This window comes from Streptomyces canus (assembly GCF_041435015.1).
Classification (GTDB): Bacteria; Actinomycetota; Actinomycetes; order Streptomycetales; family Streptomycetaceae; genus Streptomyces; species Streptomyces canus_G.
Genome location: NZ_CP107989.1, coordinates 7,131,593 through 7,245,980 on the forward strand (window position 1 = coordinate 7,131,593; position 114,388 = coordinate 7,245,980).

Annotated in this window: 98 protein-coding genes, 1 other RNA gene and 3 pseudogenes (2 of these 102 cut by a window edge); 51 read left to right on the forward strand and 51 right to left on the reverse strand. The window is 70.8% G+C overall.

Annotated features, from left to right (window positions below):
- Positions 1-427, forward strand: the 3' portion of a protein-coding gene (locus OG841_RS32555) for an HAD-IA family hydrolase (RefSeq protein ID WP_328638121.1). The gene continues 242 nt to the left of window position 1, outside the view; only the last 427 of its 669 coding nucleotides appear in the window; its start codon lies off the left edge, out of view; it ends in the stop codon at positions 425-427.
- A 43-nt stretch (positions 428-470) separates the two neighbouring features.
- Here the strand turns inward: OG841_RS32555 and OG841_RS32560 are convergent, their stop codons facing one another.
- Positions 471-1,415: a peptidoglycan-binding domain-containing protein gene (locus OG841_RS32560; protein ID WP_328638120.1), complete on the reverse strand. Its 945-nt coding sequence runs from the start codon at positions 1,413-1,415 to the stop codon at positions 471-473.
- A 160-nt stretch (positions 1,416-1,575) separates the two neighbouring features.
- On the opposite strand from OG841_RS32560, the gene OG841_RS32565 reads away from it, so the two are divergent.
- The 4 genes from OG841_RS32565 (at position 1,576) to OG841_RS32580 (ending at position 5,634) form a co-directional block, all read left to right on the forward strand.
- Positions 1,576-3,621, forward strand: a complete 2,046-nt coding sequence (locus tag OG841_RS32565) for an MDR family MFS transporter (RefSeq protein WP_328638119.1) — start codon at positions 1,576-1,578, stop codon at positions 3,619-3,621.
- A gap of 84 nt (positions 3,622-3,705) precedes the next feature.
- On the forward strand, positions 3,706-4,401 hold the full coding sequence (locus tag OG841_RS32570; RefSeq protein WP_328638118.1) for a hypothetical protein: 696 nt from the start codon (positions 3,706-3,708) through the stop codon (positions 4,399-4,401).
- Between the two features lie 5 nt (positions 4,402-4,406).
- Positions 4,407-5,084, forward strand: coding sequence for a hypothetical protein (locus tag OG841_RS32575; RefSeq protein WP_328638117.1), 678 nt, complete (start codon positions 4,407-4,409; stop codon positions 5,082-5,084).
- A 157-nt stretch (positions 5,085-5,241) separates the two neighbouring features.
- The gene (locus OG841_RS32580; RefSeq protein ID WP_020116060.1) at positions 5,242-5,634 is read left to right on the forward strand and encodes a hypothetical protein; all 393 of its coding nucleotides are present in this window, start codon (positions 5,242-5,244) and stop codon (positions 5,632-5,634) included.
- 10 nt (positions 5,635-5,644) lie between these two features.
- On the opposite strand, the gene OG841_RS32585 is transcribed toward OG841_RS32580, so the two are convergent.
- Positions 5,645-6,316: an O-methyltransferase gene (locus OG841_RS32585; protein ID WP_328638116.1), complete on the reverse strand. Its 672-nt coding sequence runs from the start codon at positions 6,314-6,316 to the stop codon at positions 5,645-5,647.
- Between the two features lie 86 nt (positions 6,317-6,402).
- Positions 6,403-7,766: pseudogene (gene proP / locus OG841_RS32590) on the reverse strand (glycine betaine/L-proline transporter ProP).
- 312 nt (positions 7,767-8,078) lie between these two features.
- Between proP and OG841_RS32595 the strand changes: the two are divergent.
- The gene (locus tag OG841_RS32595) at positions 8,079-10,118 is read left to right on the forward strand and encodes a bifunctional glycosyltransferase 87/phosphatase PAP2 family protein (RefSeq protein WP_365117348.1); all 2,040 of its coding nucleotides are present in this window, start codon (positions 8,079-8,081) and stop codon (positions 10,116-10,118) included.
- Here OG841_RS32595 and OG841_RS32600 read toward each other — a convergent pair.
- Positions 10,111-11,349, reverse strand: a complete 1,239-nt coding sequence (locus OG841_RS32600) for a cytochrome P450 (RefSeq protein ID WP_365117345.1) — start codon at positions 11,347-11,349, stop codon at positions 10,111-10,113. The two genes, OG841_RS32595 and OG841_RS32600, sit on opposite strands and share 8 nt — an antisense overlap.
- Before the next feature lie 241 nt (positions 11,350-11,590).
- Between OG841_RS32600 and OG841_RS32605 the strand changes: the two genes are divergently transcribed.
- Entirely contained in the window at positions 11,591-12,760 is a 1,170-nt protein-coding gene (locus OG841_RS32605) for a steroid 3-ketoacyl-CoA thiolase (RefSeq protein ID WP_328638113.1), read from the forward strand.
- Here OG841_RS32605 and OG841_RS32610 read toward each other — a convergent pair.
- Positions 12,744-12,935, reverse strand: a complete 192-nt coding sequence (locus OG841_RS32610; protein ID WP_328643517.1) for a DUF397 domain-containing protein — start codon at positions 12,933-12,935, stop codon at positions 12,744-12,746. The two genes, OG841_RS32605 and OG841_RS32610, sit on opposite strands and share 17 nt — an antisense overlap.
- Here OG841_RS32610 and OG841_RS32615 point away from each other — a divergent pair.
- On the forward strand, positions 12,934-13,437 hold the full coding sequence (locus tag OG841_RS32615) for a hypothetical protein (protein WP_328638112.1): 504 nt from the start codon (positions 12,934-12,936) through the stop codon (positions 13,435-13,437). The two genes, OG841_RS32610 and OG841_RS32615, sit on opposite strands and share 2 nt — an antisense overlap.
- Before the next feature lies 1 nt (position 13,438).
- Positions 13,439-13,903, forward strand: a complete 465-nt coding sequence (locus OG841_RS32620) for a pyridoxamine 5'-phosphate oxidase family protein (RefSeq protein ID WP_328638111.1) — start codon at positions 13,439-13,441, stop codon at positions 13,901-13,903.
- Between the two features lie 234 nt (positions 13,904-14,137).
- On the opposite strand, the gene OG841_RS32625 is transcribed toward OG841_RS32620, so the two are convergent.
- Positions 14,138-16,399: an NB-ARC domain-containing protein gene (locus tag OG841_RS32625; RefSeq protein ID WP_328638110.1), complete on the reverse strand. Its 2,262-nt coding sequence runs from the start codon at positions 16,397-16,399 to the stop codon at positions 14,138-14,140.
- 106 nt (positions 16,400-16,505) lie between these two features.
- On the opposite strand from OG841_RS32625, the gene OG841_RS32630 reads away from it, so the two are divergent.
- Positions 16,506-17,339 carry an alpha/beta fold hydrolase gene (locus tag OG841_RS32630; protein WP_328638109.1) on the forward strand — a complete coding sequence of 278 codons (834 nt, stop codon included), beginning with the start codon at positions 16,506-16,508 and terminating at the stop codon, positions 17,337-17,339.
- 29 nt (positions 17,340-17,368) lie between these two features.
- On the opposite strand, the gene OG841_RS32635 is transcribed toward OG841_RS32630, so the two are convergent.
- Positions 17,369-18,067 carry a YoaK family protein gene (locus OG841_RS32635; protein WP_328638108.1) on the reverse strand — a complete coding sequence of 233 codons (699 nt, stop codon included), beginning with the start codon at positions 18,065-18,067 and terminating at the stop codon, positions 17,369-17,371.
- Positions 18,068-18,170: 103 nt separating this feature from the next.
- Between OG841_RS32635 and OG841_RS32640 the strand changes: the two genes are divergently transcribed.
- Positions 18,171-19,418: an alpha/beta hydrolase gene (locus OG841_RS32640; RefSeq protein ID WP_328638107.1), complete on the forward strand. Its 1,248-nt coding sequence runs from the start codon at positions 18,171-18,173 to the stop codon at positions 19,416-19,418.
- Positions 19,419-19,431: 13 nt separating this feature from the next.
- Here OG841_RS32640 and OG841_RS32645 read toward each other — a convergent pair whose 3' ends face one another.
- The 7 genes from OG841_RS32645 to OG841_RS32675 form a co-directional block, all read right to left on the reverse strand.
- The gene (locus tag OG841_RS32645; protein WP_266565396.1) at positions 19,432-19,851 is read right to left on the reverse strand and encodes a transglycosylase SLT domain-containing protein; all 420 of its coding nucleotides are present in this window, start codon (positions 19,849-19,851) and stop codon (positions 19,432-19,434) included.
- A 285-nt stretch (positions 19,852-20,136) separates the two neighbouring features.
- Positions 20,137-20,946 (reverse strand): ECF transporter S component, encoded by an 810-nt coding sequence (locus OG841_RS32650; RefSeq protein WP_371567594.1) that lies wholly within the window; start codon positions 20,944-20,946, stop codon positions 20,137-20,139.
- Positions 20,943-22,688: an ABC transporter ATP-binding protein gene (locus OG841_RS32655; protein ID WP_371567596.1), complete on the reverse strand. Its 1,746-nt coding sequence runs from the start codon at positions 22,686-22,688 to the stop codon at positions 20,943-20,945. The genes OG841_RS32650 and OG841_RS32655 overlap by 4 nt, the downstream gene beginning before the upstream one ends.
- Positions 22,685-23,860, reverse strand: a complete 1,176-nt coding sequence (locus tag OG841_RS32660; RefSeq protein WP_371567598.1) for an energy-coupling factor transporter transmembrane component T — start codon at positions 23,858-23,860, stop codon at positions 22,685-22,687. The genes OG841_RS32655 and OG841_RS32660 overlap by 4 nt, the downstream gene beginning before the upstream one ends.
- Positions 23,853-24,482: an SCO2322 family protein gene (locus tag OG841_RS32665; protein WP_328638103.1), complete on the reverse strand. Its 630-nt coding sequence runs from the start codon at positions 24,480-24,482 to the stop codon at positions 23,853-23,855. Before OG841_RS32665 ends, OG841_RS32660 begins: the two co-directional genes overlap by 8 nt.
- Entirely contained in the window at positions 24,479-25,654 is a 1,176-nt protein-coding gene (locus tag OG841_RS32670; RefSeq protein WP_371567600.1) for a prenyltransferase/squalene oxidase repeat-containing protein, read from the reverse strand. Before OG841_RS32670 ends, OG841_RS32665 begins: the two co-directional genes overlap by 4 nt.
- Before the next feature lie 267 nt (positions 25,655-25,921).
- Positions 25,922-26,947 carry an MBL fold metallo-hydrolase gene (locus OG841_RS32675; protein WP_365117335.1) on the reverse strand — a complete coding sequence of 342 codons (1,026 nt, stop codon included), beginning with the start codon at positions 26,945-26,947 and terminating at the stop codon, positions 25,922-25,924.
- Between the two features lie 168 nt (positions 26,948-27,115).
- Between OG841_RS32675 and OG841_RS32680 the strand changes: the two genes are divergently transcribed.
- The 3 genes from OG841_RS32680 to OG841_RS32690 all read left to right on the forward strand — a co-directional run bounded on the left by OG841_RS32680 (position 27,116) and on the right by OG841_RS32690 (position 29,995).
- On the forward strand, positions 27,116-28,573 hold the full coding sequence (locus OG841_RS32680; RefSeq protein ID WP_328638100.1) for an aldehyde dehydrogenase: 1,458 nt from the start codon (positions 27,116-27,118) through the stop codon (positions 28,571-28,573).
- A 6-nt stretch (positions 28,574-28,579) separates the two neighbouring features.
- The gene (locus OG841_RS32685) at positions 28,580-28,813 is read left to right on the forward strand and encodes a ferredoxin (RefSeq protein ID WP_371567603.1); all 234 of its coding nucleotides are present in this window, start codon (positions 28,580-28,582) and stop codon (positions 28,811-28,813) included.
- A gap of 318 nt (positions 28,814-29,131) precedes the next feature.
- Entirely contained in the window at positions 29,132-29,995 is an 864-nt protein-coding gene (locus tag OG841_RS32690) for a tetratricopeptide repeat protein (protein WP_371567605.1), read from the forward strand.
- Between the two features lie 13 nt (positions 29,996-30,008).
- Here the strand turns inward: OG841_RS32690 and OG841_RS32695 are convergent, their stop codons facing one another.
- Positions 30,009-30,689: a TetR family transcriptional regulator gene (locus tag OG841_RS32695; RefSeq protein WP_371567607.1), complete on the reverse strand. Its 681-nt coding sequence runs from the start codon at positions 30,687-30,689 to the stop codon at positions 30,009-30,011.
- Between the two features lie 161 nt (positions 30,690-30,850).
- Between OG841_RS32695 and OG841_RS32700 the strand changes: the two genes are divergently transcribed.
- The 3 genes from OG841_RS32700 to OG841_RS32710 are packed head-to-tail and all read left to right on the forward strand — an operon-like array spanning position 30,851 to position 34,079.
- Complete coding sequence (locus tag OG841_RS32700; RefSeq protein ID WP_365117330.1) at positions 30,851-32,284, forward strand: glycosyltransferase family 4 protein; 1,434 nt, start codon at positions 30,851-30,853, stop codon at positions 32,282-32,284.
- Positions 32,278-33,012: a class I SAM-dependent methyltransferase gene (locus OG841_RS32705; RefSeq protein WP_365117327.1), complete on the forward strand. Its 735-nt coding sequence runs from the start codon at positions 32,278-32,280 to the stop codon at positions 33,010-33,012. Before OG841_RS32700 ends, OG841_RS32705 begins: the two co-directional genes overlap by 7 nt.
- Entirely contained in the window at positions 33,009-34,079 is a 1,071-nt protein-coding gene (locus OG841_RS32710; RefSeq protein ID WP_328638095.1) for a prenyltransferase/squalene oxidase repeat-containing protein, read from the forward strand. Before OG841_RS32705 ends, OG841_RS32710 begins: the two co-directional genes overlap by 4 nt.
- A gap of 15 nt (positions 34,080-34,094) precedes the next feature.
- On the opposite strand, the gene OG841_RS32715 is transcribed toward OG841_RS32710, so the two are convergent.
- The 6 genes from OG841_RS32715 to OG841_RS32740 form a co-directional block, all read right to left on the reverse strand.
- Positions 34,095-34,388 carry a hypothetical protein gene (locus OG841_RS32715; RefSeq protein WP_057615136.1) on the reverse strand — a complete coding sequence of 98 codons (294 nt, stop codon included), beginning with the start codon at positions 34,386-34,388 and terminating at the stop codon, positions 34,095-34,097.
- A 40-nt stretch (positions 34,389-34,428) separates the two neighbouring features.
- Complete coding sequence (locus tag OG841_RS32720) at positions 34,429-35,439, reverse strand: LLM class F420-dependent oxidoreductase (protein ID WP_371567611.1); 1,011 nt, start codon at positions 35,437-35,439, stop codon at positions 34,429-34,431.
- A 104-nt stretch (positions 35,440-35,543) separates the two neighbouring features.
- Positions 35,544-36,383 (reverse strand): DUF5336 domain-containing protein, encoded by an 840-nt coding sequence (locus OG841_RS32725; protein ID WP_266565421.1) that lies wholly within the window; start codon positions 36,381-36,383, stop codon positions 35,544-35,546.
- Positions 36,384-36,468: 85 nt separating this feature from the next.
- Positions 36,469-37,371: an N-acetylmuramoyl-L-alanine amidase gene (locus OG841_RS32730; protein ID WP_371567614.1), complete on the reverse strand. Its 903-nt coding sequence runs from the start codon at positions 37,369-37,371 to the stop codon at positions 36,469-36,471.
- A gap of 22 nt (positions 37,372-37,393) precedes the next feature.
- The gene (locus OG841_RS32735; RefSeq protein WP_371570889.1) at positions 37,394-38,047 is read right to left on the reverse strand and encodes a class I SAM-dependent methyltransferase; all 654 of its coding nucleotides are present in this window, start codon (positions 38,045-38,047) and stop codon (positions 37,394-37,396) included.
- 319 nt (positions 38,048-38,366) lie between these two features.
- Positions 38,367-40,100: an MFS transporter gene (locus OG841_RS32740; protein ID WP_328638092.1), complete on the reverse strand. Its 1,734-nt coding sequence runs from the start codon at positions 40,098-40,100 to the stop codon at positions 38,367-38,369.
- 136 nt (positions 40,101-40,236) lie between these two features.
- Here OG841_RS32740 and OG841_RS32745 point away from each other — a divergent pair, with 136 nt between their 5' ends.
- The 4 genes from OG841_RS32745 (at position 40,237) to OG841_RS32760 (ending at position 44,569) form a co-directional block, all read left to right on the forward strand.
- A complete protein-coding gene (locus OG841_RS32745; RefSeq protein WP_328638091.1) occupies positions 40,237-41,670 on the forward strand; it encodes an MFS transporter in 1,434 nt (477 codons plus the stop codon).
- Positions 41,671-41,721: 51 nt separating this feature from the next.
- A complete protein-coding gene (locus OG841_RS32750) occupies positions 41,722-42,261 on the forward strand; it encodes a SigE family RNA polymerase sigma factor (RefSeq protein ID WP_057615123.1) in 540 nt (179 codons plus the stop codon).
- Positions 42,261-43,061, forward strand: coding sequence for a hypothetical protein (locus tag OG841_RS32755; RefSeq protein ID WP_328638090.1), 801 nt, complete (start codon positions 42,261-42,263; stop codon positions 43,059-43,061). The genes OG841_RS32750 and OG841_RS32755 overlap by 1 nt, the downstream gene beginning before the upstream one ends.
- A gap of 278 nt (positions 43,062-43,339) precedes the next feature.
- Entirely contained in the window at positions 43,340-44,569 is a 1,230-nt protein-coding gene (locus OG841_RS32760; RefSeq protein WP_328638089.1) for an RNA-guided endonuclease InsQ/TnpB family protein, read from the forward strand.
- Positions 44,570-44,603: 34 nt separating this feature from the next.
- Here OG841_RS32760 and OG841_RS32765 read toward each other — a convergent pair whose 3' ends face one another.
- Together OG841_RS32765 and OG841_RS32770 are read right to left on the reverse strand one after the other, a co-directional pair.
- A complete protein-coding gene (locus OG841_RS32765; RefSeq protein WP_328643515.1) occupies positions 44,604-45,236 on the reverse strand; it encodes a response regulator transcription factor in 633 nt (210 codons plus the stop codon).
- Between the two features lie 112 nt (positions 45,237-45,348).
- Positions 45,349-46,728, reverse strand: a complete 1,380-nt coding sequence (locus tag OG841_RS32770) for a sensor histidine kinase (RefSeq protein ID WP_328638088.1) — start codon at positions 46,726-46,728, stop codon at positions 45,349-45,351.
- A gap of 296 nt (positions 46,729-47,024) precedes the next feature.
- Between OG841_RS32770 and OG841_RS32775 the strand changes: the two genes are divergently transcribed.
- The 3 genes from OG841_RS32775 to OG841_RS32785 are packed head-to-tail and all read left to right on the forward strand — an operon-like array spanning position 47,025 to position 49,961.
- The gene (locus OG841_RS32775) at positions 47,025-47,900 is read left to right on the forward strand and encodes a MaoC/PaaZ C-terminal domain-containing protein (RefSeq protein WP_328638087.1); all 876 of its coding nucleotides are present in this window, start codon (positions 47,025-47,027) and stop codon (positions 47,898-47,900) included.
- Positions 47,901-47,931: 31 nt separating this feature from the next.
- On the forward strand, positions 47,932-49,008 hold the full coding sequence (locus OG841_RS32780) for a Zn-dependent alcohol dehydrogenase (RefSeq protein ID WP_371567618.1): 1,077 nt from the start codon (positions 47,932-47,934) through the stop codon (positions 49,006-49,008).
- An 8-nt stretch (positions 49,009-49,016) separates the two neighbouring features.
- On the forward strand, positions 49,017-49,961 hold the full coding sequence (locus tag OG841_RS32785) for a 3-oxoacyl-ACP reductase (RefSeq protein WP_328638086.1): 945 nt from the start codon (positions 49,017-49,019) through the stop codon (positions 49,959-49,961).
- A 65-nt stretch (positions 49,962-50,026) separates the two neighbouring features.
- On the opposite strand, the gene OG841_RS32790 is transcribed toward OG841_RS32785, so the two are convergent.
- The gene (locus OG841_RS32790; protein WP_086724430.1) at positions 50,027-50,179 is read right to left on the reverse strand and encodes a hypothetical protein; all 153 of its coding nucleotides are present in this window, start codon (positions 50,177-50,179) and stop codon (positions 50,027-50,029) included.
- 97 nt (positions 50,180-50,276) lie between these two features.
- A complete protein-coding gene (locus tag OG841_RS32795) occupies positions 50,277-51,557 on the reverse strand; it encodes a hypothetical protein (RefSeq protein ID WP_328638085.1) in 1,281 nt (426 codons plus the stop codon).
- A gap of 197 nt (positions 51,558-51,754) precedes the next feature.
- Here OG841_RS32795 and OG841_RS32800 point away from each other — a divergent pair, with 197 nt between their 5' ends.
- From OG841_RS32800 to OG841_RS32810, 3 genes are read left to right on the forward strand one after another with little or no spacing between them, the layout of a single operon-like run.
- Positions 51,755-52,603 carry a Nif3-like dinuclear metal center hexameric protein gene (locus tag OG841_RS32800; RefSeq protein ID WP_328638084.1) on the forward strand — a complete coding sequence of 283 codons (849 nt, stop codon included), beginning with the start codon at positions 51,755-51,757 and terminating at the stop codon, positions 52,601-52,603.
- Entirely contained in the window at positions 52,600-53,343 is a 744-nt protein-coding gene (locus OG841_RS32805; protein ID WP_328643514.1) for a zinc ribbon domain-containing protein, read from the forward strand. Before OG841_RS32800 ends, OG841_RS32805 begins: the two co-directional genes overlap by 4 nt.
- 12 nt (positions 53,344-53,355) lie before the next feature.
- Positions 53,356-54,486 carry a bifunctional RNase H/acid phosphatase gene (locus OG841_RS32810; RefSeq protein WP_365117294.1) on the forward strand — a complete coding sequence of 377 codons (1,131 nt, stop codon included), beginning with the start codon at positions 53,356-53,358 and terminating at the stop codon, positions 54,484-54,486.
- Here the strand turns inward: OG841_RS32810 and OG841_RS32815 are convergent.
- On the reverse strand, positions 54,469-55,104 hold the full coding sequence (locus OG841_RS32815; protein WP_365117292.1) for a bifunctional 4-hydroxy-2-oxoglutarate aldolase/2-dehydro-3-deoxy-phosphogluconate aldolase: 636 nt from the start codon (positions 55,102-55,104) through the stop codon (positions 54,469-54,471). The genes OG841_RS32810 and OG841_RS32815 overlap by 18 nt on opposite strands.
- A 76-nt stretch (positions 55,105-55,180) precedes the next feature.
- Positions 55,181-55,963 (reverse strand): peroxide stress protein YaaA, encoded by a 783-nt coding sequence (gene yaaA / locus OG841_RS32820; protein ID WP_371567623.1) that lies wholly within the window; start codon positions 55,961-55,963, stop codon positions 55,181-55,183.
- Between the two features lie 77 nt (positions 55,964-56,040).
- Between yaaA and OG841_RS32825 the strand changes: the two genes are divergently transcribed.
- The 7 genes and pseudogenes from OG841_RS32825 to OG841_RS32855 all read left to right on the forward strand — a co-directional run bounded on the left by OG841_RS32825 (position 56,041) and on the right by OG841_RS32855 (position 62,463).
- Entirely contained in the window at positions 56,041-57,468 is a 1,428-nt protein-coding gene (locus OG841_RS32825; protein ID WP_371567625.1) for an RNB domain-containing ribonuclease, read from the forward strand.
- A gap of 120 nt (positions 57,469-57,588) precedes the next feature.
- Positions 57,589-58,050 carry a DUF4260 family protein gene (locus OG841_RS32830; RefSeq protein ID WP_371567626.1) on the forward strand — a complete coding sequence of 154 codons (462 nt, stop codon included), beginning with the start codon at positions 57,589-57,591 and terminating at the stop codon, positions 58,048-58,050.
- A 124-nt stretch (positions 58,051-58,174) separates the two neighbouring features.
- Positions 58,175-58,663 carry a TetR/AcrR family transcriptional regulator gene (locus OG841_RS32835; protein WP_365117550.1) on the forward strand — a complete coding sequence of 163 codons (489 nt, stop codon included), beginning with the start codon at positions 58,175-58,177 and terminating at the stop codon, positions 58,661-58,663.
- A gap of 33 nt (positions 58,664-58,696) precedes the next feature.
- The gene (locus OG841_RS32840) at positions 58,697-59,530 is read left to right on the forward strand and encodes an AraC family transcriptional regulator (RefSeq protein ID WP_371567628.1); all 834 of its coding nucleotides are present in this window, start codon (positions 58,697-58,699) and stop codon (positions 59,528-59,530) included.
- 18 nt (positions 59,531-59,548) lie between these two features.
- Positions 59,549-60,334, forward strand: a pseudogene (locus tag OG841_RS32845) (DMT family transporter); the annotation flags it as partial.
- 112 nt (positions 60,335-60,446) lie between these two features.
- Positions 60,447-60,850: RNase P RNA component class A (gene rnpB, locus OG841_RS32850), an RNA gene on the forward strand.
- Positions 60,851-61,257: 407 nt separating this feature from the next.
- Positions 61,258-62,463, forward strand: coding sequence for a cytochrome P450 (locus OG841_RS32855; protein ID WP_328638075.1), 1,206 nt, complete (start codon positions 61,258-61,260; stop codon positions 62,461-62,463).
- A gap of 30 nt (positions 62,464-62,493) precedes the next feature.
- Here OG841_RS32855 and OG841_RS32860 read toward each other — a convergent pair.
- The 10 genes and pseudogenes from OG841_RS32860 to OG841_RS32905 all read right to left on the reverse strand — a co-directional run.
- Positions 62,494-62,669, reverse strand: a pseudogene (locus OG841_RS32860) (1-deoxy-D-xylulose-5-phosphate reductoisomerase); the annotation flags it as partial.
- A 95-nt stretch (positions 62,670-62,764) separates the two neighbouring features.
- Positions 62,765-63,085: a ferredoxin gene (gene fdxA / locus OG841_RS32865; RefSeq protein ID WP_328638074.1), complete on the reverse strand. Its 321-nt coding sequence runs from the start codon at positions 63,083-63,085 to the stop codon at positions 62,765-62,767.
- A complete protein-coding gene (locus OG841_RS32870; protein ID WP_328638073.1) occupies positions 63,082-64,164 on the reverse strand; it encodes a 2-oxoacid:ferredoxin oxidoreductase subunit beta in 1,083 nt (360 codons plus the stop codon). The genes fdxA and OG841_RS32870 overlap by 4 nt, the downstream gene beginning before the upstream one ends.
- Positions 64,154-66,073, reverse strand: a complete 1,920-nt coding sequence (locus tag OG841_RS32875; RefSeq protein ID WP_328638072.1) for a 2-oxoacid:acceptor oxidoreductase subunit alpha — start codon at positions 66,071-66,073, stop codon at positions 64,154-64,156. The genes OG841_RS32870 and OG841_RS32875 overlap by 11 nt, the downstream gene beginning before the upstream one ends.
- Positions 66,060-68,756 carry an FAD/NAD(P)-binding protein gene (locus tag OG841_RS32880; RefSeq protein ID WP_365117278.1) on the reverse strand — a complete coding sequence of 899 codons (2,697 nt, stop codon included), beginning with the start codon at positions 68,754-68,756 and terminating at the stop codon, positions 66,060-66,062. The genes OG841_RS32875 and OG841_RS32880 overlap by 14 nt, the downstream gene beginning before the upstream one ends.
- Positions 68,753-70,018 (reverse strand): sulfate adenylyltransferase subunit 1, encoded by a 1,266-nt coding sequence (locus tag OG841_RS32885; RefSeq protein WP_328638070.1) that lies wholly within the window; start codon positions 70,016-70,018, stop codon positions 68,753-68,755. Before OG841_RS32885 ends, OG841_RS32880 begins: the two co-directional genes overlap by 4 nt.
- Positions 70,018-70,938 carry a sulfate adenylyltransferase subunit CysD gene (gene cysD, locus OG841_RS32890; RefSeq protein ID WP_365117275.1) on the reverse strand — a complete coding sequence of 307 codons (921 nt, stop codon included), beginning with the start codon at positions 70,936-70,938 and terminating at the stop codon, positions 70,018-70,020. The genes OG841_RS32885 and cysD overlap by 1 nt, the downstream gene beginning before the upstream one ends.
- Positions 70,935-71,546, reverse strand: coding sequence for an adenylyl-sulfate kinase (gene cysC, locus OG841_RS32895; RefSeq protein WP_371567633.1), 612 nt, complete (start codon positions 71,544-71,546; stop codon positions 70,935-70,937). Before cysC ends, cysD begins: the two co-directional genes overlap by 4 nt.
- 29 nt (positions 71,547-71,575) lie before the next feature.
- The gene (locus OG841_RS32900) at positions 71,576-72,601 is read right to left on the reverse strand and encodes a sulfotransferase (protein ID WP_067283052.1); all 1,026 of its coding nucleotides are present in this window, start codon (positions 72,599-72,601) and stop codon (positions 71,576-71,578) included.
- Positions 72,598-73,602 carry a UbiA family prenyltransferase gene (locus tag OG841_RS32905; protein WP_328638067.1) on the reverse strand — a complete coding sequence of 335 codons (1,005 nt, stop codon included), beginning with the start codon at positions 73,600-73,602 and terminating at the stop codon, positions 72,598-72,600. The genes OG841_RS32900 and OG841_RS32905 overlap by 4 nt, the downstream gene beginning before the upstream one ends.
- 304 nt (positions 73,603-73,906) lie before the next feature.
- Between OG841_RS32905 and OG841_RS32910 the strand changes: the two genes are divergently transcribed.
- From OG841_RS32910 to OG841_RS32930, 5 genes are all read left to right on the forward strand, one after another.
- On the forward strand, positions 73,907-74,953 hold the full coding sequence (locus OG841_RS32910) for a polyprenyl synthetase family protein (RefSeq protein WP_328638066.1): 1,047 nt from the start codon (positions 73,907-73,909) through the stop codon (positions 74,951-74,953).
- Between the two features lie 84 nt (positions 74,954-75,037).
- On the forward strand, positions 75,038-76,357 hold the full coding sequence (locus tag OG841_RS32915) for an FAD-dependent oxidoreductase (RefSeq protein WP_328638065.1): 1,320 nt from the start codon (positions 75,038-75,040) through the stop codon (positions 76,355-76,357).
- A gap of 23 nt (positions 76,358-76,380) precedes the next feature.
- A complete protein-coding gene (locus tag OG841_RS32920; RefSeq protein WP_406102813.1) occupies positions 76,381-78,228 on the forward strand; it encodes a 1-deoxy-D-xylulose-5-phosphate synthase in 1,848 nt (615 codons plus the stop codon).
- Entirely contained in the window at positions 78,225-79,361 is a 1,137-nt protein-coding gene (gene ispG, locus OG841_RS32925) for a flavodoxin-dependent (E)-4-hydroxy-3-methylbut-2-enyl-diphosphate synthase (protein WP_371567638.1), read from the forward strand. The genes OG841_RS32920 and ispG overlap by 4 nt, the downstream gene beginning before the upstream one ends.
- Positions 79,358-80,353, forward strand: a complete 996-nt coding sequence (locus OG841_RS32930) for a 4-hydroxy-3-methylbut-2-enyl diphosphate reductase (protein WP_371567641.1) — start codon at positions 79,358-79,360, stop codon at positions 80,351-80,353. The genes ispG and OG841_RS32930 overlap by 4 nt, the downstream gene beginning before the upstream one ends.
- Positions 80,354-80,666: 313 nt before the next feature.
- On the opposite strand, the gene OG841_RS32935 is transcribed toward OG841_RS32930, so the two are convergent.
- The 11 genes from OG841_RS32935 to OG841_RS32985 all read right to left on the reverse strand — a co-directional run bounded on the left by OG841_RS32935 (position 80,667) and on the right by OG841_RS32985 (position 94,493).
- Positions 80,667-81,173 (reverse strand): helix-turn-helix transcriptional regulator, encoded by a 507-nt coding sequence (locus tag OG841_RS32935; RefSeq protein ID WP_328638061.1) that lies wholly within the window; start codon positions 81,171-81,173, stop codon positions 80,667-80,669.
- Positions 81,174-81,616: 443 nt separating this feature from the next.
- Positions 81,617-82,423 carry an SDR family oxidoreductase gene (locus OG841_RS32940; protein ID WP_371567645.1) on the reverse strand — a complete coding sequence of 269 codons (807 nt, stop codon included), beginning with the start codon at positions 82,421-82,423 and terminating at the stop codon, positions 81,617-81,619.
- A 58-nt stretch (positions 82,424-82,481) separates the two neighbouring features.
- The gene (locus tag OG841_RS32945) at positions 82,482-82,676 is read right to left on the reverse strand and encodes a ferredoxin (protein WP_328638059.1); all 195 of its coding nucleotides are present in this window, start codon (positions 82,674-82,676) and stop codon (positions 82,482-82,484) included.
- A 30-nt stretch (positions 82,677-82,706) separates the two neighbouring features.
- Positions 82,707-84,005, reverse strand: a complete 1,299-nt coding sequence (locus tag OG841_RS32950) for a cytochrome P450 (protein ID WP_328638058.1) — start codon at positions 84,003-84,005, stop codon at positions 82,707-82,709.
- 40 nt (positions 84,006-84,045) lie between these two features.
- Positions 84,046-85,272, reverse strand: a complete 1,227-nt coding sequence (locus OG841_RS32955; RefSeq protein WP_371567650.1) for a cytochrome P450 — start codon at positions 85,270-85,272, stop codon at positions 84,046-84,048.
- Positions 85,269-86,948, reverse strand: coding sequence for a prenyltransferase/squalene oxidase repeat-containing protein (locus tag OG841_RS32960; RefSeq protein WP_371567653.1), 1,680 nt, complete (start codon positions 86,946-86,948; stop codon positions 85,269-85,271). The genes OG841_RS32955 and OG841_RS32960 overlap by 4 nt, the downstream gene beginning before the upstream one ends.
- 154 nt (positions 86,949-87,102) lie before the next feature.
- On the reverse strand, positions 87,103-87,507 hold the full coding sequence (locus tag OG841_RS32965) for a hypothetical protein (RefSeq protein WP_328638055.1): 405 nt from the start codon (positions 87,505-87,507) through the stop codon (positions 87,103-87,105).
- 324 nt (positions 87,508-87,831) lie between these two features.
- Positions 87,832-88,518, reverse strand: a complete 687-nt coding sequence (locus OG841_RS32970) for a response regulator transcription factor (protein WP_328638054.1) — start codon at positions 88,516-88,518, stop codon at positions 87,832-87,834.
- Positions 88,515-89,693: a sensor histidine kinase gene (locus OG841_RS32975; RefSeq protein ID WP_328638053.1), complete on the reverse strand. Its 1,179-nt coding sequence runs from the start codon at positions 89,691-89,693 to the stop codon at positions 88,515-88,517. The genes OG841_RS32970 and OG841_RS32975 overlap by 4 nt, the downstream gene beginning before the upstream one ends.
- Entirely contained in the window at positions 89,690-90,673 is a 984-nt protein-coding gene (locus OG841_RS32980; RefSeq protein ID WP_371567655.1) for a 4-(cytidine 5'-diphospho)-2-C-methyl-D-erythritol kinase, read from the reverse strand. The genes OG841_RS32975 and OG841_RS32980 overlap by 4 nt, the downstream gene beginning before the upstream one ends.
- Before the next feature lie 256 nt (positions 90,674-90,929).
- Positions 90,930-94,493, reverse strand: coding sequence for a SpoIIE family protein phosphatase (locus tag OG841_RS32985; RefSeq protein ID WP_371567658.1), 3,564 nt, complete (start codon positions 94,491-94,493; stop codon positions 90,930-90,932).
- Positions 94,494-95,045: 552 nt separating this feature from the next.
- Here OG841_RS32985 and OG841_RS32990 point away from each other — a divergent pair.
- Both OG841_RS32990 and OG841_RS32995 read left to right on the forward strand, forming a co-directional pair.
- Positions 95,046-95,663, forward strand: a complete 618-nt coding sequence (locus OG841_RS32990; RefSeq protein ID WP_371567661.1) for a hypothetical protein — start codon at positions 95,046-95,048, stop codon at positions 95,661-95,663.
- A 2-nt stretch (positions 95,664-95,665) separates the two neighbouring features.
- The gene (locus OG841_RS32995) at positions 95,666-96,256 is read left to right on the forward strand and encodes a hypothetical protein (protein ID WP_371567664.1); all 591 of its coding nucleotides are present in this window, start codon (positions 95,666-95,668) and stop codon (positions 96,254-96,256) included.
- A gap of 13 nt (positions 96,257-96,269) precedes the next feature.
- On the opposite strand, the gene OG841_RS33000 is transcribed toward OG841_RS32995, so the two are convergent.
- Together OG841_RS33000 and OG841_RS33005 are read right to left on the reverse strand one after the other, a co-directional pair.
- A complete protein-coding gene (locus OG841_RS33000; RefSeq protein WP_371567667.1) occupies positions 96,270-98,876 on the reverse strand; it encodes a LamG-like jellyroll fold domain-containing protein in 2,607 nt (868 codons plus the stop codon).
- Positions 98,877-98,986: 110 nt separating this feature from the next.
- The gene (locus OG841_RS33005; RefSeq protein ID WP_371567670.1) at positions 98,987-100,492 is read right to left on the reverse strand and encodes an arabinofuranosidase catalytic domain-containing protein; all 1,506 of its coding nucleotides are present in this window, start codon (positions 100,490-100,492) and stop codon (positions 98,987-98,989) included.
- Positions 100,493-101,159: 667 nt separating this feature from the next.
- Between OG841_RS33005 and OG841_RS33010 the strand changes: the two genes are divergently transcribed.
- The 7 genes from OG841_RS33010 (at position 101,160) to araD (ending at position 110,492) form a co-directional block, all read left to right on the forward strand.
- The gene (locus OG841_RS33010; RefSeq protein WP_371567674.1) at positions 101,160-102,209 is read left to right on the forward strand and encodes a LacI family DNA-binding transcriptional regulator; all 1,050 of its coding nucleotides are present in this window, start codon (positions 101,160-101,162) and stop codon (positions 102,207-102,209) included.
- 397 nt (positions 102,210-102,606) lie between these two features.
- Positions 102,607-103,749: a substrate-binding domain-containing protein gene (locus OG841_RS33015; protein ID WP_328638045.1), complete on the forward strand. Its 1,143-nt coding sequence runs from the start codon at positions 102,607-102,609 to the stop codon at positions 103,747-103,749.
- 2 nt (positions 103,750-103,751) lie between these two features.
- Positions 103,752-105,356 (forward strand): sugar ABC transporter ATP-binding protein, encoded by a 1,605-nt coding sequence (locus OG841_RS33020; protein ID WP_371567677.1) that lies wholly within the window; start codon positions 103,752-103,754, stop codon positions 105,354-105,356.
- On the forward strand, positions 105,353-106,372 hold the full coding sequence (locus OG841_RS33025; protein ID WP_328638043.1) for an ABC transporter permease: 1,020 nt from the start codon (positions 105,353-105,355) through the stop codon (positions 106,370-106,372). The genes OG841_RS33020 and OG841_RS33025 overlap by 4 nt, the downstream gene beginning before the upstream one ends.
- A 91-nt stretch (positions 106,373-106,463) precedes the next feature.
- Positions 106,464-108,143 (forward strand): ribulokinase, encoded by a 1,680-nt coding sequence (gene araB, locus OG841_RS33030; protein WP_371567680.1) that lies wholly within the window; start codon positions 106,464-106,466, stop codon positions 108,141-108,143.
- A 62-nt stretch (positions 108,144-108,205) separates the two neighbouring features.
- Positions 108,206-109,723 (forward strand): L-arabinose isomerase, encoded by a 1,518-nt coding sequence (gene araA / locus OG841_RS33035; RefSeq protein ID WP_371567683.1) that lies wholly within the window; start codon positions 108,206-108,208, stop codon positions 109,721-109,723.
- A 40-nt stretch (positions 109,724-109,763) separates the two neighbouring features.
- Positions 109,764-110,492, forward strand: coding sequence for an L-ribulose-5-phosphate 4-epimerase AraD (gene araD, locus OG841_RS33040; protein ID WP_328638040.1), 729 nt, complete (start codon positions 109,764-109,766; stop codon positions 110,490-110,492).
- Positions 110,493-110,523: 31 nt separating this feature from the next.
- On the opposite strand, the gene OG841_RS33045 is transcribed toward araD, so the two are convergent.
- A complete protein-coding gene (locus tag OG841_RS33045; protein ID WP_328638039.1) occupies positions 110,524-111,726 on the reverse strand; it encodes a CdaR family transcriptional regulator in 1,203 nt (400 codons plus the stop codon).
- A gap of 240 nt (positions 111,727-111,966) precedes the next feature.
- Here OG841_RS33045 and OG841_RS33050 point away from each other — a divergent pair, with 240 nt between their 5' ends.
- The 3 genes in view from OG841_RS33050 to OG841_RS33060 are tightly spaced (at most 9 nt apart) and all read left to right on the forward strand, a layout consistent with a single transcriptional unit that may run on beyond the window.
- Positions 111,967-112,905: a substrate-binding periplasmic protein gene (locus tag OG841_RS33050; protein WP_328638038.1), complete on the forward strand. Its 939-nt coding sequence runs from the start codon at positions 111,967-111,969 to the stop codon at positions 112,903-112,905.
- A gap of 9 nt (positions 112,906-112,914) precedes the next feature.
- Positions 112,915-113,664 (forward strand): amino acid ABC transporter permease, encoded by a 750-nt coding sequence (locus OG841_RS33055; RefSeq protein WP_328638037.1) that lies wholly within the window; start codon positions 112,915-112,917, stop codon positions 113,662-113,664.
- On the forward strand, positions 113,661-114,388 hold the 5' portion of the coding sequence (locus OG841_RS33060; protein ID WP_328638036.1) for an amino acid ABC transporter ATP-binding protein. Its footprint extends 67 nt past the window's final position; only the first 728 of its 795 coding nucleotides appear in the window; the start codon lies at positions 113,661-113,663; the stop codon falls past the right edge of the window. Before OG841_RS33055 ends, OG841_RS33060 begins: the two co-directional genes overlap by 4 nt.

A 114,388-nucleotide genomic window follows, 5' to 3' on the forward strand; every position in this document is an offset into this window, starting at 1 on the left:
CGCGGAGGAGACCGCCGACATGGACGGTGTCGTGGCGATACCGGGGGCGCCCGAGTTCCTGGCCGCCCTGCGGGGGCTGCCGCACGCGCTGGTGACCTCGGCCGACGTCCCGCTGTCCACGGCCCGGATGGCGGCCGCGGGGCTCGGGCTGCCCGATGTCCGTGTCACCGCCGAGTCCGTGGGGGCGAGCAAGCCGGACCCCGAGGGCTTTCTGAAGGGTGCGGCGGAGCTGGGTGTGGCGCCCGCCGACTGCATCGTCTTCGAGGACTCCGGGGCGGGAATCGCCGCCGGGAAGGCGGCCGGGATGAGGGTCGTGGGAGTCGGGGAGCGAGCCGCGGTGCACGGGCCGGATGTGGTGGTGGCGGATCTGACACAGGTGCGGATCGAGCCGGGGGAGGACGGCACGCTTCGGCTCTCCGTCGGGTAGATCCCCCAGTCGGCCCCCATCGGGCCGGCATCCGAGGAACGGCCTACGGCTCCGTCGTCTCCGACTCCAGCCGCTCCCGGGTCGCCAGGTCGTACACCCCGTGCTCCGCCACCTGGATCCCCCGCTGCCACTGATACGTGGAGACCGCGTCCTCGACCCCCTCGTTGTAGTGCCCGCTCGCCTTGCGCGCGTACAGCCCGATCTGGGTGAGCCGCAGCTCGAGCTCGACGACCTCCGGCCCCTCGGACCCGCGCCGCAGAACCTGCGGAGCCGCCTCGCGTGCCGCGTCGGACCCGGCCGCCGCATCCGTCGCGGCGGAGGCCGTCGGGGTCGCCGGGGGCGTGGTGGACAGCGACGGGCTGGGCGAGGCGCTGGACCTCGACGGGGACGGGGAGGCCGACGGGCTCGCGCTCGCCGTGGCGGACGGGGGTGCGGAGGACGGCCGTACGGACGCCGCGGCCGTGGACGGGGACGCCGACGCCGCGGTCGTCGTCGCATCGGGGACCGCCGGTCGTACGTCGCCCCGTGCCGCCTCGTCCCGCACCGGTGACTCGTACGTGAACAGCCCGCCGGCGAAGGCGGTCGCGGCGGCCACCGTCACGACCGCCGCGGCGGTGGCGAGGAGGACGGTACGGCGTCGGGTGCGGCGCGGCGGCTCGTCGCTGGTGCGGCCGGGTGCGGTGGCCTCGGCCTCCACCTCGAACAGGTTCAGGTCGATGCGGCTCGGGACGGTCGGCGGCGGTGCCGGCACGCGCAGCGGCATCGTGACGTCCGGCGCGGGCGCCTTCGGCACCGGTGCGGTCTCGTCGTCCAACTCCACGTACGGCCGTATGCGCAGCGGATCGAAGTCCTCCGCCGCGGCCGCCTCCGCCGTACGTGCGTCCCGCAGTGCGTCCGACGCGCGCTGGGTGCACCCGCAGGACGGGGTGTTGTCGGCCCCTCTCGGTGCCCCGCACTCCGGGCACAGATGGCCGTTCGACTCCGCCATGTGTTCGTCCCTCCCCTCACGATCTCCAGCGATTATGCAGACCCCCTCCACAGCCGACGTTCGGAAGCCCCCGGAATACTGGCTTCCAACAGGACTCAACAGGCCATAACCGGTCACACCGATCACGATGGAGGGATAACGAGAGCCTCAGGAGGTCTTCATGGCCGCGCACCCGCACGGTATGACGGGGAATGTGAGAGACGGACAGGAACAACACGTCTCCGGCAACGTCCTCGTCTCGATCGGGGCCCTGCTGCTCGGGATGCTGCTCGCCGCTCTGGACCAGACGATCGTGTCCACCGCGCTGCCCACGATCGTCAGCGATCTCGGCGGTATGGAGCATCTGTCGTGGGTGGTGACCGCGTATCTGCTGGCGTCCACGGCCGCCACGCCGCTGTGGGGCAAGCTCGGTGACCAGTACGGGCGCAAGCGGTTGTTCCAGACCGCGATCGTGATTTTCCTGATCGGGTCCGCCCTGTGCGGCATGGCCCAGGACATGACCCAGCTGATCGCCTTCCGGGCCCTGCAGGGGCTGGGCGGTGGTGGGTTGATGGTGTTGTCGATGGCGATCGTCGGCGACCTCGTTCCGCCACGTGAACGGGGGCGCTATCAGGGACTGTTCGGAGCGGTGTTCGGGGCGACGAGTGTGCTCGGGCCGTTGCTGGGCGGGTTGTTCACCGAGCATCTGAGCTGGCGGTGGGTGTTCTACGTCAACCTTCCGGTGGGTGTGGTCGCGCTGGGCGTGATCGCCGTGGTGCTGCGGATTCCCCGTAAGTCGAGGAAACACGTCATCGACTACCTGGGGACCTTTCTCATCGCCGCCGTCGCCACGTGTCTGGTGCTGGTGGCTTCGCTGGGCGGGAACACCTGGGCGTGGGGGTCGCCTCAGATCGTCGGGCTCGCGGTGCTGGGGGTGGTGCTGGCGGTCGTGTTCGTGGGGGTCGAGCGGCGGGCCGCCGAGCCCGTGCTGCCCCTGAAACTGTTCCGGGTGCGGACCTTCACCCTGTCCGCCGTCATCAGCTTCATCGTCGGGTTCGCGATGTTCGGGGCCATGACCTATCTGCCCACCTTCCTCCAGGTGGTGCAGGGCGTCTCACCGACGATGTCCGGTGTGCACATGCTGCCCATGGTGTTCGGGCTGCTGCTGGCCTCGACCGTGTCCGGGCAGATCGTCAGCCGTACCGGGCGGTGGAAGGTGTTCCCGGTGGCCGGGACCGGGGTCACCACGCTGGGGCTGCTGCTTCTGCACCGGCTCGACGAGAGCAGTTCCACCTGGGTGATGAGCGTCTACTTCTGCGTGTTCGGGCTGGGGCTCGGGCTGGTCATGCAGGTGCTCGTGCTGATCGTGCAGAACGCCGTGTCGTACGAGGATCTCGGCGTCGCCACGTCCGGTGCGACCTTCTTCCGGTCCATCGGGGCCTCTTTCGGTGTCGCCATCTTCGGGACCGTCTTCGCGAACCGCCTCGGGGACAAGCTGGCCGAGGCCCTGCGGGGCGCCCAACTGCCGCCCGGCGTCTCGGTGTCGGGGCTGGAGGCCGATTCCCGGGGGCTCGCGGAGCTGCCGGGCTCGCTGCGGCCCGAGGCACTGCACGCGTACGCCTCCTCGATCACCGATGTCTTCCTCTACGCCGCGCCCGTCGCGTTTCTCGGGTTCGTGCTCGCGTGGTTCCTCAAGGAGGACCCGCTGCGGGGGTCGGTCACCGCACCCGACGTCACGGAGACGCTGGCCAGCAACCCCGTGGAGCGGTCGTCGTACGACGAGGTGTGCCGGGCGCTGTCGGTGCTGGGGACCCGGGAGGGGCGGCGGGAGGTCTACCGGGACATCACCACGCGGGCCGGGTACGACCTGTTGCCCGCGTCGAGTTGGCTGGTGCTGCGGATGCGGAAGTACGGGTGGGTGGAGCCGGCGCTGCTCGCCGAGCGCACGTCCGTGCCGCTGGGCGTGATCATCGAGGGGGCGCGACAGGTGGAGGGACGGGGGCTGGCGTCGCGGCAGGGGCTCGATCTGCTGCTCACCGAGGCGGGCCAGGAGGTCGCCGCGCGGCTCGCGGCGGCTCGGGAGGCGTCGTTGGGGGAGTTGCTGGGGGACTGGTGGGGACCCGATCGGCCCACTGATCTCGCCCAGTTGGTGAAGGATCTGAACGACGAGTTGTGCGGCTCCGACCGGGAAGAGCCGCACGAGGGGCCCGCGGCTCGGTTGGGATGAGGCGCCTCCCAGGTCATGGCTCGATTGCCGCCTCCACACATGCGGAGACGGTTTGAACGAACCGTTCAGGGCAACCCGGCAGACATGTCAACAGGCCTGATCATCGCTCTGATCGTGATCGTGGCGGCCGTCCTCGTCGTGGCGGCCGTCCTGACCCTGCGTGGCCGGGGTCCCCAGCACGGCCGGGGCCTGAAGCGACGCTTCGGGCCCGAGTACGACCGCGCCGTGGCCCGGCACGACGGGGACGAGAAGGCCGCCGAGCGCGAACTCGCCGAACGCGTCGAGCGGCATGGATCCCTGCGCGAGCAGCCACTGGAACCGGCGGAGCGCCAGCGGTACGAGGACCGCTGGACGGCCGCCCAGGAACGCTTCGTCGACTCTCCTCGGGAGGCCGTCGCCGAGGCGGACCGGCTGCTCGCCGAGCTCGCCAAGGCCCGGGGTTTCCCGGACGGCGGGCAGTACGAGGAACAGTTCAACGCGCTGTCCGTGCACCACGCGGACCATGTGCACGGCTACCGGCGGGTGCACGCGGTGGCCGGTGCCCGCACGGACGCCCGGCAGGACGGCGACGGCCGGACGGACACGGAGGAGATGCGCGCTGCCATGGTGGAGGCGCGGGCCCTCTTCGAGGACCTCGTCGGCCCGGCACGCAGCCGCGAGGAGTCCCGTACACCCACCGACGAGTCCCACGTGCGCGCGGGTCAGCCCCGCGACGGTCGCAGTGACGGCCGGGGGCACCTGCCGTGGGCATTCAACAGGCGTCACGCGAAGGGGAGTTGAGCGACATGACGGATGCCGTGAGCGGGGCGGGCGAGGAACGGAAGGGCCGCACCACAGGTGACCCCTCGGGTGCTCGCAGCCCCATAGTGGCTCCCTCCGAGGCCCGGACACCGGACGCGCAGGGCCCCGTGACGGGACGCCCGGCGGGTGTGCCTCGTGGTGCCGAAGAGGACCGTGGGGGCCGTGGGGAGCGTCGTGAGTCCGTACCGGGCGCGATGACGCCTCCCGGGCGGGGTGACGAGGGCGGCTTCGGTGCCGACTCGGTTCCCGGCCGTGACAAGACCTCCGGTCTCGGTCGTGAGACCGAGCGGGGGCGGGACGCCGGTTCCGACGCCGTCGGCGGCACCGGAACCGGCGTGCGCGGGTCCTCGGGCCCCGAGAGCCACGAGGCCCGGCTGCTGCCGCACGAGGAGTGCGACAAGCTCAGCACGCGGCTCCAGCACGCCGTCGCCGGGTTCGTGGACGAGCCCCGGTCCGCCGTCGAGGAGGCCGACCACGTGCTGGAGGAGGTCGCCGCCCGGTTCACCGATGCGGTGAAGCAGCGTCGGCGCACGCTCCGCAGCTCCTGGCAGACCGGTGACGGCGGCCGGGACGAGAAGGCGGTCGGCGCCGGCGACACCGAGCAACTCCGGCTGGCGCTGCGGGACTACCGCGAGCTGACGGAGCGGCTGCTGCACAGCTGAGAGATCGTCCATGCGTACGACCGGCCTGTCGCCCGAAGTCGGGTGGCAGGCCGGTCTTGGGTGCCTTGTGCCGGACACGGCCGTGCCGGGCGATTTATCATGCGGCGGCGGTGGGCCAACGGGGCTGCCGCGCAAGGACCCTTCAGGAGGAGCGCACGTGCTCGAACTCACCATGGCCGTCGTCACCGCGGCGGAGGAGGGTGCCACGGCCGGGATGCAGATGGCCGACGCGCCCAGTGACCCGGGCACCGTGCTGCGGGTGGGCCGGGACAAGTCCGTGTGCCGGCTCGCGACGCCCGACGACTGGCTGTTCGTCTCCCGGGTGCACCTGGAGTTCCTGTGCGGGCCCGAGGGCGTCTGGCAGGTGACCTGGCTCCAGGGCTCGCAGCCCGATCCCTCGTCCGAGGTACAGCTGGTGGCGGGGGCCTACGCGCAGCCGCTGGTCTACGGTGGCTCCGTGACACTGCCCCGGGGCGGCAACGGCGAGATCGTCATCCGTGACCGCACCGCCCCGCGCAGCGTCAACGTCGGCTTCTACCACGAGGTGTGAGCGTGCCGGGTCACGGCAGCACGCGCGCCAGCGCGAAGCCGTCGTAGCCCTTGCTGCCCACCGTCTGGATCGCCGTGGCGCTCAGCCTCGGGTGCTGTCCGATCAGTTCGAGCGCGGTGCGGGTGCCCTGGACGTCGGAGGCCGGGTTGCCGGGATCGGCCACCCGGCCGCCCCGTACGACGTTGTCCACCACGATCAGGCTGCCCGCGCTGGTGAGCTTGAGCGCCCACTCCACGTAGTGCGGGTTGTTGCCCTTGTCGGCGTCGATGAAGACCAGGTCGAAGGGGGGCGGGTTCTCGTCGGCCAGTTGGGGCAGCGACTCCAGGGCCGGGCCGACCCGCACCTCGACGATCTTGTCGAGGCCCGCGCGGGCGATGTTGCGGTTCGCGACCTCGGCGTTGACCGGGCTGTACTCCAGCGAGATCAGACGACCGTCGGCGGGCAGGGCGCGGGCCAGCCAGATCGTGCTGTAGCCGCCGAGCGTGCCGAGCTCCAGGATCGTTCGGGCGCCCTGGATCTGGGCCAGGAGCTGCAGGAGCTTGCCCTGGGGTGCCGTCACGGCGATGTGCGGCAGGCCGGCGGCCTCGCTGTCGCGCAAGGCCGCCCGGAGTGCATCGTCCTCCGGCGCCAGATGGGTGGTGAAGTAGTCGTCGACGTCGTCCCAGAGCTGCGACTGGCTCATGCACCTGTGCCTTTCATATGTCTAGTTAGAGCAGCTAACTAGTTGCGCTAACGAATATAGTCCGGCACCCGGTGTCTGTCAGCGGATTACCGCTGCGGCGGCGAGCCCGGCAGCGGCCGGCCCGCCGACTCCGTCATGAACCACACCGCCACACCGCCGATCACGGCCGCGGCCATCATGTAGTAGGCGGGCATCATCATGTTCCCGGTCGCGCCGATCAGGGCCGTCACCACCAGCGGGGTCGTGCCGCCGAAGAGGGACACCGAGATGTTGAAGCCGACCGAGAGGGAGCCGTAGCGCACCCGGGTCGGGAAGAGGGCCGGGAGGGCCGACGGCATCGCCGCGGTGAAGCAGACCAGGAGCAGGCCCAGCGCGCCCATGCCGAGCGCGATCGCGAACAGGCTGCCCTGACGGATCAGCAGCAGGGCCGGTACCGAGAGCAGCAGGAAGCCCGCGCAGCCCGCGGCGATCACCGGGCGCGGCCGACGCGGTCGCTCAGGGCGCCCGCGAAGGGCTGGACGACCATCATCAGCGCCATCACGGCGAGGACGACGAGCAGACCGTGCGTCTCGTCGTACTTGAGCTCGCTGGTCAGGTAGCTCGGCATGTACGACAGCAGCATGTAGTCGGTGACGTTGAAGACCAGGACCAGACCCACGCAGAGCAGCAGGGCCCGCCACTGACCGGTGATCATCTCGCGCAGGGGGACCTTCGGGCGGCTCGACTCGGCCTTCTCGGTCTCGGCCGCGAACGCGGGAGTCTCCTCCAGGCGCAGCCGCAGGTAGAGGCCGATGACGCCCATCGGACCCGCGATCAGGAACGGGATCCGCCAGCCCCAGGACACCAGGTCCTCGGTGGACAGCAGGGCCGTCATCAACGTGACCAGACCGGCTCCGGCGATGTAACCGGCCAGCGTGCCGAACTCCAGCCAGCTGCCGAGGAAGCCGCGCTTCTTGTCGGGCGCGTACTCGGCGATGAAGGTGGACGCGCCCGCGTACTCGCCACCGGTGGAGAAGCCCTGGACCAGACGGGCGGCCAGGAGCAGCAGCGGGGCGCCGACGCCGATCGTGGCGTACGACGGGATCAGGCCGATGGCGAAGGTGCCGGCCGCCATCATGATCATGGTCACGGCGAGGACCTTCTGGCGGCCCACGCGGTCACCCAGCGGGCCGAAGACCAGGCCGCCGAGCGGGCGGACCAGGAAGGCCGCGGCGAAGGCGCCGAACGTCGACAGGAGCTGGGCGGTCGGATTGCCGGACGGGAAGAAGACCTTGCCCAGCGTGACGGCGATGTAGCTGTAGACGCCGAAGTCGAACCACTCCATGGCGTTGCCCAGCGCGGCGGCCTTGACGGCACGCTTCACGAGGGCCGGGTCGACGACTACGGCATCGGGGGTGTCGGGGTCGCGAGGGGCGTGGACGGGATGGGTGAGGGCTGGGGCGCTCGGCAAAACTTCGCTCGCCTGCCTTTCGACGGGGACAAGGGCAAAAAGCGACCATAGGTGGACTTGCCGGGTTCACGTAATGCTCAAGTCCGGTCGCGGAGCGTGCATAAATGTGCTGTATGCAGGTACCCCGTGCCTGGTCAGGGACGCGTCTTCCCGCCACGCATGTGATCCATCTCGCGCCCGGACCGAGCGGCGACACTCGCCGCGGACTATCGTCATTCGGACAAATGGAGGCGGACGTCAGGTGAAGCGGGGGTTGCCCGCGTCCTTCCTCTCGGACGCATGGCACGACCGGGATTGAGAGGCCGACGAGGCGTGGCGAATGCGGAGCACAGTGGGACTACGGAGGTCCAGGCGCGGCTGCGCGCGGCCAGACTGGCCCTGTGGCTGGTGGCCGCCGTCCTCGCCGTCAGACAGGTGGCCGTCGCCCTCAGTACCCCCAGAGGCGAGCGGCTGACGGACCTGGAGACCTGGGTCGGCCCGGACGGCGTCCTGCATGTGAAGGGCTCGCTGTACGACTCGACGCAGTTCACGGGTACCCCGTTCGGGGGACTTGTCCTGAAGCCGCTCACCCGGGCCGCCGAACAGGCTCTCGGCTGGGGCTGGACCTTCGGCACCCTGCTCCTGGTCGTCGCCCTCGGCCTCGTCGCCGCCCGCGCCCTGCCCCAGCCGGTCGACCGCCGTACCTCCCTGCTCGCCGCGCCGGTCGCGATCAGCCTGCTCATGCTGTCGCTGCCCGTGCGCAACACGCTCTACCTCGGGCAGACCAGCATCATGCCGGTCCTGCTGGTCCTGGTCGCCTGCTTCGCCGTGCGGGGTGAGCGGCTCAGCGGCCTGCTCATCGGTCTCGCCGCCGCCCTCCAGCCCGCGGTCCTGCTCTTCGCGCCCCTGCTCTGGTTCACCGGCCGTCGCCGGGGCGCCCTGACCACGGCCGCGACCTTCGCCGCCGGCACCGCGCTGGCCTGGGCCGCGATGCCGCACGACTCCTACACCTACTGGGTGCACCACATCGCGGGCACCGGCCTCGGCGGTCCCGCCGACGACCTCTCCAACCAGTCCCTGCACGGCCTGCTGCTGCGTCTGGGTGTGGCCGGACCGCTGGAGATCTCCCTCTTCCTGGCCCTCGGCGCGGCCGTCGCCGCGCTGGGCGTGCGGCGGGCCGTGCGCTATGCCCGCGACGGCCAGCTGCTGCTCGCCGTCGCGATCACCGGGTGCGCGGCGATCGCCGTCTCGCCGACCACCTGGCAGCACCAGCTGCTGTGGGTGCTGCTCGCGGTCGTCGGGCGGGTCGGCAAGCGCGCCTCCGACCGGTACGTGTGGCCCGTGGCCGTCGTCGTGGTGATGACCCTCCCGGCGTCGATGATGCTGCCGCACATCTCGGCGCTGTACACCCTGCGGGACAACGTGGTGCTGCTGGCCGCGCTCGCCGCCGCCACGGTGATTCCCTTCCTGTCGCGGACCTCGCCGCACTACCGGACCCCGATCCCCACGGCGTACGCCGCGCCGGTGCCCGCGCGGCTGCGGGGCGTGCCGCTGCTGCCGTTCCTGCGGCGGGTGCTGACCCGGCCGAATCTGCTCCTCGAACTGCTGCTGATGCGTGTCACCTACGCCGCCTACCAGCAGGTCAGACTCGCGGCCACCGGCGGAACCAACTCCGCGGGGCGGGCCACCGCCGAGGAGCACGGCCGGCAGATCCTCGACCTCGAGCGCCTGCTGCACATCGACATCGAGCACTGGGCCAACCACGCGGTGGTCAAGGTCGACTGGCTGCGGAACTTCTTCGACTTCTACTACGAGTCCTTCCACTTCGTGGTGCCGCTGAGCGTGCTGGCCCTGCTGTACTGGCGGCGGCCGGGGGACTACCGGTGGGCCCGGGCCTCGCTCGGTTTCACGACCCTGCTGGCCCTCGTCGGGTTCTGGCTCTATCCGCTGGCACCGCCTCGGCTCATGCCGGGGCTGGGGGTCATCGACACCGTGCACGGCGTACAGGACTTCTCCAAGCCGGACTACGGCACGCTCACCGCCCTGACCAACCAGTACGCGGCCATGCCCTCGCTGCACTTCGGGTGGTCGCTGTGGTGCGGGGTCGTCATCGCGATCATCGCGCCCTGGTGGTGGATGAAGGGCCTCGGGCTGCTGCACCCGCTGTTCACCGTCTCGGCGATCGTGGCCACCGGTAACCACTGGGTGCTGGACGCGGCGGGGGGTGCGGCGGTGGTCGCCGGTGGGTTCGGGTTGTCGTACCTGTTCCAGGGGCCGCGGGCTCGGGTGGTGGCCGTTGCGGCGGAGGCCGATGCCCGGGCCGACGGCCTGGAGGGACCGTCGGCCCGGGCATCGGGGGCAAGGGTCAACTGAGGGTGACCTGAAGCTCCTTGACTCCGTTGATCCACGCCGAGCGCAGGCGGCGGGGGTCGCCGGCCGCGCGGAGGTTCGGCATGGCGTCGGCGATCGCGTTGAAGATCAGGTCGATCTCCAGGACCGCCAGGGACTTGCCGAGGCAGTAGTGCGGGCCTCCGCCGCCGAAGCCGAGGTGGGGGTTGGGGTCACGGGTGATGTCGAAGACGTCCGGGTTCTCGAAGACCTCGGGGTCGTGGTTGGCGGCGGCGTAGAAGATGCCCACGCGGTCGCCCTTCTTGATCTGCTTGCCGCCCAGCTCCGTGTGCTGGGTGGCCGTGCGCTGGAAGGAGTTGACCGGCGTGGCCCAGCGGACGATCTCCTCCGCCGCCGTCGCGGGGCGCTCCGCCTTGTAGAGCTCCCACTGGTCGGGGTGGGTGAGGAAGGCGTGCATGCCGTGGGTGATGGCGTTGCGGGTCGTCTCGTTGCCGGCGACCGCCAGCATCAGCACGAAGAAGCCGAACTCGTCGGAGTTCAGGTTGCCTTCGTCCTCCGCCGCCACCAGGGTCGTCACGATGTCCTTCGCCGGGCACTGCTTGCGGTCGGCCGCCATGTTCATCGCGTAGGCGATGACCTCCATGGCCGACTCCTGGCCGACCTCCTCGCTGATCGCGTACTCCGGATCGTCGTACGAGATCATCTTGTTGGACCAGTCGAAGATCTTCGCCCGGTCGTCCTGCGGGATGCCGATGAGCTCGGCGATGGCCTGGAGGGGCAGTTCACAGGCGACCTGGGTGACGAAGTCGAAGGAGCCGCCGGGCTGGGCGCGGGCGGTCTCGACGATCGAGTGGGCGCGGTCGCGGAGGCGTTCCTCCAGGGCGCGGATGGCCCTCGGGGTGAAGACGCGCTGGACGATTCCGCGGACGCGGGTGTGCTCGGGCGGGTCCATGTTGAGCAGGATCAGCCGTTGCGCGTCGATCGCGTCGCGCTCGATGCGTTCGTTGAAGCGGATGATCGCCGTGTTGAGGTACGACGAGAAGATCTCCGGGTGGGTGGAGACGTACTTGACGTCTGCGTGCCGGGTGACCGCCCAGTACCCCTCGTCCTGGAAGCCGGCGACGTTCCCCGGCTGGGGGATCCAGCGCACCGGTTCGGCCCGGCGCAGTTCGGCGAACTCCGGCAGCGGTACGCGACTTTGCAGCAGGTCGGGGTCGGTGAAGTCGAACCCGTCGGGAAGCGCTGGACACGACATCGGCAACTCACTCCAGCCGTTCGACAGCTTTCTGACGGCCCATCAGGAACAGAGCTGTCGTGAAGGTAATAACGGGTTCTACAAGTGGCAAGGGGCATGGAGCCCTCAATTGTGTGCACGACCCTTGCGGTGGTGGGCGGCTCGTCAGCAGACTGCAAAGCAGCGCGAAGTAGAACACGTACTAGTTATGTGTGCTCCAGGGAAGTTCCATGGATCCGTTCGGAGGAGAGGACCCGCACCCATGGCCGCCGAACCCGTGATCGTCGAAGCCGTCCGCACTCCCATCGGCAGGCGCGGCGGCGCGCTCGCCAATCTGCATCCCGCCTATCTGCTGGGCGAGACCTACCGTGAACTCCTCGGCCGCACCGGCATCCCCGCCGACGCGGTGGAACAGATCGTCGGCGGCACGGTCACGCACGCCGGCGAACAGTCCATGAACCCCGCGCGCACCGCCTGGCTGACCGTCGGGCTGCCGTACGAGACGGCGGCGACGACGGTCGACTGCCAGTGCGGCTCGTCCCAGCAGGCCTCCCACATGGTCGCCAACATGGTCGCGGCCGGAGTCATCGACGTCGGCATCAGCTGCGGTGTCGAGGCGATGTCCCGGGTGCCGCTGGGGTCGGGGTCGAAGCACGGGCCCGGGAAGCCGTTCCCGGACGAGTGGAACGTCGACCTGCCGAACCAGTTCGAGGCGGCCGAACGCATCGCACGCCACCGGGGGTTGACCCGGGAGAACGTCGACTCGCTCGGTCTGGTCTCCCAGGAGCGGGCGGCCGTCGCCTGGTCCGAGGAGCGCTTCAAGCGCGAGACGTTCGCGGTCCAGGTGCCGACCACCGAGGACGAACAGCGCGCCGGGCAGGGCATGTGGCGTCTGGTCGACCGGGACGAGGGGCTGCGCGACACGTCCATGGAGGCGCTGGCGGGACTCAAGCCGGTCATGCCGACGGCGGTCCACACGGCGGGCAACTCCTCCCAGATCAGCGACGGCGCCGCGGCGATCATGTGGGCGTCGAAGCGGATGGCGCGGGCGCTGAAGCTGAAGCCGCGGGCCCGGATCGTGGCACAGGCACTGGTCGGGGCCGACCCGCACTTCCACCTCGACGGCCCGATCGACGCGACCCGTGCGGTGCTGGGCAAGGCGGGCATGTCGCTGAAGGACATCGACCTGGTCGAGATCAACGAGGCCTTCGCGTCGGTGGTGCTCAGCTGGGCCCAGGTCTTCGAGCAGGACCTGGAGAAGGTCAACGTCAACGGCGGCGCGATCGCGCTCGGGCACCCGGTGGGAGCCACCGGGGCCCGGCTCATCACGACGGCCCTGCATGAACTGGAGCGCACGGACAAGGAGTTCGCGCTGATCACGATGTGTGCGGGGGGCGGCTTGGCCACCGGCACGATCATTCAGCGGTTGTAGACGTCCAGTTGACGAAGGTGGTGAAGGTGGTGGGGCCGACGGTGAGGATCGGTCCCACCGGGGTCTTGGAGTCGCGGACGGCTGCGGTGCTGGTCGTCTCGGCAGCCGGGAGCCGACCCCCTCCTCCGGCCCCGGGATTCCCGCCTACGACGACGGTGCGGACCCGACCACCGATGACTTCGGCCCTCCTGTGCGGTCATCACCGCGAGGAGGTGTTCGCGATGGGCGCGACGGTACGGCAGGAAGCTCTGGAGCGGCTGCGGGTTCTGGTCGGGGAGTGGGTGGTGGAGGCGGATTTTCCCGGGCAGGCGGTGGGCGCCGGGCGGTGTGTGTTCGAGTGGGCGCTGGACGGGCAGTTCCTGGTGCAGCGGACCGAGGCGCCCAACCCCGCGCCGGACAGTACGGCGATCGTGTCGGTCGAGCCGGAGACGGGGGCGTACACGCAGCACTACTTCGATTCGCGGGGGGTCGTGCGGCTGTACGCGATGACCTTCGACGGTGAGGTGTGGCAGCTGCTGCGTGAGGAGGAGGACTTCTCCCCGCTGTCCTTCCGGCAGCGTTTCACCGGGCGGCTGAGCGCGGACGGTGACAGCATCTACGGCGTCTGGGAACAGTCGAAGGACGGGTCGGCGCAGTGGGAGACGGACTTCGGACTGACGTACCGAAGGACCCGCTGACATGAGGCCTACGGCGGAGAACGCACGCGGGATCGTCGACGCGAGCCGGTACCTGGTGCTGGCCACGGCGGACGCGGAGGGGCGGCCCTGGAGTACGCCGGTCTACTTCGCGTATGCGGGATGCCGGGAGTTCTTCTGGGTGTCCTCGCCCGAGGCGGTGCATTCGCGGAACATCGCGGTGCGGCCCGAGGTGGGAATCGCGGTCTTCGACTCGTCGGTGGAGATCGGCACCGGGCAGGGTGTGTACATGCCCGCCGTCGCGGCCGAGCTCGTGGACGGGGCGGCGGCGATCAGCGCGCTGGAGGTCTTCTCCCGGCGGTCGCTGGGCCACGGCGGGCGGGTCTGGACCCTCGACGACGTGCGGGACGACTCCGGGATGCGGCTCTACCGGGCGGTGGCCGAGGCGCACTCGATGCTGGCGAAGGACGGGCGCCCGGATCACCGGGTGGCGGTCGATCCGGGCTGAGCGTGCAGCGGGCCGCACCCGGCATTCGGGACTGCGGTCCACGGTGACGGCGGCCCGGCCGACGTAGCGAACGGCGTTCGGCCATGGCGAGGACGGTCGCCGGCGACTCGCGGATCGGCGGAGGCGGGCGCGTGGGCGGGCATCTCTCCGAGGTGCTCGTTCGTCTCGGGGTGGTGGGTGGAGACGGCGGCTGTACCGCGTGGACGGCGTCGGCCATGGCGCGGGCGCACGCATCTAACCGAGACGCTCGATCGTCTCCGCCGCGGACGCCGTGTCGCCGGCCGCTGTGAACAGTTCGTGCGCCCGGGTGAGGTGTTCGCGGGCCTCGGGGAGTTCGCCGCAGTGGCGTAGGGCCGTGGCGAGGCCGGTGAGGGCCTGGGCCCGGAAGCGGTCGAGGTCGCCGCGGGCGAGGGGGGTGGTGACGGTGCGGTAGGCCGCCACCGCCTCCGGCCATCGTTCGAGGGCCAGCAGATCGTTCGCGATCTCGTGGCGGAGCAGGGCCTGGACGAACTCGTTCAGGCCGGGAACATCCCCGGCGGAGGTGTCGAGCAGGGCCCGGTGAAGGGCCAGCGCCTCCTCGGCACGGCCGGATGTGCGCAGCGCCTTGCCGAGGACCCGCTGGGAGACCGCCTTCCCGGCGGTGTCGCCGACGGCCTCGAAGAGCCGGGTGGCCTTCGCGGCGGCCTCCGCGGCCTCGGCGGGCCGCTCCAGACTCAGACAGGCCCCGCTGATGTACGACCACGCCCAGGCCTGCTGGCCCTCGTCGCCCGTCTCAATCGCCAACTCCAGTGCCCTGCGGGCGAGTTGTTCGGCCTGTTCGTACTGGTACGCGCCGACCCCGTGGGCCCAGGCGAGGCAGTTGAGCTGCTGGGCCTCGGCCGCCCGGTCCCCGGCGGCGGCCGCGGACCGGGCGCCGTACGAGAAGAGGGTCCGCCACTCGGGCCACTGGGTCCAGCGGTCGGAGAACCAGTACAGGGTGCGGGAGGTGTGCAGGATCTGCGCGTGCCGGCCCGCCGCGTACATCAGGGGCAGGGCGCCCGCCCAGTTGGAGCGTTCGGCGATGAGCCACTCCTCGGCATCTGCGGCGGACTCCGGGGTGAAGGCGGAGGGTTCGCCCGCCCACGGCTCCGGCGCGCCCGGCGCCTCGAACAGACGGCCTGCCGCCGAGGCCGACCGCAACAACCAGTCCGCCGTGTGCAGCTGGACCTCCCGGGCCACCGACTCGGGCTCCTCGTCGTCGAGTCGCTCGCGCGCGAAGAGTCGCACGAGATCGTGCAGGGCGTACCGGCCGGGCGCGGTCTCCTCCAGGAGGCCCCGGTCGACCAGCAGGTCGAGGAAGTCCTCGGTGGTGAACGGGTCCTCGCCGGTCAGGACGGCGGCGAGGTCGGGGCCGGCGTCATGGCCGGGGATGAGCGAGAGCCGACGCAGCAGCAGCCGGTGCGGTTCGGTGAGTTGGCCGTAGGAGAGGGCGAGAGCACCGCGTACGGCGAGGTCGCCCGCGACCAGGCCGCTCAACCGGCGTTCCTCGTCGGCGAGTTGGCCGGCCAGGCGGGTCGGGGTCCAACTCGGGCGGCTGGAGAGGCGGTTGCCGACGATGCGCAGGGCCAGCGGGAGGTGTCCGCACAGCTCGGTCAGCCGGGTGATCGCCTCGGACTGTCCGTCGGTGCGCGGGGCTCCGAGGATCCGCTCCAGGAGGGTCGCCGACTCCCCGCCGCTGAGCCCGCCGAGCCTGATCCGCCGTACGCCTTCAAGACCGGCCAGCGGCCGTCTGCTGGTGACCAGGACGAAGCTGCCCTCGGCGTCCGGCAGCAGCCGTCTGGTCTGGTTCTCGTCGGCCGCGTCGTCGAGGACGACCAGCGCCCGCCGGGTCGCGAGCGTGGCCCGATAGACGGCTTCCCGGGCCACCGGGTCGACGGGGATTCGGTCGGACGGGTGGCCGAGCGCCACGAGCAGGAGGACCAGCGCCTCGGCGGCCGGCAGCGGGGCCTCGCTCATGCCGTGCAACTGGACGCAGACGCTGCCGTCGGGGAAGGAGCCGGTCAGCCGGCGTACGGCTTCCGCGGCCAGGGTGGTCTTGCCCTGCCCGCCCGGCCCGAAGAGCACCGCGGCACGCGTGCGCGTGCCGGTGGCGAGGGCCTGCAGTTCCGCCAGCTCGTGTTCCCGTCCGGTGAAGTCCGGGACGGTGCGCAGGAGATACGGCGGGGCCGGCGGGCCCCCGCGTTCCCGGCCGGCGTCGGCGAGCCGCTGGAGGCGCTCGCGCTGCTCGGCGTCGAGCCGGAGGGCGGCGGCGAGTGCGTCGACCGTACGGCGCTGGGGTCCCCGGCTGCGGCCGCGCTCCAGGTCACCGAGCGCGCGAACGCTGACCCCCGACGCCCCGGAGAGGTCCTCCAGGGTGAGCCGGGCGGTCCGGCGCAGGGAGCGCAGCATCACACCGAAGGCGGTGCCGCCGCCGGGCACCTCGGTCTGCGGAACGTCAGGAGAGTGACTGGTCATCATGACAATTAGAACAAGCGCCCCCACTTACTTCCGCCTGTTCTTCTGCCTGGCGCCGAGCGGTCACTCCTGGTGAGCTGGGAGCTCCACTACGAGAGGACGGACCGACATGCCGTACATCGCCGTTGGCGAAGAGAACAGCGCGCCGATCGAGCTCTACTACGAGGACCACGGCACCGGCCAGCCGGTCGTCCTGATCCACGGCTACCCGCTCGACGGCCACTCCTGGGAGAAGCAGGTCCCGGTCCTGCTGGAGGCCGGCCACCGCGTCATCACCTACGACCGCCGCGGCTTCGGCCGTTCCTCGCAGCCGACCACCGGCTACGACTACGACACCTTCGCCGCCGACCTCGACAAGGTGCTCACCAGCCTGGACCTGACCGACACGGTCCTCGTCGGCTTCTCGATGGGCACCGGTGAGGTGGGCCGCTACCTGGGCACGTACGGTTCGGGGCGGGTCGCGAAGGCCGTCTTCCTGGCCTCGCTCGAGCCTTTCCTGCTGAAGACCGACGACAACCCGACGGGCGTGGACCAGTCGGTCTTCGACGGCATCCTGGACGCGGTCACCAAGGACCGGTACGCCTACTTCGACGCGTTCTACCAGGACTTCTACAACCTGGACGAGACGCTGGGCAGCCGGATCAGCGAGGCGGCCGTGCGCAACAGCTGGAATGTGGCCGCGGGGGCCTCGGCGCACGCCTCGGTGGCCTGCGTCCCGACCTGGATCACCGACTTCCGGGCCGACGTGGCGAAGATCGACGTACCGGCGCTGATCGTGCACGGCACCGGTGACCGCATCCTGCCGATCGACTCGACCGGGCGGCCCTTCCACGCGCTGCTGCCCTCCGCCGAGTACGTCGAGATCGAGGGCGCGCCGCACGGTCTGCTGTGGACGTATGCGGAGGAGGTCAACGCGGCGCTGCTGGCCTTCCTGACCAAGTAGCGCTTCAGACAGCTCTTGAAAGAGGGGGCTCACTCGCGCCCCGAGACGGTCACCGCCAGCACCGCCACCAGCCCGGCCGAGATCGCCAGCGGAATCCCGAGGCCGTGATGGAGTACGAGCCAAGCGCCCAGCGTGGCCCCGGCGACCATCGCGATCACGGACGCCGTACGGCGGGGGGAGCGGGTGCCGTGGCCGCCGCCGGCCCGGGAGTCGGCGGCGAGGCCGGTCAGCGTCATGGTCAGCACGGTCGTCGTCAGGTCAGGGACGCCGAGCTTGCGGACCGTGGCGTTGCGCAGGCCCATGGCGAAGGCCGTGACGGCGATGAGGGTGTAGGCGGTGGCCGTGGCGCCGGGCGCGGCGAAGGCGACCACCGCCGCGATCCCCAGCAGCACCGCCTCGGCGGCGAGCGTGAGCCGGGTCCAGGTGCGCCGGGAACCACCGCCGAGCCGTACGGCGACCCGGCCACCCACCGCCGCGCCCACCACGAAGGACCCCAGCGAGGTCAGTGTGTGCGGCACCGAGAAGCCGGGCGCCCCGGCCGCGGCGAATCCCAGCACGACCACGTTGCCGGTCATGTTCGCGGTGAAGACGTGCTCCAGTCCCAGATAGCTGACCGCGTCGATCAGTCCGCTGACCACTGTCAGCCCCAACAGCACAACCACCAGGCGCAGTCCGCGCGCCTCGGGATCGCCGGCCGTCTTCGGGTCGGTGCTGCTCTGTGCGCTCATCGAGTCTCCGGGCGGCCGGACGGGCAGGGTGCACTCAAGTCCACCACGGATGCGGGGGACTCTCGGATGTCGGCATGACCTGCGCGTCCCTAGCGTCGAGCACATGAGTGATGAGACGCGCACAACCCATGGAACACAGGCGAGTTGGCGCACGCGACGGGGGCTCGCCGGAGCGGCGGCCCTGCTGCTGGCCGCGCTCGCCGCGGCCCCGGTGGCAGCTGCCACCAGTGAGCCGCACCGGACGGGGCGCGGGGAGCTGGTCTCCGTCACCCCGGTCGCCGACCGGGACGCGGGGGCCGTCCGGGCGTTCCTGGACGGGCGGGACGTGGCCACCGACTCCGTGCGGTACGGCGTACGGGCGTACCGGCTGACGTACCGGACCGTCGACCCGCAGGGTGCACCCACCCTCGCGACCGGACTGCTGACGCTCCCCAAGGGCGGCGGCCACCGCCTCGACCTGGTCTCCGACACCCACGGCACGATGGTCCACCGCGACTACGCGCCCTCGGCGAGCGAGGACTTCGGGCGGGTGCCGTCGTATCTGAACGCGAGCGCGGGCCGTGCCGTGGCCGCGCCCGACTACCTCGGCCTCGGCCGGGGCCCGGGCCGGCATCCGTACATGGACACCGCCTCGTCGGTGACCGCCTCCCTCGACATGCTGCGCGCCGCCCGGACGGCCGCGGACCGGCTCGCGCGCCCGCTCACCGGGGACGTCTACGTGACGGGTTTTTCGCAGGGCGGCCAGGTCGCGATGGCGCTCGGCAAGGCGCTGGACGGGGGCGCCGACCGGCACTTCCGGGTGAAGGCGCTGGCGCCGGTCAGCGGCCCGTACGACGGCGAGGGGCAGGAGATGCCCGCGCTGTTCGACGGCCGGGTCAACGACATCAGCGGGGTCCTCTACCTCTCCTACTGGCTGGTCGCGCAGAACCGCCTGCACCCGATCTACAAGGACCCGTCCGAGGTCTTTCGTGCGCCGTACGCGAGCCGGGTCGAGGGCCTCTTCGACGGACGCCACGAGGAGGAGGACGTCGTCAGGGGACTCGCGCCCTCGGTGAAGCGGCTGCTCACGCCCGCTTTCTACGAGCGTCTGCGGCATCCGTCCGGCGCCGTGCTGGACGCGATCCGCGCCGCCGACCACACCTGCGACTGGAAGCCGGAGGTGCCGGTGCGGCTGTACGCCGGTGCCGGCGACACCGACGTGCCCATCGGCAACACCCGGACATGCGCCCGCACCCTCGCAGGTCAGGGAGCGAGGGTGCGGGTGGTCGATCAGGGAGCCGTGGATCACTTCGGCTCCCTCGCCGTGTCGGCACCGCAGGTGGTGCGGTTCTTCGACGGCGTCCGGGGGTGATGCGCGCGGCGGCTCAGTACCAGCCGTTGGCCTGCCAGAAGGACCAGGCGGCGGTCGGGCTGCCGTAGCGGGAGTTCATGTAGTCCAGGCCCCACTTGATCTGGGTCTTGGCGTTGGTCTTCCAGTCCGAGCCGGCGGCGGCCATCTTCGAACCGGGCAGGGCCTGGACCAGGCCGTAGGCGCCGGAGGAGGAGTTCATGGCGTCGACGTCCCAGCCGCTCTCGTGCTCGACGATCTTGCTGAACGCGGCGTACTGCGCGGCGTTCGGGATCATCTTGTGCGCGATGGCCTTGGCCTGGGCGGGCGAGTTCGTGGTGGCCGCATGCGCCGGCGCCGCGGTCAGGACCAGGCCGGCGGTGGCGGCGGCCATCGCGACGGTGGTGATGGCCTTCTTCGGAGAAGAGATGCGGCGGGCGATGCGGGAGACGGACACGGAGAACCTTTTCTTCGGGGACGTGGGTGCCGCTCGCAGACCCGGGGGACATGCGGCGGCGCCGAGGCCCGTGGGCTTGTCGGCGCCGTGCGACGTGGTCCAGAGAAACAGGCTCGGAAGGCGTCCGCAATGACCCCTTTTACTAGTTGTGGTCGAATCGCCGGGAAAGGGTGCCCGTGTGATCCGGCTCTCAAGGCGCAGGTCGGAGGGGGTGCCGGGTAGGCGTTATGTCCGGAATGCTCCTACTGTTCCCGTTAGTAGGTGAGCTGGGTCATGTGGGGTGCTTCACCGCTCGGACGCCTCGAATGTGACCTGGGCCTCGAAAGCGGCGCGGCGGGTGGCCCGGCGGAGCGCCCTGAGGAGGGCCGGACCGAGGGTGAGTGTCAGGACGACGGTCACCAGGGCCCGGCCGAGGTCCCAGCCGAGGGATGTGGCCAGGCAGTACGTGACGAAACGGGCCAGGTTGGCGGGGACGCCGGCGTGCGGGTCGAAGGCGATGTTCGAGGCGAGGGCGCCCATGAAGGGCCAGCCGGCCATGTTCATGGCGGTGCCATAGGCGAACGCGGCGAGGAAGCCGTACGCCGCGAGGAGGCGGACCTCGGCGCGGCCCCTGGTCCGCTCGGGGCCCGGCAGCAGGCCCGCGCCCATCGTGAACCAGCCCATCGCCAGCATCTGGAACGGCATCCACGGGCCCACTCCGCCGGTGAGCAGGGCGGACGTGAACATCGTGACGTTGCCGAGCGCGAAGCCGAAGCCGGGACCGAGAACCCGGCCGCTGAGCACCATCAGGAAGAACATCGGCTCGATGCCGGCGGTACCCGCGCCGATCGGCCGGAGTGCGGCGCCGGTCGCTGCCAGTACCCCGAGCATGGCCACGGCCTTGGGGCCAAGGCCCGACTCCGCGATCGCCGCCGCGACCACCGCGACGAGGAGGACGAGGAGCCCGGCGAAGAGCCAGGGGGCGTCCTGGGTGTGGGTGCCGACCCGGGAGGTGGGCGGGGCGAGGAAGGGCCAGCCGAAGGCGACGACGCCCACGGCGCTGACCAGAGCGAGGGTGAGCAGGGAGCGGGGACCGAGGCGTACGGCTCGGGTCATGGCAGGGCCTTCCTCACCTGGGTCACCGTGAGCCACCGCTGGGGGGCGAGGATCTTGCTGACCTGCGGGGCGAAGGAGGGGGAGGACGTGATGACGTCCGCCGCCGGGCCGTCGGCGATCACCTCGCCCTCGGCCAGCAGGATCACCCGGTGGGCGAGCTCGGCGGCGAGTTCCACGTCGTGGGTGGCCAGCATGATCGCGTGGCCGGCGCCGGCGAGTTCCCTCAGCAGCTCGACGAGGCGGGCCTTCGCGGCGTAGTCCAGGCCGCGGGTCGGTTCGTCGAGGAGCAGGAGGGGCGGGCGGGCGGCCAGGACCACGGCGAGGGCGAGGGCGAGCCGCTGTCCTTCGGAGAGATCGCGGGGGTGGGTGTCGTCGGTCACGCCGGGGAGGAGGTCGTCGACCAGTGCGCGGCAGGTGCCTGGTGTTGTTTGGGCGTCGGTGTCCGCGGCTCGGCATTCTGCGGCGACCGTGTCGGCGTACAGGAGGTCGCGGGGTTCCTGGGGTACGAGGCCCACGCGGCGTACGAGGTCCTGCGGGGCGGTGCGGTGGGGCTGGGCGCCGCCTACGTGGACGGTGCCGGTGGAGGGTTCGACGAGGCCGACCAGGGTGTTGAGGAGGGTGGACTTGCCGGCGCCGTTGCGGCCCATGAGGGCGATGGTCTCGCCGGGGTGGACGGTGAGGTCGATGTGGCGCAGTGCCTGGACGCGGGCTCTTCGGACGGAGAGGGCCTGGACTTCGGCGGTGAGGTGGGTCGTGCTGGGGGTGGGGCGACTGCGGCGGGGACGCCAACGGCGGAATGCCCGGCCTTCGGCCGGGATGCTGTTCCCACCCGCATCACCCGTACAACCTTCGTCGGCGGGTGCGGGCGGCCCCTGTGGGGCGGTCTCGCCGTCGGCGGCTGCGGGTGCGTTGTCCGTAGGTGTTCGCCCGGACAGCCGCTCCCTCAAATCTCCCGCCCTGCGCCGCGCGTCCCGCACCGTCAGCGGCAGGGGAGCCCAGCCCGCCAGCCGGCCCAGGTCCACCACCGGCGGATACACCGGGGATACGGCCATCATCTCGGCCGGGGTGCCGAGGACCGGGGCCTCCCCGGGGGCGGGCAGGAGGGCGACCTGGTCGGCGTACTGGATGACGCGTTCCAGGCGGTGTTCGGCCATGAGGACCGTGGTGCCGAGATCGTGGACCAGCCGTTGGAGCACGGCGAGGACCTCCTCCGCCGCCGCGGGGTCCAGGGCCGACGTCGGTTCGTCCAGGACCAGGACCCGGGGATGCGGGGTGAGGACCGAGCCGATCGCCACGCGTTGCTGCTGACCCCCGGAGAGGGTGGCCAGGGGGCGGTCGCGCAGGGGCGCCAGGCCCAGCAGGTCCAGGGTCTCCTCCACCCGGCGGCGCATCACCGTCGGCGGCAGGCCCAACGACTCCATGCCGTAGGCGAGTTCGTCCTCCACGGTGTCCGTCACGAAGTGGGACAGCGGATCCTGGCCCACCGTGCCGACCACGTCGGCCAGTTCGCGCGGCTTGTGGGTACGGGTGTCGCGGCCGGCCACCGTGACCCGGCCGCGCAGGGTGCCGCCGGTGAAGTGCGGGACGAGCCCGCTGACCGCGCCGAGGATCGTGGACTTGCCGACCCCCGACGGGCCCACGAGCAGCACGAGTTCACCCTCCGGCACCTCGAAGTCGACGCCCCGGACGGTGGGTTCGGCTGCCCCGTCGTACGTCACGGAGACATCCTCGAAGCGGATCACGACGACGGCTCCTTGGGCGTGGGGGCGAGAAAGGCCGGCAGCAGGCCGAGCAGGACGGCCGCGGCCGGCAGGAGAGGCAGGGTGGGCGCGACGAGCGGCACCACGCCCGGGTGCAGGGCCGCCGGATCGTCGGCTCCCGCGAGGAACATCGCCGCCGCCACGGCCACGCCGGAACCGGCGACCAGGAAGGACCGGACGTCCCAGCGGTCCGGGCGGTAACGGGTACGCGGGGTGCGGCGGCCGCCCAGCCGCAGACCCGCGAGGGCGGCCGTGAGACCGGCGAGCAGCACGGGGATGCCGTATGTGCCGCCTTCGGCGGTGAGGAGTCCGTACGTTCCCGCGCAGACTCCGAGCAGGCCGCCGAGGGTGAGCGCGGTGGTCGTACGGCGGACTCCGGGCGGGGCCTCGGCCGTACGGCCGTAGCCGCGGGCGTCCATCGCCGCGGCGAGGGCGACCGAGCGCTCCAACGCGCCCTCCAGCACCGGGAGTCCGACCTGGAGCAGACCGCGGATGCCGGTGTCCGGGCGGCCCCGGAGGCGGCGGGCGGAGCGGAGGCGTTGGACGTCGGCGATGAGATGGGGGGCGAAGGTCAGGGCCACCACCACGGCGACGCCGAGTTCGTAGAGGGCGCCGGGCAGGGACTTGAGGAGGCGGTGCGGGTTGGCGAGGGCGTTCGCCGCGCCCACGCAGATGAGGAGCGTGGCCAGTTTCAGGCCGTCGTAGAGGGCGAAGACGAGGGACTCCGCGGTGACCCTGCCGCCCAGCCGGATGCCATGCGCCCAGTCGGGGAGGGGGAGTTCGGGGAGGGTGACGAGCACGTGCGTGCCGGGTATGGGGGAGCCCAGGGTGATCGCGAAGAGGAGGCGGACCAGGAGGACGGCGAGGGCGAGTTTGACGAAGGCGGCGTAGGAGCGCGACCAGGGACTGGTCCGGCGGCAGGTCGCCACCACGTACGCGGACGTGGTGATGAGGAGGGCGAGGAGGAGGGGGTTGGTGGTGCGGGTCGCTGCTGTCCCGAGGGAGAGGGACCACAGCCACCAGGCGCCGGGGTGCAGCGACGCGGGGCGGTTGACCTGGGCAGGGCCGGGTGCGCTCGCCGGCGTCGGTAGGGTGCCGCCCGTTTTCGGGGCGGCGGCACGACCGCCCGCAGGCCGCGCGGATGCGTTACGCATGCCGGCGGCGCCTCGCCTGCCATACCGCCGCCGCGCCCAACGCCACCACGCCCGCCGCTCCCACCCACAGGCCCACCGACGGGCCGCCGTCCTGCTCTCTCTCGGCGGGAGCCGGCTTCGTCGCCCCCGTCACCTGCTCCCCGCACCCCGTCTGCGGATACCCCGCGATCGCGCACAGCAGGGCGTTGGTGTTGTAGCGGAGCGGCTTGGCGGCCGTCGCCAGGGCCTCCGCCGTCGTCGCGTCGCGGGGTATCACCGCGCACGCGGTGCGCCGGGCCGGGGGCGCCTCGCCGGACGGGGCGTCCGAAGCCGTACCGAAGTCGAGGACCAACGCCACGCGCTTACGGCCGTCCCGTGCCGCCGTGTCCCCGCAGATCGCCGCGAACGACGCCGACCCGCGGGGCGTGTCCGCGTCCGCCGAGTCCTCGCTCACCGCGAAGCGGAAGCCCTGGACGTCGCCGTCGGAGGGGACCGCCGTCGAGGGGCCCTCGGTGGCGTAGGTCCAGGTCGAGCCGGTGCGTTCCCAGAAGGACCAGTAGCGGTACCCGGCGGCGTGGGCCGGACTCGCGGTGGCCAGGAGGAGGCCCGCCAGGAGGGAGAGGAGGAGTGCCCGCCGGGTCACGGCTGCTTCCTCTTGTTGCGGCTGCTGAGCAGGAAGCCGACGCCCGCGCCGGCGGCGAGACCGGCGCCGACCAGCCACCACACGGAGGTGCCGGAGTCGTCCTGGGACGCGGTGACCGGCGCCGGTCCCGTCGCGGTCAGCTGCTTGACCAGGTCCGTGCCGCCGAAGTCGCTTGGGTCGGCGCCACCCGCCTCGGCGGCGAGGATCAGCTGGGCGTATGCCGCCGGGCCGTTCTGCTCGGCCCACTTCGCGGAGTTCCGCTCCAGCCAGCGCAGCGGACCCGTGGCCGCCGCCGTCCCGCCTTGCGCGGCCAGCGCCACGACCGCGTCGGCCGTGTTGCCGTAGTCGGGCTGGTTCTCGGAGCCGGGCAGGGCCGAGGTCAGGTGGCCGTCCTTCGCGACGGCCTTCGCCAGGTAGGCCGAGCCATTGGCCGCCGCGTCCTTGGGAGTGGGGCGGGCCGCGTCGGTGCAGGCGGCGTTCTTCTTGTCGCCGGCCTTCACCGAGACCATGCCCTGGCCCAGCGCACCGACGACGGCCGCCGCGGTCGCGTCCGCGTTGGCCGTGAGCTTGCCCTTCTTGTCCGGCTCGTAGGCGAACGCGCCTCCGTCGGCGCACGGCAGGGACAGCTTCAGCAGGGCGTCGTAGGGCGACTTCGCGCCGTTGCGGATCGTCGAGACCGGGGTGTGCTGGGTCACGAGTGCGCCGATGACAACGGACGTCGAGTTGGCGTCGCTGGCCCCGCCGGGGGTGTAGCCCCAGCCGCCGTCCTTGTTCTGGACGGACTTCAGCCAGGTCACCGCCTTCGTGACCGCGGTGCCGTGCCCGCCGACCGCGGACAGGGCCTGCGCGGCGGCGGCCGTGCTGTTGGTGTCGACCATCACTTTGGCGTCGCAGGCCTTGGCCGGGTTCGCGCGGAACGCCGGGAACGCCCCGCTCTCGCACTGCTGCCCGGCCAACCAGTCGACGGTCGCGGCGGCCGGCTCCGCGTGCACCCGGTACAGGGCGATGAGCGCGAGCGACTGCCGCCAGACCCCGTCGTACGTGGGGTCGCCGCTGCCGTACAGCCCCGAGGGCAGGGACGGCGACGGAGACGGCGAGGCGGCCACGGCGGGTGTGGCCGTGCCGATGGCGACGGTGGCGGCCAGGACCGCGGCGCTGCGGCGGACGTTCATGATCGACGGATGCCCTTCTCCCTGCGGAGAGCCGGGCAGCGCGGGAGGCCCCCGGGCGGCTCGGCTCCGTATACCTCGACGGTGCCGCGCACCGGCCGGTCTCCCAGGCCCTGGAGGCACTGGGGAAGGGGCAGCGCCGGAATTGCGCCGGCTTCCCCCCGTACGGCATGTGATGACGACCTGGCTACTGTACTCGCCCGTAGGAAAGCGCTGAGAGCCGCCTGTGGAGCCTCGGCGAGGGCCAGGGCCTGTCCGGCTGATCAGGCGCTAGACAGCCACGTACGTCACCGGATCGCTCCCCGTCACCGCCTCCGCGCGGCCCAGCTTCACCAGCCGCCGCAGATGCGCCTCGGCTTCCGAGACCGCGATGTTCCGTGATCCGTAGGGGATCTGGTCCCAGGGCCGGTTCCACTCCATGCGCTCGGCGAGCTGCCAGGGGGTGAGGGGCTCGGCGAGGAGGGAGTGCAGGTCGGTGAGGCGTTCCTCGTGGTGGGCGAGCAACTGCCCCACGCGGGCGCTCGCGTCGGTGAAGACGTGCTGGTGGGCGGGGAGGACCTCGGCGGGGGCGAGCCGCCCGACGCGTTCCAGGGAGTCGAGGTAGTCGCCGAGGGGGTCGGTGACGGTGGCGTCGTCGGGGTCCTCGTACAGGCCGATGTGCGGGGTGATCTCGGGGAGCAGATGATCGCCGGAGAACAGCCGCCCGTGGCCCGGCAGCCCGGAGGGGTGTTCCTCCTCCAGGTGCAGGCAGACATGGCCGGGTGTGTGTCCCGGGGTCCAGATGGCGCGGAGCCTGCGGCCGGGGAGGTCGAGGAGGTCGCCGGGGACGATCTCGCGGTCGGGCAACGCGGGGGAGAAGCCGGGCAGTTCGCGGCGCCGCGCGGTGCGCAGCGGGGCCACGTGGTCCTCGGGGGCGCCCGCCGCCACCAACTTGGCCGTCATATAGGTGAACCAGCGCTCGGCACGGGTCTCACGGGTGCGCCGCACGATCGCGGAGTCCGCGGCGTGCATCGCGATCCACGCCCCGGATGCCTCCCGCACTTTGCCGGAGAGGCCGTGGTGGTCGGGGTGGTGGTGGGTGATGACCACGCCGTGGATCTCGTCCATGTCGGTCCCGCACGCCGTCAGCCCCTCGGCGAGGGTGTCCCAGGAGTCCGGGTCGTCCCAGCCGGTGTCGACCAGCACCGGCCCCCGGTCGGTGTCGACCACGTACACGAGGGTGTGGCCGAGCGGATTGTCGGGGATGGGCACCTGAACGGACCGGACGCCGCCACCATGGTCGTACACCTGCGCCATGAGCTCCCCAATCACCGCGTTCCCAGCATGATAACTAGAACGAGTTTCGACGGTAGCCCGAGGTCACCAACAGTCGCGGTGTGCGGCCCGTGGACTCCTCCCAGTGGAACTGGTATCAGTTCCGTATCTGATGGATCGTCAGTAAGCCGCCCCGGGGAGGCAGTCGCCATGACCGAGCTCGTGGAACACGGACAGCTGTTCATCGGCGGGGAGTTGACCGACCCCCTGGGCGAGGACGTCATCGAGGTGATCTCCCCGCACACCCAGGAGGTCATCGGACGGGTCCCGCACGCCTCACGCGCGGACGTGGACGCGGCGGTCGCCGCCGCACGCACCGCCTTCGACGAGGGGCCCTGGCCGCGGATGTCGCTCGACGAGCGCATCGAGGTCGTCACCAGGATCAAGGACGCCATCGCGGTCCGGCACGAGGAGATCGCCCGCGTGATCTCCTCCGAGAACGGCTCCCCGTACTCCTGGAGCGTCCTCGCACAGGCCCTCGGCGCGATGATGGTCTGGGACTCGGCGATCACGGTCGCACGGAACTTCACGTACGAGGAGACGCGCGACGGAGTCCTCGGCCGCATCCTCGTGCGCCGCGAGCCGGTCGGGGTCGTGGCGGCCGTGGTCCCCTGGAACGTCCCGCAGTTCGTCGCCGCCGCCAAGCTCGCGCCCGCGCTGCTCACCGGCTGCACGGTGGTGCTCAAGCCGTCGCCCGAGTCGCCGCTGGACGCGTACATCCTGGCCGAGATCACCAAGGAGGCCGGGCTGCCGGAGGGCGTCCTGTCCATCCTTCCGGCCGACCGTGAGGTGAGCGAGTACCTGGTCGGGCACCCGGGGATCGACAAGGTCTCCTTCACCGGCTCGGTGGGCGCGGGCAAGCGCGTGATGGAGGTCGCCGCCCGCAATCTCACGCGCGTGACCCTGGAGTTGGGCGGCAAGTCGGCGGCCGTGGTCCTCCCGGACGCGGACGTCGAGACGGCCGTCGCCGGGATCGTCCCGTCCGCCTGGATGAACAACGGACAGGCCTGCGTGGCCCAGACCCGCATCCTGCTGCCCCGATCCCGCTACGACGAGTTCGCCGAGGCCCTCGCCGCGGCGGCGAGTTCCCTGGTCGTCGGCGACCCGCTCGACCCGGCCACCCAGGTCGGCCCGCTGGTCGCCGAACGCCAGCAGCGCCGCAACCTCGACTACATCCGCATCGGCCAGGAGGAAGGCGCCAAGATCCTCACCGGCGGCGGGCGTCCGGCGGGCCTGGACCGCGGCTGGTACGTCGAGCCGACGCTCTTCGGCGACGTCGACAACTCGATGCGGATCGCACGCGAGGAGATCTTCGGGCCGGTGATCTGTCTCCTTCCCTACGGCGACGAGTCCGAGGCCGTGAAGATCGCCAACGACTCCGACTACGGCCTGTCCGGCAGCGTGTGGACGGCCGACGTCGAGCGCGGCATCGAGGTCGCCCGCCAGGTCCGTACCGGTACCTACAACGTGAACACCTTCAGCCTCGACATGCTCGGCCCCTTCGGCGGCTACAAGAACTCCGGTCTGGGAAGGGAGTTCGGCCCGGAGGGCTACGGCGAGTTCCTGGAGCACAAGATGATCCATCTGCCGGCCGGCTGGGAGGGGTGAGCGGCGATGGGTGACCGCTGGCACGTCGAGGTCGACCGCTCCCTGTGCATCGGCTCCGCGCAGTGCGTGCACACCTCCCCCGACGGCTTCCGCCTGGACACCGCCCGCCAGTCCCACCCCGCCGACCCGGAGACCGACGCCAACGAGAAGATCCTGGCGGCGGCGGAGAACTGCCCGGTGGAGGCCATCTTGATCACGCTGCTGGGGAGCGGGGAGCCGGTGTTCCCGCCGGAGGAGTAGGGGCCGAGAAAATCACGGTGTGAGGGGGTTCATTCCCGGACGGGCGTTCTATTGTGGAGATAGGCCTACGAGGCGAGTGAGGGAGTCCGACCGAAGTAGCCGACTCGGGCGAGAGGCGCAGGCTTCCGCCGGGGCCGACGTCGACGGTAGGGCTGAGAGGCCGGAGAGTAGCGGGAAGGCTCGACGGCGACCCCAAGAACCTGATCCGGACCATGCCGGCGAAGGGAACCCGTCTCGTAGGTCCCTCACGTGTTCCCCGCAGGCAGGAGGGCTTACGCTCCTGCGGTCGTCGTCAGTCCATTGCGGGAGTGGGGAAGCGTGGAGAAGTCCGAGGCCAGGGAGCTGATCGAGCAGGCGCGTGTCGCCTGGGACGTCGAGGACTGGCTGCGCGCCGCCGAGCTGTACGAGCGGGTGCTCGCGCACTTCCCGGACCTGGAGGCCAGCGCCGTGTGGTGGTACGACGCCGCGCTCGCCCACAAGTTCCTGCGGAACTGGGCCAAGGCGTACGACCTGGGCAGGGAGGCCGCGGCCCGGGCCCCGCGCGGCGAGGGCGACCCGGCGTACTGGAACCTCGGCATCGCGGCCACGATCCAGCGGGACTGGGCGACGGCACGGGACGCGTGGAGCGGCTTCGGCATCGAGCTCCCCGACGGGGAGGGGCGGATCGAGGCCCGCCTCGGGTACGCCTGTGTGCGCCTCGACAGCGGCGGCGAGCGCGAGGTCGTCTGGATCGAGCGGCTGTGCCCGACCCGCGGCCGGGTCGTCAGCGTGCCCGTCACGGGCGGGCGGCGCTTCGGCGAGATCGTCGTCCACGACGGCGAACCGAAGGGTGAGCGGGTCGTCGAGGGCTCGACGTACCCCGTCTTCGAGGAACTCCTGCTCTTGGAGGCGTCCGAACTGCCCACCCTGGAGGTCACGGTGGCCGCGGGCGAGGCGGCCGACCTGGAGGCCCTCCTGGAGCTGTTCACCGACCACGGCTTCGGCGCCGAGCCGGCGAGCGGCGTCCGCGTGCTGTGTGCCTGCTGCAGCGAGGGCACCCACGAGCAGGAGCGCGCCGTCGACGCCGGCGCCCAGCAGGTCTCCCTCGCGGCTCCTGAGGAGGAGGCCCGGCGCCTGCTGGAGCGGTGGGCGGGGGAGGCGGCGATCGGACGGAGCTGGAGCGGGCTGGTGGCCGTCGGCTAGCGCCCCGAGGGTATTAGGCCCGCGGTTCCGTGAGGTCGATCAGTCGGCACACCGTCTCGATGTCGATCTTCACCTGGGCGATGGAGGCCCGGCCCGAGAGCCAGGTGATCAGGGCCGAGTGCCAGGTGTGCTCGATGACGCGGACCGCGGAGAGCTGCTCGGGCGTCGGGTCCTCGAGCCCCATGGCGTCCAGGATGATCAGCGTGGTCTGGTGGGAGACCTGGTCGACCTCCGGGCTCACACTGCGGTCCGCGAAGGTCAGCGCGCGGACCATCGCGTCCGCCAGGTGCGGCTCGCGCTGGAGCGCCCGGAAGGCCCGCATCAGGGTCTCCGCGACCCGCTCGGCCGCCGTCTCGCCCTGCGGCGGCTTCTTGCGCAGCGTGCCGTGCATGTGTTCCAGCTGGTCCTGCATGGTGGCGACCAGCAGATGGATCTTGGAGGGGAAGTACCGGTAGAGGGTGCCGAGCGCCACCTGCGAGGACTCCGCGACCTCCCGCATCTGCACCGCGTCGAACCCGCCGCGGCTCGCCAGCTGCGCGCTCGCGTGCAGGATGCGGCGGCGCCGCGCCTCCTGCCGCTCGGTCAGCGGTGGTGTGTCGGGTCGTACGGTGCTGGCTTCCACTCCGGCCGGCTTGGCCACCTTGTCCACCTTGGCTTCCGTGACAGTCCGTGAGGATGTGTGATCACTCAGCATGCCAGGGTGCCGGTCGTGGCGTGAATCACCTGATCCACCGCTCACAGGACCCCTACCTGCCGGTAGATTCAGAGCCTCCTGAACGATCAAGTCTGAAACTTGTTCTAGATTACCTTCTCGTCGTAATCTCGCGGGACAGTGCAGGCAGAAGGGGGCCCAGAGTGACCGCTGAGGCCAGTCAGGCAGGGGCCTTTGACGGCCCGGCCGCCGACGGCGAGCGACCGCTCCGTATCGCACTCCTCACCTACAAAGGGAACCCGTTCTGCGGCGGCCAGGGTGTCTACGTACGCCACCTCTCCCGCGAACTGGCCCGCCTCGGCCACCACGTCGAGGTCATCGGCTCCCAGCCGTACCCCGTACTCGATCCGGGCTACGACGGTCTGAGCCTGACCGAGCTGCCCAGCCTGGACCTCTACCGCTCCCCGGACCCCTTCCGCACCCCGAAACGCGACGAGTACCGCGACTGGATCGACGCCCTGGAAGTCGCCACGATGTGGACCGGCGGCTTCCCCGAGCCGCTCACCTTCTCCCTGCGGGCCCGACGTCATCTCCGGGCCCGCAGCGGTGAGTTCGACGTGATCCACGACAACCAGACCCTCGGCTACGGCCTGTTGGGCGATGTCGGCGCTCCGCTGGTGACCACCATCCACCACCCCATCACCGTGGACCGGCAGTTGGAGCTGGACGCGGCCGAGAGCCGGTGGCAGCGGCTGTCCAAGCGCCGCTGGTACGCCTTCACCCGTATGCAGAAGCGCGTGGCCCGCCGCCTGCCGTCCGTGCTCACCGTCTCCGGCACCTCCCGCCAGGAGATCATCGAGCACCTGGGCGTGCGCGACGACCGTATCCACGTCGTCCACATCGGCGCCGACACGGACCAGTTCTCGCCGGATCCGTCGGTGCGCGTGGTGCCGGGCCGGATCGTCACGACCTCCAGCGCGGACGTCCCCCTCAAGGGCCTCGTCTTCCTCGTCGAGGCGCTGGCCAAGGTCCGCGCGGAACACCCCGGGGCGCACCTGATAGTTGTGGGCAAACGGCCGGCCGAGGGCCCGGTCGCCCAGGCCATGGAGCGCTACGGCCTCGAAGGCGCCGTCGACTTCGTCAAGGGCATCTCGGACGCCGAACTGGTCGACCTCGTCCGCTCGGCGGAGGTCGCCTGCGTGCCCTCGCTCTACGAGGGCTTCTCACTCCCGGCCGCCGAGGCGATGGCGACGGGCACCCCGCTGGTCGCCACGACCGGCGGCGCGATCCCCGAAGTCGCGGGGCGCGACGGCGAAACATGCCTGGCGGTACCGCCGGGGGACCCGGGCGCACTGGCGACCGCCCTGAGCCGTCTCCTGGGCGACCCGGACCTGAGGGTGCGACTCGGCCGGGCCGGACGTGAGCGGGTACTGGCCAAGTTCACCTGGGCGAAGGCCGCGGAGGGCACGGTGTCCCGCTACCGCGAGGCGATCGCCGGCTCCGCCGCCGAGGCCCCGCCCCGCTCCGCGGCCCAGCCCCCCGGCCGTTCCGCGGCCGCAGTAACGGGCGGCGCACCGCTGACCGCCCCCCGACTGACCGACGCCGATCTCAACCCCGAAAGCAGGGCCACGTGCTGACCGTCGACTTCTCCCGGTTCCCGCTCGCGCCGGGCGACCGCGTCCTGGACCTCGGCTGCGGGGCCGGCCGGCACGCGTTCGAGTGCTACCGGCGCGGCGCGCAGGTCGTGGCGCTGGACCAGAACGCCGACGAGATCCGCGAGGTCACGAAGTGGTTCACGGCGATGAAGGAGGCGGGCGAGGCACCGGAAGGGGCCACCGCCACCGCGATGGAGGGCGACGCCCTGGCCCTTCCCTTCCCCGACGAGTCCTTCGACGTCGTGATCATCTCCGAGGTGATGGAACACATCCCGGACGACAAGGGCGTACTCGCCGAGATGGTCCGGGTACTCAAGCCGGGCGGGCGGATCGCCATCACCGTCCCGCGCTACGGCCCCGAAAAGGTCTGCTGGGCGCTGTCCGACGCCTACCACGAGGTCGAGGGCGGCCACATCCGCATCTACAAGGCGGACGAGCTCCTCGCGAAGATCCGCGAGGCCGGCCTCAAGCCGTACGGCACCCACCACGCGCACGCCCTGCACTCCCCGTACTGGTGGCTCAAGTGCGCGTTCGGCGTCGACAACGACAAGGCGCTGCCGGTGCAGGCGTACCACAAGCTGCTGGTCTGGGACATCATGAAGAAGCCGCTGGCCACCCGGGTCGCCGAGCAGGCACTGAACCCGCTGATCGGCAAGAGCTTCGTGGCCTACGCGACCAAGCCGCACCTTCCGCGGGTGGCCACCTCGTGACCACTCCCCGGACAGAACACCTCGTCCTGCCCGGGGTCCTCACCGCCGAGCAGGCCGCCGCGACCGTCGCCGGGATCCTGGCCGCGCAGCGGGAGGACGGGGCGATCCCGTGGTTCCGCGGGCACCACCTCGACCCGTGGGACCACACCGAGGCCGCGATGGCGCTGGACGCGGCGGGCGAGCACGAGGCGGCCGAGCGGGCCTACGCATGGCTCGCACGGCACCAGAACGAGGACGGTTCCTGGTACGCGGCGTACCAGGACGGGGACTTCGCGCAGGTCACCGACCGGGGCCGCGAGACGAACTTCGTCGCCTACATAGCCGTAGGAGTCTGGCACCACTATCTGTCCACCGGCGACGACATGTTCCTCGACCGAATGTGGCCGACGGTGTACGCGGCGATGGAGTTCGTGCTCGAACTCCAGCAGCCGGGTGGGCAGATCGGGTGGAAGCGGGAGGACGACGGCACGGCCCTCACCGACGGGCTGCTCACCGGATCCTCCTCGATCCACCACGCGCTGCGGTGCGCCCTCGCCATCGCCGAACAGCGCGAAGAGGCCCAGCCGGACTGGGAGTTGGCGATCGGAGCGCTGCGGCACGCGATCCGGCGGCACCCCGAACGCTTCCTCGACAAGGACCGCTACTCGATGGACTGGTACTACCCGGTCCTGGGTGGGGCGTTGACCGGCGTGGAGGCCAAGTCCCGTATCGAGGAGGGCTGGGACCGGTTCGTCGTGCCCGCTCTCGGGGTGCGCTGTGTCGTCCCCAACCCGTGGGTCACGGGCGGGGAGTCGGCCGAACTCGCGCTGGCCCTGTGGGCGACGGGCGAGTCCGACCGAGCCCTGGAGATCCTCCAGTCGATCCAGCATCTGCGGGACCCGGAGAGCGGGCTGTACTGGACCGGGTACGTGTTCGAGGACGGGGCGGTGTGGCCGCTGGAGCTGACCACGTGGACGGCGGGATCGCTGCTGCTCGCCGTCGCCGCGCTGGGCGGCCATGAGGCCACCTGCGCGGTGTTCGGCGGCGAGCGCCTGCCGCTGGGGCTCGACCCGGACTGCTGCGCCTGAGCGCTCGGTCGGGTCTCAGTGACGGTGGGCGCGGTTGGCGATGGCGTGGCCCACGAACAGGTAGACGACCGCTGCCAGGCCGTAGCCCGCGACCACCCGGGCCCAGGCCTCGTCGAAGGTGAACAGGTCGTAGGACCAGCCGGCGAGCCAGCGGGCGGCGTCGTGGATGAACTGCACGAAGTCGTTCGCCCGGTTGGCGTCCAGCAGGTACATCAGGATCCACAGGCCCAGAATGAGGGCCATGATGTCGGCGACGATCGCTATGACCGTCCCGGCTGAGTTGGCACCACGGCGAGATTCAGTGGACATGGTGTTCGAATGGCCCCGAATTCCCGGACGAAACCTGGCGTCACGTGTTGAGCTCCGCCAGCACCCGCAGCGACTCCTGGTCCGGGGCCAGCGCCAGCAGGTCCGTCACCGGGCCCTTGCGCCACGACTCCAGCCGCTCGGCGATGCGTTCGCGCGGTCCGACCAGGGAGATCTCGTCGGCGAAGGCGTCCGGCACGGCGAGCACGGCCTCCTCGCGGCGGCCTTCGAGGAACAGCCGCTGGATCCTGCGCGCCTGCTCCTCGTATCCCATCCGGGCCATCAGGTCGGCATGGAAGTTGCGGGCCGCGTGGCCCATTCCGCCGATGTAGAAGCCCAGCATCGTCTTGACCGGAAGCAGGCCCTCGGCCACGTCGTCGCAGACCCGCACCTGCGCCATGGGGGCCACGAGGAAGCCCTCCGGAGCCTCGGCGAGCGAGGTCTCGTAGACCTCGGGCCGGTTCGGCGACCAGTACAACGGCAGCCAGCCGTCCGCGATCCGGGTCGTCTGGGCGATGTTCTTCGGGCCCTCGGCGCCCAGCAGGATCGGCAGTTCGGCGCGCAGGGGATGAGTGATCGGCTTGAGCGCCTTGCCGAGGCCGGTGCCGTCCGGGCCCCGGTAGGGGTGGGAATGGAAGCGGCCGTCCAGCTCGACCGGCGCCTGCCTCCTGAGGACCTGCCGTACGACGTCGACGTACTCCCGGGTCGCGGTCAGCGGCGACTTGGGGAACGGACGGCCGTACCAGCCCTCGACGACCTGCGGACCGGACAGCCCGAGGCCCAGCAGGACCCGCCCGCCGGAGAGATGGTCCAGGGTGAGGGCGTGCATGGCGGTCGTGGTGGGGGAGCGGGCCGCCATCTGGGCAACGGCCGTACCCAGCCTGATCGTCGACGTCCGCGACGCGATCCAGGTGAGCGGTGTGAACACGTCCGACCCCCACGACTCGGCCGTCCACACCGAGTGATAGCCGAGCCGCTCGGCCTCCTGGGCCAGCGGCACATGGCGGGGGTCGGGGCCGCGGCCCCAGTAGCCGAGCGCAAGACCGAGTCGCACGACGCCTCCTGACGGTATGTCAGATCTCCGGGAGCGCTCGCGAATGTACGGCAACGGCCCCCCGCCCGGAAGGGGCGAGGGGCCGTCCTACGACCTCGAAGGGCTCAGCCGCGCTGGATGCCGCTCGTGTCCTGCAGCACGCCACGACGGCCGTCCTGCGTCTGGGCGACCAGACCCGGACCGCGCTGCTCGACGGCCAGGTACCAGGTGCCCGGGGCGAGTTCGGCGATCGGCGTCGGCGAACCGTCCTCCGCGAACAGCGGGCGCGGCACCGGCACGGCGAACCAGAACGGCGAGAACTCCGCGGCCGGCGGCTGCGGGGCCTGCGCCTGCGGCTGAGGCTGCGCGCCGAACGGCTGCCCCGGCTGCGGCTGACCGCCGTAGGGCTGCCCCTGCGGCCCGGCCTGCTGCCCCGGCTGCTGGGCACCCGGGTAGCCGTAACCACCGGGCGGCTGGGCGCCGTAGGGCTGCGGCTGGGGCGGCTTGGGGGCCGGGACGAGACCGGCCTGGAGGGCGGGGACGAGAGGGGTGGCGACGGCGGCCGCGGCCATGACCAGGGTGGCGACGAGAGCGAGGATCAGTCCGATACCGGCGCTGACCGTGTTCGAACTGGAGCCGTAGTCCGCGGCGCTCAGCGGGTCGAACACGTTCCCGAGCGCGCTCCAGGCCGCGAACACCGTGAACGCGGCGCCGACTTGGCCGAGGTCGAGCCCCGCCACCTTGGGCAGCTGCGGCAGGCCGCGCGACAGAACGACGAGGGCGGCGCCGATGATGCCCGCGAGGACAACCCCCATCACGACCGGGCCGCTCGCCCAGGCGCTGGGGAGGTCGGCGTCGTCGGGGGCTCCGTCGACCGAGTAGAGATCAAGGAACGACGCGATGAACAGCAACACCGCTGCACCGATCACCACGCCGTCGCCTCGAGTGAGGGAGCGGATATTCACTTCAAGTCCTTCGTAGGTCGTCTCGTCGTCGGTAGACCCTATCGTCCGCCCGGCGGAGCGTACGACGGGATCAGCGCGCTGATCCTCACCCGCGCAGGAAACTCACCATTCCCTCAGAGATTCCCTGCGCGGCCTTCTGTCGCCAGGCCCCGCTCGTGAGCAGGGCCGCGTCCTTGCTGTCCCGCATGTTGCCGCATTCGATGAACACCTTGGGCACCTTCGAGAGGTTGAGGCCGCCCAGGTCGGTGCGGGTGTCCAGTCCGGTGCCGTGGCCGATGTAGTTGGAGGGGGCGGTGCGCGTCGCGCGTCCGAAGTCGTGCGCGATGCGCTCGCCGAGTTCGGCGGAGGGGGCGACGATCCGGCGGGTGTCGGCGATGCCCTGGTGGACGCGGCCGGGAAGGATCACGTGGTAGCCGCGCTGCCCGGCGCTCGCGCCGTCCGCGTGGATGGATACGACGGCGTCCGCGTGTGCCGTGTTGCCGATCCTGGCCCGCTCGTCCACACAGGGGCCGTAGGGCCGGTTACCGTCCTGGGTCAGTTTCACCGTCGCGCCCTGCCTCTCCAGGAGCGTGCGCAGCCGGTGGGCGACGTCGAGGGTGAACTTCGCCTCCGCGTAACCGGCGTTGGTCGACGTCCCTGTCGTATCGCACTCCTTGCGGTTCGTCCCGATGTCCACCTTGCGGTTGATCTCGGCCGTGTGCCGGAAGTTGGTGAGGTTGTGTCCGGGGTCGATGACGACGACCTTGCCCCGGAGCGAGCCGAGCGGCTTCTTGTCCTCGATGGTGGTGGAGGAGACGGTCGGCGGAGCGCTTGCCCGCGGACTCGCCGCGGCCGTCGTCGCGCCGCCGTCGGCCGCCCCGCTCACCCCCGCGTACACCAGCCACCCGAGCAGCGCGCCCGGCACGAGCACGGCGAGGGCGAGGGCCAGCGGGCGGCGCCGGGGGCGGCGGGGCTGGGGCGAATCGAATTCAGGGCCTGCGTACGACACGTCTGCGACTCTAACCGCGCTCTCAGATCCCCGCCCGCACCCGCCGCAACACCCGCAGCGAGTCGTTCGCCGAGACCTCGGTGAAGGCGCCGGAGGCGAGGGCCCGGAGGTAGACCCGGTAGGGCGCCTGACCGGTGAACTCGTCCTCCGGCTCGGGGAACACGTCGTGGATGACGAGCAGCCCGCCCTCGGCCACGTGCGGGGCCCAGCCCTCGTAGTCGGCGTTGGCGTGCTCGTCGGTGTGACCGCCGTCGATGAAGACCAGACCGAGAGGGGAGCCCCAGACTTTCGCGATCTGGGGAGAACGGCCGACCAGGGCGACCACGTGCTCCTCCAGTCCGGCCCGGTGGAGGGTCCTGCGGAAGGTGGGCAGCGTGTCCATCAGCCCGAGCTCGGCGTCCACGGTCTCCGGATCGTGGTAGTCCCACCCCGGCTGCTGCTCCTCGCTGCCGCGATGGTGATCGACGGTCAGCGCGGTGACCCCGGCCTCCCGGGCGGCGTCGGCCAGCAGGATCGCGGACCGGCCACAGTACGTACCGACCTCCAGGAGCGGCAGCCCGAGCCGCCCGGCGTCCAGAGCGGCTTCATGGAGGGCCAGCCCCTCACCCAGGGGCATGAACCCCTTGGCAGCCTCGAAGGCGGCGAGGATCTCGGGCTTGGGTGCGGCCGCGGCCATGGGTTTCCTCTCGGTCGTACGTGCGGGCAGACGTCGTACGACCGCGATGCCGCCGTACGCCCCTCCGGACGCCCCATGCTGCCGCACCCCTCCGCCCGACGGGGGACAGGGGGTGGGGAACGTACCGGGGGCGCATGATGCACGCGGGAGCCACAGACCGTCGAGCTGCCGGAGTCGGCCAGGGTGGGGCCCGGTGTGTCGGGACGGGCGGAGGTTCGATCGGAGTGGGCGCCGTCGGTCGTACGGCCTTCCGGGCGCCCCCGACGCGACACATCCCCGCCCTGGGATGGGGCGGGGATGTGTACCGGCTTCGTGTCGGTCAGGCCGTGACCGTCTCGCCCGGCAGGGCCAGGTCGAGGTCGATCGCGCGGTCGTCGCCCGCGTGGGTGGCCGAGGAGGCGAGGGGGCCGTGGCCGGTGGCGCGCGCGGCGAGGACGTAGGCGCCCTGGGCGGGGACGGTGAGGACGTACGTGCCGTCGTCACCGGAGAGCGTCGCCCCGGCCTGCCGTCCCCGCCGGTCGATCAACGTGACCTTGGCCCGGGGGACCGGCGTGCCCGCGGAGTCGAGGACGCGGCCACGGAAGCCACGCAGCACCTCGTCGGCCCGCTCGATTCCCGCCTCCTCCTCGCTGCTCGCACGCAGCTGCGGCGCCCGGTTGGGCTTCGGCAGGAACAGGGCCATCAGCAGCCCGACCGCCACCGCGCCGGTCGCGATCAGGAAGGAGAGCCGGAACCCGTGCATGGTCGGTATCGCGACGCCCCCGACGTTGTTCGCCGTGTTCGCCAGCACCATGCCGATCACGGCGCTCGACACGGACGTACCGATGGAGCGCATCAGCGTGTTGAGCCCGTTCGCCGCCCCCGTCTCCGAGGCCGGGACCGCGCCCACGATCAGCGCGGGCAGGGAGGAGTAGGCGAGCCCGATGCCCGCGCCCAGGACCACCGCGATGACGAGGCTCTGCCAGGCCGCGCTCATGAGGCCCAGCCCGGCGCCGTAGCCGATCGCGATGATCAGCATGCCGAGGATGAGGGTGAACTTGGGGCCGTACTTCGCCGACAGCCGGGCGTAGACGGGCGCCGTGAACATCATCGTCAGGCCCAGCGGAGCGACCAGCAGGCCCGCGACGACCATCGACTGGCCGAGGCCGTAGCCGGTCGCCTTCGGGAGCTGGAGCAGCTGGGGAAGGACGAGCGAGACGACGTAGAACGAGACACCCACCATGATCGACGCCAGGTTGGTGAAGAGGACCGCCGGGCGGGCCGTGGTGCGCAGGTCGACCAGGGGGGCCTTCACGCGCAGTTCCATGACGCCCCACAGGAGGAGGACGACGGCCGACGCGGCGAACAGGCCGAGCGTGGTGCCGGAGGACCAGCCCCAGTCGCTGCCCTTGGTGATCGGCAGGAGGAAGAGGACAAGGCCGACGGAGAGGCCGATCGCGCCCAGGACGTCGAAGGTGCCCTCGGCGCGCGCCGGGGACTCGGGGACGACGAGGAGGGTGAGGGCGATGGCGAGCGCGCCGATGCCCGCGGCGCCGTAGAAGAGGGCGTGCCAGTCGGCGTGCTGGGCGATCAGTGCCGCGAGGGGCAGCGCCAGGCCGCCGCCGACGCCGATCGAGGAGCTCATCAGGGCCATGGCCGAGCCGAGCTTCTCGCGGGGCAGCATGTCCCGCATGAGGCCGATGCCGAGGGGGATCGCGCCCATCGCGAAGCCCTGGAGGGTGCGGCCGGCGATCATCGTGAGCAGGTCGCTGGTGAGGGCGCTGACCAGGGCGCCCACGACCATCACGGCGAGGCTGAGGATCAGCAGGCGGCGCTTGCCGTACAGGTCGCCGAGGCGGCCCATGATCGGGGTGGCGACGGCGCCCGAGAGCAGGGTGGATGTCAGGACCCAGGTGGCGTTGCTGGGCGCGGTGTCCAGCAGTTGCGGCAGGTCCTTGATGACCGGGACGAGCAGGGTCTGCATCACCGCGACCACGATGCCCGCGAAGGCGAGCACCGGGACGACAGCGCCGGACGCTCTCCGGGTGGGCTGGTCGGTCGGCGTGTGCGTCATGTGAGGGAGGCCTCCGGGCCTGGAAGATCGGGTTACGTGTGGCTTGAACTACGTATGCATGGGCAACTATTCCGATGCTTCGGCGTACTAACGATTTCTTTATATTCTCTTGGGGAAGCGGAACCGGGTTGAGAGCATGACGGCCATGCTCGAAGCCGCTGAAGTCGCCCGCAGGCCCCGCCGTCCCCGGTCCGCGCCGCCCGCCTGGCTGGTGGTGGCGCTGGCGTGCGCGGGCCAGTTCCTGGTCGTGCTCGACGTGTCCGTCGTCAATGTGGCGCTGCCGTCCATGCGCGCCGACCTGGGCATGAGCGAGTCCGGACTTCAGTGGGTCGTGAACGCCTACTCCATCGCCTTCGCCGGGTTCATGCTCCTCGGCGGCCGGGCCGGTGACCTCTACGGCCGCAAGCGGATGTTCCTGGTCGGCCTCGGCCTGTTCACGGCGGCCTCGCTGGCCGGCGGGCTGGCCCAGGGGGACGCCCAACTGCTGATCGCGCGGGCCGTGCAGGGGCTGGGTGCGGCGGTGCTGGCGCCCGCGACGCTGACCATTGTCACGTCGGCCGTCCCGGAGGGGGCCGCGCGGGCCCGGGCCATCGCCACCTGGACGGCCGTGGGTGCAGGGGGCGGCGCCGCGGGCGGATTCGTCGGCGGACTCCTGGTGGACACCCTGTCCTGGCGCTGGGTGCTGCTGATCAACGTGCCCGTCGGCGCGCTGGTCCTGCTGGGCTCACTGCTGTGGCTGACCGAGAGCCGCAGCGGGGACGGGCGGCGCCTCGACCTGCCGGGAGCGCTGCTGGTCACCGGGGGACTGGCGGTATTGGCGTACGGCATCTCGCAGACCGAGGCCGAGGGGTGGGCGGCGGCCGCCACCCTGCTCCCGCTGGCCGCCGGGCTCGCGCTGGTGGGGGGCTTCCTCCTCGTCGAGTCCCGTACGACGGCTCCGCTGATGCCCCTCGGGCTGCTGAGGGTGCGGGCGGTGGCGTCGGCGAACGCGGCGATGTTCCTGAGCGGCTCCGCGATGTTCTCCATGTGGTATTTCATGACGCTTTACGCCCAGAACGTCCTCGGCTACTCCCCCCTGGCCGCCGGGGCCGCACTGATCCCGACCTCGCTGGCGATCGTGGTCGGCTCGAAGCTCGCCCCGCGCTTCATGCGCCGGTTCGGGGCGCGGTGGGTGGCGGTGCTCGGCACGACGGTCGCGGTCGCCGGGTTCGCCTGGCAGTCGACGATGACCGCGGACGGCGGCTATGTGACCGCGATCATGTGCCCCGGGATCCTGATGATGCTGGGCGCCGGTCTCGCCACGACCCCGCTCGCCTCGCTGGCCACGTCCGGGGCGGCGCCGGGGGAGGCCGGGCTGGTGTCGGGGCTGGTCAACACCTCGCGCACGATGGGCGGCTCACTGGGGCTCGCCGGCCTGTCGACGCTGGCGGCGGCGCGGACGGGGGACGTGGCTTCGGCGGAGGCGCTGACGGAGGGGTACGCGTTGGCGTTCCGGGTGGGGACGGGGGTGCTGCTCGGCGGGGTGGTGCTGATGCTGGCGTGGCTGCCGCGAAAGATCTCCGCGAACTGAGGCAACGGTCCGGGCGGCTCATGGACTCCTTCAATCATCTAGGAGGTGCCCATGGGGGATCGGAAACAGGCTCGGGACGAGGAGTTCCAGAGCTTTGTCATCGGCCGCTGGCCGCGGCTGATGCGGACGGCATTTCTCCTCACGGGGGAGCAGCACGCCGCGGAGGACCTGGTCCAGTCGACGCTCGAACAGGCCTATGTGGCCTGGCGCAGGGTCGGCTCGGCGGACGATCCGGAGGCGTATGTACGGCGCGTGATGATCAACGCGCACGCACGCAAGCACCGCAGGAAGCTCAGGGAGTTCCTGGCGCGGGGGGACGACTCGGGCCTGGTGCGCGAGATCGCCGACACCGGTGACCGCATCGCCCAGGCCGACGACCGCAGCGCCCTGCTGACGGCGCTGGCCCAACTGCCGCCCCGGCAGCGGGAAGCCGTGGTCCTGCGGTACTGGGAGGACCTGACCGAGACACAGACGGCCGAGGCGATGGGCTGCTCGGTCGGCTCGGTGAAGAGCAACGCGGCCAAGGGGATCGCGAAACTTCGCGCCATACCCGGACTGGCCGACATGGTGACGCAGGGAGGGCGGAAGTGATGAGCACGGACCGGGAGATGGGCCACGACATGAGTGACAGCGACATCGCCGTCCTGCTGGCCGACGCCGCCGACGAGGTGGAGATCGGCATAGCCCCCTACCAGGCGGTGCTCCGCGGAGGCCGCAGGCGCAGGGCCCGCCGCTGGGCGGTGGCCGCGGCCACGGCACTGGTGCTCGCGGGGTCCTCGGCGACCCTCGCGGTGGCAGGTCTGCCGGGCGGGGACGGGGGCCAGGTGGCGACCCAGCCGCTCGTCCCGACCGACGCCGACCCGTCCAGGGCCCTGCAGACCACCCTGGCCACCGGCACCGACCAGGGCAGCAAGTGGCGGGTCCTCATCGACGTGTGGTCGGCCCCGCGCGACGAGAAGCAGGCCGAGGCCCAGCGCGCCGCGATGGCCTTGCGCGGCGAGACCCCGCCGGACGCCCACGATGCCTCCGACCTCATCGGCAAGATCACGTACTTCGTATTTCGCGACTACGGCGACAAGACGACGAAGATCATGGAGAACACGGTCCCCAAGACGGACAGGCTCAGCGGCACGGACCTCATGTCCGGCTCCCTTCCCCTCCAACCCGGCGGTACGAAGGACGTCCGTCTCGTCATCGGCTACATCGCCAAGACTGCCCAGCGGGTCAACTGCACCTGGACGAACGGGACGGCGACGGTGGTGGAGAAGGCCGGCTCCGCGACCGGCACCGACGTCCCGGCGATCCGGTCGGCGGAGGGCTCCCCCTACGACTGGTTCGTGTGCGTGGCACCGAAGGGCACCGAGTACGAGACGGCGGAGGTGATCGAGTAGGGAACCGCCGGGCTCACCTGATTCTTGCGAGGATGCCCCGGCGTTCACGCCGGGGAGGAATCGCATCCCGTGGATGGCGACGCGGAGCGTCGCCGTGTCCGGTCTCTTGGGGGGGCGCGGAGCGCCCGCGAAGCCGCTGACGGAGACGGAGAGCGAACGGGTGTGCCCGTGTTCGCTGGTGGGGGTGGCTTCACCGTAGTGGGGTACGGGTGTGCGCGTGTCGCACGTACGGTCTCTTCAGGGAAGCTGGGGCGATCGGGCGGGGTGTGGGGGGTGTCGTGTCGGGGGTGAAGGAGGGCGGGGCCGTCGGGCATGCCCGGTGGACGTTCCGGCTGCGTGTGTCGTCGACCGCTGAGCGTGCGCTGCTGGCGGAGTGGGACCGGTGCCGGTGGGTCTGGAACGAGTGCGTCGCCAAGTCCCAGCAGACCGACCTGTGGAACAAGAACCGCCCCGAAGACGCCGACCAGGCGACGTGCGGTCCGGCCCGGCTCGACACGATGCTGACCGAAGCCCGCGCGAAGACGCCGTGGCTGCGTGAGGGGTCATCGGTTCCCCAGCAGCAGATCATCCGGGACTTCGGCAACTCCCGCGCGAAGGCGCACAAGGACATCCGCGAACGTCTGCCGCAGTATCGCCGGGCCGGGATGCCGAAGTACAAGAGAAAGCGTGAGGCCGACCCGAGCCTGAACTACACCAAGCGCGGCTTCCGGCTGAAGGACGGCCGTCTGCACCTCGCAGGCAACATCGCCCTGACGGTCGTGTGGTCGCGGGATCTTCCCGCCGAACCTTCCTCGGTGCGTGTATACCGTGACACCCTCGGGCAGTGGTACGCCTCGTTCGTCGTGCCCGCCGAAGTCCAGCCGCTGCCCCGGACCGGCCAGGTGATCGGGATCGACTGGGGTGTCAGGGAGACCGCGACCACCACCAGCGACACCCACGACCTCCCGCATGCCCAGTACGGGAAGAAAGCTCAGGCGAAGCTGTCGCGGTACGACCGCATGATGGCCCGCCGCAAACCCGCCACAGGACAGGCAGCCTCCAAGGGCTACCGCGAGGCGAAGAAGCTGCGGGCCAAGGCGTACAAGCAGGTGTCCCGGCAGCGGCAGGACACCGGCCGCAAGTGGGCCAAGCGCGTGGTGGGCGACCACGACGCCATCGCCGTGGAGGACTTCCGGCCGAAGTTCCTCGCGAAGTCGACCATGGCGAGGAAGGCCGCCGATGCCGCCATCGGTGCCACCAAGAAGGCCCTGTTGGAGATGGCCCGCAAGCACGGCAGGATTGTGCACCTGGTCCATCCCGCGCACACCACGATGGACTGCGCCCAGTGCGGAGCGAGAACCAAGCACGCACTACCCCTGTCCGAACGAACCTATGCCTGCGCCGCGTGCGGAACCGTCTCGCCCAGAGACAAGAACTCCGCCCGCGTGATGCTGGTCCGGGCTGGTCTCAACCCGGCTGGTGCTGATGGCGCAAGACCCGGCGGGACGCTGTTCCGCCAGGCAGCCTGAGCCAGGAATCCCCCTCGTTTACGAGGGGGAGGATTCAAAGCCACCCCTGCTGCCGGGCCGCCCGTACGGCCTCCATCCGGTTGCGGGTGCCCGTCTTGCCGATGGCGGAGGAGAGGTAGTTGCGGACGGTGGACTCGGAGAGGTGGAGCTTGCCCGCGATGTCGGCGACCGTCGCGCCGTCCGTGGACGCCTTGAGGACATCGCACTCGCGGGCGGTGAGGGGGTTCGGGCCGGCGCTCAGGGCGGCCGCGGCGAGGGCGGGGTCGATCACGGTCTCGCCGGTCAGCACCCGGCGGATCGAGACCGCCAGCTCCTCCACGGGACCGTCCTTGACGAGGAAACCGGCGGCACCCGCCTCCATGGCCCGGCGGAGGTAGCCGGGTCGTCCGAAGGTGGTCAGGATCAGCACCCGGCAGTCCGGCGCCTGGTCGCGCAGTTCGGCGGCCGCGTCCAGACCGCTCATCCCTGGCAGCTCGATGTCGAGCAGCGCCACGTCGGGGCGGTGGACGAGCGCCGCGTCCACGATGGCGTCCCCGGCCGCGACCTGGGCCACGACCTCGATGTCCGGCTCCATCCCGAGCAGCAGCGCGAGCGCCCCACGCATCATGCCCTGGTCCTCGGCGAGCAGTACGCGGATGGACTTGGCGGCCCGGTGCTCCCGGGGCATCTCGTTCACGGCCCAAGAGTAGGGCGCGCGGGCGGGAGCGGAGGGGGTGCGAGTTTGTTGCGCCGACGCGCTGGATCCTTGAGAACAGAACAGTGGACCGACCCGTACGGCGTCACCCGGCCACCTCGCCGATGGAGGCTCCGCGCACCGCCCCCGCCGGCTCCCCCGGCCGCTCCGGCGCCACCGACTCGACCGGCAGCTCGGCCCGCACCACGAATCCGCCCCGTGACCCCGGGCCCGCCTCCAACGACCCACCGGCCGCGGCCAGCCGCTCGGCGAGCCCCTTGAGACCGGTGCCGCCGACGACCGGGATGGACACCGTGCCGGCGTTCTCAACCCCGCACTCACCCCCGCACTCACCTCCGCGTTCACGCACGGTCGGCGCCGTGCCCGCCGCCGCCCCCCGGCCGTCGTCCCAGACCCGCAGCCGTACCCGTTCCGCCGAGCCCCGCACGGAGATCTCGCAGCGCTCCGCCCCGCTGTGCCGTACCGCGTTGGTGACCGCCTCGCGGACCACCCAGCCCAGCAGGGCCTCGGTCTGGGCCGCGAGCGGGTGGCCGGAGCGGTGGACGACCGGCTCGATGCCCGCGGCGCGCAGGGCCGAGGCGGCCAGGTCGAGGTCCGCGCTGAGGCTGCCCTCGCGGTAGCCGGTCACCGCCTCGCGGATCTCGGTGAGCGCCTGGCGGCCGACCGACTCGATGTCGGAGACCTGGACGAGCGCCGCGTCCAGATCGCGGGGGGCGAGGCGCCGGACCGCCTCCGACTTCACCACGATCACCGACAGGGTGTGCCCGAGCAGGTCGTGCAGATCGCGGGAGAACCGCATCCGCTCCTCCTCGACCGCACGCCGGGCCAGTTCCTCGCGGGCCTCCCGCAACTGCCGTACCGCCTCGGAGAGGGACATGATCGCGGCCGTCACCATCGTGGAGATCCACGTGGCGTACGCGGTGTCGAGTCCGCCCCAGCCGTCGCGGTAGACGGAGACCGCGCCGGCGACCACGGCCACCACCGCACCCACCCACCGCAGGTGCGGCAACCGCACGACCGCGCCCGTCGCGAGGCCGAACAGGGGGAAGAACAGCAGCCAGTTGCCGCCGTACGCCATCGCCAGACCGCAGGTGACCAGGCCCATCAACACCAGCGCCACCCGGGTGGAGACCGCGTCCCGGGTCTGCTTGTGGAACGAGCGGAAGGCGACGTAGATGTAGAGCGAGTTGAACGTGAGCAGCCCCAGGCCGCCGATCCACGGGTTGGAGGCCTCGCCCTGGAAGAGGTTGGAGAAGGCGCCCATCCCCAACAGCAGCCACGGCAGCAGACCGAAGCCGCTGCCCAGGCCCGCGTTCGTGGGGACCTCCCCGGCCCGCTGCGCGGCCTTGTACTCGGCGTTGAGGCGCTGCTTGTTCGCCTCGTAGTACCGCTGGTGCTTCCGCGCCTCGCGGACCTTCTCGCGGATCTCGTCCACGCGGCACGAGAGCTTGTCCCCTGTTGTCATACCGACGACGCTACGTCTCGCGGACTCCGCCCGGCAGATGTGCGTGTACGGACTCGGGCAGTACAAATGTCACGGTGCCGGAACCCGGGGCGAGACCCGCCTGACGACCCATCCGACACTCACCTGACACTCCGTCAGGAGTCTTCACAACTGCGGTGGGCTCGGCTATACAGAGGGCGCCGGACTGGAACGCGTTCTAGATCGGCCCGCGACGACCTCGGTGCGGCCGACGGTGCGGACGGCCGTACCGAGGTCTTGACTCCGCCACGGTCGGATCCGCCACTGTCAGGAGCCGTATGCCCATCGACGCAGCCAAGGCCCTCGCCGCCGAGCCCCGGACCGGCGAGATCTCCTGGAACACCAAGGACGTCCAGCTCTACCACCTCGGCATCGGGGCGGGCTCGCATCCTGACAAACCCAGCCCCGCCACCGATCCCGACGAACTGCGCTACACCCTCGAATCCCGGCTGCACGTCCTGCCGAGCTTCGCCACGGTGGCGGGCTCGGGGGCGCCGGGAGTGATCAGCGGTCTGTCCTTGCCCGGCATCGACGTCGATCTCGCCAAGGTCCTGCACGGCGGCCAGGCACTGACCATCCATCGTCCCCTCCCCGCCGAGGGCACGGCGACCGCCACCCACCGCATCGCCGCCGTGTACGACAAGGGCAAGGCGGCCGTCCTGGTCATGCGGACCGATGTCGCGGACGCCGAGGGCCCGTTGTGGACCAACGACGCCCAGATCTTCGTACGGGGGGAAGGCGGCTGGGGTGGCGACCGAGGGCCCTCCGCCCGCCTCGACCCCCCGGCCGGCGAGCCCGACCGGACCGTGCAGCGCCCCATCCGCGAGGACCAGGCCCTGCTCTACCGCCTCTCCGGCGACTGGAACCCGCTGCACGCCGACCCGGAGTTCGCCAAGGTCGCCGGGTTCGAACGGCCCATCCTGCACGGGCTGTGCACCTACGGCATGACGCTCAAGGCGGTCGTCGACACGCTGCTCGGCGGGGACGTGACCCGGGTGCGGTCGTATGTCACCCGGTTCGCCGGGGTCGTGTACCCCGGGGAGACCCTGCGGATCCGTATGTGGCACACGCCGGAGTCCACCCGGGTCGCCGTCGGCGCGGTCGAGCGGGACGACGCGCCCGTCCTCGCCGACACCATCGTCGAACACTCCTGAACCCAGAACGCCGTACGAGGGGAGCCGCACCATGCGCGCAGCCGTACTGCACGAGATCGGCCAGGAAAAGCTCGAGGTCCTCGATGACGTCGAGGCGGTGGGCTTCGGACCCGGCAGGGTACGGATCAGGGTCCGGGCCACCGGACTGTGCCACTCGGACCTGTCCGCCATGGCCGGGGTCCTCCCGCAGCCCGCGCCCTTCGTCCCCGGACACGAAGGCGCGGGCGAGATCCTCGAAGTCGGGCAAGGCGTCAGCCACTTGAAGGCCGGCGACCGGGTCGTCGTCTGCTGGCTGCCCGCCTGCGGTGCCTGTCCCGCCTGCAAGCGCGGCCAGACCGAACTGTGCCTGGCCGGCTTCATGAACGCGGGCACCCCCAACTTCCGGCGCTCCGGCGGCGATGTGTTCGGCTTCGCGGGCACCGGCACCTTCACCGAGGAGGTCGTCGTCGACGCGGGCTGCGCGGTGCCGATACCCGACGACGTGCCCTTCGACATCGCGGCACTGATCGGCTGCGGGGTCACCACCGGACTCGGCGCCGCGCTCAACACCGCGGACGTGGAGGCCGGTTCGTCGGTCGCCGTCATCGGCTGCGGCGGCGTCGGCATCTCCGCCATCCAGGGGGCCCGTCTCAAGGGAGCCGCCGAGATCGTCGCCGTCGACCCGGTCGCCTCGCGCCGCGAGGCCGCCCTCGAGTTCGGCGCCACCCGAGCCGTCTCCCCGGACGAACTGGCCGACGCCAAACAGCAGGTGACCGCGGGCGAGGGCTTCGACTACGTGTTCGAGGTCGTCGGCAAGTCGGCGACCGCCAGGACGGCGTACGAGACCACCCGGCGCGGCGGCACCCTCGTCGTCGTCGGCGCGGGCGCCATGGACGACTTCCTCCAGCTCAACATGTTCGAGCTGTTCTTCGACGAGAAGCGCATCCTGCCGTCCATGTACGGCGGTGGGGACGTCCTGCGCTCCTACGAACGGACCATCGCCCTGTGGCGGGCCGGCCGCGTCGACCTGGACCGTCTGATCACCCACCGGGTGCCGCTGAGCGAGATCAACGAGGCGCTCGACCAGATGCGCACGGGAGCCTCGCTCCGTACGTGCATCGAGATCTGAGGGCCGCGATGACCGAGCCACTGCCCCTCGAAGGGCTCACGGCGATCGTCACCGGCGCGGGCCGGGGGCTGGGCCGGGCCGAGGCGATGGAGCTGGCCCGGCTCGGCGCTGCCGTGGTCGTCAACGACTACGGACAGCCGGGCCGGGACGGTTCCGGCGAGGCCTCCGCGGGCCCCGCCGAGCAGGTCGCCGACGAGATCCGGGCCGCGGGCGGCCAGGCCGTCGCCCACACCGGCGATGTCGCCGACCACCAACAGGCCGGTCGGCTCGTCGGGTTGGCGATCGCCGAGTTCGGCAAGCTCGACATCCTCGTCAACAACGCGGGCATCCTGCGCGACCGCATGGTCTTCTCCATGACCGAGGGCGAGTGGGACGCGGTGATCCGGGTCCACCTCAAGGGCCACTTCAACACGACCCGGTTCGCGGCCGCCCACTGGCGGGAGCGGTCCAAGGCGGCGGCAGGGCCGGTGTACGGCCGTATCGTGAACACCTCCTCGGAGGCGTTCCTCGCCGGGTCCGCGGGACAGCCCAACTACGCGGCCGCCAAAGGCGGAATCGTCGGGCTCACCACCTCGACGGCCCTCGCACTCGCCAAGTACGGCGTGACGGCCAACGCCATCTGCCCGCGTGCCCGCACCCGGATGACCGAGGACGTCTTCGCCGGCCTCGAGCAGCCCGAGTCGGGACTCGACCCCCTCGCCCCCGAGCATGTCGCCCCGCTCGTCGGCTACTTGGCCTCACCGGCGGCCGAGCGCGTCAACGGCCAGCTGATGGTCGTCCACGGAGGGATGGTCGTGGTCGTCGAACGACCGCGGGTGCAGGCCAAGTTCGACAGCAAGCAGGACACCTTCACCTACGACGAACTGGACGCCCTCCTCACCCCGCACTACGCGCGGCGGCCGGCGGAGGAGACGTTCGCGGCGGCCGAAGTGCTGGGACTCAAAAGGGAGTGAAGGGGAGTGGACGCGCAACGGCCCGCTCCTAGGACAAGGAGCGGGCCGTGTGTCGTCGTCTGCCCTCAGGCCGCGGCCTCGGTCTGCTCGACCGACTTGCGGTGACGGCCACGCGGGGCCGTCTCGCTGTCCTGGACCGAGACCGGACCCCGGTGCTTACCGTGGCCCGTGGACTCCTGGACGTCTGCAGTCGACTGGTTCGTGCTGGCGTCGCTCATGGAAGAAATTCACCCCGTCAACATGATCTTTCTTTACAGCGGGGCGAGTTTAACCGGCGCACCACGGGCCGAATCCAGGCGGCCGGGCCAACCGGCACTACTTCGTTACAAGATTGCCCAACGGGGCTTGCTGCAAAGGCACAGGACGTGCCACGACAGGCTCCGGAGGACCCGGTTCGGGCGACCGCGCGGCCGTACCGCCGCCGCCCTCCGGATCCTCCGGGCCCGCGTCCCCCGCCCCCGTACCCCCCGTTCCCCCCGGGCCCTCCGCCTCCCCGGTGAGGGCCCCGCTCCTCGGTGCCGCCGCCCACCGCGCCACCCCGCACGGCGCGTCCGCCGTCGCGTACGGCAGGAGCAGTTCACCGGCCTCGGTCCACAGCCCGGAACCCGCCAACCACCCCTCGGGCCCCGCCAGATGCTGGACCTGCCGTGCGGCGGGCCGCCACACACCCACCCAGCTGCCCATCGGGCCGTCGATCCGCAGTGCCACCCCGCAGCACTCCGGCGTCAGCACCTGCCCCGGCTGGATCGCGAACGGCGTCACCGCGCAGTCCGGCACGCGCAGGCACTCCGGGAACCGCACCGGGAACGTGCTGCCCAGCACCCCCCAGCCCAGCCGCGCGCGCCCAGGAGAGGGCGCGTCCGAGGAGATCAGCAGCAGCCCGCTGTCCGGGTCGGCCAGCAGCAGCCGGTCATCGCTGCCGTCGGCGATCTGCAGCAGCGGCGACACCTCCCCGCCGCGCCCCAGATCGACCACGACCGCCTTGGTCCGCCCGCCGAGCTCACGGTCCAGGGCCAGCATCCGCCCGGTCCGGTCCAGCCACACCCCGCCCGAGCACCGCCCCGGCATCTCCGCGAGGTGTTCCGGCCCGAAGGCACCGCCCGCCACCAGCCACACGGCACTGGAGCGTGGGCCCACGGCGAGGGCGTACGCCTTCTCACCACCCGGCGCCGGCGGCAGCAGCCGTAGGATCGTTTCCTCCCCCGGGCACTCGACCGCGCCCAGCGGCAGCTCACCGGTCGTCGGGCCGGTCGGGTAGAGCAGCGAGAAGGCGTGCCGTCCGTCCGCGAACCGCCTGATCAGCACCCGTCCGTCGCCCATCGGCTGCACCTCGGTGCCGGGCTCCTCGGGCTGGTTGCCCGGCAGCGGCACCGCGTAGGGCTCCGGACCGTCCAGCGTCCAGCGCTCCGGGAACCAGGAGCCGCCTTCCTGGGCGAGACGGGCCGCGTAGGAGCCGTCGACGGTGATCACACACTCGGTCCGCGGCGTCTTCCCGTTCTCGTTCCCGTTCTCGGCGATCGCGTACTCCGTCCGCGGGGTCTCCCCGTCCTCGTTCTCGTCGTTCGCCGCCGCGGGTTCGATGGCACAGGCCGTCATCGTCCGGTCACCTCCGGCCACGAAGGTAGTTTTCGCACGCACAGGCGTGGGACGGCCGCGCTTCCCCTTCACACAAAGGGGTGGCCCAGGAACGATTCGCCTGAGGAAACCGAGACGACTGTGCTCGCCGGGGCACGGGATCTCGTCGACCGGCGGCACAGGTTCAGCAGGACAGACCAGGCAGGTAGCCTTTCCCCGTGCCCCGTCTGTCTGAAGTCATCGCCGCGCTGGAGAACCTGTGGCCCGCCGCGCGGGCCGAGTCCTGGGACGCGGTCGGCACCGTCGTGGGCGAACCCGACCAGGAGGTCACGCGGGTCCTCTTCGCCGTCGACCCGGTCCAGGAGATCGTCGACGAGGCGGTGAAGCTGGGCGCGGACCTGCTGGTCACCCACCATCCGCTGTACCTCCGGGGCACGACGACCGTGGCGGCCTCGCACTTCAAGGGCCGGGTCGTCCACACCCTCATCAAGAACGACATCGCGCTGCACGTCGCCCACACCAACGCGGACACCGCCGACCCGGGCGTCTCGGACGCGCTCGCCGGCGCGCTCGACCTCCGGGTCGTAGGACCGCTGGTGCCGGACCCGACGGACACCTCGGGGCGCCGGGGGCTGGGGCGGGTGTGCGAGGTCGACCCCCCGATGACCGTCCGCGAGCTCGCCGCCCGGGCCGCCGAGCGCCTGCCCGCCACCGCGCAGGGCATCCGCGTGGCCGGCGACCCCGAGGCCACGGTCCGCACGATCGCCGTCAGCGGCGGCTCCGGCGACAGCCTCTTCGACCAGGTCCGCGCGTCCGGCGTCGACGCCTTCCTCACCGCGGACCTGCGTCACCACCCGGTGTCCGAGTTCATCGCGGACCGCGCCCACAGTCCTCTCGCGCTGCTCGACGCGGCGCACTGGGCCACCGAGTGGCCCTGGTGCGAGCTGGCCGCCGCCCAGCTCGACGAGATCTCCGACCGCCACGGCTGGGACCTGCGCGTGCATGTCTCCAGGACGGTCACCGACCCCTGGACCAGCCACTCCCCTTCACCTGGAGCCCCCAACTGAACGCCGCGCCCGCCGACCAGATCCGACTTCTCGACGTCCAGGACCTCGACGTCCGCCTCCAGCAGCTCGCCCACAAGCGCAGGTCGCTGCCCGAGCACGCCGAGATCGAGTCGCTCACCAAGGACGCCACCCAGCTGCGCGACCTCCTCGTCGCCGCCCAGACCGAGGAGAGCGACACCGCCCGCGAGCAGACCAAGGCCGAGCAGGACGTGGACCAGGTGCGCCAGCGCGCTACCCGCGACCAGCAGCGCCTGGACTCCGGAGCCGTGACCTCGCCCAAGGACCTGGAGAACCTCCAGCGCGAGATCACCTCCCTCGCCAAGCGCCAGGGCGACCTCGAGGACATCGTCCTGGAGGTCATGGAGCGCCTGGAGTCCGCGCAGGAGCGGGTGGCCGAGCTGACCGGGCGGGTCGCCTCCGTCCAGTCGAAGATCGAGGACGCCACCGCCCGCCGGGACGCGGCCCTCGAAACGCTGGACGGCGACATCGCCTCGGTGACCAAGGAGCGCGAGGTCATCTCCGCCACCGTCCCCGCCGACCTGCTCAAGCTCTACGACAAGCTCCGCGAGCAGCAGGGCGGCATCGGCGCGGCCAAGCTGTACCAGCGCACCTGCCAGGGCTGCCGCCAGGAGCTGGCCATCACCGACATCAACGAGATCCGCGCGGCCGCGCCCGACACCGTGGTCCGCTGCGAGAACTGCCGCCGCATCCTGGTGCGCACGTCCGAGTCCGGCCTGTAAGGAGCGTTGGGCGTGCGGGAGTTCATCGTCGAGGCCGACGGAGGCTCGCGGGGCAACCCCGGCCCCGCCGGCTACGGCTGCGTGGTGCTGGACGCGGCGACGGGGGAGACGCTGGTCGAGACGTACGAGTACCTCGGCGTCGTCACGAACAACGTCGCCGAGTACCGGGGCCTGCTGGCCGGCCTGCGCGCCGCGCACGACCTGGACCCGTCCGCCTCCGTGCACGTCCGCATGGACTCCAAGCTCGTCGTCGAGCAGATGTCGGGGCGCTGGAAGATCAAGCATCCGGACCTGAAGCCGCTTGCCCTGGAGGCGGGGCGGGTGTTTCCGCCGGGGCGGGTGACGTACGAGTGGATCCCCCGCGAGCAGAACAAGCGGGCGGATCGGCTGGCGAACGAGGCGATGGACTCGGGGGCCTCGGCGAGTTCGGTCCGGAAGCTGTCTTCCGCCAAGGCTGAGGCCGATGTGCGTGCCGCCACGACTGTCGCCAGTTCCGGCTGGGCCCCGGCCGACATGGGTGCTCCGGCCACCTTCGTGCTCCTGCGCCACGGTGAGACGCCCCTGACCCCCCAGAAGCGGTTCTCGGGAAGCGGCGGTACCGATCCCGCCCTCTCCGACATCGGCAGGGAACAGGCCGAGAGGGCCGCCGAAGCCCTGGCCCGCCGAGGCACGATCCAGCACATCCTCGCCTCGCCGCTCACCCGGACCAGGCAGACCGCCGCCGCCGTGGCGGAGCGTCTGGGCATCGAGGTCACCGTCGAGGACGGCCTGATCGAGACCGACTTCGGCGCCTGGGAGGGCCTGACCTTCGGCGAGGTGCGCGAGCGCTACCCGGACGACCTGAGCACCTGGCTGTCCGACCCGGAGGCCGAACCCACCGGCGGCGGCGAGAGCTTCGCGGCCACGGCGACCAGGATCGCGGCGACCAGGGACAAGCTCGTCACGGCGTACGCGGGCCGCACGGTCCTGCTCGTCACCCACGTCACCCCGATCAAGACGTTCGTACGTCTCGCCCTCGGCGCCCCGCCCGAGTCCCTGTTCCGCATGGAACTCTCGGCGGCCTCCATGTCGGCGGTCGCGTACTACGCCGACGGCAACGCGAGCGTACGGCTCCTCAACGACACCTCACACCTGCGTCCGTAGCGTTTTCAGCCCGGCGGCCTCGCGGGCCAGCGCCTCCACCCGCCCCCAGTCCCGCGCGGCGATCGCATCCGCCGGAAGCATCCAAGTCCCGCCCACACAGCCGACGTTGGGCAGGGACAGGTACTCGGGGGCGTTCTCGGGCCCGATCCCTCCCGTCGGACAGAACCGCGCCTGCGGCAACGGCCCGGCGAGCGACTTGAGGTACGCCGTACCTCCGGCGGCCTCCGCGGGGAAGAACTTCATCTCCGTCACACCACGCTCCAGCAGCGCCACGACCTCCGACGTGGTCGACACCCCGGGCAGGAACGGCACCCCGGACGCCTGCATCGCCGCCAGGAGTACGTCCGTCCAGCCAGGGCTGACGAGAAAGCGCGCCCCGGCGGCCACCGTCTCCGTCACCTGATCCGGCGTGATGACCGTCCCCGCGCCCACCAAGGCCTCCGGCACCTCCCCGGCGATCGCCCGGATCGCGTCCAGCGCGACCGGAGTCCGCAGCGTCACCTCGATCGCGGGCAGCCCCCCGGCGACCAGGGCGCGTGCGAGCGGTACGGCTTCGGAGGCGTCCTCGATGACGACGACGGGCACGACGGGGGCAAGGTCCAGGAGCGAGGGGGCCATGGCGTCATCCTGCCCTCGGTGTGCAGCATGCGCAAAGAGCGTTGCGCATGCTGCAATTTGGTGTCCGGGGGGAGGCTCAGTGAACCTCGTCCACCAGCACATCCAGCGACCAGGCCGCCCCCGCCTTTGCGGGCGCCTCGGCCTCCACCTCGTACCCCAGCCCCCGCAGCGCCTCCACCAACTCGGCGGGGTCCTTGGGTGCGATCCCCGCCGTCAGCAGACTCCGCACCATCCGCCCCTTGGTCGCCTTGTTGAAGTGGCTGACGACCTTCCGCGTCGGCGCGTGCAGCACCCGTACGGTCGCCGTCCGCCCCGCGACCTCACCCTTCGGCTTCCACGCGGCCGCGTACGCGGAGGACCGCAGATCGAGCACGAGCCCGTTCCCGGCGGCCTCGGTGAGCACGGAGGCCATCGGTGCGCGCCAGTGCGCGCCCAGCGCTCCGAGCCCCGGCAGCTTCACTCCCATCGAGCAGCGGTACGACGGAATCCGGTCCGTCACCCGGACCGCTCCCCACAGCCCCGAGAACACGAGCAGCGAACGCCCGGCACGCCTCTTCGCGGCCGTGTCCAGGGAAGCCAGGTCGAGGGCGTCGTAGAGCACACCCGTGTAGATCTCCCCGGCGGGCCGCGCTCCCGCGGTCCTGAGCTCGGTGTTCTTCGCGATCTCGCCGCGCAGTCCCTCGCTCAGCCCGAGCACCTCGCGGGCCTTCTCCTCGTCCCCGGCGCACAGTTCGACGAGTTCCTCGAGGATCGCCGCGCGGGCCTCGGTGAGTCCCGGCAGCGACAGCGTCTCCAGCTTCAGCGGGGCGCCACGACCGGAGGACGCCTTGCCTTCGGAGGGAGGCAGCAGGACAAGCACGGGATCGATCTCCTTCGGTTGAGCTCCGAGACAGCGTACGGCGTGCTCCTCGGTGGTCCCGGTCCTACGCTCGCTGTATGCCCCGTCGCCGCATACGCGTGACCGACGCCCTCTTCAGGAGCGCCTTCATGGCCCTGCGCACCGAACTCGGCGTGCCGTCGGACTTCCCGCCCGAGGCGACGGCCGAGGCGGAACGGCCGCCTCTCCTGACGGCGTACGACGACGCCACCGACATCCCCCTCTTCACCATCGACCCACCCGGCTCCACCGACCTCGACCAGGCGATGCACCTGACCCGACGGGGCACCGGCTACCGCGTCCGGTACGCCATCGCCGACGTCGCCGCTTTCGTCGTACCCGGATCGGCGCTGGACGCGGAGACCCACCGGCGCGTGCTGACCCTGTACTTCCCGGACGTCCGGATTCCGTTGCATCCGCCGGTGTTGAGTGAGGGCGCCGCGAGCCTGCTCCCGGACCAGGTCCGCCCGGCCGCCCTGTGGACGATCGACCTCGACGCGGACGGCCGTACGACCGCCGCCGACGTCCGCCGCGCCCTCGTCCGCAGCCGGGCCCGACTCGACTACGAGGGTGTGCAGAAGGCGATCGACTCGGGCGCCGCCGAGGAGCCACTTTTTTTGCTGAAGGAGGTCGGTGGGCTCCGGGAACGGCTGGAGGTGGAGCGCGGCGGCATCTCGCTCAACGTGCCCGAGCAGGAGATAGTCCAGCGGAACGGCACGTACGAACTGACCTACCGCGCCGGGGTTCCCGCCGACGGTTGGAACGCCCAGATCTCCCTGCTCACTGGCATGGCGGCGGCCGACCTGATGCTCGCGTACGGCACGGGCGTCCTCCGTACCCTGCCCGCCGCCCCGGACGGCGCGGTGGGGCGGTTGCGCCGTACCGCCCACGCCCTGCACATCGACTGGCCGCACCATGTGTCGTACGCGGCGCTGGTGCGCTCCCTGGACCCGCGGATCCCCCACCACGCGGCCTTCCTCCAGGAGTGCACGACCCTGCTGCGTGGCGCCGGCTACACGGTCTTCCGGGACGGGGTCCTGCCGGCCATCACCACCCATGCGGCCGTGGCCTCCCCCTACGCCCACTGCACAGCGCCCCTGCGCCGCCTCGCCGACCGGTACGCGTCGGAGATCTGCCTGGCGGCGGTCGCGGGGACGGTCGTACCGGACTGGGTGCTCGCGGCTTTCGAGGCGTTGCCCCGCGAGATGGCCGAGGGCGGTCGCCTCGCCGCGACGGCCGAACGGGAGTGTGTCGACATCGCCGAGGCGGCGTTGCTGAAGGACCGGGTGGGCGAGGTGTTCGACGGCTGCGTGGTGGACGTGGAGGAAAGCCGACCGACCGTCGGAACCGTGCAGTTGGAGACACCGGCGGTGATCGGGCGGGTGGAGGGGGCGGGGCTTGAGTTGGGGGAGCGGCTGAGGGTGCGGCTCACGCGGGCGGATCCGGTGAGTGGGGGAGGGGGGAAGGTGCGGTTCGCTCCTGCGTGACGCGGGACCGCGGGACCGCGGGACCGCGGGACCGCGTGCGCTGGAGCACCCCTTGTCGGCTAACGCCGTTAGCCATACTGTTCTGGCTAACGACGTTAGCCGAGCTTGTCGGAGGGGATCATGAGCACTGTCGCCACAGCCACAGCCACAGCCACAGCCACAGCCGTTGCCCACGCCCGGGGTCAGGTTCGGGGTGGTCGCGTCTTCACTGTCGTCCGCCGGACGGCCTGGCTCGCGGGGGCGCTGTTCTGGTCCGCGTTCTCGGTCCTGGAGGCCGTCAACCACGGCTGGCTCGCGGGCACCCTCGCCCTCACCTTCTTCGTCCTCCCGGACCTGACCTTCCTGATCGCCCTCGACGAGGCGCCCCGGATGGCGAAGGGCCAGCTGCCGCCGCGCGCGGTGCCGTACTACAACGCGATGCACCGGGCCCTGGTCCCGCTGGCACTGATGGCTCTGTACACGGTCGGCCCGGTCACCGCGCCCGCCCTCCTCGCGGCCCTGTGCGGCTGGCTCGCCCACATCTCGTACGATCGCGCCTTCGGCTACGGACTGCGGACGAAGGAGGGCTTCCAGCGTGGCTGACAGTAAAGCGGGGAGGACGGCCGCTGTCGCCGAGGGTGAACCGGGGAAGACGGCCGCTGCCGCCGACCACGAATGGGCGAGGACGACCGCTGCCGCCGACCGTCTCACCCCCCGCGCCCGCGAGATCGTGACGGCCGCGCGTGAGTTGCTGGAGGAGTCCGGCCCCACCGCCCTCACCCTGCGGGCCCTCGCCGACCGCCTCGGCATCAAGGCGCCCTCCCTCTACAAGCACTTCCCGGACAAGCAGGCCGTGGAGGTCGAACTGATCGCGCAGATGCTGGAGGAGTCGGCGGAGGCACTGGAGTCGGCGGAACGACGATCCCCCGGCTCCCTGCCGGCCCTGGCCGAGGCCTACCGGACGTACGCCCTGGCCCACCCCCACCTCTACTGCCTCAGCACCGAACGCCCCCTGCCGCGCCCCGCCCTCCCCACGGGCCTGGAGGACCGCGCCGCGATGCCGCTGATGCGGGCCTGCGACGGCGACCTGGACCTGGCCCGCTCGGTCTGGGCCTTCGCCCACGGCATGGTAATCCTGGAGATCCACGGCAGGTTTCCGGACGACGCGGACCTGAACGCGGCATGGAAGAGGGGCCTGAAGTCGTTGCACCCTTAGCGGTGCACGGGGGCGGTGGACGGGGGTACGGGAATGAGCGCACGGGAACAGGCTCTGTGGACCAGGGCACGGCTGGGCCGCTGCGGCCCCCCGCTGGACCTCCTGACCGCCCGCTTCGACCGCCACGTCTACGCCTCGCACACGCACGAGCAGTTCAGCATCGGCATCTGCGTCGGCGGCTCCGAGGTCATCGACTACCGGGGCGACCACCTCCGCCCGGGCCCGGGCTCCATCGTCGTACTGGCTCCCGGTGAGATGCACACCGGCCGCCCCGCGGCGTCCGACGGCGGCTACGCCTACCGCGCCCTGTACCCCGACCCTTCCCTCCTCACCGAAGGCACCCTCGGCTGCGTTCTCCCGTACTTCCCCGAGCCCCTCCTCGACGACCCCGAACTCGCCACCGCCCTCCGCCGCGCCCACACCGAACTGAGCGCCTGCCCCGACCCGTTGGAGGCGGAGTCCCGGCTCCCGTGGCTGCTGACGGCCCTCGCCCGCCGCCACTCCACGGCCCGCGCGACGAGCGACACGGTGCCGGGCGCCGCCCACATCGCCCACGCGGTGCGGGACCGCCTGGCCGACGATCTCCTGGAACCCCCCTCCCTCGCCGAACTCGCCACCGCTTTGGGCCTGTCCCGCTACCAACTCCTCCGAGCCTTCCGTACGACGATGGGGATACCCCCGTACGCCTGGCTGGCGCAGCACCGGGTACACCGGGCCCGCGGACTACTGGAATCCGGACTCAAGCCGGCCGAGGTCGCTGGCCTGGTGGGCTTCGCCGACCAGGCGCACCTGACGCGCTGGTTCCGGCGGGTTCTCGGGGTCACCCCGGCGGCGTACCGCAACAGCGTTCAAGACGGCCGCCGCTGACGTGGCGAACATGGCCGCATGACTGCACGCGGCTGGTTCCTGTTCTCCCTGATGGGAGTGGTCTGGGGCATCCCCTACCTGCTGATCAAAGTGGCGGTGGATGCCCCGCTGTCCCCGTCGATGGTGGTGTTCACGCGCTGCGCGCTGGGCGCGGCCCTGCTCCTGCCCTTCGCGATACGGCAGGGCGACCTGCCCGCCACCGTTCGAACCCACTGGCGCCCGATGCTGGCCTTCGCGTGCATCGAGATCATCGGCCCCTGGTGGACCCTGACCGACGCGGAACGCCACCTGTCCAGCTCGACAGCGGGCCTGCTGATCGCGGGCGTCCCGATCGTAGGAGTGGCCCTGGCCCGCTTCTTCGGCGAAACGGAGAGGCTGGGAGTGCGGCGCGTCGTCGGGCTCGGCCTGGGCCTGGCCGGCGTAGGAGTCCTCACGGTCCCGCACCTGACAGGCGGGGACGCCCGCTCCCTGGCCGAGGTGCTGCTCACGGTGATCGGCTACGCAACGGCCCCGTTGATCGCCGCGCGTTACCTCAAGGCTGTCCCGACCCTCCAGCTCATCGCCCCCTGCCTGGCCCTCGCGGCCCTGGTCTACGCCCCGGCGGCGGCGGTGACCTGGCCGTCGGCGATGCCCTCCCCCTCGGTCCTGACCGCGCTGGCCACCCTGGGCGTGGTCTGCACCGCGGTCGCCTTCGTGGCCTTCCTGGAGCTGATCAAGGAGGCGGGCCCGACCAGGGCAACCGTCTTCACGTACGTCAATCCGGCGGTAGCGGTGGCAGCGGGCGCGATCTTCCTGTCCGAGCCACTGACGGCGACCATCCTGGCGGCCTTCACCCTGATCCTGGCGGGCTCGGTACTGGCGACCGTCTCCGGTCAGGGGGCCGCCACCCGCCCGGTAACATGGTCGACACGGCAGACGAGCCGGGCGGACGGCCGCGTGAAGTCCCTCAGGGGTCTTCCCGAGGAACGTCCGGGCTCCACAGGGCAGGGTGATGGCTAACGGCCACCCGGGGTGACCCGCGGGAAAGTGCCACAGAAAACAAACCGCCGGGGACTTCGGTCCTCGGTAAGGGTGAAACGGCGGTGTAAGAGACCACCAGTGCCCAGGGCGACCTGAGCAGCTAGGTAAACCCCACCCGGAGCAAGGTCAAAAGGAGCGCGGTAACACGCACTCTGCGGGGACGTTCGAGGGCTGCCCGCCCGAGTCCCCGGGTAGACCGCACGAGACCGGCGGCAACGCCGGTCCTAGATGGATGGCCGTCTCCCCGGCCGCCGCGAGGCGGTTGGGTGACAGAACCCGGCGTACAGCCCGACTCGTCTGCCGCCACCTGCGGCTTTGCCTTTGGAAAGGGCCTCTGACCTGCGTCGGAAACCCTTTCCGGTCTTTCGGGGGCTTGCTGCGTTACGCGGCGGAAAGTCCCTCGGAAGTCCCTCGGAAGTCCCTCGGACAGGGCTGAAAGTCCCTGGGCGGAGGGGCACCACGGGATGGTCTTGGACCAGCGGGATTACGCGGGATTACAGGGAATGGACAACCCTCGCCCGCCACTCATCCCTGGGCGCTCAAACCGCGGGTGGAGAGGAGGAGGTGCGGGGGGTTGCGGCGTCAACCCTGGGCTCGATGACGGCGTGTGCGGCCGGACCTAGGCTGCATCCGTCGTTCAGCCGATGATCAGGGGTGCACGGGTGTCGGTGCCGGTCTGATGTCGGGTCCATAGAGGGGAACCTGTCTTGGAACCAGCCGCTGCACCTGTCGTCGACCTTCCCGCCATACCGTTGCCGCAGCCGGACATCCTGCAAGCTCCTCCGCTGGCCGGGGAGTTGCGCGAGAAGTGCCCGTTCGCCAAGGTACGCACGCCCGCCGGCGACGAGGCCTGGCTGGTCACCGGGTACGAGGCCATCAGACAGGTCTACTCCGACGACCGCTTCGGTGTCTCGCACCGCGATCCCGAGCACGCTCCCCGGCTCGGCGCCTCCACCCTCATCGGCGGACCGGGCGGAAACTTCGACACGGAGCCCGAGGACCGCATGCGGCTTCGTGCGCGGCTCTCGCCCTTCTTCTCGCCCAAGAGCATGGAGGCCTTCCGGCCCCGTATGGACGCTCTCGTGGAGGAGGTCCTGGACGACATCGTCGCGCAGGGCCCGCCCGCCGATCTGCACAGCGAGCTCGCCGTCCGGCTGCCCGTCAATGTCATCTGCGAGCTGCTGGGTGTGCCGCGCGAGGGCCGTCTCCCGTTCCGTGAATGGACGCAGGGCATCGCCGGTGTACGGGACGAGGCGCTGTCCCGCGACTGCATGGCCAAGCTGATGAGCTACACCGGGGACCTGGTCGCGGAGAAGCGCCGCAACCCCGGCGATGACGTCCTCTCCAGCCTCTGCGCCGCCGAAGGCGGTGGCCTGGACGACCGCCATGTCTCCTTCCTGGCCGCGATGCTGCTCTTCGCCGGCCACGAGACCACCGTCGCCCGCCTCGACCTCGGGGTCCTGCTGATGCTCGCCCACCCCGAGCAGCGGGAGATCCTCGAAAGGAACCCGGACCGGATCGGCAGTGCTGTCGAGGAGATCCTGCGGTTGGTGGTGCACGGCGGCGCCAAGGAGACCTTCCGGTACGCCCGGGAGGACGCCGAGTTCGACGGCGTCAAGATCAAGGCCGGTGAACTCCTCGTGCTCTACAGCGCGGCCGGGAACCGCGACACGTACGCATTCGCCGATCCCGAATCCTTCGATGTACAGCGCTCGCCGAAGCCGAACCTCACCCTCGGCTTCGGGCGCCACTACTGCCTGGGCGCGCCCCTGGTCCGCATGGAGCTCGCCGCCGTCTTCTCCCGCATCTTCGACAAGCTCCCGGGGCTGCGACTGACCAAGCCCATCGGAGCGTTGGGGGTCAACAGCGGCTCGCTGCACGGCGGGATCACGGAGCTGCCCGTCACCTGGTGAGGCCCACTGCTCGCTACGAGGCCGCCGCCGTCAGGAGATGACGGCGGCGGCCTTCTGCGTGGCGGCGGCCAGTTCCCGGGCGCGGGTGCGGGCCCAGGTTTCCGCTTGCAGGACGTCCGGGAAGGTCAGCTGGGTTCCGGGGGTGGGCCGGCGAGGAAGGCGTCGACGCATTCCTCGTTGGCGGTGTTCAACACGGCGGGGGCGGTGGAGCAGCCGAGGATCACGATATCCCGGCGGCCTTGGGCCGCGTCGAAGACCGGATGCGGATCGGCGAGAGGGGCCGCGACGCCGGCGGTGCCCCTCACGGTGTCCCGGCGGGCAGCGCCGCGACGATCGGGTGGTCGCGCTCGATCAGGCCGAACTTGGAGGCACCACCGGGCGAGCCGAGCTCGTCGAAGAACTCGACGTTCGCCTTGTAGTAGTCCTTCCACTCGTCCGGAGTGTCGTCCTCGTAGAAGATCGCCTCGACCGGGCAGACCGGCTCACAGGCACCACAGTCGACGCATTCGTCCGGGTGGATGTACAAGGACCGGGAGCCCTCGTAGATGCAGTCGACCGGGCACTCCTCGATGCACGCCTTGTCCTTGACGTCGATGCAGGGCTGGGCGATCACATAGGTCACTGCGGTCTCCTTGAGTGAGGTACGCGATGCGAGGGGACGGTCCAGGTGTCGTTGCCGGTGAGGAGGGTGGTGAGGTCGCCCGTGCCGTTGTTTTCGACGGCGGTGTCGAGTTGGTCGGCCATGAGGGTGTCGTAGACGGGCCGGTCGATGTCGCGGAAGACACCGATGGGGGTGTGGTGCAGGGTGTCCGGGTCGGCGAGCCGGGACAGAGCGAACGCGGTGGTGGGCGATGCCGTGTGCGCGTTGTGGACGAGGATCCGACCCTCGTTCTCCGGCGTGACACGGACGACCTTCAGGTCACCAGTGGTCGCGTCCCTTACGACACCCTTGGCGCCGTCGGTGCCGAAGCGGATCGGCCGGCCGTGTTCGAGGCGGATGACTGCCTCGGCGGCCTGCTGCTTGTCCTTGAGGAGTGCGAAGGCGCCGTCGTTGAAGATGTTGCAGTTCTGGTAGATCTCGATCAGGGCCGTGCCGGGGTGGCCGGCCGCCGCGCGCAGCACCTCGGTGAGGTGCTTGCGGTCGGAGTCGATGGTGCGGGCGACGAAGGAGGCCTCCGCGCCGAGCGCCAGCGACACCGGGTTGAACGGCGCGTCCAGCGAACCCATCGGCGTGGACCTGGTGATCTTGCCGATCTCGGAGGTGGGGCTGTACTGGCCCTTGGTCAGGCCGTAGATCCGGTTGTTGAACAGCAGGATCTTGAGGTTGACGTTGCGGCGCAGGGCGTGGATGAGGTGGTTGCCGCCGATGGACAGGGCGTCGCCGTCACCGGTGACCACCCACACGCTCAGGTCGCGGCGGGAGGACGCCAGCCCGGTCGCGATCGCCGGGGCGCGGCCGTGGATGGAGTGCATCCCGTAGGTGTTCATGTAGTACGGGAAGCGGGAGGAGCAGCCGATGCCGGAGACGAAGACGATGTTCTCCTTGAGCAGGCCGAGTTCGGGCATGAAGCCTTGGACGGCGGCCAGGATCGCGTAGTCGCCGCAGCCGGGGCACCAGCGCACTTCCTGATGGGACTTGAAGTCCTTGGCGGCCAACGGGACTTCGGTCCGGGGTACGAGGGAGACTGCCTCAGCGGGCATCGATGGCCTCCTGAATGCGCAGCGCGAGCTGCTCGGCCTTGAACGGCATTCCATCGACCTGGGAGCAACTTTCCACGTCCATCAGGTACTTCGCCCTGAGGAGGGTGGCCAGTTGGCCCAGGTTCATCTCGGGAACGAGGACGCGCTCATAGGTGCCGAGAACTTCGCCGAGATTGCTTGGGAAGGGGTTGAGGTGGCGCAGGTGGGCCTGGGCGATGGGGTGGCTCTCGGCGCGCAGCCGGCGCACCGCGGCGGTGATCGGGCCGTAAGTGGAGCCCCAGCCCAGCACCAGGGTGCGGGCACTGTCCGGGTCGTCGACGGTGAGGTCGGGCACGGCGATGTTGTCGATCTTGGCCTGGCGGGTGCGGACCATGAAATCGTGGTTGGCCGGGTCGTACGAGATGTTCCCGGTGCCGTCCTGCTTCTCGATGCCGCCGATGCGGTGTTCAAGACCCGGCGTGCCGGGAATCGCCCACGGCCGGGCGAGAGTCTCCGGGTCGCGCTTGTAGGGCCAGAACACCTCGGTGCCATCGGCCTGTTGGTGGTTTGGTGCGGTGGCGAACCGGACCTGCAAGTCGGGCAAGCCGTGCACGGCCGGGATCCGCCAGGGCTCGGAGCCGTTGGCGAGATAGCCGTCGGAGAGCAGGAAGACCGGGGTGCGATACGTCAGTGCAATCCTTGCCGCCTCCAGGGCCGCATCGAAGCAGTCTGCGGGGGTCTGGGGGGCGACGATGGGCACCGGCGCCTCGCCGTTGCGGCCATACATCGCCTGCAACAGGTCGGCCTGCTCGGTCTTGGTGGGCAGCCCCGTCGAGGGACCGCCGCGCTGAATGTCCACGATCAACAGCGGCAGTTCCAGCGAGACGGCCAGCCCGATGGTTTCCGACTTCAGTGCCACACCGGGCCCGGAGGTGGTGGTCACCGCCAGCGAGCCGCCGAAGGCCGCACCCAGCGCGGCGCCGATGCCGGCGATCTCGTCCTCGGCCTGGAAGGTACGCACTCCGAAGTTCTTGTGCCGGGAGAGTTCGTGGAGGATGTCGGAGGCCGGGGTGATGGGGTAGGAGCCCAGATACAGCGGCAGGTCGGCCTGGTGGGCGGCGGCGATCAAACCGTAGGACAGGGCCAGGTTCCCGGAGATGTTGCGGTAGGTGCCGGTGGGGAAGGCGGCGCCGGCGGGGGCGACTTGGTAGGAGACCGCGAAGTCCTCGGTGGTCTCCCCGAAGTTCCAGCCCGCATGGAGGGCCGCCAGATTCGCCCGCATGATCTCGGGCTTCCCGTCGAACTTTGCCTTCAAGAACCGCTCGGTGCCCTCGGTGGGCCGGTGGTACATCCACGACAGCAGGCCCAACGCGAACATGTTCTTCGACCGCTCAGCCTCCTTGCGGGACAGCTCGAAGTCCTTCAGTGCCTCCACCGTCAGCGTCGTCAGCGGCACTGGATGTACGTGATAGGCCGCCAGCGAGCCGTCCTCCAGAGGCGAGACGTCGTAGCCGACCTTGGCCATCGCCCGCTTGGTGAACTCGTCGGTGTTGACGATGATCTCCGCGCCGCGCGGCACGTCCGCGATGTTCGCCTTCAAGGCGGCCGGGTTCATCGCCACCAGCACATCGGGCGCATCGCCCGGGGTGAGGATGTCGTGGTCGGCGAAGTGCAGCTGGAAGCTGGACACACCGGGCAGGGTGCCGGCGGGCGCCCGGATCTCGGCCGGGAAGTTCGGCAGCGTGGACAGGTCATTGCCGAACGAGGCGGTCTCCGAGGTGAACCGGTCACCCGTCAGCTGCATTCCGTCGCCCGAGTCACCCGCGAACCGGATGATCACCCGATCCAGCTGCCGCACCCGCTTGGCCTCGGGGATGTGCGCGGGGGTGGTCTCGATGGTCTGCTGGGGCCCGGTCTCACGGACCTGCATGGGACACCTCCAGGACGGAACGCCGGCGATCGTCCAGCGGGCCGGGCCGCCGGTCCAGCCGGGCACTGAGGATGTCGGCTGCCTCACGCTGCCGACCGTCCGATATCAAGGCGTACAACAGGGTCTCCTCCACGACCTCGTGCTGAGCGGCACTCCCGCCGACCGCCGAGAGCCGGGGCCGCAGTCGGCGCAGTGCGGCGACGGCCGCCGACCAGCGCTCCTCGACCACCGCGGTCAGCGCCTCGCACAGCGGTGCGATCACCTCCCGGAAGACGGGGGAGTCGTGCCCGTGCGCACGCCGGTGCAGCGCCCGCAGACGCCGTACATCAGAGGCGGCCGCCAGCGCCACCGCAGAGTGCAGGGCGGCGAAGGCGGTGGGCGGAGCCTCCAACCAGCCGACCGGCACCACGTCGAACAGCGCGTCCACGGGCAGCGGCCCCGGCCAGTGGTCCGCCATACGGCACCGCCACAGCAGCGAGGCCGAGTCCACCACGGCCCGGACCCCGGTCACCGCCGGAGGCGCCAGCTGCTGCTGGTAGCGGCGGAACACGGCGTCGCCGTCGGCCAGCATCAGCTCGTGCAGGGCGGCATGCCAGGCGAAGTGCGCCCGATGGTCCGAGCCGGCCCCTTGCTCGCCCAGCCAGCGGTCCAGCCAGGTCAGGCCACCCCGGTGCTGCCCGGTCTCGTAGAACACATGGGTCCTGGCATGCACCGCGTGCCCGGCCGCCGGTTCCGCGGCGAGCGCCCGGCAGGCCAGCGTCTCGGCCTCCTCCCAGCGCTCCTGCTCCTGGCGTACGAAGGCGAGTTGGCCGAGATACCACCAGTCCTCGCCGTAACTCCCGGACAGACCCTCGACCAGCTGCCACGCCTGGCGGCCGCTGGTCACCCCGTCGAAGGAGATGGTGGGCACGGCGAGGGAGACGGCCAGCGCATCCCGCGGATGGGCCGCGACATGGCCGAGCAGCGCAGCGGCGCCCGCCGGTCCGCCGTGCCGGATCCGTTCGGTGACCGCCGCGACGAAGCGGCGCTCGCGTTCCGTCGCCCGGGTCGCGGCCCGCCCCGCGCGGTCCAGTGCGGCGCCCACCTCGACCTGCCCGCCGTGCTCATGCCCGAGAAGCGCCAGCACCGCATGGCCGAGCGCGAAACCGGGATCCGCGGTCAGCGCCTCGCGGAGCAGTGGAACAGAGCCGTGCTGTCCCTTCAGGATCCGGTCCAGCGCTTCCCCATAGCGGGCGGCCGCCTCCGGATTCGTAGTCAACCGGAGACCGAACCTGTCCCTGGACGGGCGGCGGTCCGCCGGCCCAGGGCCGGCGAGGAGGGAGACCACGGCCTCGGCAGTGCGGTCCGCCTGGACCCGGATCTCCGGGATGGCGGTGGACTCGAGGAGCTCACCGCGCCGCAGCGCCCCGATGGCCCACACCGCCGGAGTGCCGGCCGGTCCGGCCGCGGTCCGGAGCAGACCGTCCTCGCCGGTGTCGAGGCCGAGCCCGGTGGGGTGGACCCGGGCCAGCCCCGAGTCGAGCAGGCCGCGGATGAACGGGTCGTCGATCGCCGTCCAATCAGCCTGCGGGCCCGTGCAGTTGACCACGGCGCCGACCTGGAGCCGGGTGCCGTCGCTGAGCCCGACCCGTATCCCCTCCGCGGTGATCTCCGCGTCGGTCAGCTCGGCTGCCCGGACGCGCACCCGCCCGGACTCCCGGGCGGCGTGCAGGGCGCTCGCCGAGGCCGGTGGGATGCGGTGCCGGTGCACCTCCCACAGCCGCAGGTCCTCGGCGAGGAAGCGGCTGCGGTCGGCGGTGGACAGCTGCTGCCACAGGGCGGCGGTGAGGTGCCGAATGCTGTCGAAGGCCGGCCGCCAGTCCCCGGACTGGCGTCGGCCGCGAGCGAGATGGGTGAGGAACGTACGGCGCAGCTCCGGCAGCCCGCAGGCACCGGGGATCCGGGGCGCCGGGCAGGCGGCGGCCGAGGCGGTGGTGTGCGGCTGCGGCACCAGACCGTGCCGCGACACCGCGTGCACCACCCGGCCCGGCCGCTCCAGACCGATCGCCACATCGACCATGGTCAGTCCGGTCCCGACGAGCAGCACGTCCTGCTCGTCGGGTACGGAGTCGAGCGCGCCCGGGCCCCAGGGGGAGACGATGAAACGGTGGGAGCCGACCATCGAAGCCGGGGCCCAGGTGCAGTCCGGGGCGAGGTTGCCGAGCGCGAGAACGGCGGAGTCGGCCTCGAGGGTCTGCCCGGAGGAGAGCTTCAACAGGAGTCGGCCGCCGCCGTGTTCGGCAGCGGTGACCCGTTCGTGCAAGCGGTGCAGCCGGGCAGGGCCGCCCGGCGCCGCCAACTCGTCCAGCACCTCGGACAGATACTCCCCGTACAGCGCGCGGGGCACGAACGCGGCCGGCGTCGCGGCGGGCAGCCGCCGGGTGACCCAGCGGACGAAGTGCTCGGGGTCCTCGACGAAGGCGCTCATCCGGGCAGCCGGCACATTGAGGACATGCCGGGGGTCGCTCGTGGCATAGGCGACGCCGCGGCCGGTGGCCTCGGCAGGGTCGACGCACCACACGTCCAGCGCGAGCCGGCACCGCCGGGCGTGCTGAAGGAGACGGGCCGCGGTGAGGGCGCCGGCGGCACCGGCACCGACGACGGCGACCTGGGCGGTCGCGCGCGGACGGGCTGGGCGGCTCATGGCTCGGTCCCTTCGGTCGTCGTACAGGCCGTGAGAGTGGCCCCGTCGTCCGGGGCGATGAGCAGGAAGGAACCCGTGTGCCGCGAAGCGGCATAGGGGTCGAGGGGCAGCGGCTGCGCGCTGCGCAGCACCACCGTTCCGAGGTCGTTGACGTGCAGCGCCCCGGGTGCGCGGACCGGACCGCCGCCGCGACCTGGGTCGATCGCGTACGGGATGTCCTTGACGATCGCCTTGACGGTGCGGGTGGTGTGCTTGATCAGCACCCGGCTGCCGGGCGTGAGCGGTCGCTCGTGCAGATGGCAGACGGTGGCGGTGATGTCCTGGGTGAGGTGCGGGAGCCGGGAGGTGGGGGCGATCAAGTCGCCTCGGGAGACGTCGAGTTCATCGGCCAGGCGGAGGGCGACCGACTGCGGGGCGCGGGCCGCCGGCACGTCCTGACCGAGCGCGTCGATGGCGGCGATTGTGGTGGTGTGCCCCGAGGGCAGCACGGTGACCTGTTCGCCGACTCGCAGGATGCCGGCGGCGATCCGGCCCGCGTAGCGGCGGACGCCCTCGTGCCGGATGACGTACTGGACGGGGAGACGGGCCGGGGCCGCGCCGAGATCCTCGTCGGCGGAGACCGCTTCGAGGTGCTCGAGGATGGTGGGGCCGCCGTACCAGTTCATGTGGGGGGAGGGCTCCACGACGTTGTCGCCGGCGAGCGCCGAGATCGGGATCGTGGTGATCTCGGGGACGCCCAACTCGCCGGCGTACGCGGTGAATTCCTCTGCGATGGCGGCGAATACCTGCTCCTTGTACCCCACCAGGTCCATCTTGTTGACGGCGAGGGTGACGTGGGGGACGCGTAGGAGGGCGGCGACGGCGGCGTGGCGGCGGGTTTGTTCGACGACGCCGTTGCGGGCGTCGACCAGGACGAGGGCGAGGTCGGCGGTGGAGGCGCCTGTGACCATGTTGCGGGTGTACTGCACGTGGCCGGGGGTGTCGGCGAGGATGAAGCGGCGGCGGGTGGTGGCGAAGTAGCGGTAGGCCACATCGATGGTGATGCCCTGTTCGCGTTCGGCGCGCAGGCCGTCGGTGAGCAGCGCCAGGTCGGGGGCGTCCCCCATCGATGCGCGCCGCACCGCGTCGAGCTGGTCGCTGAGGATCGACTTCGAGTCGTAGAGCAGCCGGCCGACGAGGGTGGATTTGCCGTCGTCGACGGAGCCGGCGGTGGCGAAGCGCAGCAGGGTGGTGGCCGACCGGTGCTCTGTGGCAGTCGTCATCAGAAGTACCCCTCGCGCTTGCGGTCTTCCATCGCGGCCTCGGAGAGTTTGTCGTCGGCGCGGGTTGCGCCGCGTTCGGTGAGCCGGGAGGCGGCGATCTCGGCGATCACGGCGTCCAGGGTGGTGGCGGTGGAGTCGACGGCGCCGGTGCAGGACATGTCGCCCACGGTGCGGTAGCGGACCTGGCGCATCTCGACCGTCTCGTCGTCCTTGGGTCCGCCCCAGTCGCCGGCGGTCAGCCACATCCCGGACCGCTTGAACACCGGCCGCTGGTGGGCGAAGTAGATCTGCGGGAGTGGGATGTGTTCGCGGGCGATGTACTGCCACACGTCCAGCTCGGTCCAGTTGGACAGCGGGAAGACGCGGACGTGCTCGCCGGGAGCGTGACGGCCGTTGTAGAGCTGCCACAGCTCGGGGCGCTGGCGGCGCGGATCCCACTGGGAGAACTCATCACGCAGTGAGAAGACGCGTTCCTTGGCGCGGGCCTTCTCCTCGTCGCGGCGCCCGCCACCGAAGACAGCGTCGAACTTCTCTGAAGCGATCTTCTCGGTCAGGGGCAGGGTCTGCAGGGGGTTGCGGGTGCCGTCCGGGCGCTCGCGCAGCTTTCCGCTGTCGATGTAGTCCTGTACGGAGGCCACATGGAGGCGCAGCCCATGTGCGGCCACAATACGGTCGCGGTAGGCGATGACCTCGGGGAAATTGTGTCCGGTGTCCACATGTAGCAGCGTGAACGGCACCGGCGCCGGCGCGAACGCCTTCAGCGCCAGGCGCAGCATGACGATGGAGTCCTTGCCCCCGGAGAAGAGGATCACCGGCTTCTCGAACTCGCCCGCCACCTCACGGAAGATGTGCACCGCCTCGGACTCCAGCACGTCCAGATGCGTGAGCGCCGCCACCGGGACCGGCAGAGTCGTCGTCATACCGACCACCCCTCACTGTCCGCGTCCCAGCCCAACAGCCCCCGCGCCACAAGCAGTCGGTGTACGGCCGCCGCGCTCTCCTGGACCGTGCGACCCTGCGTCTCCAGCCGCAGATCCGGCTTGTCCGGTGCCTCGTACGGGTCGTCGACGCCGGTCAACCCCGATATCTCGCCGACCGCCTGCTTGGCGTACAGCCCCTTCACATCGCGTACGGAGCAGACCTCCACCGGCGTGGCGACATGCACCTCCACATAAGGGACGGCGCCCAGCTCGTGCCGCAGCCGCACCAGATCGCGGCTGTCCGCGTATGGAGCGATCACCGGGACCAGCGTGATGACGCCGTTGCGGGCCAGGACCTCCGCCACCATGCCGATCCGCTGCACATTGGTGTGCCGGTCCTCCCGGCTGAAACCGAGGCCGGCCGAGAGGAATCGGCGGATCTCGTCGCCGTCGAGCACCTCCACCCGATGGCCGTCAGCCCGCAGCCGGCCCGCCAGCTCAAGCGCGATGGTGGTCTTGCCGGAGCTGGGCAGCCCCGTCAGCCAGACGGTGGCGCCCGCGGCCGCCGGCGGTCTGTCCCACCCGGCGGCGAACGCATTGCTCTTCACGCAGCCCCCCCACTCGGACAAGGCGCCGGTCAACCGGCCAGCCGGGACATGGCGTCCTGGCAGGCGGCCTCGAGTCGTTGACGCTGCTCGTCCGGGAGCGAACGCCACCCCGAGGGCCGGTCGGAGACCAGCCCGGCGGCCTTCCGCAGCCAGGACTCGGAGGCGTCCACCGGGCCGATGAAAGCGGCCAATTCGGTGAGGGTGCCCGCGGTGTCCTCGACCAGCCGGTCATAGCTGAACTGCAGCAGCCGCCCGGGCTCCACCTCGCGCAGTCCTTCGAGCCCGGTGGTGATCTGGTCCGACCAGGCGTGCCCGAAGTCCTCCACCGGCAGCTCGACCGACTCGAAGGCGGACAGCTCGAAGGTGTCCGGCATCAGCGGCACCAGGTCCGCGGGGATCGACACCCCCGGCGGTACGTCCTCGACGTACGGGTTGACGCCCAGCTCCTGCTGGAGCCGCATCGACACCGCGCCGAGCCGGAACGCGCCGCTGCGGCTCATCGAGTACGCGCACTCGCGGCCGTCGCGGTAGAGATGCACGAACCGCGCGTCGGGGAACAGCCTGACGAGCTCCGGCACATGGCGCAGGGAGAATCCGGACCGCTCCGCCCACACCTTCGCGCCGAAGCGGTCCCGCAGCCAGCCGAAGAGCCGCCGGTGCTGCTCGGCGACCTCGGCCGTACCGAGGCTCCGTACGAACTCCTCGACCTCCGCATACAGGGCCTCGGGCCGGTCGGTGAGATGCGGCAGCGAGGTCACCAGGATCGGCGGAATGCCGGTCGAGGCATTGAACGGGCGGCTGGGCGAGGCCTCGTACAGGAACTCCTCGACCGGCGCGCCCACTCGATATGCGGAGGTGACGAACGGGTGCGGAGTGCTGAGCAGACTCCAGTACTCGGCGGCCGTCAGCTCACCGGCGGGGAAGGGACCGGTGAGGAGCAGCCCGAAGAACTCCGACAGGCTGAGTACCTCCGGGTTGAGCCGGAGCATCTCGGACAGCAGGGTCGATCCGCAGCGTCCGGTCGACACCACGAAGACGGGGGGCAACTGGCTCACGAGTACTCCCTGAGATTCATCGGTACGACGCTGGGACCGGCGTCGGCGGCTTGTCCGTGGAGGCCGAACTCATGGCGGGAACGCAAGGTCCGCTGGGCGGTCCAGGTGACCAGCAGGGCAGGCAGCACGGTGGCCGCGGCCGGCGGAACACCGGCACCCCAGGCGATCAGGGCGCCCGCCAGCACCACCCGTTCCAGGCAGATCACCTCGTGCATGCGCAGGGCGTACCGGCGGGAGGGAACCCCGGCCCGGAGCAGCAGCACCACCACCGTCCAGAAGGCGCCGACCGCCGCGATCAGCAGCATTACCCAGCCGACGTTCACCGGCCGGTGCAGGAACAGCGGGGCGGTCGCGGCCAGTACGGTCCACACCGCCGCCAGTCCGGTGATCACCCGCACCGTGGTACGGACACCCTTGCGCACCGGCAGCGTCAGATAGCCGCCCTCTTTGTCGCCGTCCATGTCCCGCAGGGTGCCGACCAGGTTGGAGGCGCTGTCGTGGAAGCAGAACACGGCGGACACAGCGATCAGCTCAGGACCGATGTGTCCCCCTGCAAGCAGGACCCCGAACAGGAAGGCGAAGGAGGTGAGCGAGCCGCGCACCAGATTGCCGCTGAGGCCGCGGGCCTTGAAGAACGCGTTGTACGACACCCCCACCACGGTCGCCAGGCCCACCAGGGCCACCGCATGCCAGTTGAGCAGCAGCGTCCACGCGGCGCCTGCGGCGATCAGGCCGATCATCGCGGCGAGTGCGGTGGAGGCGCGCAGCCGGCCCGAGGGGATCGGCCGCTGCGGCTTGGCGATCGCGTCCAGCTCACGGTCGAAGTAGTCGCCGCCGTACAGGCCGGCCAGCCAGCCGAGGGTCGGGATCGCCCAGGCCGCGAAGAGCCGGGAGCCACTGGTGGAGTCGGCGGCCAGGGCGGCACCGGCCAGGCCGACCAGGCCGACATAGCAGCTGGTGTACGGCCGCCAGGTTTCCACATGAGCGGAAAGGCTACGCATCAAACCGGTCATGAACCTCGGGTCCTTTGGAATTCCGGAATATCCGCTTGGATGTCACGCTGACCGCCATCCTGGAGTTTCCGGTGGGATCCGGAAAGGCTTATGGGGGAGTGGATTCGGGTAGTCCGAGCGGGTGCGCCGAACGGGGAGTGCCCGATCGGTGCACGCTCTGAAGAGGGAAGATGACAGACCGTCGGGCTGCCCGATCGGCTACCCCAAACGGAATTGACACCCACTCAAGCCCTCCCCCAGCATTTCTGGCGTGATGTCTAGCCGGTTTCCGTGCCGATCTGGATGGTGAGCCATGAGCGCAGGAATTCAGACCGATGTAATAGATTTCCCCGCGGATTCCGCCTTCTCCGCGGAGCGGGCCGACGAGGAACCCGTTATGCGGGAGCTGTACGACCGGCTCAGCACCCGGTGGGACGCCGAGGACAGCCTGCTCGGCGACATGTGCCGGCACGCCCAGGTCCCCATGGGCAAGCTGTTCCGCCCCGTACTGCTCCTGGAGTCGGCGCTGGCCGTCGGAGGTGACATCGCCCATGTGCTGCCCGCGGCGGTCGGCACCGAGAGCGGCCATGTCGCCAGCCTTGTCCACGACGACATCATCGACAACGATCTGATGCGCCGCGGCAGACCGGCCGTGCACGCCAAGTTCGGCGCGGACAACGCCATCGTGGCCGGCGACGCCATGCTGTTCGACCTGTTCCGCTGCCTCGCCGAGTGCCGGCAGGCGGGCGCGCAGGACAGCCGGATCGTCAGCGCCCTCGAGGTGGTCGCCAAGGCAGGCCTCGAACTGTGTCGCGGCCAGAGCCTGGAGTACGAGATCACTCAGGGCTCGAGCCGCGATGTGGACCGCTACATCCTGATGATCAAGCTGAAGACCGGGGCGCTGTTCCGCGGCGCCTGCCAGGCCGGCGCGCTGCTCGGCGGCGGTGGCCGACAGGAGATCGAGGCGCTCGGGACGTACGGCGACGAGCTCGGCATCGCCTTCCAGATGTGCGACGACCTCTTCGCGTACACCGGTGACGACGACACGGCGATCGGCAAGTCGCTGCTCAGCGACATCCGCAACAAGCGGATGACGCTGCCGGTGCTGCTCGCCTACCAGCAGGCCGACCGGGACGGCGAGAGGTTGCTCGACGCGGCCTTCGACCCCGAGCTCGACCCGGCCGAGGCCCTCGCCATGGTGGGCACGGTCATCCGCCGGACCGAAGCGGTGGAGGCCTCCCGGGCCATGGCCCTGCGCCACGCGAGCGCCGCCGAGCGGGCCCTGGACGCACTGGTTCCGACGCCCAGCAGACACCGGATGGCGCACCACGCCCGGATGGCGGTGAGCCGCCTCAGCTAGCCCTCACTGCCCGGCCCGTCAGCAGCCATTGGTCAGCCGTCCGTCACCAGCCGCAAGCGTCAGTCAGAGAGGGGAGTACGTCCGGTGGCACAGCACTCCGAACCTGCCGAGGACACCGCCTACGATGTGGTGATCTGCGGTGCCGGCGTGGGCGGTCTGACCCTGGCCGCGGTGCTCGGCCGACAGGGGCGCCGAGTCCTGCTGGTCGAGAAGCAGCGCCGGTTCCGCATGATGCACAAGGGCGAGCTCATCCAGCCCAGCTCCCTCACCGTCCTCGACGAACTGGGGCTGCTGCCGCATCTGTACGCGGCCGGCGCGCTCAAGGTCAACGCCCTGGCCTGCCGCACCGCGGACGGCGCCGACCTGGTCACCCTCGACTACGGCCTGATCACCGGTGCGTACCGGCACGGCCTGGTGCAGAGCTACAAGGACATGCTCGACACCCTCGCGGACCGGCTCGGCCCGACCGTCACCTTCTGGCGGGGCACCCGCGTCGAGGATCTGATCCGGGACGACACCGGACGGATCACCGGGGTGTCGCTGAACCGCGAGGGCACCCCCTGCCGGGTGGCGGCCGCGCTGACCGTCGCCTGCGACGGCCATGCCTCCAGGCTCCGGGACGCGGCCGGCATCCAGGTGGCCATGCACCGCTACGACCATCAACTGGTCGGTTTCGAGATAGAGAAGACCCCGCCGCTCGGCCCCGACATGAACGCCCACCTCACCCGCCACGGACTACGGGCGCTCTTCGAACTCCCCGGCCACCGGGCCCGGTTGTACGTGCAGATCCCGGTCGGCTCCTTCCGCGAGGTGGGCCGTGCGGGAGTGGCCGGGTGGACCGAAGGCATCCTCCGTACGATGCCGGCCTTCGACGCGATCGCCGAACCGCTGAAGGACTGCCTGGACACCGTCCAGGTGCTGTCCGCCTGGCGGTTCGTCGCCCCCTTTTGGTCACGGCCGGGCTTCGCACTGCTCGGGGACGCGGCGCACTGCGTCCACCCCATGGTCGGGCAGGGCATGAACTCCGCGATCGGAGACGCCTGGTCGCTGGGGAGCGAGCTGGCCGAGGAGCCGGCCGGGGGGCGCCCCCTCGGGCCCGCCGAGGTCGATGACGCTCTGCGGCGCTACGAGGCCGTGCGGCGCCCCCGGCTCGAGTTCGTCTCCCGGCTCAGCCACAACCTGGCCACCCTGCTCACCACCACCTCGCGGACGGGGCGCCTGTTGCGGCCCTCGCTGCTGCGCCGCAACCAGTCCAATGTCCGGCTGCGTCGGCACATCACCCAGAACGTCGCGGGACTGACGGCGCAGCCGTTCCGCGCCCGGGACTGGATCAGTGCGTCCGGTCTGCTGCCCCGTCCCTCCGGTAGGCCGCTTCCTGCTCGAGCCGAGGAGATCCACCCATGACCCCACCCACCGCAGTCAGCGCAGTGAACCTCCTGAGAACCGCCTCCGAATCCCGCGCCCTGCGCGCCATGACAGCACCGCAACTCGCCGCACTCGCCCAGGAGATGCGGGACCTGATGCTGGACGTGGTGGCGCGCACCGGTGGCCATCTGGGCTCCAACCTCGGGGTGGTGGAACTCACCATCGCACTGCACCGCGTCTACACCTCACCGTACGACCGGCTGCTGTTCGACACCGGCCACCAGGTCTACCCGCACAAACTGCTCACCGGCCGCTGGAACCGATTCGCGGAGCTCCGCAAGAGCGGTGGCCTCTCCGGCTATGCCAGCCAGGCCGAGTCCGAGCACGACGTGATCGAGAACTCGCACGCCTCCACCGTGCTGTCGTACGCCGACGGGCTGGCCAAGGCCTACCGGCTGACCGGGCAGGACGACCGCCAGGTGGTCGCGGTCATCGGGGACGGCGCGCTCACCGGCGGCATGGCCTGGGAGGCGCTCAACAACATCGCGGCCGCCAAGGACCGCCGGGTGACCGTAGTGCTCAACGACAACGGCCGCTCCTACTCCCCGACCATCGGCGGCATCGCCGAGCACCTGGCGGCCAGCCGCGAGGGCACCGGCGAGCAGCCGCCCGGGGAGCTCTTCCGCTCGCTCGGCCTCGGCTATCTCGGACCGGTCGACGGACACGACATCACCGCGCTCGAAGCCGCCCTCACCGAGGCCAGGACGCTCGGCCCCACCGTGGTGCACGTGGTGACCCGCAAGGGCTTCGGCTATCCGCCGGCCGAGGCGGACGACGACGAGAAGTTCCACGCCCCGGGCCTCTTCGACCCGGCCACCGGCCGCAAGCGGCCTTCCACCGGTACCTCCTGGACCGGGGTGTTCGGCAAGGAGATGGTGCGCATCGGCGCCGAGCGGCCAGACGTGGTGGCCCTGACCGCGGCCATGATGGGCCCCACCGGCCTCGCCGGATTCTGCGACGCGTACCCCGAGCGCACCTTCGACGTCGGCATCGCAGAGCAGCACGCGATGGGCTCGGCCGCGGGACTCGCGCTCGGCGGGCTGCGACCGGTCCTCGCGGTGTACGCAACCTTCCTCAACCGGGCCTTCGACCAACTGCTGATGGACGCCGCGCTGCATCGGCTCGGCCTCACCGTCGTACTCGACCGGGCCGGTGTCACCGGCGACGACGGGCCGAGCCACAACGGCATGTGGGACCTGTCGATCCTGCAGGTGGTGCCGGGTTTGCGGATCGCCGCACCGCGCGACGCGGCCCGGCTGCGCTCGCTGCTCAGGGCCGGTATCGACATCCCGGACGGTCCGACCGTGGTGCGCTTTCCCAAGGGCGCGGTGCCCGAGGACCTCCCGGCGATCGGCCGGATCGGTGAGCTGGACGTACTCAGCGCCACCGGCGCGCAGGACGTCCTCGTCGTCGCCGTGGGCCCGCTGGCCCGGGCCGGCATCGAGACCGCCGCGCTGCTCAGGGCGCAGGGCTTGGGCGCCACCGTGGTGGATCCGCGCTGGGTCAAGCCACTGGACCCGGCACTGGCGGCGGTCGCACGGCGGCACCGGCTGGTGGTGGTCGCCGAGGACAGCTGCCGCAGTGGCGGCGTCGGAGACGCGGTGGCCCGCCTGCTGCGGGACGCCGATGTGGACACTCCGGTCCGCACCTTCGGGATCCCCGCCGCCTTCCTGGAGCACGCGGGCCGCGCCCAGATCCTCGATGAGATCGGGCTGACTTCACGTCATATGGCCCGCTGTGCCACGGAGTTCCTGGCCAGGCGCAGCCCGATGCGCTGGCCGCTGCCCGTCTCGCTGGGTGGCCCGCTTCCGTTGAGCTCCACGACGGCCACCAGGGAGACCGCCTCATGACCGACCTCGCCATGCCCGCCTTCCCGCCGCCCGCACTGGCGGCCCGTCGGTCCACCCGCCAGTTGAAGGTGGGGCCCGTCGGGGTGGGGAGCGCCCATCCGATCTCCGTGCAGTCCATGACCACCACACTCACCGCCGACGTCAACGCGACTTTGCAGCAGATCGCCCAACTCACTGCGGCGGGCTGCGACATCGTGCGCGTGGCCTGCCCGAGCGCGGACGACGCGGAGGCGTTGCCCGCCATCGCCGGAAAGTCGCAGATCCCGGTGATCGCCGACATCCACTTCCAGCCGAAGTACGTCTTCGCGGCGATCGACGCGGGCTGCGCAGCGGTCCGTGTGAACCCGGGCAACATCCGCAAGTTCGACGACCAGGTCAAGGAGATCGCCAAGGCGGCCCGCGACCGGGGTACCCCGATCCGGATCGGGGTCAACGCCGGCTCCCTGGATGCGAGGCTGCTCAAGAAGTACGGCAAGGCCACCCCGGAGGCGCTGGCCGAATCCGCGCTGTGGGAGGCCGGGCTCTTCGCCGAGCACGGCTTCCACGATCTGAAGATCTCCGTCAAGCACAACGACCCGGTCGTGATGATCAGGGCGTACGAGATCCTCGCCGAGCAGTGCGACTACCCGCTGCACCTCGGGGTCACCGAGGCCGGACCCGCCTTCCAGGGCACGATCAAGTCCGCCGTCGCGTTCGGCGCACTGCTGCGCCAGGGGATCGGCGACACCATCCGGGTCTCGCTCTCCGCCCCTCCGGTGGAGGAGGTCAAGGTCGGGGTGCAGATCCTGCAGTCGCTCGGGCTGCGGCCGCGCAAGCTGGAGATCGTCTCCTGTCCGTCCTGCGGCCGCGCCCAGGTCGACGTCTACAAGCTGGCGGAGCAGGTCACCGCGGCGCTCGAAGGCATGGAGATCCCGCTGCGGGTCGCGGTCATGGGCTGCGTGGTGAACGGGCCGGGCGAGGCGCGGGAGGCGGACCTCGGGGTGGCCTCCGGCAATGGCAAGGGCCAGATCTTCGTCCGCGGCGAGGTCGTCAAGACGGTGCCGGAGCGGCTGATCGTGGAGACCCTCATTGAGGAGGCACTGCGACTGGCCGAGGAGTCAGGCGCCGCCGCGGGCACGGAGGAGCAGTCGTGACCGGCCGGCAGAGCGGACAGCAGCGGGGTCAGCGCAGCGGGCGGCGCGTCCTGCTGGCGAAGCCGCGCGGCTACTGCGCGGGTGTGGACCGCGCGGTGCGCACGGTCGAGCTGGCCCTGGAGCAGCACGGCGCCCCTGTCTACGTACGCAAGCAGATCGTGCACAACATCCATGTGGTCAGGACCCTGGAGCGGCGCGGGGCCGTGTTCGTGGAGGAGACCGGCGAGGTGCCCGAGGGCGCCGTGGTGGTGTTCTCCGCGCACGGTGTCGCGCCCTCGGTGCACGAGGGCGCCGCGGCCCGCGGGCTGCACGCCATCGACGCGACCTGCCCGCTGGTGACCAAGGTGCACAACGAGGCCCGGCGGTTCGCCGCTGAGGACTACGACATTCTGCTGATCGGGCACGAGGGGCACGAGGAGGTCATCGGGACCGCGGGCGAGGCACCCGAGCACATCCAACTCGTCGACGGTCCCGAAGACATCGGACGAATCTCGGTGCGGGACCCGGAGCGGGTCGCCTGGCTGTCCCAGACCACTCTCTCGGTCTCCGAGACCCAGGAGACGGTGGCGGCGCTGCGCGACAGGTTCCCGGCGCTGGCCGGGCCGCCCTCGGACGACATCTGCTACGCGACCCAGAACCGGCAGACCTCGGTACGGCAGATCGCCGCCGAGGCGGAACTGGTCATCGTGGTGGGTTCGGCCAACTCCTCCAATTCCAAGCGGCTGGTGGAGGTGGCGCTGGAAGCCGGCGCCCGGGCGGCCCACCTGGTGGACTACGCGGCAGAGCTGGACCCCGACTGGCTGGAGAACGTGCACACCGTCGGGGTTACCAGTGGTGCCTCGGTGCCCGAGGTGCTCGTACAGGATCTGCTGGAGACACTGGCCGACCATGGTTTCGACGACCTGCTGGAAATCGAGTCCGTACCGGAGCGGATGCAATTCGCATTGCCCAGAGAAGTGCGGGCGGAACGGATGAGGATGACACCCGAGTAACCCGAAAGGTAAGTTCGAGCCGATCAATGCGATGGGAGCGGCGCAATGGAATGGGTTACTCGCGAGTTGTGCAAACCTCCCTGGTGTTGTTCCGGATTTCGGCACATCTGCCGTCCGGTATGAAGCTTCAATTGAAGCAGACCGGGCTTGTCCGGGGCGTCAACCCGAGGGTTGACGCCCCGAAGTGCGGGGGCTGCCGGGTCGGTGACTCTGTCAACCCGGGGTTCGATGTGCCGTGGCCGGAAATGAAGTGGCTGAGATTTGTGGGCCGAAAGGCGGCGAGCCGGGGCCCGGGCGGCCGACGAAGAAGCGGCTACATTGCGGGCGTCAGCCGTGACTCCGCCAGCAGACCCCGCTGGAGGGCGAGGGACACGGCCTGGGTGCGGTTCGAGCAGTTGAGCTTGGCCAGCACGTTGGCCACATGGCGCTTGACTCCGTGCTCGGAGATGCCGATCCGTGGCGCGATCTGTTTGTTGCTGTACCCCTGGGAGAGCAGGGTCAGCACGTCCACCTCGCGCTGGGTGAGCAGCTGCCGGCTCTGGTGCGGGCCGTTGCGCAAGGCCCTGGGGCGCTGCAGCAGTTGGCCTGCGACGCGGACCGGGAGCATGACCTCCTCCTGGCGCTCCAGCCGTTCCAGGGCGCCACTCATGTGCTCTGTGGTGATGTCCTCGAGCAGAACCAGACCGTGCGCGAAGCGCTGCGAGTACTCGACGAAGGAGGGGTCGTCGAGGCTGTGCAGGATCAGTAGTGTGCGCATGTGATCCTGGGCGGCCCGGACTTCGAGGGATCTGATCTCGTCGATTCCGATAGTGGAGGACATGGCCAGGATGCCGGCGCGACCGGGTCGCTGGCGTCGCTCCTCGAGGGCGGTGTCGAGACGTGGGGTGGTTTCGCAGCCGGTGACACTTGCCACCGTTTCGATGGAGCGGAACACAGCCACGAGTCCGAGCCGTATGACTTCATTCGGCTCTATGAGTAGTATTGAGTTGCCGCCGGGACAGTAATCCCCGATGGAAGGCTGCTCGGCTTCGGCAATATTGGGCATACCTGACATTCTCCCCGTTGTCCGTCAGTGATGCGGGCTCCCATCGCATGGCCGATTATGGCACTTCGTGCACCGATCCGGCCAGGAAATGTTTTTTTATTTGACTGTCGGACATTGTCCCCTCGTTGCCACTTGATTTGCCCCGGGTGCACAAGAGCCCCCCGATTCCCGAATTTAGGGAATCATAGGGGGCTCTTTGTCGTTGCTTGGGCTTACTCTTATCCGGCGTGGTCGGCGGCGGCCGTACGGGGCCGAGGGCCCTCGGCGCGGCGAGCCACCGCTCCCATCCGGCTGGTCACCCGCAGCGGCAGAAGCCGCAGCCCCACGCCGAGCACACTCCAGGGCCAGGCCGGCACACAGGCCCTGGCCGGCTCGCGCTCGATGGCGGCGGCCAGCCGGCGGCAGCCGGTCTCTGTGTCGACCACCAACCTCCGCTGGCCCTCATGGGTGTTGGACTCAGATCGGATGTATCCGGGCAGCATGGTGCTGACCTTCACCTGGGTTCCCATCACATCCGCGCGGATGCCCTCGGCCAGCGTCAGCACCCCGGCCTTGCCTGCCGCGTACGCGGTGAGCGCGCCGGGGAAGCCCTTCAGCGCACTCATGGAGGAGATCACCACCAGATGGCCCGAATGCTGCTCCCGGAACACCTCCATGGCCGCCTCGCACTGGGCGAGGGCGGCGGTGAAATTGGTGTTCACCGCGCGAAGGTTTCGCTCGAAGCCACCCGTGCCCACCGGACTTCCCTCGCCCGTACCGGCGTTGACGACCACCCGGTCCAGCGAGCCGAGCTCCGCGCGGAAAGAGTGGAACACCTCGAACACCGCTGCGTGGTCGGTCACATCGAGCTCGCGCACGGCCACGGTGATCGAGGGATGCGCCGCGAGCAGCTCCTCTCGCAGCTCCTTCAGCCGGTCGCCGCGCCGCGCACACAGCGCGAGACGGCGGCCGCGCCGGGCGAACTCCCAGGCCATACCGCGACCGAGACCGCCGCTCGCGCCCGTGATCAGGATGTTCTTCCGCATGCCCCACTCCCTCTTCCGACTTCCGGCTCCTCGGCGTGCCAAGGCCGCGCGACAAGGCCTACTCGACCAGCCGGATCGCCGACGTCGGGCAGCCCGAGACGGCGCTCCGGACGACTGCTTGCCGCTCGGCGGACGGCTGGGGGCGGAGCACTTGGACCACGCCGTCCTCCTCGCTCTGGTCGAAGGTCTCGGGATCGGTCAGCACACACATGCCGCTGCCGCAGCACAGCTCGCGGTCAACCTCGATACGCATGACGCTCCTTCGCTGGGCCGGGCCCGATGGTCACCACTCCACCGGGACTTCCTCGAATCCGACGACGATCAGCCCCTGCTTGACCCGGAGCTCCCGGCGGTCGATCGCCAGCCGCAGCGTGGGCAGCCGACGCGCCAACGTGCCGAGCACCACTTGCAGTTCGGCCCTGGCCAGCGGTTGGCCGAGGCAGAAATGGGGGCCGGCGCCGAACGAAAGGTGCTGGTTGTTGGTGCGCCGCAGATCCATCCGCTCCGGCTCGGGGAAGCGCCGTGGATCGCGGTTGGCGATCGCGGGGCTGACGATGACCGTGGAGCCCGCTCCGATCTCCGCGCCACCCACCGCGATGTCCTCGCTCACATAGCGCGGCACCCCGATGCTGGGATTGGTGTCGAAGCGCAGCACCTCGTCGACGGCGCTCGGCACGATCGACGGATCGGCCACCACCGTCTCGAAGCGGCTGCGGTCGGCGAGCAGCATCGCCGTCATCTTCCCGATCATGTTGGCGGTGGTCTCGTGTCCTGCCACCAGGATCGCCATGGCCGTGACGATCAGCTCCACCATGTCGAGCCGGCCGTCCTCGCTGTCGGTGATGTTGATCAGCTCGCTGAGTAGATCGTCCCCGGGCTCGGCCCGTTTCGCCTCGATCAGCTTGGCCAGATAGATACCGAAGTCCTGCCGGGCCGCGTCCACTTCGGCCTTGCTGTGCCGGGTGAGCGTCAGGATCGCGTCCGACCAGGTAGCGAACCGGTGCAGATCCTCGGTCGGCACTCCCAGCAGATCGCCGATCACCCGGACCGGCAGGATCGCGCCGATGTCCCGGGCGATGTCCGCCCGGGGGCCGGCCGCGACCATCTTGTCGACCAGTTCGTCCGCGAGCGCCTGGATCCGCGGCCGCATGCTCTCCACCCGCTTGATGGTGAAGGCCTTCGCCATCAAGCGGCGCCAGCGCAGATGCCCTTCGCCCTCGAAGATCTTCAGCCCGCTGGTCGCCTGCCGGCTGAACACCCCGCCGTCCTCGCTCGCCCCGATCCGGGACTCGGCGTCGGCCGGTATCTGCCGGGTGAAGCGCGGATCCGCGAGCAGCGCCCTGGCCTCCTCGTAGCGGGTGACCAGATGCGCCTCGTCGCCGCTGGGCAGCCGCACGGCGACCACCGGGCACTGCTCCCGCACCTGCTCCCACTCCACCGGCGGATCCAGCGGAACGGCGCCGCTGAACGGGTAGTCGAGCAGGTCCCGCCCTGCCGCGGCAGGTTGGGTCCCGTGCATCACCGGGCACGTCTGCGCCGGGCCCGGCGCCGCTTCGGTCAGCGGCGGTTCGGTCGTGGTCATGCGAGGGCTCCCTTGTCGGTGATCATGGATCGGGTCGGCCTCACCAGGTGACCGGAAGGTCGATCAGGCCGCGCATGAACGCACCCTCGCGCCACCGCAGTTCCTCGTCGGGGACAGCGAGTTGCAGCCCCGGGAAGCGCCGCAGCAGGGTGCCAAGGGCCACCTGGAGCTCCATCCGGGCCAGCTGCGCCCCGATGCAGTAGTGCGGCCCGTGTCCGAAGGCCAGATGCGGGACGGCGGCCCGCTGGAAGTCGATCTCGTCGGCGCGGTCGAACACCGCGGCGTCCCGGTTGCCCGAGGTCTTGGCGAGGAGCACTGAGTCGCCCTTGCGGATCAGCACATTAGCCAGCGGCACGTCCTCGGCCGTCCACAGCGGCAGTCCGGCGAAGCCCAGCGGCAGATAGCGCAGCAGCTCCTCGATCGCCTCGGGCAGCCGCTCCGGGTGCGCCAGCAGCTCCTGCCACAGGTCGGGCCGGGTGAGCAGAGTGTAGGTGAAGTTGGTGATCTGGTTCTGGGTGGACTCGTGGCCGGCCACGAACAGCAGCATCACTATGGAGTGCAGCTCGTCCATGCTGAGCCGGTCGCCCTCCTCCTGCACCTGGATCAGCCGGCTGATGAGGTCGTCGTCGGGGGTGCGCCTGCGCTCCTGAAGTACCTCGGCCATATAGGCCTTGAACTCCGCGGTGGCGTGCGCGACCTCCTCGGGCGTGTGGTCGCTGATGGAGAGCATCGCGCGCACCCAGGAGTGCACCTTGCGCTGGTCCGGAGTGGGCACGCCGAGCAGCTGGGCGATGATGGTGATCGGCATCGGCAGACACAGCGCGGCGACCAGGTCCGCGGGGCCGCCGCTTGCCTCCATCGCATCCAGCAGCTCATCGGCGGTGGCCTGCACCCGGGGCCGCAGCTCCTCGATCCGGCGCACCGTGAAGGCCTTGGTGACCAGCCGTCGGATCTGGGTGTGCTCCGGTGGATCGGTCATCGGCAGGATCGCCGAGCGGGCCTTGCCGATGTCCTTGGTGGCGGCTGTGACCGCACGCCCTTCCATCGGAGCCCGCCGGAATCGGGAATCGGTCAGTACGGACTTGATGTCCTCGTACCGCGTTACCAGCCAGGCGTCGCCGCCGTGCGGCATCCGGACCTTGCTCACCGGCTCGTCCACCCGCAACTTGGCGTAGCGCGGGTCGTGTTCGAGGCGCACATCCTGGGCGAAGGGGCAGACCGGCGGCTCCACCGTGTCGGAGCCGACCACTTCCGTTTCGTTGATCATGTCAATGCCTTCCAGTACCGGCCCAGTGCCTGCAGGGCGTACCCGCTGGCGAGGAGATCGTCGGAATACCACAGATCGAGGAAGTACACGCCGAGCAGCGTCGGCTCCCACAGCGCTTCGGAGGTCTGCTCGTGCAGCAGCCGGCGCACCCCGCCCTGGACGGCCTCCTCCCGCGGGTCGGCGCCCGCGCCGAGCAGACCCATCACGGCCCAGGCGGTCTCCTCCACCGAGGAGGGCGCGCCCTCGCCGTCACCCCAACCACCGTCCGGCTGCTGGGTGCGCAACAGCCAGGTGCGGGCCCGGCGCGCCGTGTCGCTGCCACCCAGCCCCAAACCGCCCAGCGCGTCCAGGACTTGACCGGTGCCGGCGGTGCTGCCGCGATACCAGAGGCAGGGCAGCGAGCCGTCCGGACGCTGGGTCTTGGCGAACCAGCGCACCGCCTTCGCCAGCGGAGGGGCGTCCGCGCCGAGCCCGCCGGCCAGCCGCAGCGCCGCCACCGCGTGGGAGGTGATCACCGCGCAGGGGGCGTCGAGGGCGACATGGTTGTCGCGGCAGAAGCAGCTCCAGGAGCCGTCCCTGTTCTGCATGGCCAGCAGCCAGTCGAGGCCCGCCCTGACCCGTGGATCGGTGGGCCCGCAGCCCGCGCCGGCCAGCGCCAGCAGCGCATCTGCCGTGTCGTCGCAGTTCGGCCAGCCCGACTCCACCGACCAGGCCCAGCCGCCCGGGGGGCAGCCGGTCGCCATGAAGCCGGCGTCCCACTGGCAGGTCCGAATCCAGTCGATCGTCGAACTCAGCCGCGGATCGTCGGCGAATCCGCACTCCTGCAGACCGGCCGCGAGGAAGGTGGTGACCGAGAACTCCAGGTCGCGATTGACCGCCCAGGAGCCGTCCGGCCGCGCCGTCAGCCGCAGATAGCCCGCCATCCGCTCGACCAGATCGGGGCGCACCCCCGCGCGGGCGAAGGCGAAGCACACCATGGAGACGAGCAGCGGCGACTCCTGCATGCCGCCTTCCTTGCCCTGGCTGAGCAGCAGCTCGTCGAAGTACGCGTACGCGCGCGGCTCGGCGAGCCGGGACACCGCCCGCAGGATCCGCCCCTGCGGCCAGGTGTGCCGCTGCATCACCGCCCAGGACAGGGTGACCGGCACGACGAACGACACCTTCTGGCGCAGCTTCCGGGGGAGCAGCGCCACCGCGGCCGGCATCCGGCGGATCCGCCGCTCGTCGTACAGGCCGGCCAGGGCCAGGAACTGCAGGCAGAGCACATGCAGGGCGCAGCGGTCGGGGTCGGCGACTGCGGCCATCCCGCCGCGGCTCTCGATCCAGTCGAGCCCGCGCCGCACATCCTGCCGTGATTCCTCGGCGGCGAGCAGCCGCAGCGCGGCCACCGCGAACGCGGAGGCCGGCAGTGTGGCCGGGGTGCCGGGGCCGTCGCCCCAGCCACCGGTGGGGAGTTGGTTCGCGCGGAGCCAGTCGAGCGCGCTGCGGATCAGCTCGGCCGAGCCCTCCGGGTCGGCGAAGTGCAGGGCGACCGCCGAGGTGGCGGTGGAGATGGCGGCGGAGGGCAGGTGGTCCTGCCAGGAGCCGTCCGGGCGGCGCACGGCGAACAGTTGCTGGGCGGCCGAGTCGATGGCCCTCCGCACCTGGGCAGGCGGCCGTGCTCCTGATGCGATCACGTTCACTCCGGGTACGGGGTAGGGAAAGGCCTGCAAGGACGGGACTCTTCGGGGGCCGGGAAGGGGAGGGACGGGCAGGGTCCCCCGACGATCGCAGGGCGGTGGCGGTGGCGTCGACAGCGTTCGGACAGTCCGGTCGGGGTGCCCCGATCGGCTACCCCACCAGACGGCTGGGTGCCTTCTGGAGGACACCGTGCGCGGCCTCGGCCTCGCGCGCCACTCGTCTGCCGCCGAAATAGATGACGCCGACCCGGGCCAGCATCGTGGCGATGTTCAGGAAGATGAACGCGGCCCGCATGGCGTCCGGGCTGATGGCGTTCTCGTGCATCCAGGTGCCGAGCGCCCTGCCGAACCAGTGCGTGGATCCGTACGAGAACGACAGCTTGGCCACGGTGATGGCCACCCAGGCGGCAACGAAGGCCACTCCGGTACGGGAGAAAGCCCGTTGCCTTACGGCGTCGTACTCGAATCGCATGAACGAGGAGGCGGCGAGTCCGAGAAGCGCGCCGAGCAGGACCGCGCCTCCTTCGAGGAGCAATCCGTTCTCGGAGGTGTCCATTCCGCGGAAGAAGACAGGGACCAGTACGAGGGCACTGACCAGGGGACGGAGGATTCTGAACGCACCGACTTTGCGCCGCCCGATATCGCTTTCCAAAGCAATGGCAAAGACGATGAGGTTGAGCCAATACGCACTGTTCACTGGTCCTCCGGCCAACGGAAACAATTCCGATTTCAGGCTAGGGACGGCACCGACAGATGTAATCGAACCCCGGGTTGATCTCTGCCGTAGGCATTGTTGTGACGATTCAACCCTGGGGTGGAGCAGGGTGGAGGGCCCTTGGGCGGAGCCTCGTGGAGGGCGCGACACATGACGCCCAGCAGGTCATGAATCGCCGATTGAGGCCAGCCCGTTGCGGTAGGCATAGCGCACCGCCTGTGCACGGTCGCGCACCTGGGCCTTGGCGAAGATTCGGTTGATGTGCGTCTTCACGGTCGCCTCGCTGACCTGCAGCAGCTCCATCATCTCCCGGTTGGATCGGCCGGCGGCGATCAGGCGCAGCACATCGCACTCACGAGGCGTCAGCCCGTCCGGTATGTCCTGCTCGGCGGTCGCCGGTGCCGCCTCGCCGGTGTCGAGCGCGTGCTGTGCGCCCCGGGACACCAGGCCACGGCCTTCGGCGGCCGCCACCAGCGCCTCGCAGATCTCCTGCCGGCCCGCGTCCTTGGTGAGAAAGCCCAGCGCTCCGGCCCGGAAGGCCTCGGTGACCTCAGCGTCGTCGACATAGGTGGTCAGCACCACGAAGCGGATGCCCGGGTCCACGGCCCTGATCCGGCGAATCGCGCCGACCCCCGACAGCAGCGGCATCCGCAGATCGATGAGGACCACGTCGGGCCGGGCGTCCAGAACCACGGACACCGCCTCCTCGCCGTCGGCGGCCTGCCCCACGACGACGATGTCGGGCTGAAGTCCGAGCAGGACGGCAAGGCCGTCCCGTACCACGGGATGGTCGTCCGCGACGACCACGCGAACGGGCGATCTGCGCCGACGGGACGGGTCGGTCGTGGTCATAGCGGAATCCTCAGGTGTACGCGCCAACTGTCTTTGTGCGGACCCGCGTCGAGCAGGCCGCCGACCACCTCGGCCCGTTCACGCATCCCCGCCAGACCGTACCCCGTGCCGCACTCCGCCAACCCGGCGACGCCTTGGTCGCCGCCCGCCGGGGCGCCGACCGGCTCCGGCACCCGATTGACGACCGTCAGCTCCACCTCGCCCGGCCGGTACCGCAGTTCGGTCTCCACCCGGCTGCCCGGAGCGTGCTTGCGGACATTGGTGAGCGCTTCCTGAGCGGTGCGGTAGAGCGTCATCGTGATGTCGGCCGGCAGCTCTACGGGGTCGCCGACGGCACGGAACTCGGCCGCCGCACCGTCCTGTTCGCGGTAGACGCCGAGGATGCCGACCAGCATCTGCTCCAGCGGCAGGGTCTCGCCGCGCAGCGCGAGGATGGCGCGCCGGGTCTCCACGATGCCCTCGTTGGTGAGCTGTTCGGCGCGGCCGACCCAGGGCCGGATCCGGTCGGCGCCCGCGCCGTCCTCCACCAGGGCGTCGATCGCCTTCAACTGGACGGAGAGCGCGGCGAGTGAATGGGCCAGGATGTCGTGGATCTCCCGCGCTATCCGGGTGCGCTCCGCGAGGGTGGCGGCCCTGGCGTGCTCCTGGGCGGCGTACTCGGCATTGCTGAGCAGGAGTTCGGACTGCTCGGCGCGCTGCACGTACTGCCAGCGGAGGGTGCCGAGCAGTGCGCAGGCGAACAGCAGCAGCAGGTGCGGTACGGCGAAATTCCAACCGGCGGCCAGATGTCCCGCCAGGACGCCCGCCGTGCAGGCGACGCCCAGGGCGAACATGCGACGGTGTGCGAGCCGTGCGCCGGCGTCGGTGAGGGCGACGGCGGGGAAGGCGATGGCGCCGCTGTGCGGGCTGAGGCCGGCGAGGACTCCGCCGGGGACTCCGATGAGCACCCAGGCGATGATGACGGCGTACCGGGGGAGCCAGTCGGAGGCGAGCCAGAGCGGCCAGCCGGCGGTGGCCAGGGACAGCGTGATGCCGACCGCGAGGCCCTGGCCCTGCCAGCCCGGCCGGGGGTCGACCCGGGCGATGTTGACGATGAGCACGATGAGTCCGAGCAGTCGGACGGTACGCAGCGGCCAGCTGAGCTGCTGTTGGAAGGGCGCGCCCAGAATGATCACGCCCGGTCGGCCTCCGGCCCGGGTGCGGTTGCCGGCTTCGGCGCGTACCGTACGAGCGGCCCCTCTCCGGAGGAGGTCGCCGCTGCTGCCGAGGTGCAGGTGCCGGAGGCCGACAGGCCCTCCGCCACCAGGGCGGCGCTCCGGGCGTCCGGCACCAGGAAGACACAGGTGGGGCCGGAGCCGGAGACGAACCCGGTCAGGGCGCCCAGCGTGCGGCCGACCCGAAGCGTGTCATGGAGCTTCGGCCGCAGTGAAAGAGCCGCCGGCTGAAGGTCGTTCGCGTGGCCCTCACCAGGTGGCGCGGACGTGTACTCGTCGAGGGCCCGGGCGAGTGCCGGCGCATCCCCCGCCGCCAAGGCCTTGAGGACCGGCGGGAAAGGAAGCGGATCGGGTATTCGGGCCGCGCCCCGCAGCCGGTCGCACTCCCGGTACACCGCCGAGGTCGAGAGTCCGCCCGCCGCGACCGCCACCACCCAGTGCAGGGGGCCGCCGAGCGGCAGCGCGGCGAGCCGCTCGCCGCGACCCAGCCCCAGCGCGGCCCCACCCGTCAGACAGAACGGTACGTCGCTGCCCAAGTCTGCGCCGATGCCGAGAAGTTCGGGAAGGGCGAGGTCGGCCTCCCACAGTCGGGCACAGCCGAGCAGCGCTGCCGCCGCGTCGGCGCTGCCGCCCGCCATGCCACCGGCCACAGGGATGCCCTTGGCGATGTGCACGGCCACCGAGGGCCGGACGCCGAGCCGTTCGGCCAGCGCCGTGGTCGCCCGCGCCGCCAGATTGCCGCCGTCCGTCGGCACCAGGTCCGAGTCCGGGCCGGAGACGGTGATCCGCAAGGCGTCCGCCGCGGTGACCGTCACCTCGTCGTAGAGACCGACTGTGAGGAAGACGGTGGCCAGTTCATGGAAGCCGGCCGGCTCGGGACCACCGACCGACAACTGGACGTTGATCTTGGCGGGTACCTGGATGGTGACGCCAGGAATCACGGGTGGGCGTTCCCTTCTGCGGGGGCGGCGGACCGATTCGCGTTCGCGCTGGTGTTCCGGGGCAGCGTACTGGCCGACCCCGATGTGCGGGGGCTGTTCCCCGGGGCCGAAGGCCACCGACTACCTTGCGTACCCCTCAGCCCCCCCGGCACGCGGCACGACCAGCTGTACTCCTCGGGGTCCCAACGGATCAGGGCGTCGCGGTGCTGTTGCTCGGACAGTTGGGGAGCAGTGAATTAGCGAATCCGCAGCTTCCTCAGCGACGGCTACGAGCAGTAGCGGTCGGTTGTACGGCACTTCTGTCGGTCTGCGGGGCGCCGGTTCGACGCGATGGTTCGGCGGTGGCTGCGAGCAGGGCGGCGTCGTCGTCGACCCGGTCGGGGGTGTTCAGCAGTTCCAGGGCCCGTTCGGTGATCCGCTGGGGGTCGGAGCGGGCGGCGGCAGGCAGCGCGTCGCAGGTCCGGCGCAGGGCCGCCAGGCCGTCGTCCAGGGACAGCGCCCGGTTCTCCACCAGGCCGTCGGTGTAGAGCAGCAGGCTGGTGCCGGGCGGGAACGCCACCTCGCGGTCGACCGGGGTGCTGCCCAGACCCAGCGGCAGCGCCGGGGGCAGCTCCAGATAGGCGGTGTCGGCGGCTACCAGCAGGGGCGGCAGGTGCCCGCTGGCGGCGTAGCGCAGGCGGTGACGGTGGGGGTCGTAGACCGCGTACAGGCAGGTGGCGAAGCGCTCGGTGGCGAGGGACTGCAGGTAGGCGTCCAGCCTGGTCAGCACCTGGGCCGGGCCGGCGCCCTCCAGGGCGAGGCTGTGCAGGGCGGAGCGGAGTTGGCCCATCAGAGTGGCGGCTTCCACGTCGTGGCCCATGACGTCGCCGATGGCCAGCCCCACGGCGCCGTCGGGCAGGGCGAGAACGTCGTACCAGTCGCCGCCGACCTCGGCGCCGCGGTTGCTGGCCCGATAGTGGGTGGCCAGGCGCACTCCGGGCAGCTGGGGCAGGCGGTGGGGCAGCAGGGCGCGCTGCAGGGTCAGGGCGAGGCGGCGCTCGTTGTGGTACCGGGTGGCGTTGTCGTAGGCCAGGGCCAGGCGGTGGGCGAGGTTCTCCAGATACTTGTGTTCGACCGCGGAATAGCCGCCGGTGTGCCGGACCAGTACCAGGGCCCCCAGCGTCTGGTCGTGGGCGTGCAGCGGCAGGGCCAGCACGGTGGCGGGCGCCGGGTGCGGGCCGACCGGGGCTGGGGCGGTGCCGTTGATCGCGCCGGTGGCGGCGGTGGCCAGGGCCTCGCGGGCAAGAAGGGGGGTGCCGGCGATGTATGGCGGGGGCGACTGCGCCGGGGCGGGTGTCGCAGGGGTGAGGTGGATGCTGATCTGGTCGGCGAAGTCGGGCAGCAGGACCTGACCGGCAGTCTGCAGTATCTGGTCCGGGTCGAGGGTGGCGGACAGCCGCAGGCCCGCGTCGGCCAGGGAGGCCAGCACGGCCAGCTGGTTGCGGGTCTCGGTCAGGGCCTGTTCGCGCAGCCGGGACAGTTCCAGCCCGGTGCGGACACGCGCCAGCAGCTGGCGCGCGGAGAAGGGTTTGGCCAGGTAGTCGTCGGCGCCGGCGTGCCGACCCTGCATGGATTCCTCCTCGCCGGCGCGGGCGGTGAGCAAGACGATGGGCAGGCGGGCGGTGCGCGGGTCGGCGCGCAGCGCCCGGACCAGCTCGAAGCCGTCCATGTGGGGCATCATCACGTCGCTGAGCACCAGCTCCACCGGCTGCGCCAGGGCCATCTCCAGGGCGGCCCGGCCGTCGGCGGCGAGCAGCACGTCGTAGTCGGGCTGCAGGAGCTGGGTGAGGTAGGCGCGCATGTCGGCGTTGTCGTCGACGACCAGCAGGCGGGCCCGGTGGGGGCGGTCGGATTCGTGCGGGCTGGGGCCGTGGGGGGCGTCGTGGGTCGCGGGGGCGTGCGGGGTGGGTGCCGCGGCGGGGACGGGGGCGGCCGCCAGCCAGCCCAGCGCCTCGTCCACGTAGGCCGCCGTGCGGCCGGGCCGGCCGCCTCCGCCTTCCCTGGGGATCTCCCCGGGGGATCCGGCGGCGGCCTCGGGCGGGGCCGGGCGGGGCCGCTGGGCGGTGCCGAAGGGGAGGTCCACGGTGAGGGTGGTGCCCTGGCCGAGGCGGCTGTCCACGCCGACGGTGCCGCCGTGCGCTTCCACCAGATCCTTGACCAGCACCAGGCCGAGGCCGCTGCCCTCGTGGGAGCGGGAGCGGGCGCCGCGGACCCTGTGGAAGCGCTCGAACAGGCGCGGCAGCTCGTCCGCGGGGATGCCGGTGCCGGTGTCGGTCACGGTGAGCCTGGCCCGGTCGCCGGCCGCGGCCACCCGCACCTGGGCGCCGCCGGTGAAGGTGAACTTCAGGGCGTTGCTGAGCAGGTTGAGGATGATCTTCTCCCACATCTCCCGGTCCAGGGGCACCGGCTTGGGCAGCGGCGGGCAGTCCACCTCCAGCGTCAGCCCTGCCGCCTCGAAGGCGGACCGGAACACCCCGGCCAGCTCGGCCGTGGCACCGGCGAGGTCGACCGGTTCGAGGGCGGGGTGCGTCTGCCCGGCCTCGGCACGGGCGACGTCCAGGAGGGTGTTGACCTGCTTCAGCAGGCGCAGGGCGCCGCGCTCGGCCAGCTCCAGCTGCTCGCGCCGCTCGGGCCGGTCCTCGTCGGCCAGGGCCTGCTGGAGCGGGCCCAGGAGCAGGGTGAGCGGGGTGCGGAACTCGTGGCTGACGTTGGCGAAGAAGGTGGTCTTGGCCCGGTCGAGCTCGGCCAGCGCCTCTGCCCGCCTGCGCTGCTCTTCGTGCGCGAGCGCGGCCGACAGCGCCCCGGCCACAGCCGAGGCGAGCACCTCCAGGAAGTCGTAGTAGGCCCCGGCCGGGGGGAAGCAGGGGTTGACGCCCACCACCAGCACGCCCTCCACCCGGCCCGCGCTGTGCAGCGGAAGGGCCAGCGCCTGCTCGACCGGGAGGCGGGAGGCCGCGGCGTGCTGCCCGGCCATGCTGCCGCCGGTGAACGCGGCGGCCGGCAGCGTGGCCGGGGCACCGTCGGCGACCACCTGCGCCAGCCGGGCCGCCGCCTCCGGCCCGTCGGCGGCATGCAGCGAGACGGTCTCGGGCGCGGACCGGAGCCCCGTGGAGGCCGCCGGCCGCTGCATCCCTGGCTCGGAAGCCAGGTACAGGACCAGAAACGGGATCTCGTCGGGGTAGGAGCCCGCCACCTCGGCGACCACGCGGGCGACCTCGCCCGGAGTGGGCAGCCCGGCCGTGCGCGTGCCGGTCTCGCTCAGCAGGCGCAGTCGGCGCTCGCCCAGTACCCGGCCGGTGGTCTCGGTGAGGATCTGCAGCACGCCGCCGGCGGTGCCGTCATCCAGCAGCACGGGCTGGAAGGCGGAGTCGAAGTAGCACTGCTCCAAAAAGCCGTGGCGCTCCATGATGAGCAGCTCATCCGGGACCAGCAGAGGCTTGCGGGTGTCGGTCACATAGTGGAAGTGGGAGCTCACGGGGTGGGCCCAGACCTCGGGGAACACGTCCTTATAGGGCCTGCCGAGCGCCCAGGGGTGTTTGGCGCCGACAATGGGTGTGGAGCCCAAGTTGTACAGCGTGGCGAATTCCGCCCCCCAGTACAGAGCCATCCCATGGTCAGAGGTGAGCATGAGGCGCAGGGTGTCCACCAGGGGCCCCGGCCAGGAGACGGGGGGCCCGAGCGGCGTCGCCGCCCAGTCGATCCCTGACAGCAGCTCGCCGAACGCGCCGCCCTCGGCGAACACCCGGGCCGCCGCGGTGCGCGGGTCATCGCGCCGGGTCATCGAGAAATCTTCCTCCTGGCGCCTGCGTGATCCGCCCGCGCCTCCCAAGGCTGCCGACGGCCACGCGCTGCGGACCTCCCAGGCAGATCGGACGCCGGATCCGACGGTTCTGACGATACTTCTGCCTGAATTTCCTATATGGACCAATTAACGCCCATTTGATCAGAAGTGTACGCCTGCAACCGCACGCCGACGGCGATGATCGTCGACTCATGGTCCCTGCGGTCGGCCGACACGTCGGCGCCGACGGGCAAGGCCGGGACCGCGCGAAGAAGGCGGCGGGCCGCAAAGGGCACTGCCGGAGCGCCGGCAGTGGACCGAGGTGGTCGGTGATCCGGTCTGCGGCCGACGTGCTCGAGTGAAGCTACTCAAGATTCGACCTGACTTCGTCATCGGCTGCGGCGGCAGGACCCCTCCTTGCCGGACGTCCAAGGTGTTCGATTTGCGGTGAGTTCACCACGATCAGGTGAATCCATCCGGTTTGAGGAAACCGTTCGGGGCCAGTGCAAGTCACACACCTTGCACTGCACGACATATGCCCCAGGGGGGACCATGAGCCAGCAGCAGTACCCGCCGCAGCCGCCCGGAGGGGGTGGCCTCCAACAGCCTTTCGGACAGCCACCGTTCGGGCCTCCGCCGAAGAAGAAGGCCAGCACGGGGAAGGTCATCGGCCTGGGCTGTCTCGGTCTCGTCGGTCTCTTCGTTCTGGTCGCCCTCATCGGCGCCGTCGCGGGCGGCGGTTCCGGCTCGAACGACTCCAAGGGCGCCGACACCACCAAGGCCAGCGGCTCCACGTCGAAGGGTGACAAGGCGGCCGACGGCTCCGGGGGCAGTCACAAGAAGGTCGACAGCGAGCCGGCGGCCGACAAGAAGGTCGTCGTCTTCAAGGTGTGGGGCACCGCACCCGCCGGCGCCCTCGGACCGCTCAACATCACCTACGGGTCCGACTCCGACAACCGCGACGGCGCATTCAAGAACGGCGAGTTCGAGGCCACCTTGCCTCTGAACGACGACGCCCTGTATTACCACGTCACCGCGCAGCTCCAGGGGTCCGGGGACATCCACTGCTCCATCACGGTCGGCGGGAAGACGAAGAAGGCCCACGCGGCGGGCGACTACAACATCTGTATGGCCCAGCTCAGTTCGGGACTGCTGGGAGGGTGGCACTGACGATGGTCGACAGCACTCCGCAACCGCCCGCCACTCCGCCGCCGCCCGCCACTCCGCCCCCGCCCGCCTTCCCGCCGCCCGAGGTGCTGACTCCGCCGAGGAGGCACCGCACCAGCGCGATCGTCATCGGCGCGGCCGCCGCCGTGATCGCCGCAATCGTCACCACAGGCGTTGTCGTCGGGCAGTCCACGAACGACGACGACAAGCCGGCCGGTGTCGCGGCATCGAGCGTCCCGGACGCGGACGCCGTCAGCCCCGTCAGGGATCCGGACCCGGAACCGACGTACGCCGAGGTCGACGCCGACAGCTTCTCGATAGACCTGCGCACCACCGCGCGGCAGTGCTTCGGATCAGCGGGCTGCAACGTGACCGTGGCACCGGAGCTCACCTACCTGGGCAGCAGTGGGGACCTCGACCCGGACGCCGTCTACGAGATCACCTACGAGATCCACGGCGACGAGTCCGGGCCGGTCATCCAGACCGCCGAGCTGACGAACCAGACCAGCCTCAGCTACAGACCGTCTCTGATCAGCACCGCTTCGGCGAGCAGCACAGAGCTCTCCGTGGAGATCACCGACATCCAGCAGGGCTGAGGCGATACAGGTATCAGTTCAAGGTGAGTTCCAGGACCGTCACCGACAGCGGTGGCAGCGTGCTCGTGAACGTCGCCGCCGCGCCGGTCACCGTGCGGGAAGTGGGCACGAGGGTGTCGGGCTCGGTCAGGGTGTTCGTCGCCGTTGGTGACGGTCCCGTCAGGACCGTGGCCGTGGCGGTCTTCCTGACCCCCTTCGCCAAGCCCCGCAGCTCCACCGGCACCTCCACCTTCTCCGTTCCGTAGTTCACCACCGCCAGGTACAGCCGCTTCCCGGAGCGCGTCGCCACCGTCGCCAGGCCCGGCAACGCGCGTGCCGTGGCCGGCAGGACCGTGTCTCCCAGCCTGCTCGTCAGCATCTGCTGGGCCCAGTAGCTGGGGGAGACGTAGCTCGTGAGGTTGTCGTAGGCGATCAGGTTCGTCGCCCAGACGTTGTTCTTCACGTGGGAGAACAAGGGCGCGTAGCACTCCATCAGGACCTGGTCGGAGTTGCGGATCAGGCCGGCCAGCCAAGACGCGTCGCCCAGAGCGGCGTTGAGGTCGGGGGTGGGGCGGCCCTCCTGGGCGGCCCACTCGCCTACGAAGACCTTCGTCGAGGCGCGGTCCCTGTTGTCGTACTTGTGGGTGGCTGCCTGGGCTGCGGACGGGGCCAGGTAATAGTGCTCGTCTATCAGGTCCGGGGTGCGGCTCGTCACCGTTGTCGTCGCGATCAGCTTCAGGTGGGGGTACTTCGCCTTGATCGCGTCGTAGAAGTCCGCGAAGCGGGAGTCGTACGAGCCCGATCCGTCGAACCAGTCCTCGTTGCCGATCTCCACGTACTCCAGCGGGAACGGCTTCGGGTGGCCGTCGGCCGCACGCCGGGCGCCCCACTTGCTGGTGACCGGACCCGTCACGTACTCGATCTCGTCCAGGGCGTCCTGGATGAACGGCTTGAGCGCGTCGCCCGTGACGTGTTCGCCCCTCAGGGTGTAACCGGCGAAGACGGCCAGGACCGGTTGGGCCTTCATGTCCTCTACCCAGTGCAGGTATTCCATGAGGCCCAGTCCGTCCGTGGACCAGTAGCCCCACGCGTCGTCCATGTGGCCGGGGCGCTCCCAGACCGGGCCGATCGTGTTCTTCCAGTTGAAGCGGGTCGCGATCGTGTTGCCCTCCAGGAAGTTGCCGCCGGGGAAGCGCAGGAACTTCGGCTTCAGGGCGACCAGCTTCTCCATCAGGTCGATGCGCAGGCCGTTGGGGCGGCTGTTGTAGGTCGGCGGGAAGAGGGAGACGTGCTGGAGCCACAGCGTCTCGCCCGCGGCGGTCGGGTCGGCCGTGGTGACGGTCAGTCTTGCGTCGCCCGTGACCGGGGCGCCCGCACCCGTGCGCAGGGTCAGTTCGAAGGGGCGGTCGGGGAAGGTCGTACCGATGTGCGCGATCCTCGCGGAGGCGTACACCGTTCCCCCGTCCGCCGACTCGATCGACACCGTGAGCGGGCCTATGCGGCGTGAGGCCTTCGCGAACAGGCGGGCCGTGTAAGTGGTTCGGGGGCGGACGGGGATGCCCCAGAAGCCGTCGTTCGCCACACCGGCTCGGATGCCGGCCCCTGTACCGCTCGGCAGCACCACCTTGAGGGAGCGGTTCAGCGCCTCGTTCAACGGCGTGGCCGTGTCCAGCGTCAACGTCGTGCCGCCCACCGCGGACCAGTGGACCGGTGACGTGTCGCTGGCCATCATCGAGCGGTTCTGCACCAACTCGGCGTAGATGCCGCCCTCGCCGGAGTGGTTGATGTCCTCGAACATCAGGCCCGGGAGGATGGGGGAGACCGCGTGAGCAGGATGTGCTACGTCCACGCTCAGCAGCGGTGTCGTCGACTCCACCGGCACTCCTGCCAACGTCGCCACCTGGTCCGAGGTGAGGGCAGTCGGGAACAGCTGTACGTCGTCGATCAGGCCGTGCCACTGGTCGACCTGTCCGCCGCCGTACAGCGCGCGGCCGATGGCGGTGGCGCCGGTGCCGGCCCAACCTGCCGTGTAGGCGGTCTCGCCTTCGAGCACGCCGTTGACGTACAGGCGGGTGACGCCTTCCGCGGCGTCGCTGACGCCGACCAGGTGGGTCCAGGTGCCTGCGGTCGGGGCGGAGGCGGCGGCCGCGACGGCGGCTCCCTGGGTGGCGTCGGACGCGAGCCGGGCGAAGGCGAACGTGCCGGTGTCGTCTCGTAGACCCAGGTAGAAGGCGCTGACCGCCGTGCCGTCGATGCTGACTGCGGTCTGGTAGCCGCCCAGCTGGGCGAGGTTGACCCAGGCGGCCACCGAGAATGCCTTCGAGGTGTCGACGACCGGTCCGGACGCGGTGGCGTTGCCGCCCGCCGTGAGGCTCAGGCTGTGGGTGCCGACCTTGCCGGTGTCCCAGCCGGCCGCGCCCTGGAGCGTGGCGGTGTGGGCGTTGCCGGACGCGTCGGCGGCGGTGGTGCCGGAGCCTTCGTCGAAGCTCCAGTGCGCGGCCGCGGCGGGGAGGGCGACGGGAGCGGCCACGGCTGCGGGAGCGGCGGCAGCGGGAACGGAACCGGCGAAGGTCCCGGCCAGGGACGTGACACCGATGGCGGTCAGGACGGTCCTGCGGGACGGTCCGGCTTCTGAGGGCATGCGCAGTTCCTTCGTGTCAGATGTAACCAGGTGAACCCAGATGAACCGATGAAGCGCGGGCCCGTCGGCGGGGAGGGGCCGACGGGCCCGCGATGGCCCCGACCGTCAGGTCACGGCGCGATGTTCCACTGCTGGCACGCGTTGTCGAGCTGCTGCCACTGGCGGACCGCCGTGCCGTTGGCCGTTCCGCAGTTCGCCACGTCCAGCGTCATGCCGGTGTTGACGTTGGAGATCGTGTAGTGACTGCCGACCTTCGTGACGTCCCACTGCTGGCAGGTGTTGCCGAGCGAGGCCCACAGCTGGACGGCCGTGCCGTTGCTCTGCGCGCAGTTCTTGTCGTCCAGGACCGTGCCGCTGTTGACGTTGCTGATCGTGTAGTGGCCGTTGCCCGCACTGGCGAACTTCCACTGCTGGCAGGTGTTGCCGAGTGAGGCCCAGATGTCGATCGACGTCCCGTTGCCGGTGCCGCAGTTGACCGCGTCCAGGACCTTGCCGGAGTTGGCGTTGGTCAGGCGGTAGGCGGTGCCGGTGACCGGGAAGTTCGCGGCGGGGGTGGTGTAGCCGACGGAGGTGATGTTGGCCTGTACGGCGTTGTCGGCGGCGTCGGTCGGGTAGCCCGAGGTCATGACGCCCTCGAAGAAGGAGCCGTCCGAGCCGTTGCTGTTGTCACCGCCGGTGCCGAGGACGATGGCGCCCTCCAAGTGCATCGGGGTGTATCCGCCGAGGTTGGGTAGCGCGCCGTTGTACCAGGTGGTCAGTGAGCCCGATTGTGCGTTGCCGCCCTTGATCGCGTAGGTGGTCGTGCCGTTGTTCTTCTCCAAGGCGGTGACGTACTCGCTGGAGTTGCCCTTGTTGTTGGTGTTCGAGCCGTTGCCGCCGGCGAACAGGCCGTTCTCCAGGTCGGCCTGGACCCAAGGGCCCGAGCCGGAGCAAGGGGCGAACCAGCACTCCGTACCGAAGTTGATCGCGTCCATGTGACCGTTGCCGGTGTCGTTGCCTGACGTCTCGGCGTTGCCGTAGTCGAAGCAGCAGCGGTTGTTCACGTGGTGGCCGCTGGTCACCATGTACGCGCCCTCGGGGGAGCTGCCGGTGGCGATGCCCGTGGTGCTGTTGTCGCGGTAGCCGACGCCGGCGGAGACGAAGATGCCGTACGCCTTGTGGCCGCCGACCGTGACCGGAAGGGCGTCGGCGATCGCGCCGACGTCCTGGCCGCCGTTGCCGCCGGGCCCCTCGATGGTCAGGTCGTTGTGGTGCGTGCTCTGGTCGTAGATCTTGGTGATGGTGCAGGTCGTCCCGGAGCAGAAGGAGTCCTGGGCCGCCGCGTTGGCGTAGCCGCCGGCGCTGAGGACGCCGATGTTGGTGGTCGCGCCGTCCGAAGCGCGCTTGACCTGGTAGAGGGAGCCGCTGTAGGAGGCGTAGAGCGCCCGCGTGGTGCTGTGTGCCGCGGCGCACGGTGTCCCCGCGGAGGCGTAGATGTCGCAGGGCAGGGACGTTGCGGCCGCTGCCGTGCCCGCGGTGCCGACGACTCCGGCCAGGATGCCCCCGACGAGCGTGAGGACCGCGCCCAGTGTCAGCAGGAGCCCTCTCAGGCGCGGGCCTCGCAGCCGACTTCGCACCGGGCTTCCCACTCGATTGCTCACTCGGCCTGTCACTCGACTCACTCGACGCACTCGACCTGTCACGGTGAACCTCTTCCGTCGTGGCTTCTTCTCTCGTCCGGCGCCATGTGCTCCGGGAGACAGAAATGTGGGCGCTAACATTTCGGGCCCTCATCGGCGCACGTGCGAGCCGTACGGGAGGGCGAGGGAGGGGGGTAGGGGAGGGGGAGGGGGAGGGCCGGACTGGGCGATCCGCGGATCGAGCAGTGTCGTGGGGAGTGTCACTGCTGGTCAGGGCGGTGGATCGGTCCGGGGTGGGGGACTTGTGGGGGTGCCGTTCGCACGCGTTCGGCGAGCTGGACGGCCGCTCTTGTGGCACCGTCTTTTTACGGCCCGATGAATACCGGGTCAACACGGTCGAACAGTCAAGAGTGCGGAAACAAAAGCTGTGCCGTCTGTTTACCCGGGTGCGCGGCGATGCCGGAAGGGACGTTCGGCCGACCAGTACTGCCAGGTCAAACGGCTCTTTGCCTGCGCGTCGAAGTCCGGAAAACCCGTGATCGAGGGGCCCGGGCTGCCTTGTCCCCGAAGAATGTGTGCGCTAACAATTCGCTCAACAGCGTGCCGCTCCCACCGGAGAAGCAGCTGATCGACTACAACACGACGGTGTGTGAGGAGGCGGGACATGGAGGGCGATCGCGCACCGGTGATGGCGGACGTGGCCCGCATCGCGGGAGTCTCGCACCAGACCGTCTCCCGGGTCCTCAACGACCACCCCAACGTCCGGCCCCGCACCCGGGAACGCGTGCTCGCCGCCGTCCGTGAACTCGGCTACCGCCCCAACGCCGCCGCCCGCACCCTGGCGACCCGCCGCACCCGCACCCTGGGTGTGATCAGCTTCAACACCACGCTGTACGGCCCCGCTTGCATGCTCTACGGCATCGAGCAGGCGGCCAGGGAGCACGAGTACTTCGTCACCGTGGCGGCGGTCGGCTCACTCGACCGGTATTCGGTGCTGGACGCCGTGGACCGGCTGCGCGACCAGAACGTGGCGGGGATCGTCGTCATCGCGCCCCAGACCGCCGCGGTGGGCGCACTGGCCAACGTGCCGACGGACGTACCCCTGGTCGCGGTCGGCTGCGGCACCCACACCGCGCTGGTCTCGGTCGCCGTGGACAACGAGGCGGGTGCCGAACTGGCCACCTCCTACCTGCTCGACCTCGGCCATCGCACCGTGCACCATCTGGTCGGGCCGCGTTCCTGGCTCGACGCGCAGGAACGCGAGGCCGGCTGGCGCGCCGCGCTGGAGAAGCGGGGGGCTCCCGTGCCCGAACCGCTGGCCGGCGCCGACTGGACGGCTCGTACCGGATACGAGCACGGCCGTCGGATCGCCGCCGACCCCGAGGTCACCGCGGTGTTCTGCGCCAACGACCACCTGGCCCTCGGCCTGCTGCGGGCCCTGCAGCAAGCAGGACGCCGGGTGCCGGAGGACATCAGCGTCGTGGGTTTCGACGACATGCCGGAGACCGAGTACTTCGGCCCGTCACTGACCACCGTCCGCCAGGACTTCGACGAACTCGGCCGCCGTGCCCTGCGGGCGCTGATCGAGCTCGTCGGCGATCCGGACGCCGGGATCCCGGCATCCGGCGAGAGGCCCCACATCGTCATCCCGCCCAGCCTCGTCGTGCGGACCTCGGCGACCCGCCCGCGACCCCGAACGGAAAGTCCGACATGACCCGTCCCTGCTAGCGCTTCGGCGCCAACTCCCTCATCAGCAAGTCATGTTGTGAGCAGTGTGCCGTTCGGGCAGCCGCCGCGCCGACCATGAGCGATCGGCCGTGACGCCCCCGACGTACGACGGCTCCACTCCCGCCCACCGCTTCGAGCGGTCGGCCCCTCCCCGGTCCTGAGACCTCGTCAGGCATCCCGCGCCCTCGCCGCGCTCACCCCGATGAGCCCCCCGCCCGGCGACGCCGACGCCCTACGCCACGTACCGCTTCCAAGTGGCCCCACACCTGCACCGCCTCCCCGGCAGCGGCATGCCCGTGAACAGGTGTGCGTTCCCAGCGTTCCAGCGTTCCCACCCATCCCGAGACACCAGACAGACACGCCAAGAAGGGCGCTGATCACCCATGCTCCGTACCAGAAGGTCCCGCACCGCAGCCACCGCGACCGCCGTGCTCCTCTCGCTCGCCGCCGCGGGCTGCTCCAAGAGCGCGGGCGGCTCCGACGCGTCCAGCTCGGCCGGTACCAAGGCCGCCGCCCCGGTCACGCTGGCCGGCTCGGTCACCTTCAACCAGACGAACCTCGCCAAGCTCGACGCGGCGCTGAAGTCCGCGCTGGCCGGCAAGGACCTGTCCAAGGTCGACATCGCGATGGTCGTGAACGTGGCCGCCGACTACTGGAAGGCCGGTCAGGTCGGCTTCCTCAAGGGCTGCTCCGACCTCGGCATCGCGAAGAGCAAGTGCACCTACTTCGCCCCGCCCGGCGGCAAGCTGACCGAGCAGAACTCGGAGCTGGAGACCCTGCGTTCGCAGGGAGTCACCGGCTACTCGATCTCGGCGATCGACCCGACGTCGGCCGCCGGAACCATCCACACCGACGTCCAGAAGGGCATCGGCGTCCTGGCGATCGACTCGCCGCTGCCGGGCACCGACGCCGCCTCGCTCTACCTGGGCACCCCGAACTACACCGCCGGCTTCCAGGCGGGCACCGCGATGAAGCAGGTGCTCGCCGGCAAGGGCAAGGTGGCCATTCTGGTCGGCTCCCTCACCGCCTCCAACGCCACCCAGCGGATCGCCGGCTTCGAGGCCGCGCTCAAGGGCACCGAGATCACGGTCGCCCAGAAGGTCAACGACAACCTCCAGGCCAGTACGGCGACTTCGGACGCGGAGACCATCCTCGCGAACAACCCGGACGTCAACGGCCTGTACGGCGTCTACTCCTACGACGGTCCCGCGCTGGCGCAGGCGGTGACCTCGGCCGGAAAGACCTCGTCCGTGCACATCGTCTCCGACGACTCCGACGCCCAGACGCTGAAGTTCATCAAGTCCGGCGTGATCTCCGGGACCGTCGTGCAGATGCCGTACCAGCAGGGCTACACCGGGGCGTACATCCTGGCCGCGGAGAAGGTGCTGGGCAAGGACAAGACGATGGCGCTCGTCAAGCCGTACCTGGAGAAGGACGGTTCGACCCTGAGTTCCGGCGTGGGCCTGGTCACCAAGTCCGACCTGAGCGCGTACCAGTCCCTCGAGTCGCAGCTCGGGATCGGCTGAGCATGACGGCCACGAAGAACGTCCCGGACAACGCCCCGGACCGCGCGGTCACCGCGCGGCTGCGGGGGGTGCACAAGTCCTACGGACCGGTGCGCGTCCTCGACCTGCCCGAACTCGACCTCTACGCCGGCCAGGTGATCGGCGTGGTGGGCGAGAACGGCGCCGGGAAGTCCACGCTGATGGGCACGCTGGCCGGATCGGTACACCGGGACGGCGGCGAGATCCTGATCGGCGGGGAGTCCCTCGCCGCCGGGTCCACCGAGGCCGCGGGCCGGCTCGGCATCGCCATGGTCTCCCAGGAGTTCCCGCTGGTCGGACAGCTCTCGGTGGCCGAGAACCTGCTCCTCGGCCGCCGCCCGCGCGAGTCGAAGCGACGGTTGCTGGTGGACCGTGCGGCGCAGCGGGCCGAGGCGAAGGCGATGCTCGCGGAGATCGGCCTGTCCGCCGAGACGATCCCGGTGAACCGGGAGGTCCGCACCCTGCCGGTGCCGACCCGCCAGATGATCGAGATCGCCAAGGCCTGGGGCCGCGAACCCAAGCTGCTGATCCTGGACGAGCCGACCTCCTCACTGGGGCCGGTCGAGGCCCGGATGGTGCTGGGCCTGGCCCGCCAACTCGCCGACCGCGGCGGCACCGTGCTGTTCATCGGACACCGCCTCGACGAGGTGCGCGAGATCAGCGACCGGGTCCTGGTCCTGCGCAACGGCAGGCTGGTCGCCGACCTCGAACCGGCCGAGGCCGGCGAGGAACGGCTGATCCGGGAGATGGTCGGCGGCGAGGTCGCACAGGGCGAACCGAAGGCACCGCCCGCGACGAGCCCCGTCCTGCTCCAGGCCGAGGGCCTGACCGCGGACGGCCTCGGACCGGTCGACCTGGACGTGCGCGAGGGCGAGATCCTGGGCGTGGCCGGGCTGATGGGCTCGGGCCGCAGCCGACTGGTCCACACGATCGCCGGGGCGCAGCCCTCGACCGGCGGCCGGATGCTGCTGGGCGGCACGCCCTACCGGCCACGGGGCGCGGGTGACGGCGTGGCGGCCGGGATCGCGCTGATCCCCGAAGACCGCAAGGAGCAGTCGCTCGTCCTGTTCGCGTCGATCCGGGCGAACGTCGTCGTCTCGGTGCTCAAGCGGATCAGCACCCGGGGTCTGCTCGCACCGGGCCGGGAACGCGCCGAGGCACGGAAGATCACCGAGAACGTCAATGTGCGGATGCAGTCGGTGGAGCAGCCGATCGGCTCGCTGTCCGGCGGCAACCAGCAACGCGCCATCTTCGGCCGGGCGTTCGCCGCCGAACCGCGCCTGCTGCTGCTCGACGAGCCGACCCGTGGCGTGGACGTGGGCGCGAAGGCGGAGATCTACAAGCTGATCGACCAGGCGGCGGAGCAGGGCATGGGGATCGTGGTCGCCTCCTCCGAACTGGAGGAGCTGCTGTGGATCTGCCATCGCATCGCGGTGATGAACCACGGGCGGGTGGTCACGGTCATCGACCGGGCCGACGCCACCAAGGAGCGGATCATGACGGCCGCGGCCGGCACCTCCTCGCTCGATGAGCACCGACCGGCGAATTCCCTCGACGAGCACCAAGTGACGAACGGAGCCACAGCATGAGCGCGCAGAGCACGCTCGCCCCGAACGAGGTCGCGCCGCGCTCCCGTTCGGCCGCATCGACCCTCGCCCGCAGACTCGCCGCCTCCCCGGAGGCCGGCGTGATCATCGCCTGCGTGGTGGTGTTCGTGGCGATCGCCGCCAACGCGGAGACGTACACGGCGGTGGGCAACCTCCAGGTGATGGGCCGCGACCTCTCGCAGGTCGGGATCCTCGCGATCGGTGAGGCGCTGGTCATCCTGACCGGTGGCATCGACCTGTCGGTGGGCGCGCTGGCCGGTCTGGCCGGCATCCTGGCCGGCTGGATGAACGTCAACGAGGGCCTGCCCGCCCCCCTCGCGATCCTGCTCACGCTGGTGATCACCGCCGCCGTCGGTCTCTGGCACGGCGTCATGGTCACCCGCCTCAACGTGCCGCCCTTCGTGATCACTCTGGTCACCTACACCGTCGCGCAGGGCACGGCGCTCGCGATCACCAGCGGCTCGCCCATCAACAACCTCGACCCGATGTTCAGCAACCTGAGCCAGTACTACCTCGGCGAAGTACCGGTCCCCGCCCTGTTCTTCGTCGGTGCGGCGGCCGTCGCCTGGTTCGTGCTGGAGCGCACCTACGTGGGCCGCCAGATCTACGCGGTCGGCGGCAACAAGGAGGCCGCCCGGCTGGCCGGCATCCCGACCGCCCGCCGGATCACCTCCACCTACGTCGCCAGCGCGGCCCTCGCCGGCCTGGTCGGCATCCTGGTGATCGGCCGTATGAACGTGGCCGACCCCTCGGTCGGCGCGGGCTGGGAACTGACCGCGATCGCCGCCGCGGTGGTCGGCGGGATGTCACTCTCGGGCGGTGAGGGCCGTATCGCGGGGATCGCGGCGGGCGCGATCCTGCTGGAGTTCATCACCAACGGTCTGCTCGCCCTCAAGGTCAGCCCCTACGACCAGCAGGTCGTCCAGGGAGCGGTCCTCGGCGTCGCGATCCTGCTCGACCGGGCGCGCGCTCGTTACTTCGGCAGGAGTCGGAGTTAGTACGTCGGCGGGTGACGTCGCCGACCCTTCGCTCGCATTTCTTCGAACGTAGATCGATATATCGAACACCTCAGTGTGGAGGAGGCCGCCGGTGAACGCTGGACAAGAGACAGCCACGAACCCCGAACCCTGCGTCGTAGGAGTCGACTTCGGGACGCTGTCCGGACGGGCCGTGGTGGTCCGCGTGCGGGACGGCGCGGAGTTGGGGACGGCCGAGCACGCGTACCGGCACGCGGTCCTGGACCGGGAACTGCCGGACGGTACGGGACTGCCCCCGGACTGGGCCCTCCAGGTCCCGTCGGACTACGTCGACGTGCTCCGCCACGCGGTGCCGGCAGCGCTGGCGGCGGCCGGTGTGCGCCCTGGACAAGTGATCGGCATCGGCACGGACTTCACCGCCTGCACGGTGCTGCCGGTGCTCGTCGACGGCACACCTCTGTGCGAGCTGCCCGAGTACGCCTCCCGCCCGCACTCCTACGTCAAGCTCTGGCGCCACCACGCCGCCCAGGCCCAGGCCGACCGGATCACCGCGCTGGCCGCCGAACGGAAGGAGACGTGGCTGCCGCGGTACGGCGGGAAGATCTCCTCCGAGTGGGAGTTCGCCAAGGCCCTCCAGGTGCTGGAGGAGGACGCGGAGATCTACGACCGCACCGAGCGGTGGGTGGAGGCCGCGGACTGGATCGTGTGGCGGCTGTGCGGCACGTACGTCCGCAACGCCTGCACCGCCGGTTACAAGGGCCAGCTCCAGGAAGGCGCCTACCCCTCCCGTGCCTACCTGGAGGCGCTCAACCCCGGCTTCGCCGACTTCGTGACGGAGAAACTGGAGCAGCCGATCGGCCAACTCGGCGGTTTGGCAGGTGGGTTGACGGCCGAGGCGGCGGCCTGGACCGGACTGCCCGAGGGCATCGCGGTCTGCGTGGGCAACGTCGACGCCCATGTGACGGCACCCGCGGCGGGCGCGGTGGAGCCGGGGCAGATGGTGGCCATCATGGGCACCTCGACCTGCCATGTGATGAGCTCCGACCGCAACGAGACGGTGCCCGGCATGTGCGGTGTGGTCGACGGCGGCATCCTGCCGGGCCTGTGGGGTTACGAGGCCGGACAGAGCGGTGTCGGCGACATCTTCGGCTGGTTCGTCCGCACCGGATTCCCCGCCGCGTACGCCGAACAGGCCGCCGCCCTCGGCCGCGACGCGCACGAACACCTGACGGCTCTCGCGGCCGGGCAACGGGTGGGCGAACACGGGCTGATCGCGCTGGACTGGCACAGCGGCAACCGTTCCGTCCTGGTCGACCACGACCTCAGCGGTGTGATGGTCGGCCTGACACTGGCGACCCGGCCCGAGGACGTCTACCGCGCGCTGCTGGAGGCCACCGCCTTCGGTACCCGGACGATCATCGAGGCGTTCGAGACGTCCGGGGTGCCGGTCGGCGAGCTGATCATCGCGGGCGGTCTGACGAAGAACGCGCTGCTGATGCAGATCTACGCCGACGTCACCCGCCGCCCCCTCGGCGTCATCGGCTCCGCACAGGGCCCCGCCCTCGGTGCGGCGATGCACGCCGCGGTGGCGGCCGGGGCGTACTCCGACATCCAGGCCGCCGCCCGGTCCATGGGCAAGGCCGACCGGGGCGTCTACCAGCCGGACCCGGAACGCGCCGCGGCCTACGACCGCCTCTACGCCGAATACCGGCTCCTGCACGACTACTTCGGCCGCGGTGCCAATGAGGTCATGCACCGGCTACGGCGTCTGCGCGCCGAGGTTTCCGCCTGAATGGCCCCAACTCCCTTCCCCCGTAGTCCCCTTCGTAGTCCCCTTCGAAAGGAACCTCCGTCATGACCGCTTCCGAAATACCGTCCGCCGGCCAGGAGATCTGGTTTCTCACCGGCAGCCAGGGCCTGTACGGCGAGGAGACCCTGAACCAGGTCGCCCACCAGGCCCGGAAGATCGCCGAACGACTCGACGCGGCCGAGCCGATCCCCCTGCGGATCGTGTGGAAGCCGGTGCTCACCGACGCCGATTCGATCCGGCGGCTGTGCCAGGAGGCCTCCTCCTCGGACAGCTGCGTGGGGGTGATCGTGTGGATGCACACCTTCTCCCCGGCGAAGATGTGGATCGCGGGCCTGAGCGCGCTGGACCGCCCCGTGCTGCATCTGCACACCCAGTACAACCTGTCGCTGCCCTGGTCGAGCATCGACATGGACTTCATGAACCTCAACCAGGCCGCCCACGGCGACCGCGAGTTCGCCCACATCGAGTCCCGGCTCGGCATCGACCGCAAGATCGTCGCCGGGCACGCGACCGACCCCCGCGTGATCCGGCGGATCGCCGCCTGGACGAGAGCCGCCGCGGGCCGCCAGGCGGCGCGCACCCTGCGCCTGGCGCGCTTCGGCGACAACATGCGCGACGTCGCCGTCACCGAGGGCGACAAGGTCGAGGCCCAGCTGCGCTTCGGCTTCTCCGTGAACACCTACGCCGTCAACGACCTGGTCGCCGTCGTCGACGCCGTCGAGGACAAGGCGGCCGCCGAACTCGCCGCCGAATACGTCGAGTCGTACGACGTCGTCCCCGCCCTGCGCCCCGGCGGCATCCGCCACGACTCGCTCCTCTACGCAGCCCGCCAGGAACTCGGCCTGCGCACCTTCCTCACCGAGGGCGGCTTCACCGCCTTCACCACCAACTTCGAGGACCTCGGCGGCCTGCGCCAGCTGCCCGGCCTGGCCGTCCAGCGCCTGATGGCCGACGGCTACGGCTTCGGGGGCGAGGGCGACTGGAAGACCTCCGCCCTGCTGCGCACGATGAAGGTCATGGGCCAGGGACGGCCCGGCGGCACCACCTTCATGGAGGACTACACCTACCACCTCGGCCCCGGCGTCCCGCGCATCCTCGGCGCCCACATGCTGGAGGTCTGCCCCTCGGTGGCCGCCGCCCGCCCCCGCTGCGAGATCCACCCGCTGTCCATAGGTGGCCGCGAGGACCCGGTCCGCCTGGTCTTCGACGCGGCCGAGGGCCCCGCCGTGGTCGTGGGCCTGTGCGACCTGGGTGACCGCTTCCGGCTCACCGCCAACGAGGTCGACGTCGTCGGCCCCAGCGAGCCTCTGCCCCACCTCCCCGTGGCCCGGGCGGTGTGGAAGCCGCGCCCCTCACTCGCGGAGTCGGCCGAGAGCTGGCTGCTGGCCGGCGCCCCGCACCACACCGTGCTCAGCTCGGCCGTCGACCCCGAGACGCTGAACGACTACGCGGCCATGACGGGGGTCGAACTGCTCACCATCGACGAGCACACCACCACCGACCAGTTCGCCAAGGAAATCCGTTGGAACGCCGCCTACCACCGCCTCGCCCAGGCCCTGTGACCATGACCGACGGCCGCGTCGAAGTCGAAGGAGACGAGCGATGACCGTACGAGTCCGCGACGGCCTGCGAGAGGAGGTCCTGAGGGCGAACCTCGCCATCCCTCAAGTAGGCCTGGCGACCCTGACCTGGGGCAACGTGAGCGGAGTCGACCGCGACGCGGGGGTGTTCGTCATCAAGCCGTCGGGCGTGCCCTACGAGGATCTCGCTCTGGACCACCTGGTGACGGTCCGTCTGTCCGACGGCGCGGTCGTAGAGGGCGACCTGCGCCCCTCCACCGACACCGAGACCCACCGCTGCCTCTACCGCGCCTTCCCCTCCATCGGCGGCGTCACCCACACCCACTCCACCCACGCGGTCGCCTTCGCGCAGGCCCGCCGCGACATCCCGGTCCTCGGCACGACCCACGCCGACACCTTCAACGGCCCCATCCCCGTCACTCGTGACCTCACCCCCGAGGAGTGCGCCAAGGACTACGAGTACAACACCGGCGTCGTCATCGTGGACCTGCTGGGGGAGGAGGACCAGAAAGCCGTCGAGGTCCCCGCGGCCCTCGTGGCGAACCACGGCCCCTTCACCTGGGGCACCACCGCCCGCAAGTCCCTGGAACACGCGATCATCTGCGAGGCGGTCGCCGACATCGCCCTCCACACCCTGTCCCTGTCCCCGGCCGCCCCACCACCACGTCATCTACTGGAACGCCACTACACCCGCAAGCACGGGCCCGACGCGTACTACGGCAACCCGGAGGTGACCACGTCCTCCGGCTGATCGGGGCGATCGGGGCGATCGGGCTGGAGACTCACTCGCGCCCGTCGCCGGCCCCCGTCCCTCCGCCCAACCGATCGGCCAGACAGGCCAGATACAACGCCATCGTGGTCCGGTGGTCCCGCAGTGGCCGGCCGGTCGTCTGCTCGATCTTGTTCATCCGGTAGACGACGGTGTTGCGGTGGATGTGCAGGGCCTCGGAGGCGCGTACGAGGTTGAATCCGCTCTCGCACCACGCCGTGATGGTGTCGCGCAGGACCGGCCAGTCCGGCTGGCCCCGCAGGCTCGTGGTGGTGCGTTCGATCAGGCGGTTGCGGGCCGACTGGGACACCGCCGTGAGGGCCTGGTGGACGCGCAGGTCGGTGATCAGGTGGACGGGGGAGTCGCTCGCCACGCGCGCCCCGAGGCGGAGCGCGTCGCAGGCGTCCTGGTAGGAATCGTGCAGTCCGCTCACGGAGGCGGCCGGTTCGCCGATGCCGGCCCGGGCGACGAGACCGTCCTGCGCGGCGATGACGTCGGTGGTCCGCCGGCAGTCGTCCAGCAGGGAGGTCACCGGGCGCCGTTCCGGGAGTCTGCGCAGTACGCCGATCCAGCCCGGAGCCGTGGAGGCGATGATGTCCTGGGGGTCGGCGAAGACCTCGCGGACCGTGCGCAGCAGTTCCGAGCGGACCAGCGCCATGTCTTTGGTGGGCACCCCTTGGCGTCGGGCGCCCGTGTCGGGGACCCGTACCTCGATGGCGACCGCGACCCGTCGCAGCCGTAGGTCGAAGCCCAGCTCGGCGGCCCGGAACAGCAGGAAGTCGCCCTCCACGACCTGCGGGTCGTACGACGCGACGTCGGCCAGCAGCTTCTCCGCCGCCCGCTCGGCGAGCAGGCGGGAGCGCAGCATCACGGACTCTCTGAGCAGGATCTCCGTCTGGCGTTTGACGAGCAGCCCGAACCGGCGCACCTGCGCGGGCGTTCCGGTGATCCCGACCGTGCCCACGGCCTTTCCGTTCGCGACCAGGGGCAGGGTGACTCCCGGGCGTACTCCGCGCAGTTGCTGTGCCTGCGACGCGTTGTGCGTGGCGGGTTCCTGGGTGCGGACGACCTCGACGGACGCCTCGTGGAAGCTGCCCACCCGGCTGCTGTCGCCGCTGCCGATGACCAGACCGCCCGCGTCGGTGATCAGCACGTTGAAGCCGATGACGGCGGTGGTGTCGGAGGCGATCTCCTGCGCGAGTGACGGGCTCAGCATGAGCGGTTCTCCCGTCGACGGCGGGCCCGGGTGGACGCACCGTACAGCGGATCGATCGAATTCGGCCACAAGTCTGTACGGAGTACACGGTGACGTAACCGAGGCCGGTTCGTAGCGTATGGCCCCAATCGCATCCGTAATCACCTCCCCGATCCATCCCCCTCACATCCCCGCCGGGGGCACAGCGCGGTGAGTCGGCGGGCTCCCCTCTGCATCCTTCAGCATCGTTACGGAAGGCCCATGCCGATGATCCGTATGCGTCCGCTTGCCGTCGCTCTGTCCGCCACCCTCCTGCTCCTCGGGACCGCCGCCTGCGGTTCCGGTGACGACGACGGCCCCAAGAACGTGTCGGCGAAGACCGCCGCGCTGGGCACCCTCACCCCCGGCGTCATCAAGGTGGCCGTGGAGCCGTACGCCCCCTACACCAGCGTCCAGGGCGGCAAGATCGTCGGCCTGGACGGCGACATCCTCACCTACGTGGCCAAGAAGCTCGGCCTGGAGGTCAAACCGCAGGTGACGGACTTCGCCGGCATGCTCGCCGGGGTGCAGTCCCGCCGCGTGGACATCACCGTCGGCGGTGTCGCCTGGTCCGCTGACCGGCAGAAGCAGGGGCTGTTCACCGACCCGCCCTACTACTCGCCCCCGGCGATGGCCGTCCGCAACGGCAAGACGTACAAGACCGTCGACGACCTCGAGAATCTGAGCCTCGGCACCGTCGAGGGCTATGTCTGGGTCAAGTCGATCCAGTCCGTTCCCGGCGCCAAGCTGCACGCCTACCCCGACGCCAACGGCGTCTTCGACGACCTCGGCGCGGGCCGCGTCGACGTCGGCTTCCTCGACCCGCTCCTCATCATCGCGGCGCAGAAGGAACGTCCGGAGCTGAAGATCAGCACCCAGTACCTGACCCCGCCGACCGCCGCCGAGGTCAAGGCGAAGCCCGCCTACGCCTACTTCCAGCCGTACCAGACCGGCTTCTACCTGCCCAAGAAGGCCACCAAGCTGGAGCAGGCGATCTCCGCGCAGATCGACGCCATGTACACGAACGGCGAGATGGCCAAGCTCGTCGAGAAGTACGGCGGCGACCCCGAGCAGTTCCTGAAGCCGGCCGCCGACGTCGCCACCGCGCGCCGGGGCGTGGACCGGCCGCAGGACTGGAACCCGCCCACCATCGCGAAGTGAGGGGACGACATGTCCGGCCTTTTTCAGGTTCCCTGGTCCGACTACCGGCCCGACCTCGTCGACGCCCTGTGGCGCACCGTCTCCTACACGGTCGTGAGCTTCGCCGGCGCGGTCCTGCTCGGTCTCGCGGTGGCGCTGCTCCGGCTCAGCAGAGCGTGGCCCGCGCGTGCCGTCGCCGCCGTCTACACCGAGGTGTTCAAGAACGTCCCCCTCCTCGCCATCATCTTCCTCACCTACTTCGGCCTGGCCTCGGCGGGCATCCGGCTGGACGTCTTCACCGCCGGCTGCCTCAGCCTCGTCGTCTTCTACGCCGCCTACCTGTCCGAGATCTTCCGCTCCGCGATCAGCGGGGTGCACGCCGGACAGACGGAGGCCGGGGAGGCGCTGGGCCTGGGCCGGGCGGGAATCTTCGGGCACATCGTGCTGCCGCAGGCCGTACGGCAGGCGCTGCCCGGCACCAACACCATGCTCGTCGACCTGCTGAAGTCCACCTCGCTGCTGGTCACCGTCTCCGCCGCCGAGCTGATGTCCGAGGGGCGGCTCATCACCTCGGCCACCTTCCGGGCCCTGGAGGTGTACCTGGTCATCTCGGCCATCTACTTCGCCCTGTGCTACCCGCTCTCCCAACTGCTGCTGCTCCTGGAACGCAAGGTACGGGCGGGCATCCCCCTCTCCCCGTGGCGACGACGGCGACTGAAGGCGGCACGCGCCCTGCTCGCCCCGGCCGTGGAGGCCGACATGAAGGCAGGTGCCGTATGACCGAGTCGGTCACCACCCCGCAGACCACGCCTGGGACACCGACAGAGGCCGTCGTACGGATCAACGGCCTGAGCAAGTCCTTCGACGGCCGCCTCGTCCTCGACCAGGTGGACCTGGAGGTCGACCGCGGCCGGATCGTCAGCGTCATCGGACAGAGCGGGGGCGGCAAGACGACCCTGATGCGCTGCGTCAACCTCCTGGAACGGCCCGACCGCGGCACGATCGAGGTCGCCGGAGAGCTGGTGCACAGCGACGGCCGCACGGTCTGCCGCGACCTGCCACGCCTGCGCCGTACCGTCGGCATGGTCTTCCAGCGGTTCAACCTCTTCCCGCATCTGACCGCCGTGGAGAACGTCGTCCTGGCCCAGCGCAAGGCGGGTATCCCGGAGCAGGAGGCGCTGGAGCGTGCCGTCACGCTGCTGCGCCGGGTCGGCGTCGCGCACCGTGCCCTCGGCCGGCCCGAGCAGCTGTCCGGCGGCGAACAGCAACGCGTCGCCATCGCGAGGGCCCTCGCCCTCAAGCCCGAGCTGCTGCTCTTCGACGAGCCCACGTCCTCCCTGGACCCCGAGGCGACCCGGGAGGTACTGAGCGTGATGCGAGAACTCGCCGCGGACGGGATGACGATGCTGCTGGTCACCCACGAACTGCCCTTCGCCCGCGAGGTGTCCGACCACGTCGTCTTCGTCGACGGCGGCCGGATCGTGGAGGAGGGCAGGCCCGAGGA

What these genes read in the sequence shown, in the direction of transcription:
- OG841_RS32615 (WP_328638112.1), top strand. Translation starts at nt 12,934, where the DNA reads ATGACTTCGGCCCTCCTGTGCGGTCATCACCGCGAGGAGGTGTTCGCG.
- OG841_RS32870 (WP_328638073.1), bottom strand. Translation starts at nt 64,164, where the DNA reads ATGCCCGCTGAGGCAGTCTCCCTCGTACCCCGGACCGAAGTCCCGTTG.
- OG841_RS32675 (WP_365117335.1), bottom strand. Translation starts at nt 26,947, where the DNA reads ATGGCGCAGGTGTACGACCATGGTGGCGGCGTCCGGTCCGTTCAGGTG.
- OG841_RS32750 (WP_057615123.1), top strand. Translation starts at nt 41,722, where the DNA reads ATGGGGGATCGGAAACAGGCTCGGGACGAGGAGTTCCAGAGCTTTGTC.
- araA (WP_371567683.1), top strand. Translation starts at nt 108,206, where the DNA reads ATGACCGCTTCCGAAATACCGTCCGCCGGCCAGGAGATCTGGTTTCTC.
- OG841_RS32740 (WP_328638092.1), bottom strand. Translation starts at nt 40,100, where the DNA reads ATGACGCACACGCCGACCGACCAGCCCACCCGGAGAGCGTCCGGCGCT.
- OG841_RS32650 (WP_371567594.1), bottom strand. Translation starts at nt 20,946, where the DNA reads ATGACCCGAGCCGTACGCCTCGGTCCCCGCTCCCTGCTCACCCTCGCT.
- OG841_RS32575 (WP_328638117.1), top strand. Translation starts at nt 4,407, where the DNA reads ATGACGGATGCCGTGAGCGGGGCGGGCGAGGAACGGAAGGGCCGCACC.
- OG841_RS32695 (WP_371567607.1), bottom strand. Translation starts at nt 30,689, where the DNA reads ATGCTGAGTGATCACACATCCTCACGGACTGTCACGGAAGCCAAGGTG.
- OG841_RS32660 (WP_371567598.1), bottom strand. Translation starts at nt 23,860, where the DNA reads ATGCGTAACGCATCCGCGCGGCCTGCGGGCGGTCGTGCCGCCGCCCCG.
- OG841_RS32685 (WP_371567603.1), top strand. Translation starts at nt 28,580, where the DNA reads ATGGGTGACCGCTGGCACGTCGAGGTCGACCGCTCCCTGTGCATCGGC.
- araD (WP_328638040.1), top strand. Translation starts at nt 109,764, where the DNA reads ATGACCGTACGAGTCCGCGACGGCCTGCGAGAGGAGGTCCTGAGGGCG.
- OG841_RS32560 (WP_328638120.1), bottom strand. Translation starts at nt 1,415, where the DNA reads ATGGCGGAGTCGAACGGCCATCTGTGCCCGGAGTGCGGGGCACCGAGA.
- OG841_RS33050 (WP_328638038.1), top strand. Translation starts at nt 111,967, where the DNA reads ATGCCGATGATCCGTATGCGTCCGCTTGCCGTCGCTCTGTCCGCCACC.
- OG841_RS32875 (WP_328638072.1), bottom strand. Translation starts at nt 66,073, where the DNA reads ATGCAGGTCCGTGAGACCGGGCCCCAGCAGACCATCGAGACCACCCCC.
- OG841_RS33020 (WP_371567677.1), top strand. Translation starts at nt 103,752, where the DNA reads ATGACGGCCACGAAGAACGTCCCGGACAACGCCCCGGACCGCGCGGTC.
- OG841_RS32635 (WP_328638108.1), bottom strand. Translation starts at nt 18,067, where the DNA reads ATGAGCGCACAGAGCAGCACCGACCCGAAGACGGCCGGCGATCCCGAG.
- OG841_RS32600 (WP_365117345.1), bottom strand. Translation starts at nt 11,349, where the DNA reads ATGTCGTGTCCAGCGCTTCCCGACGGGTTCGACTTCACCGACCCCGAC.
- OG841_RS32680 (WP_328638100.1), top strand. Translation starts at nt 27,116, where the DNA reads ATGACCGAGCTCGTGGAACACGGACAGCTGTTCATCGGCGGGGAGTTG.
- OG841_RS32885 (WP_328638070.1), bottom strand. Translation starts at nt 70,018, where the DNA reads ATGACGACTGCCACAGAGCACCGGTCGGCCACCACCCTGCTGCGCTTC.
- OG841_RS32585 (WP_328638116.1), bottom strand. Translation starts at nt 6,316, where the DNA reads ATGAGCCAGTCGCAGCTCTGGGACGACGTCGACGACTACTTCACCACC.
- OG841_RS32570 (WP_328638118.1), top strand. Translation starts at nt 3,706, where the DNA reads ATGTCAACAGGCCTGATCATCGCTCTGATCGTGATCGTGGCGGCCGTC.
- OG841_RS32990 (WP_371567661.1), top strand. Translation starts at nt 95,046, where the DNA reads ATGAGCCAGCAGCAGTACCCGCCGCAGCCGCCCGGAGGGGGTGGCCTC.
- OG841_RS32780 (WP_371567618.1), top strand. Translation starts at nt 47,932, where the DNA reads ATGCGCGCAGCCGTACTGCACGAGATCGGCCAGGAAAAGCTCGAGGTC.
- OG841_RS32785 (WP_328638086.1), top strand. Translation starts at nt 49,017, where the DNA reads ATGACCGAGCCACTGCCCCTCGAAGGGCTCACGGCGATCGTCACCGGC.
- OG841_RS32715 (WP_057615136.1), bottom strand. Translation starts at nt 34,388, where the DNA reads ATGTCCACTGAATCTCGCCGTGGTGCCAACTCAGCCGGGACGGTCATA.
- OG841_RS32625 (WP_328638110.1), bottom strand. Translation starts at nt 16,399, where the DNA reads ATGATGACCAGTCACTCTCCTGACGTTCCGCAGACCGAGGTGCCCGGC.
- OG841_RS32945 (WP_328638059.1), bottom strand. Translation starts at nt 82,676, where the DNA reads ATGCGTATCGAGGTTGACCGCGAGCTGTGCTGCGGCAGCGGCATGTGT.
- OG841_RS32955 (WP_371567650.1), bottom strand. Translation starts at nt 85,272, where the DNA reads ATGATCAACGAAACGGAAGTGGTCGGCTCCGACACGGTGGAGCCGCCG.
- OG841_RS32770 (WP_328638088.1), bottom strand. Translation starts at nt 46,728, where the DNA reads ATGACAACAGGGGACAAGCTCTCGTGCCGCGTGGACGAGATCCGCGAG.
- OG841_RS32630 (WP_328638109.1), top strand. Translation starts at nt 16,506, where the DNA reads ATGCCGTACATCGCCGTTGGCGAAGAGAACAGCGCGCCGATCGAGCTC.
- OG841_RS32640 (WP_328638107.1), top strand. Translation starts at nt 18,171, where the DNA reads ATGAGTGATGAGACGCGCACAACCCATGGAACACAGGCGAGTTGGCGC.
- OG841_RS32940 (WP_371567645.1), bottom strand. Translation starts at nt 82,423, where the DNA reads ATGCGGAAGAACATCCTGATCACGGGCGCGAGCGGCGGTCTCGGTCGC.
- OG841_RS32905 (WP_328638067.1), bottom strand. Translation starts at nt 73,602, where the DNA reads ATGCGTAGCCTTTCCGCTCATGTGGAAACCTGGCGGCCGTACACCAGC.
- OG841_RS32840 (WP_371567628.1), top strand. Translation starts at nt 58,697, where the DNA reads ATGAGCGCACGGGAACAGGCTCTGTGGACCAGGGCACGGCTGGGCCGC.
- OG841_RS33055 (WP_328638037.1), top strand. Translation starts at nt 112,915, where the DNA reads ATGTCCGGCCTTTTTCAGGTTCCCTGGTCCGACTACCGGCCCGACCTC.
- OG841_RS32935 (WP_328638061.1), bottom strand. Translation starts at nt 81,173, where the DNA reads ATGTCCTCCACTATCGGAATCGACGAGATCAGATCCCTCGAAGTCCGG.
- OG841_RS33010 (WP_371567674.1), top strand. Translation starts at nt 101,160, where the DNA reads ATGGAGGGCGATCGCGCACCGGTGATGGCGGACGTGGCCCGCATCGCG.
- OG841_RS33025 (WP_328638043.1), top strand. Translation starts at nt 105,353, where the DNA reads ATGAGCGCGCAGAGCACGCTCGCCCCGAACGAGGTCGCGCCGCGCTCC.
- OG841_RS32565 (WP_328638119.1), top strand. Translation starts at nt 1,576, where the DNA reads ATGGCCGCGCACCCGCACGGTATGACGGGGAATGTGAGAGACGGACAG.
- OG841_RS32735 (WP_371570889.1), bottom strand. Translation starts at nt 38,047, where the DNA reads ATGGCCGCGGCCGCACCCAAGCCCGAGATCCTCGCCGCCTTCGAGGCT.
- OG841_RS33000 (WP_371567667.1), bottom strand. Translation starts at nt 98,876, where the DNA reads ATGCCCTCAGAAGCCGGACCGTCCCGCAGGACCGTCCTGACCGCCATC.
- OG841_RS32605 (WP_328638113.1), top strand. Translation starts at nt 11,591, where the DNA reads ATGGCCGCCGAACCCGTGATCGTCGAAGCCGTCCGCACTCCCATCGGC.
- OG841_RS32755 (WP_328638090.1), top strand. Translation starts at nt 42,261, where the DNA reads ATGAGCACGGACCGGGAGATGGGCCACGACATGAGTGACAGCGACATC.
- OG841_RS32950 (WP_328638058.1), bottom strand. Translation starts at nt 84,005, where the DNA reads ATGACCACGACCGAACCGCCGCTGACCGAAGCGGCGCCGGGCCCGGCG.
- OG841_RS32775 (WP_328638087.1), top strand. Translation starts at nt 47,025, where the DNA reads ATGCCCATCGACGCAGCCAAGGCCCTCGCCGCCGAGCCCCGGACCGGC.
- OG841_RS32825 (WP_371567625.1), top strand. Translation starts at nt 56,041, where the DNA reads ATGCCCCGTCGCCGCATACGCGTGACCGACGCCCTCTTCAGGAGCGCC.
- OG841_RS32965 (WP_328638055.1), bottom strand. Translation starts at nt 87,507, where the DNA reads ATGGACACCTCCGAGAACGGATTGCTCCTCGAAGGAGGCGCGGTCCTG.
- OG841_RS32790 (WP_086724430.1), bottom strand. Translation starts at nt 50,179, where the DNA reads ATGAGCGACGCCAGCACGAACCAGTCGACTGCAGACGTCCAGGAGTCC.
- OG841_RS32670 (WP_371567600.1), bottom strand. Translation starts at nt 25,654, where the DNA reads ATGAACGTCCGCCGCAGCGCCGCGGTCCTGGCCGCCACCGTCGCCATC.
- OG841_RS33015 (WP_328638045.1), top strand. Translation starts at nt 102,607, where the DNA reads ATGCTCCGTACCAGAAGGTCCCGCACCGCAGCCACCGCGACCGCCGTG.
- OG841_RS32910 (WP_328638066.1), top strand. Translation starts at nt 73,907, where the DNA reads ATGAGCGCAGGAATTCAGACCGATGTAATAGATTTCCCCGCGGATTCC.
- OG841_RS32995 (WP_371567664.1), top strand. Translation starts at nt 95,666, where the DNA reads ATGGTCGACAGCACTCCGCAACCGCCCGCCACTCCGCCGCCGCCCGCC.
- OG841_RS32880 (WP_365117278.1), bottom strand. Translation starts at nt 68,756, where the DNA reads ATGAGCCGCCCAGCCCGTCCGCGCGCGACCGCCCAGGTCGCCGTCGTC.
- OG841_RS32985 (WP_371567658.1), bottom strand. Translation starts at nt 94,493, where the DNA reads ATGACCCGGCGCGATGACCCGCGCACCGCGGCGGCCCGGGTGTTCGCC.
- OG841_RS32795 (WP_328638085.1), bottom strand. Translation starts at nt 51,557, where the DNA reads ATGACGGCCTGTGCCATCGAACCCGCGGCGGCGAACGACGAGAACGAG.
- OG841_RS32970 (WP_328638054.1), bottom strand. Translation starts at nt 88,518, where the DNA reads ATGACCACGACCGACCCGTCCCGTCGGCGCAGATCGCCCGTTCGCGTG.
- cysD (WP_365117275.1), bottom strand. Translation starts at nt 70,938, where the DNA reads ATGACGACGACTCTGCCGGTCCCGGTGGCGGCGCTCACGCATCTGGAC.
- OG841_RS33045 (WP_328638039.1), bottom strand. Translation starts at nt 111,726, where the DNA reads ATGCTGAGCCCGTCACTCGCGCAGGAGATCGCCTCCGACACCACCGCC.
- OG841_RS32745 (WP_328638091.1), top strand. Translation starts at nt 40,237, where the DNA reads ATGACGGCCATGCTCGAAGCCGCTGAAGTCGCCCGCAGGCCCCGCCGT.
- ispG (WP_371567638.1), top strand. Translation starts at nt 78,225, where the DNA reads ATGACCGACCTCGCCATGCCCGCCTTCCCGCCGCCCGCACTGGCGGCC.
- OG841_RS32815 (WP_365117292.1), bottom strand. Translation starts at nt 55,104, where the DNA reads ATGGCCCCCTCGCTCCTGGACCTTGCCCCCGTCGTGCCCGTCGTCGTC.
- OG841_RS32765 (WP_328643515.1), bottom strand. Translation starts at nt 45,236, where the DNA reads ATGCCCCGGGAGCACCGGGCCGCCAAGTCCATCCGCGTACTGCTCGCC.
- OG841_RS32620 (WP_328638111.1), top strand. Translation starts at nt 13,439, where the DNA reads ATGAGGCCTACGGCGGAGAACGCACGCGGGATCGTCGACGCGAGCCGG.
- OG841_RS32830 (WP_371567626.1), top strand. Translation starts at nt 57,589, where the DNA reads ATGAGCACTGTCGCCACAGCCACAGCCACAGCCACAGCCACAGCCGTT.